Origin of the sequence: Candidatus Laterigemmans baculatus, from assembly GCF_010367455.1 — a bacterium.
GTDB lineage: Bacteria > Planctomycetota > Planctomycetia > Pirellulales > Pirellulaceae > Laterigemmans > Laterigemmans baculatus.
On record NZ_WRPR01000037.1, the window covers coordinates 1 to 82929 of the forward strand.

An 82929-nucleotide genomic window follows, 5' to 3' on the forward strand; every position below is an offset into this window, starting at 1 on the left:
CCCGCCCGCCCGCCTCTTCTCGTAAAATCCAACCGCATCAGCCGCCCCGAGCCTAAAATCCATCAGCGGATGAAATATCCGGGCTAGCCCCCGGCGGCTGATGATCGCAGCGCTCCTATGTTTCGCTGCAAGGGGTTTTGTCGGTTACTGGGAGATCGGTCAAACTGGACTCGCCCCAAACCCCACGCCTCGATTCGCAGGAATTTCGCCGTCATGGCTTTGACAATCATGCGTCGCATCCGCTTCTGTGCCGGCCATCGCCTGCGGATGCATGGTGGACGCTGTGAAAATTTCCACGGGCACAACTACGTCGCCGACTTCTATGTGACTGGCGAAGAGCAGGACGCGGTCGGTCGATTGATCGATTTCTCGGACCTCAAAGCGCGCTGCAAGGGCTGGCTCGACGAGCACTGGGATCACGCGTTCTTGCTGTGGGATCAGGACGAGAACGGAATCGCCGCGCTCCGCCAGGTCGAGCCGCATCGGCTGTTCGTGATGCCCTACAACCCGACCGCCGAGAACATGGCTCGCTACCTGCTCGAAGAGGTCTGTCCCAAAATCCTCGAAGGCACGGGGGCTCGAGCCTCGAAGGTCGTGATCTGGGAAACCGACGAAAGCTTTGCCGAAGTCTCGGCCGAACCGTAGCCTACGGCTTGACTGCAAAGATCCGCACTGCGGCGGCATAGGCGTTGACATCGTGGTCGCTGAACAGTTTGGCCAGGTCGCTGTGCAGCGTCTCGGTCTGGCAGCAGCCTCCCGCGTCGACGACCGCCAGTCCCGCGTTCGCCACTGACGCGGGTTTCGCGTCGGCCGCCGGAGCGGGTGGAGGCGTGCAGCAGCCCGCTTGACCGTCGACCAACGCGTAGCTGGTCAGATCGGATCCCGTGTCGACGATCGCGACGTGTTCGAAGCCGGCCCTGCGCAGTCCGCCGTCGTAGTCGTCGATCAGGATGGCTCCGGCGATGCAGCCGACCAAAGCGGCGATGTTGTCAGCCAGCGCCGACGGGAGGGGCTGTTTAAGGGCGATGTCCGAGACGGCGACCCGTCCGCCCGGTTTGAGCACGCGGAACATCTCGCGAAAAACCGCGTCCTTGTCGGCTGCCAGATTGATCACGCAGTTGGAGATGATCACGTCGGCCGAAGCATCGGGAAGGGGCAATTTTTCGATCTCGCCGAGCAGGAACTCGACGTTCTCGAACGGTTTGCCGTCGGGACCTCGCTGAGCATTCTTGCGGGCCAGTTCGATCATGTCGGGCGTCATGTCGACGCCGATCGCCCGTCCCGTAAGGCCGACTTTGCGAGCCGCGAGAAAGACATCCAACCCCCCGCCGCTGCCGAGGTCGACGACCGTCTCCCCTTCGCGGAGATTCGCCGTCGCCAGCGGATTGCCGCACGAGAGTCCCATGTTGGCTTCCGCAGGAATTGCCGCCAACTCCTCGGCGGAGTAGCCGAATGCCTTGGCGACTGCTTCGACCCCCTGGTCACGGCTGGACAACCCGCTCCGCGCCGTCTGAGCGTACTTTTCTCGAACTATCGAAGTCGTTTTTTCGGACATGGCTTGGCTCCTTTTCCTGTTACGATTGAGTCGGACATCCTGGGGCGATCACTCCTCAGCGATCACCTCGCCCCTGTTGCCGACTGTTTTATATTTCTAAAAATATGGAAATGTCACGCGCTGTCAAGGCGCTTTCCGCACTGGCTCACGAATCGCGTCTGGCGATTTTTCGGTTAGTAATCGCGGCCGGTCCGCGGGGAGTTGCGGCTGGAGAAATCGCCGAGCGGTTGGAGGTGCCGCGGCCGACGCTCTCGTTCCACCTCAGTCAGCTCACGGGAGCCGGACTGCTGGAGGATCGCAAGGAGGGGAGGTCGGTGATCTATGCCGCCCGGTTGAAGGGCATTAGCGAGCTGCTGGAATATCTAATTGAAGACTGCTGCCAAGGCGAGGTGGGCGGCTGCGCGGTCCCCGATCTTGTGGTCCTGAAAAACTGCAAGCCGCTCGGCTCGGACGCGACGGGCGAGCAGAAATAGGCGGAGCCCGCGAGATCGTCGCGGGCGTCTGGCTCAATCGGCGGAGGAACCGTCGGTCAGCACGGAGGGGGACTCTTGCTTGAGACCTCGAGCCTCTTCAAAACGCACTCCCGGATTTTCTCGCTGGGCATACTCGGTATCCCAGAGCGACTGGAACAGTACGGCGGGACTTCCGTCTTGGTCTTTGACGACCCGTGAGGAATAGGGGAGCGTGAGGCGACGCGCGTCCTCCACGTCGCCTTCGATCCAGCGGGCCATCTTGAACGGCAGCCACTGGATGTCGGTCTGCGTATTGTATTCGCTCTCGAGGCGGAACCGCACGACGTCGAACTGCAGCTCACCGACTGCTGCCAGGATTGGCTCGCTGCGGGCGGCGCGAGAGTCGGTAAACATCTGAATCGCCCCCTCCTCGAGCAACTGTTCGAGCCCACGGCTGAACTGTTTGCGGCGAAGCGTTTCCCGGCAGCGAAGGATGGCGAAAAACTCGGGAGAGAACTGCGGCAGCGGCTCGAAGTTGATCGGTTCGCCGGTGCAGATCGTATCCCCCAAGCGGAATTCGCCGGGATTTACCAGACCGATGATGTCTCCCGGAAAGGCCTCGTCCATCGTCTCCCGCTCTTGACCGAACACGCGGTGAGCTCGGCGGAGCCGCAGCTTCTTTTCGGTGCGGGAGTGCATCACTTCCATCTCCCGCTCAAAGCGTCCGGCGCAGATTCGGACGAAGGCGACCCGGTCGCGGTGGCGGGGGTCGAGGTTGGCCTGGATCTTGAACACGAAGCCGGCAAACTCAGCCCGCGATGGCTCGATCGCTCCGCGGTCGCTCTGGCGGGCGCGGGGGGGCGGACAGAGCTCGAGGAAGCCGCGGAGGAAGTGCTCGACGCCCCAATTCGTCAGGGCGCTGCCAAAAAACACGGGTGAGATTTCGCCTGCCAAGAACCGCTCGCGGTCGAGCGTCGTGCCGGCGGTCGCCAGCAATTCGACTTCCTCGCGGGCCTGAGACAAGATGCTCGCTTGCAGCGCGTTCTCGTCCTGGTCGCTCAGCTCGGCAAGGTCGATCGTTTGCGTCTCGCCCCGCCGGTCCCGCGTCTGCTCTCCGAACAGATGCACCCGCTCGGTGGCCAAGTCGACCAAGCCGCGGAAGTCGGGACCAAAGCCGAGCGGCCAGTTCTGGGGGACCGGCTCGATCCCCAGCTTGCTCTCGATCTCGGCCAAAATCTGCAGCGGTTCCTGCCCCGGGCGGTCGACTTTGTTGACGAACGTCAGCACCGGGATCCGCCGCATCGCGCAGACGCGGAACAGTTTCTCCGTCTGCGCTTCGACCCCTTTGGCAAGGTCGATCACCATCACCGCGCAATCGGCGGCCATCAACGTCCGATAGGTGTCTTCGCTGAAGTCATGGTGCCCGGGCGTGTCGAGCAGATTGACCCGCTTGCCTTCGAATTCGAACGTCAGCACGGTCGAGCTGACCGAGATCCCCCGCTGCTTTTCGAGCTCCATCCAGTCCGAGGTGGCCGACCGCTGCGTCTTGCGGCCGCGGACTGCCCCGGCAACGTCGATGCAGCCGCCGAACAGCAGCATCTTTTCGGTGAGCGTCGTTTTTCCGGCGTCGGGGTGAGAGATGATAGCAAACGTCCGCCGCCGCAGCACCTCGCGTTGGACCTGGGGATCGATCGAATTCACGTTTCGCTTCGGTGTAGGAAGCCACAGCTCCGGGAGTCCGAAGCGGCTTAAGAGGGGTACAGACGCAGAGAATCGACGATAGCAACCGCCCTACAGCCCCACAACCCGCGACCAACTCGGACTCGTTTTCGTACTCGTACTCAGCGCAGCGGTACTCGTACTCAGCGCAGCGGTACTCGTACTCAGCGCATCGATTGGCCGGTGCAGAGGACAGCGAGCGAATCGAGTACGAGTACGAGTACCGCTGCGCTGAGTACGAGCGAATACCTGCCACCTGCCACCTGCCACCTGCCACCTGCCACCTGCCACCTGCCACCTGCCCCCGGCCCCCGGCCCCCGGCTACCGGCCCCCGGCTACCGGTTCCCCGTATTCCTCGGTCACGTCGCGGGCGACGGCGAAGATGATGTTCTCAGCGGGGATCGATTTCGCGGTCCACTCGAACCAGCGATACTCGCCATGGATGTCGCGATACCGGTTGCGGAACCGCGAGATCGGTTTGCCGATTGCCAGTCCAACCATGACCTGTTTGGTCGCCTCGAGATCGTCGGGATGGATGAAGTCGAGGAAAGGGTGGGTGACGAGTTGAGGCGAGGAGTAGCCGAGGACGCGATAGAAGTTGGGGTTCACGCGTTTGAAGTACCCGTCCAGGCTGGCGATGCAGAACAGGTCGCCGCTGAGTTCGAAGAATCGTCCTAGATCGCTCTCAGCTTGCTCGAGGGCCGATTCGAGATAACTCGTTAGCTCCTGGGCGACTACGCCGGCATCGGCGGGCCGATCGGCGGGTTTGGGAGCCAAGCACCATTTGGCCAGCGAGACCAGGGTGTCGTCGGTATCGCTGGCCTCCAATCCGCTGATCGCTTCATGCAGCGCCGCGTTGGCCGCTCGACCGTACACTTGCCGGACGTCCTCGCCGCGATAGGGAGGCCGGCCAGTCAGGATTTCGCAGAGGACCGCGCCGAGCCCGAACACATCGGAGCGGGCATCGACCCGATCGCCGCGGGCTTGCTCGGGGGCCATGTAGGCGGGGGTGCCGGTGATACGAGTCGTGGGCTGGTCGCTCCGCCGCGAGGATCCACGGCCGCGATCTGTCTCGGGCGCGGTTTGCCCGCGGCTCTGGGAAGGAACCTTGCGTCCTGGGCCGACCGATCCGGAGCGGGTAAAGACCGGGCCCTGTTGGACCCGGGACAGGCCCCAGTCCATCACATGCACTTCGCCGAACGTGCCGACCATCACGTTGGCGGGCTTGAGATCCAGATGGATCACCCCGCGGGAGTGGGCATACGCTAACGTTTGGCTCACCTGCTCGAGGATTTTAATGAACCGCGAGCGTTCCCAAGCCGACCCCGAGGCGTCGGCCAGCATCCGCGCCAGCGTTTGGCCTTGAACCAGCTTCATGGCAAAAAATGGCCGTCCATCCGGAGCTTGCCCCATCTCGTAAATCGGCACGATCCCGGGATGCTGCAGTTGGCCGGTGACTCGCGCTTCTTCGATGAAGCGGCTCCGCAGGTCGGCCTTGTCTTGGTGGCTCCTGAGGATCAGCTTGATCGCTACCTTCCGCCCCAGTTCCTCGTCCTGCGCCAGCAGGATCACGCCCATGCCACCGCGGGCAATTTCCCGCTCCACCTCGTACCGCCCGAGCGTCCCAAAGTATTCCTCCTCCGGCTGCACGACTTCAAAGTCGGTGGCGTCACGGTCCGTCGAGCCCGCGTCGAGACTCGTCGCGGTCGGACCCAAGGGGATTCGAGCTCCCGTCCCTTCGCGGGCACCCGTCCCCTCGCGCGATAAGTCCGCAGAGGTCGCGCTGTTCGGGGGCGGAGTGAGGTAGTTGCCGGAGGTCTCCCGCAGGTGGTCGGCGATGAACGAGGCTTGCGGTGGATCCGCTACGGGTGCGTCCGGGACGTCCTGCGGGTCGACTGCGGGCCCGAGTTTCGGGCGTGCGAGGGGTGAAGGCTCATCGGTCTTGGCACGGTTGCGAGTCATCGCATTCCCTGTGCATGATCGCGCGGAATTGCGGGAACACCTCGTGGCCGCAGCGATGGAGGCGGCTCGGCCGACTTTCAGAAAGTGCACAACCCGCGCCGGACTGAACAAAAACACTGGCATTTCCGGGGGCTAGGCTCGCCCAGCGGGAGCCAAAATCCCGTCACCGTGCTTGCACAACTCCGGGGGGTTTGGCAGGCTGTCGCAGCCTCCGTTGGAGGATCGACCTTTGGCCCTGTCAGAAAACCCGCTGGATTCGACCTTTTGAGCCGTAGGCGCTAGCCTCGGGCGGCGCAGCCCAAGGGGTTGCCCCTGCAGAACCCGCGGCTAGCGCCGTCGGCTCAAGGTCTTCTGACAGACCCCAACTGCCAACCACGATTTAAACAAGGAGCCTGAAGATGGGGGCGGATCAAAAAGCGCAGGACCTGGGACTGACGTTTCCGACTCAGGAGCCGGGATACCTGAATCTCTGTGTGCAAACCGGTAACCTGCTGATCACCTCCGGGCACACCAGCGACCTCAAGGGCGTGCTCGGCAAGGACGTGACGGTCGAGCAAGGCTACCAGGCCGCCCGCGACTGCATCATCAAAGTCCTCCGTTCGGTCCGGCAGGCCCACGGCACGCTCGACAACCTCCGCGTCCTCAAGCTGCTCGGCTGCGTCTACTCGGCTGGCGACTTCACCGATCACCACTTGGTCATCAACGGCGCCTCGGACTTGCTGCACGAAATCTACGGCAAAGAGGGAGACGGCTATCACGCCCGCAGCGCCCTCGGCTTTGCCGCCCTGCCCACCGGCGCGGCCGTCGAAATCGAAGCCATCTTCGAGATCAAGTGATCCGGCCGGTGCTCATTTTCACGGTCTCGACGATATGATTCGGCCCGCTTCGCACCATTGAGGAAGTAGTCTGGCAACAACGGACCGTCACTCCGCTTCGATGACCGGGGCGGGGGTATCGGCGTGGGGGAGGCCTTCGGGAACGACGCGAACGGGAGTTGAAATCCGCAGCGGCGTTGGCGCGTCGACATCGAATTCGAACTGCACAAAAAAGGCTGCCCAGCCGGCCTCAGGTGTGGGAACCGTGGCTGTATAAACGCCTTCGGCATCGGGAGTGAGCGGCTCACTCTCATAAGCTCGGCCGATCGTGTCGGTGCGGAAATCTCGACTCTCGCCGTTGGTTGCTTTCCAGAGAGTGACTTTCGTCGGAGAGTCGCTAGCGGAGACGCGGATGGTGTTGGCGTCCGGAAACTCCCACTTCAGCCGCGGGCGCTCGATCCCATGAACCACCGTGTAATGGAAGGCGGCCAGCGTATCGATCGCGTTCGTCCCGCGGAGTGAATGTTCGCTGTTGGGGACATAGCACAAGTGTTTTTCGCCGGGCAGTTCTTTGAAATAAAACTGGGACGAGTCGGGCAGGAAGAATTGGTCGCCGCTGGCGTTGATGATGCATTTGGGCATCGTCAAACGATCGCGATAAGCGAACGGGTCGACGATCTGGAGCAATTCGCGGTACCGCGGCTCGAACCGCCGATGGGGAATCTGATGGTGGACGTAGTCACCGATTGCCGGCGCCCAGAACCCGTAGGCGGCGAAGTGATGGTTCATCGAAACGTTGACATTCAATACGTCGATCACGATCGGGGCAATCGCGACCACGCGGCGGTCGACCGCACCGGTGAGCCACGTGGTCCAGCCCCGCTTCGAAGCACCGGTGACCACAAATTTCTCGACCTCGAAGTTCCCCCCTTCGTCGCTAGCTAAGAACTCCTGGATCGTGTCCATCGCCCGGACCGCCGACTTGGTCATCGGGAGCTGAGCGGGCCACTGCTCGTCCCCGGTTTCGAGGAACTGGTCCCAGGAGTAGCCGATCAGGTCGTCTTCTTTTCGGGGCGTGCCGTCGCCATGAAAGACGAGCGGTTGATTGGGGACCATCTTCAGTTCGGCGATGACCGAGCGAGTCGCCCCCGCCAGCAGCAGCGCTTCGCGGCTGGTCGACTCGGGCAGCTCGCCGCCGTTGGCCCCGCCCGTGATGAACAGCATCGCGGTGTCGGCGGTGACTCCATTGGGCTTGGCGATCGTCAGCCAGTGCCGCCACTCGGTGCGGTTGACGTCGTCGGACGCGCGCCACTTTTGCGAGACCATCTCCAGGACGTAAACGGTCGATCCGATCTCCTTCCGCGAGGACCGCAGCTTCCACTCGTACGCCGGATCTTCGGCGGCCACATAGCGGTCGAGTGCGGTGGGAGCCGTGTTGGCCTCGGTGCTCACCACAGGCCGCGGATCGGCGACCGCCGCTTCCTCCGCCACCGCCAACGCCGAAGACCAGCCGAGCACCCCCAACAGGCCTGCCGCAACAAAGAGTCGATGCATCATCGGAAAGCTCGCCCCAAAACGTCTGGTGAAGAAATCGAAACGTCCAGCGAAGTGGAGCCATCTTACACGCCGGCCGCCGAGATGGGGGGATCGATGCGTCCCTCAGCCGCCCGAAATAGGTGAGCGGTAACGTGAGCAATCGGGACGCTTTTTTGTGCTTTGACTTCCCCGCTCTAACCCGGAGAAGGTTGAGTCGGGGCACAAAAAAACCCCGGAAAAACCGGGGTCAAACGCTGTTTTGCGGCTGTTCTCTGCAGTAGCGGAAGAGGGACTCGAACCCCCGACACGCGGATTATGATTCCGCTGCTCTAACCAGCTGAGCTATTCCGCCAAGTTGTTGCTGGGTCTTACTTTAGGATTCTCGCCGAGGGGTGTCAAAGGGGGCTCGTCGAGAGCCCGCTCCGCTACGCCTCAGGCGGTGACCGCAGCACCGAAAAAAGTATCCCAGCCCGCCGCTCCGGGCAAGCCCAAGTTCTCCTCAGACCTCTTCCGCTTCGTCCGCGGCCGGTTCCGGGTGCCGCTTCGCCCGCAGGTATCGGCGGGTCTGCTGGTAGAGAATCGCGATCGACAGGCTGAGCATGAGCAGAAAGCCGGCGGTCGAGAGAACCTTGCCCACCACGTCGGTCGGACAACGGAATGTACTCGCGCTCCTCGACTGTCACCTTTTCTCCAGCCATCTAAGTCGTCCTTCCATCGGTCGTGGGAACGTGTGGACTCGTCGACCGGCGATTCGCTGGCGGCTGGCCTGTGACAGATGCGACTGGCGCGGCGACGCGGGACAGCTCGAGCGGCGGAGTCGCTCCGCTGTGCTCCAGCTCCCACCACGCCGACCAGCGTCCTTGGCGGCGCTCGAGCATCAAGTAATTCCGCTCGGCAGCGTAAATGCCACGCTGTCCCGGGAGCGGGTGGAGCTGGATTGGATGTGCTGGCAGCGGCGCTTCGCCCATCCGGGCTAGCCCGCCGAGAACTCGAGCGTACCACCGCGAGGGAGCGGGGTGAGTGATCCCCGAGGCGATCAGCTGATGCAGCGGGCCGCAGCCGGCGACCATCGTCGCGCGGGCGGCTAAGTGGATCTCTCCCGAGAGAAGCGTGACTGGAGAGACGCGGCGCTCGTGGAGCTCCAAGAAGTCGCGAAGGACTCGCCGCCATTCCTCGCGGTGGGCGTGACTTTGCCACTGGTCGCGCAGATCGTCCTCGTACTTTTGAGCTCCCGGAATCCAGCGCAGCACTGCTTCGACCCACGACAGTCGCGGGCCGAGGACCGGGACGCTCGATAGAACGAACACGTGGTGCTCTTCGTGGCTCGGTTCCTCGGAGGCGGTGAGGCAGTCTTCCAGGGCTGCCCAGCCTGCAGGCCCCAGGATCCGCTCCGGGCGGCGTTCGGAGCGGAGGTCGGGAGCGATCAGGTGCACGCCGGGCAGCACCGCCATCCAGGTCAGCGTCGCTCCGCTCGGATCCTGACAGATCCGCGGCAAGTGATTCGACGTGGCGCCCAACTGGAACAGGAGAAAGTATTCCCGCGCCGCTTCGAACACCGCTCGGCCGATCGGTGAATCCATCCGCTCGGCCGACAGCGAGCCCCAGCCGTCGCAAATATCGTGGTCGTCCCACATGCACAGCGAGGGGACGCGAGCCAACAGCCAAGCCAGCGCCGGCTGGTTGTACAGCTGCATGTAACTCTTGAGCAGGTAACTGCGGAGTTGCTCGGGCACCGCAGCGGGGAGCGGAAGCGCCGCGGCATCGTCGCTCGAACCTTCCCGCCACTCCCGGACATCCGGGTGCACGTCGAGCATCTCGTCGGCGTAAAGCTGGTCGCCACCCTGCAGAAGCAGGCTCAGCGGGTCGGCCACGTGTTGCTGCACCAGCCGTCGCCACATCGTGTTGCGCTCCGAAAGGGAACGTTGCTGGTCGCCGCTTTCCTGCCCGTTGCACGAGAGGTAAGCGATCCGCAATCCGTCCTCGGGAACGCCCGCCACATTGAACCGCTCTTTGCCGACCGTATAGCTGCCGCCGGTGGCAAGCGGCAGCGAGAACTCGTACCGCAGCCCCACGTACCCGTCGTGGCGAAGCAGGACTTCCGGCTCGATCGCTTGCTCCTCGACGGTGACCGGCGGGGGTTCGAGCTGTTCAGGCCGGACCAGCACCGCAGCTAGCTTCAGCCGCCCGCGATCGCAGCCGCGGAAGTACAGCAGCGGACCGACGCGCACAGGCTCCTCGACCCGATCGACTCTCTTTAACAGCTGAGCGGGATCGGCGGAAGCATTCGGTGAAGGCATGCGCGGGAGGCGATTGCGGGAAAGCGTGGACGTTTAGTGGCGCAGTCGTTTAACGGCAAGCCGCAGGCGACTGCTTTTTAAAACACAGTCGCCTGGGGCTTGCCGTTAAACGATTTTCGCGCGAGCGGTTCCGCTGCGAACGAATTCGAAGTGGCGCTGTCCAGCTAACGGAGCTCCTCGAAGTTTAACGGATTGCCGTCGCTCTTGCGGAACAGTCGCCGCAGTTGCTCCGGCGAGGCGGCGCCGCGAAACCGCTGCACGCTGCCGTCTCCGTTGCCGGCTAAAAACGTTCCGTCGTCGCTGAGCTGCAGGCCGGCCGCCGGTAATTCGGGGTCGAAGGCGTAATCTTGGGGAGCCGTCCACGGAACGGCCCGTTCTTGCTGCACTTCGACCAGGACGACGGTGTTGCTCGTCCCGTCGGTCATGTCCTGAAACCGCGTCGGCTCGGCGCCGCCAAAGACCGTGTCTTCACCAACTGGAGCGAGAAACGTCGTCTCGCCCGGCTCGGTCACCAGCCGAGATCGATAAATCTCAGGCATCTTGGCGACTAGCTGCGAGTTGTGGGGGCTGTCCCAAGGCTCGTTTAAGCGAAACTGCTCGAACAACTCTTGCTCATCGAGATACGGCAGCAGGTGGACGCGCCAGCTGAGGTAGGGCTTGCCCTCCTCGTCGCGAAACTCGGCCTTCACCGGAAAGCTGCCATGCACGTCGTGATGGTTGTGCATCGCCAACAGGATTTGCTTGAATTTGTCCAAGTGATCGCTCTGCCGAACCCGGCTTTGGAGTTCGCCAATGGCTCGAGCGAGCAGCGGCAAAGCGGCGGTCACTGCCCCCTGCTCCTCCAGCCGCAAGACCACGCGAGCGTCCTGGCGGCGGATTTCTACCAGAGGGCGAACGCCAGCGAGCCAGGCATCGAAAGCCTCCGGTTCCGACGCCGCGTCGATCCCAAACGCTGCTTCGAGGCCCTTTCGCAGCAGCGTCCCCGGCTTCAGTAGCTCTGGCAGATGGTTTCGCAGTCGCTCAGCCGCGTCTTCGCTGCTCGACTGGCAAACAACCATCGCGCGAAGCTCCGCGGGATCGACCCCCACTGCCGCCCAGCGGACGCCCTCGGTAAAGATCTCGCTCGGTCCCCCGCCCCACTCCTCGGGCAACCGCGGAACCAACTCCTCAATCGTTCGACGGAGATAATCGGGCGGCAGGACCAGCAACTGAATCGGGTAGGAGGAGACCGATTCGAACGCTGCCGCAAGCTCTTCACGAGGCACCGGCTGCAAGCTGTCGAGCACGGCATCGATGCGGTCTTCTTTGACTGGAGCGACGATCAGTTTGCCGTCGCGGACGTCCGCAGCGATCTCGGGGGCGGCGATTCGCAATTGATCGAGGAGTGCTGCACGGTCGACCTTGGAAGAGTGCTCGAGGACGAAGAACAGCGGGCGATCGGTAGGAGATTGTGGAATGCCCATGGTGGCGTAGATCGGTTGGCCTCCGCTGGCCGCTCGCAGCGCGTCGACTGCTTTGCGTAGCTCTGCGGTTTGTCGCTCGATCTGTCGAGCAATCTCATTATCACTGACGAGCTCTGGCGGGAGGACCGTGGCAAGCTCGGGCGGATCTAACTTTGTGGGATCGAACTTAGCAACTAGCACCGTTCGATCCAGGATCAACGGTTGCACCAGTGCCGCATCGTGGGATGCCGCATCGCTCTTTGCCGTGGTGGGGTCGTCGGCTCGAGCACATTTCTTTGAGCCACTAAAAACGATGAGAGATCCCAACAACAAACCGGCGAGTAGTGGTAAGAGCCGAGCGGAGCAGGTGTGGTGAGAGAAAAGGGTTCGGCGCGACATTGGTAAGAACCTCGCAATAGATTAGGTGGGGGGTGAGTTGGATCAGCCGCCGCGGGCGCTAGGCCCTGTCAGGAAACCCTGAGCCGACGGCGCTAGCCGCGGGTGCTGCAGCGGAAATTCCGGGGCTGCGAGGCCCGAGGCTAGCGCCTACGGCTCAAAAGAGTAAAATCGCCGGGTTTTCTGACAGGGCCTAGCCCCCGGTTCCTGGGAGTGCCGTGAGAACCGGACGCTAGCGCGTGGCGGCTGATGAATCTTCGGGATCGAACCGAAGCACGAACCGGTATTGCAGATGCGGATGTGCGGCACCGCTGAGCACGGCGTGCGACCCCAGGTGTTGGTAGTCGAAAGGCCGGCCTGTGAAGGGATCAACTGGCGCGGGAAGCGGTAGGTCCTCCAATCTCTGAGGCAGCTTGCCCCCATTCACGGCACCGGCCATGCGAATCGCTTCGATGGTTTGCATGAGAGCGATCTGCTGCTGCATGCGAGCGACAGCTTGCAGGACACTAACGATGGGGACGGATATCAATTCCGTTGGCAACGCAGTCCACCCAATTTGCTCCTCTTGCGCTCTCACCGTTTCCGCGAAGTCGTCCAAGTGCGGCTTGGCTTGCCAGTAGGGAAGGTGCGCCCACTTGATGGCTTCTTGCTGGCGCTCTTCGTGGTAACGGAGCAGCGCCAGAAAGAAAACCTGCGCGGTCGGATACTCCTCGATCCGTTCACGGTCTAGCTGTCCCCGATCGATTAGGTATTGCTTGGCGCCGGGATAAGCTGCAGCGATCAGACCGGCGAACGTGGCTCGGGCTGCAACTGGATCGTCCGGGAGCCGCACGCCAAATTTCGCCAGTTCCGCTTCCAGGCTACCGAGCTGCGGGATCAAGCGGTCGATGAAGCCTTGCCAGTAGCCCGCTTGGCGAGGCGTCTCGTCGACCTCTCGCAGTACCTTGACCCCGATTGGCAGCCATTCAGCCTCTGTGTCGAGCTCGTGCTGGATATCCACCACGGGTCGCGGCAGTGCCGCGAATGCCCAGTACAGATTCGGCGCGTTGGGTTGGCGGATCAAATGCAAGGCGTCTTCCCAAGCCACACCTCCCACTGAAACTCCCACCAAAGCGGAGATCACAAACTCGTCCTGCCCCAGGTGCCGGGCCATCGCATACTGTTGGCCGAGAATCTTTAATGCCTGCTCGGTATCGCCTTCAGCAATTGCGACGCGGCATCGAAGCCGTTGGAGGCGAGCGAGCTCGCGCATCGACTGGATTTCTGGGATCAGATAAGCCCAGATCTCGTCCTGTTCTTGGAGTTGCCGGTCGAAATCGGCTCGCCGTCGTTGTGCGGCTTCTTCGAGTGGCCAAAGCTGGAAGCTGGTCAGCTTCAGAAACTCTTTGACTTCCTCTAGCGGCAGCTCTTCGGGTCTCGTCGATTGCCAGGAATAAGGAGGGACTTCATCGATATCTTTCCGTTCTTGACGGACGCGTTCCATCGACTCCGTGATGATTTCTTGAAGCCTCTTTTGGGCCGCTTGTTGTTCAAGAAAACCCATCGCTTTGAGGTAATGGATGGCCGCGTTTCCGTCGAGCATTTGAGATTCGCGCGGGAGCAGTCGGTACTTGAGGGGCGGCTGCGGCTCGGCTTGAGGGTGTAACGTCAACCGCATCGTCTGCGTGATGGGGCCTCCTGGGGGTCGTTCTTCGATCCAAACACCCTCAAGCTCCGGTTCCTGGGCGGCGGCCGGTGAATGGAGATGTAGTAGAGCGGTGGCGATGAGAATCGCGAAGAGTCGAGGGTAGAAGGTTGGCGGGCGTCGCATGTGTGGACCTCTCCTGGGGCGATGCGGATTGGTGTTTCGCCCTTACAGGGCTCGGGGACGTACGGGGGTGGCTTGACCCAGGGCGTCGCTCTGCGGCGTTGCCGCGGCGCTTTGCCCTGGGCTGATTTGTCGGGGCCCCTTCAGGGCTTCCGGTACCTACAGGGGCTGACCGATGGTGATTCCGTCCGATATCAGATCTTCCAAGATTCGCTGGGGCGTTGCCTTCGGCGGAGGCACAAACGTGCTCGCGAGTTGACGCTGCGATTCACTTTGCTCGAGCCGCACTCGGGAGCGTGACGGTGGACTCGTCGAATCGGTGAGAGACACGACGGACAAGGGAGCTTCCATCCACTCGTGGCCGAATGGTCGCAGCGGAGTTTGCATACCTAGCACCGGGCCGCTCGACCAACCCTTGTTGAGAGGATCAGGCGTCTGCCGCAATGTCCCCTTCTCGGCCTCGGTACTCTTTGGAACAACGGTTTCGGAAACGATTAATTCGGGAGCGTCTGCCTTGCGCTCAACTGCCTCAGGGGCCATCGTGACCCGAGGCTGCCGATCGTCTTTCGCGGCGATCTCCGGCTCACGATCCATCACGAAAAACATCACACTCGAGCCAACCACGACGCCGCTGAGCCAGATCGCGGCGATGGTTCCCGCAGCCAAGCCGAGCCAGCGTTGTCGCTGGGGCTGGGGCTGCATGACGGTTTCGGAGGGTGTTGCGAGGGGAGTTTGAGAAGCGGCGATGATCCGACTCCAGGCAGCCTCGTCGAGCGACGGGGGCGTCGGCCGGACGGATTGAAGTTGTCGCTCGATTTCTCGCAACCGCTCGTCGCGGGTGTTCGGCGATTGACCGTTCCAATTCATGATTGGTTCCTCTGTGGTTCCGACGACGGTTTTGGCGAGGAATCTGCGGGGGCGTCTATCATCTCTGCGAGCTGTTCGAGAGCTCGCTGGTACCGCCGATGGGCGGCGCTGCAGGAAATGTCGACGAGCTCGGCGATGCGGGCGAATGGCAATTCTCCCCAGACCCGCGCGACCACAATCTCTCGTTCCAGCGATGGCAGGTGCGCGAGCATCCCGGCCAACTCCTCTGCTGAGACTTCGAGATCGCCGTTGCTGGTGAACCATGCCTGCCGTAGCTCGCCTGCACGGCGGTGGTGCTGCATCCGGCAGAACTCACCTCGGGCAAGGTTTTGAGCGCGGCGGCGAACGGTCTTGAACAGCCAGGCGAGCGGATGGTCGGGAGCGGGATCTTGTCGCAGCAGCTCGATCAGCGCTTCTTGCAAGGCATCTTCCGGAGCCCAGCACCACTGGCGGGCATAGAGCGTCAGTGCCGCTCCATGGGCATCGATCAACTCGCGGAGGCGGTCTGGGCTGATCCGATCCACGTCCGCTGATTCTCCTGAGGTCCTGGTACGACTGGAGCGGCATTCGGCCGATCCGTTGCGACTTCCCGTCCGTTATGCATGAGTCACGGCTGAAAAGCGAATTTCCCACCTGGGGAGAAAAAAATTTCTCGTTTAACGGCAAGCCGAAGGCGATTGTGTTTTGAAAAGCAGTCGCCTTCGGCTTGCCGTTAAACGATTCAGGCAGCCAACCCGGTTCCCGGCACTGGCTAGAATGGCGGCCCGAGAGAGGGCAACTGGGTTTGTGGGAGATAATTTATGGAGCGATCGATTCTGCCTCCCATGTGGGACGTGCCGAAGGTGTTTCGTGAGCGTCTGGGAGAGCGGCCGGGGCGGCAGCGGGTCATGGCTGCCGACGGCCATTTGCTGCTGGTGCTGCACTTGCCACCCACGGCCGATGAAGTGCAGCGCCGCGGGCGATTTTTCTGGCGGAAGCCCGATGGCAGTTGGACTTCCAACGATGTGGGGGGTGGAGTCGCTGGGCTTTCGAAGCACTTGGCGGAATACGCCGATGCGGTACAGAAGTTCGACGTGATGGAAGAGCGGGCGACGAGTGCGGCCGATTACTTTGAGGTGCTCGAAGGCCTCGCCCCCCTGCACCGCGCCGCCTCGCATCTGCACCTCGTGCTGCAAGAAGCTCGCAAAACCATCCCTGAAGACCGCAACCTGATCAACTTCCGCGACCTCAGTTATGAGATCGAGCGGACGGCCGATTTGTTATACGCGAACGCCAAGAACGCCCTCGACTTTCAGGTGGCTCGGCGGGCCGAGGAGGAGTCGCGTTCGAGCCGTCAAATGGCCGTCTCCGCTTTTCGGCTCAATACGCTCGCCGCGTTTTTCTTTCCGCTGGTGACGCTCTGTGCGGTGCTGGGAGTCAACATGCGAACCGGCGTGGAGGATCTCCCTCCGCCGCTACCGATCGCCACGCTCGTCGTGGCCGGACTCGTCCTCGGCGCGACGCTAGCCTTCGCCATCAACCGGCCCGATCGAAGGTGTTAGCGGGGATCTGTCAGAACATCCTGAGCCGACGGCGCTAGCCGCGGGTTCTTCTGCGCTGCCGAACGGATCGAGCTCGTGTTTAACCGCCGCTGCAGCGCAACGTTTTGCTACGGCGCGGACCGGGTTGGGCCCGAGGCTAGCGCCTGCGGCTCAAGGGCCCGTTTAATTTTCCGCGGCGCTCGTGAGAACCGGACGCTAGCGCGTGGCGGCTGATATTGCATTAAGCAATTCACTCCGCGCGGATTCGGGAGACGGCGGGCGATAGGGGGAGCTCGTCTTGCCAGGCGATGCTGGTGACGAAGCGGGTGGCAAAGGCCTTCCGCTTCACCTCATCGATTCCATACGTGACGAGAAAATAATTCTCACCCACGCTCACGACCGTGCACAGCAAAGTCTCTCGGGAGACGTACAATTCGACTCGCGGTTCTCCGTATTTCACCCCCGGTGGCAGATCGGGTTCTCGTTTCTTGAGCGACTCGCTGAACCGCTTCAGCTCAGCGTCTCTCGCCGCTGCGAACTCCGGATGCTTGGCCGCTAACTCCTCCTCATCCATAATTTTCGCATCTTGTAAGATCTCAAAATGCTTGTCCGAAAAGATCAGCAATTCCAGGTGCTGTGAATCTCCCTTCGGTGTAACGCCGAGTCGGACTCCGGGTTGCAGAAAGCCGGAGAGCGTGGAGGGCAGCGTTTCGGGCGAACTGGAGTTTTGGGCGATCGTGGCGGAGGTTGAAGCCCCGCACACAAGGAGCAGAAGGAGGAGGCGGTACAGCATCTCTGAACCTCGCTGAAGTGCAGGGATCAAGCGGGCCGATTGGACTCCATTGTAACAGCGGCAGTCACTGTGGGGGGTGGATTCGGTATCCGCAGAAAAGGAGTCCAACAATAGTCGAAGCGGTGATGAAGATTCCTGGAACGAGCCAAGCCGGACGGTAGTAGATCTCCAGCACGTGGCGACCCGGCGGGACGAGCACCCCTTGCGCGATCGCGTCGACGCGGTGGACCCGGCGCTGTTCCCACCGCGGTTCGTCGCGAGAGTCGACTCGCGCGGCTGCACCCTCGCGAGTCGGCACGGGGGCTGGTCGGATGCGAGCTTTCCAGAAACCGTCTTGAAGTTGCTGGACTGTCACGAGTCCGGCGGCAGGGGCGTCGACGAGGATTTGGAGTCGCTCAGGGCGCCACGAGAGGAGCCTGACGCGAGCCGCATGGGCTGAGCCCGCAGGCGATTCGCCGGGGTCGCCACTCTGTGAATTCTCCGTGGCAAGTTCACTTCCTTCGATCCGGGGACTCGCCGCTCCTTCTCGAGCGAGAATTTCCCCGAACAGCGCGTGCAGCTCGCTGCGAATCTGTTCGGTGGAGCTGAGCCGCTGCTGGTCGTTGGTGACGCTCCAAGTGGAGTGCCAGCGGACCAGCGGCAGCGGGTCGCGGACAGGTGTGAAGTGAGGGCGGACGGTGAGCTCGGCCAGAGCTGGTAGCGGTGGCGGCACCAGAGCTGGTTCTCGGCGGTCGACCGTCGCGGCGATACCCAGGTAACGGTGCAGTGATTCGACGAACCGGCCGCGGTCTGCGGCGGGGAGCTCGAACGCGTACTGTCGAGCCTCATGCCAAAAAAGCGTTGAACGAACCGAGGCGATCGAGACAGCCGAATTGGTGACTGCCGCGGAGTCGGCCAAATGCCAACGCAGGAACCACAGCTGGCGCTGCGCGACTTCGACTTCCCGCAGCCGATCAGCCGAGTGCGTTCGCTGCCAATGCGACGGCCAATCTTGGGAATTGACTCGTGAAAGGAACCGTCGGGGCGGCTCGTTGGCTGTCGGCTCGGCGGACGCGACCGTGAAGCGAGGAACCGTCGCAAGCTGCCACGAGACGGAGCACCCCAAATCGACTAACAGAATCGCTAGCGCAATGGGTACACAATGAGCACGAGCAAGACGACGCGCCGCACCGTGCGAGCGGAGCCTCGGCGGCACCATGCGCTGCGGACGACTCCGCTGCTGTCCACCTCGCCGCAACAGCCATCCGTAGCTGGCGGCGAGCATGATCGTCAGCCACAGCGACCACCGCAGGCGATGGAGCCCGGTGGCCAGGCTGAGTGGGCCCCAGAGGCGGTCGGCATAATCGCCTTCCGCGATGCGGGCCTCTAGGACGGCGCGGAACCCGGGGAGCCAGCTGATTGCGAATGCGGCGACGGCAGCCAAGCAAATTCCCCAGGCGACGCATCCGCCGCGGCGCCACGAGTGCCGCATCGACGGGCTGAGGAACAGGGCGGTCCAAACCGCCGCGCCGAGAGCCGCGAAGGGGAGCCACTTGGCTGGATAGCGAAACTGGCCATAGCCTGGCACGAACGTCACCAGCCACCAGTAACTGCCCCCGGCCGCGTCCGATAGGTCGGCCGGCATCGGCAGACCCACCGCTTGCAAGCCAACACGCAGCAGACGACCGACGCCAAAATCTCCGAGCGAGAGCAACAAGCCGGCTACCACCAAACCTTGCCAGACCGTCCAGCGGCGGGGAGCGAGCGGCCCGGCGAGTAGGCCGATGAGCGGCAACAGGCCAGCGTACAACGTCAGCGTCCACATCCGCGGTTCGCCCGGAATCAATCGCGTCAGCCGGCCGTTCACCGGAAACAGCTCTCCGGAAACAAAAGGCGAAGCGAACTCCGCCCAGTGCCAGGGAGCGATGCTGTAGTCGTAGACGTCGGTCGCGTGACGCACGCTGGCCCGCTGAGCCGGAGTCGTCTTTTCGGCCGGAGCAGAGCGTGTGGGGTGTGGGGCTTCTGCGGGTGCCGCTGGAGCGTCGATGGCGGAAGCCATCCGGCTGTAGATGCTCGGTGGGGCCGTTGCCCGGCGCCAACTCTGGAGCGACCAGGCAGCCCCGGGGAGGATTTGCAGCGAAGCGAGTCCGGCGGCGAGCAGCACACAGGCGAGCAAGGGCACCAGTTGCGGTTTCGGCACAACCGCCTCGTTTTGCTGGCTCAGACGCTTCCAGTAGGCTCGGCCGCGGAGCGTCGCCCAGTACAGGCCACAAAACAAGGCAGCATGGAAAGCGGTCTGCGGATCGCCACCGAGAATGGCCATCGCGAGCCCCAACGACCCGACGGTGACGACGCCGAGGGAGGGACGGTGGATTGCGCGGAGCATTGCCCCGACCGCCCAGGGGAGCCACGCGGCTCCGACTAGGAATGGCGGATTGGTGTAGAGGAAGAAGACGGGACCAGCGGCTGGGTAGATCACCGCGGCGGCCAGTGAGGCGAGGTCGGCTCGTCGTATGCTTCCGCTGGTACCCGAAGGCTGCGCCGAAAGCCGTTCATGCTGCGAAGCCCAGCGGGCCACCCAGAACGCGCCGCTGCCGGCGATCAAGAGATGGCCGACGACATACAGCGTCATCGCGTCATCGGCCGGCAACCACGCAAACAGTAGTCGCGGCGGATAGAAAATTGCGGTCGTCGTTTCCCCGGCCACGGGAACCCCAAAGCGATCCCAAGGGTTCCAGAGCGGCAGCCCGCCGGCAGCCATCCGCTCCCCGAGCTGGCCGTAGAGCGGGAGATAGAACTGGCTCACGTCGCGGAAGGCGAGCCGTTCGAAGCCGAGCAGACAGGGGGCGAAGAGCCACGCGACCCAAAGCAGAATCGCGGCGATCCAGAACCGCGGCCGGTGGAGGAGAGTTAGCCGGGGGAGGATGAGATGTCCGGCAATGGTTCAAGTGGCGGCGAGAGGGATAAACCTTCGTCACCCTCCCGCTCGCGGGAGGGTGGTGGTTGGGCATCGCAGCGAGACTCTATCTCAGTGCGGCATCTCAGTGCGGTGCGCGGGCGGCTCGCAATTGGCCGCGGGCGCGGAGCTGGGCCGCGTCGCGGATGTATCGCAGCTCGGGGGTATTGCCGGGCATCGCCAGGGCTTCGCTGAGCGATCGCTCGGCCGCCGCCGCATCGATCTGCTCGGCCGGGATCGCCCGGCTGGTCAGCACCGAGACGACGTCGTTTTCGACTTGAGCGAAGCCGCCGTCGATGAACAGCTGCTGCGTCCCCGTTTCGGTTTGCAGTTTCAGCAGACCGTAGCCGAGCCGCCCGATCAGCGGCGCTCGGCCTGCTGCCACACCGAGCTCGCCGTCGTACATCGGAAGCGTCACGTACGACGCTTCGCGATCGATCTCGGTCCGCTCCGGGGTTACCACTACACAGCGAATCGCCATCGGTTACTTGCCCTCCTCGGCCATCTTCTTCGCCTGAGCTTCGGCTTGTTCGATCGCTCCGACGTACATGAACGCCCGCTCGGGCAGGTGGTCCCATTTGCCATCGCAGATTTCTTCAAAACTGCGGATGGTATCGGCCAGCGAGGTGATCTCACCCGCCTTGCCGGTGAACACTTCGGCGACCAAGAACGGCTGGGAGAGGAACCGCTCGATGCGGCGAGCGCGGTGGACGATCAACTTGTCCGCTTCGCTCAATTCGTCGACGCCGAGAATCGCGATGATATCCTGCAGTTCGCGGTAGCGTTGCAGGATCGTCTGGACGCGGCGGGCGATCGCATAGTGCCGTTCGCCGACGTGCTGCGGGTCGAGGATCCGCGAGTTCGACGCCAGCGGGTCGATCGCCGGGTAGATGCCTTTTTCCGAGATCGACCGCTCGAGGTAGATGAACGCGTCGAGCTGACCGAAGGCGGTTGCCGGAGCGGGGTCGGTCGGGTCGTCGGCCGGAACGTAGACCGCTTGCACCGACGTGATCGCACCTTTCTTGGTCGAGGTGATCCGTTCCTGCAGGGCACCCATCTCGGTCGCCAGCGTCGGCTGGTAACCCACCGCCGACGGCATTCGGCCGAGCAACGCAGAGACCTCGCTACCGGCCTGCGAGAAGCGGAAGATGTTGTCGATGAACAGCAGCGTATCGGCGCCAGTCGTATCGCGGAAATACTCGGCCATGGTCAGCGCCGAGAGGGCCACGCGGAGACGCGATCCCGGCGGCTCGTTCATCTGGCCGAAGACCATGCAGGTCTGCTCGATCACCTTGCGACCGGTCTGGCCGATCTCGGTCTCCTGCATTTCCAACCACAGGTCGGTCCCTTCGCGGGTCCGCTCACCGACGCCGGCGAACACCGAGTAACCACCGTGGCTGCTGGCGATCCGCGCGATCAACTCGGTCAAAATAACCGTCTTGCCGAGACCCGCCCCGCCGAACAGACCGGCTTTACCACCGCGGACGAACGGGGTCAGCAGGTCGACGACCTTGATGCCCGTCTCGAAGACTTCGGTGCTGGTCGAGAGCTCGGAGACCGGCGGGGCTTGGCGGTGAATCGGCCAGTGATCTTCGGCGGCGACCGGTCCGCGCTGGTCGATCGCATCGCCGAGCACGTTGAAGACGCGGCCGAGGGTTTCCTTGCCGACCGGCACCGTAACCGGCTTGCCGGTATCGATGACTTCCATCCCTCGCATCATCCCCTCGGTGCTCCCAAGCGCGATGATGCGGACGCGGCCGCCGCCGAGGTGCTGCTGAACCTCACCGGTCAGATCCAGTTTGACGCCTTTGTGCTCGCCTTGAATCTTGACGGCATTGTAAATCGCCGGCATTTGGTTGTCGGCGAACTCAGCATCAAAAGTCGATCCGATCACCTGGGTGACGCGGCCGACGCCTGGGGTGGTGGCGGTGGACATCGTGGATAGTACTCGATTGAAAGGCAGTTATGAGTTTTTTAAATCGGTGAGCGGAAAATCAGTTGGCGAGCGCTTCGACGCCGCCGATGATCTCCATGATTTCGCCAGTGATCTGAGCTTGGCGGGCGCGGTTGTAAGTCATCGAGAGTTGTTTGATGATCTCGCCCGCGTTCTCGGTCGCGCTCTTCATCGCCACCATCCGTGCGACCTGTTCGCTCACCGCGGCGTCGAGGAAGCATTTGAAGAGGCGGATCTTGAAGCTGGTCGGGACGACCTCTTCGAGCACGCTCACGGCCGAGGGGTGGAACTCGTAGTCGACCGTGGCCGAACCACCCGGGCCAGCCCCGTTCGCTTCGTCCGCCGCACTCTCCAGATTGCCGAGCGGGAGCAGGGTCTCGACGACCGCCTCCTGCTTGCTGGTGCTGATGAAGCGGGTGTAGGCAACGTCGAGCCGGTCGATCTGGCCGGTGACGAACTGTTCCAGATAGCGATTGGCGATCTGCTCGACGTCAGCGTAGGAGGGCTGGTCCTCGAATTGGGTGTAGCTGGTGTCGACGTTGATGCCGCGGAATTTGAAGGAGCCAATGCCTCGCTTGCCGCTGACCTCAAGGCGGACGTTGGGGATGCTTTCCCGCAGCGTCTGCAGCCGCGGGTTGGCGATCCGCAGGACCGAACTGTTGTAACCGCCGCACAGCCCGCGGTTGCTGGTCAGCACCAGCAAGGTGGCGGCTCGCGTCTCCTCTCGCGGCTCGAGCAACGGGTGCTCGACTTCGGCCCCGGCGGCCGCCAAGCGGGAGACGATCTGCGTGATGCGATCGGTGTAAGCGGTGGCGGCTGCGGCGCGATCCATGGCTTTGCGGTAGCGAGCCGTGGCGATCAATTCCATGGTCCGCGTGATCTTGCGGATGTTGCGAATTGACTTGCGTCGTTTATCAAGACTACGAGCGTTGGCCATGAAGATTAATTCGAACGCGTGAGCGGATTTAGAGCAATCGCAACGTGAAAGGGTATCGGTAGGGTCGTCCCTCCTGAACCGACTTCGCCGCCAGCACCATCATGATGATGTCGTAAAGAATCAGAGCGATGCTGAGGAAGATTCCAATCACAAAGAACACCAGGACAAAACACACAATTCCAGCGATCAGGATCGTGATCTGGAAATTCAGCGACTCTTTGGCCTGATCATCAACCAGTGGCATCGACTCCCGCTGGAGAAACCACACCAGGGCAGGAGCAATAATATTGAAAAACGGAATCGGCACCGCGAACCCCGCCAGGGGAACGAGGTGGGCGGCCATCGCCCAGTTCTTCTCCGCCGTGCTGTAGGGAGCCAAGTCGCCTCCCTTCGCAGGACTCACGCCGGAGGAGGCAGAGCTCGGCGTGCGGTACGGTTCGGTCGGTCCGGGGGTGCCGGTCGGTCCGGTTGGGGGCGAGACATTCATGGCAAGCACTCGGCTCGATGCAACCACGGGCCGCCGCCGGGGCGGCCCGATTCGTCAATCCTGCCCGCTCCACGACGAAGACCGGGCGTCCGGCTCGGAGGGGCCGACTCGATTAGACCACACTCGTCTCGGCGGAGCTTCGGAATCCTTTGTTGAAGTCGCTGATCGTCGACTGCAGCAGGGCCTCGATCTCGCTGGTCAGGTCCCCCTGGTCGCTGATCGACTGCAGCAAGCCCGGGTGCTTGTCGCGAACGAACTGCAGGAATTCCGATTCCCACCGCTGGACCTCGCTGACCGGGATTTTGTCCAAGTAGCCGCGGGTACCGGCGTAGATGCTGATCACCTGCTCGGCGACCGGCAGCGGCTGGTACTGGGGCTGCTTGAGCAATTCGACCATGCGGTAACCGCGGTCGAGCTGGCGCTGGGTGTCCGGGTCGAGGTCGGTGCCGAGTTGGGCAAACGCTTCGAGGGCCCGGAAGGCGGCCAAGTCGAGTCGCAACCCGCCGGCAACTTTCTTCATCGCCTTGATCTGAGCCGCCCCACCGACGCGGGAGACCGAGATCCCGGCGTTCATCGCGGGGCGAATCCCAGAGAAGAACAAGTCGGGCTGGAGATAGATCTGACCGTCGGTGATCGAGATCACGTTGGTGGGGATGTAAGCTGAAACTTCCCCTTCGAGCGTCTCGATGATCGGCAGGCTGGTCAGCGAGCCGCCGCCGAGTTCGTCCGACAGTTTGGCCGAACGCTCGAGCAGCCGGCTGTGGCAGTAGAACACGTCCCCCGGGTAGGCCTCGCGACCCGGCGGGCGACGCATCAGAAGACTCATCTGGCGGTAGGCCACCGCCTGCTTGGACAAGTCATCGTAGACGATCAAGGCGTGCCCGCCGTTGAACATGAAGTGCTCGGCCATCGCCGTTCCGGCGTAGGGAGCGACGTACTGCAGCGGAGCGGGGCTGCTCGCTCCGGCGGCGATGACGGTGGTGTACTCCATCGCCCCGTTGCGTTCGAGCACGTCGACGACCGCGGCGACCGCCGAGTCCTTCTGGCCGATGGCGACGTAAAAGCACTTCACGCCGGTGTGTTTCTGGTTCAGGATCGCATCGATCGCGATCGCCGTCTTCCCGGTCTTGCGGTCACCGATGATCAGCTCGCGCTGTCCGCGTCCGATCGGCGTCATCGCGTCGACCGCTTTGATCCCGGTCTGCATCGGCTCCTTGACCGGCTGCCGCTCGGCCACGCCGGCGGCGATGATCTCGACCGGGCGGCTGAGGTCGGTCTGCAGCGGACCTTTGCCGTCGATCGGATTGCCGAGCGGGTCGAGCACGCGGCCGACGACTGCGTCGCCGACTGGAACGCTCAGCAGCGCCCCGGTCGCCCGGACCTCGTCCCCTTCCTCGATCGTCAGGTAGTCGCCGAGGATGATCACGCCGACGCTGTTTTCCTCGAGGTTGAACGCCAACCCGATCGCGCCGTTGGGGAACTCGACCATTTCACCGGCCATGACGCCGGACAAGCCGTAGACGCGAGCGATCCCGTCACCGACTTCCAGCACGGTGCCGACTTCGCGGACGTCGATCTTATTCTCGAAATGCTCGATCTCGGCTTGCAGAACCGATGCGATTTCGTCGGAGTTGAATTTCATCCGTCGTACTTCCTCAGATGGCCACCGTTCGCTCGATTGAAACCGTTTCCCATGCTGGGATCAGCGGTGCGACCAAGCCGGTTATGGATGAGTTGAAAGTTGTAAGGTTGTTCAGCCGGCGGTCCCGACGGCGAACCGATCCGCATTCTCGAGCATCTGGCGGGCAAACGTCTGTCGAGTCTTGCGAGCCATGCGTGAGAGCCGATTCGAAACGCTCGAATCGAACACGGTGTCGCCGATGCGAACGACCAGCCCACCGATCAACTGCGGGTCGACCGTTTCGCGGAGCACGATCTCCTGCCCCATCGTCTCGGCCAGCCGCGCGCGAACCGCCTGCCGCAATTCCTCCGACAACGGGACCGCCGAGCGGACTTCCGCGACCAACCGCCCGGCCCGCTCGTCGCGAATCGCGACCGCCGACGCGGCGATTTGCTTGAGGTAGCCGAGCCGTTCGCGGCGAGCGACGATCTTGAGGAAATGGAGCAGCGTCGGATGGACCTGCGAAGCGAACAGCCGATCGAGGATCCGCTGCTTCTCTTCGGGGTCGACCCGGGGCGAGGCGAACGCCGCGGCCAAGGTCGGGTGCTGGTCGAGGACGTCGCTGACCAGCGACTCGAACTGGTCGACGATCGCGTCGGCCGCGCCACTCTTCTGAGCCGCCGCGAGCAAGGCCTCGGCGTAGACGCGACCGAGATGCTCGGCCCCGGTGTCAAACACCGTTTCGTGTCGGACTTGTTCGTCCACGTGCTAAACTCTGCGGAGATGTGACTGGGGAAAAGTAACCGCCAACAGCGCTCAGTTCCGGCTGGGGATGCGTTCGAGCGATTGGCGGATCAGCTCGGCGTGGTCGCTCGGATTGAGCTCCCGGCCAACCACCTGACGCGCCAGGGCGATCGCCAATTCCGACGTCTGGTCGGCCAGTTCGGTGATCGCCACCGTCTTGGCCGCTTCGATGTCGGCCACCGCCCGCTGCCGCTGGCGGTCGGCATCTCCCTTGGCTTCCTCGACGATCCGGGCGCCGGTCCGTTCGGCGTCGCGACGCGCTTCGGCCAACATCTCCTGCACCTTCACCTGAGCCTCGTCCAGCTGGGTCTGGTACTGGGCGAGCAGCTGCTTGGCTTCCCGGTTGGCCCGCTCGGCGTCCTGCAGATCGGTGTGAATCTTGTTCTCACGCGCCTGCAGGCCGGCGAGGATCTGGGGCCAGACGAACTTGCCCAAGATGGCCAACACGACCAAGAAGATCAGCAGGTTCCAAACCGCCGAGCCGAAATCGATGTTCAGCAGCGGCGGGGCCTCGGCATGCGCGGCATGCTCATCGTGCGCGAGATGCTCGTCATGCACCTCGACGTCGACGGCCTCGGCAGGCACTTCCCCGGGGGTCGCTTGGGCCGAACAGACCGCCGGCGAGATCACAACCGCCAGCACCATCAGCAGCGACGCCAGGAGGCGGCGAAGGGTGATGCAAGAAAACGGAGTTCGAAAGTCCATCGGCTTTACCAACCGCCCAAAGGAGAAGAGGAGACAGATTAAAGGATGTAGGCCAGAATCAGACCGATCACCGTCACACCTTCGATCAGAGCGGCGGCGATCAGCATGTTCGTGCCGATCCGGCCAGCCGCTTCGGGCTGACGAGCGATCGCGTCGACGGCGCTGCCCCCGATGCGGCCGATGCCCCAGCCCGCGCCGAGGATGATCAGGCCCATGCCCAGACCAACGCCGAACTTGTAAAAGGTCTCGTCCACCTGGGCCAACATCAAAGCAAATTCCAACATCTTCTCGATGCTCCTAACTCGTAACCAAAGATGGTCCGTAAACGGGGGCGGAAAGGTAAGAAATCAGATCTAGCGGGATAGCTTAAGCCGGCGGAGTGGCCAGCGAAGCCGGGTGCGTCAGTTTGTCAACATCCATCTGCGATTCGTCGCTCATCGCTTCATGCGGTTCGTGCTCATGCTCGTGGACCGCACCGGAGGAAATGAACAGAACCGTCAAGAAGGTAAAGATGAATGCCTGCAGTAAGCAGATGAAAAGCTCGAGCAACATCAGCAACGTGCCGCCGAGAACGACCGCGACACCCGTTCCGTAGCCGAGCACATCGCTCACGCTCGCAGCTGAGAAAATGAGCATGACGAACGCGGCGATCACCAAGTGCCCCGCCATCATGGTTCCAAATAAACGCATTGCCAAGACGGTGCATTTGATAATTAGACCCATCCATTCGAGCACGAATAGCATCGCGCCGATCGGGATCATGATAAAACGATCCGCACCGGTGTGGGTCCAGCCCACCGGGTTGAAGTGGCCCAGAAACGGGCCGATCCCCGACTCGCGGACGCCGATCACCACAATTGCAATGAACGATGCGATCGCCAGCACAATATTCAGTGCCAGGTTGCTCGTGGCCGTGCCGCCCCAGTGCGAAAAATGCACGTCGCCGGTGACCAGTTGTAAGATATACCCGATGGGCAATAAGCCCATCAGATTGGCAAACAGGATGAAAAAGAAAATCGTCCAGATATAGGGAATGTATTTATCGGTTAGATGCCCCAGGTTGGGCCGGGCCACTTCGTCGCGGACGAACACCGCCATCGTCTCGAATAGCTGCGTGAAGCGGCCTCGTCGCTCGGGGACCAGGTCCCCGTGAGCCGCCGGGCGGAGTTTGCGAGCGAGCCACCAGAACACCAAGATCGTGAGGACGCCGGCGACCGCCGTCATCATCATGTGGTTGGTGAAGTAAAAGCTGTAATGCCCGTCGCGGATGCCGAGCAGCGGGATGTCGGTCCCCTCGCCGCCGACCGGAATCCGGAAGAGCGGTTCCGCGTGCAGCGCGTGGGGGAGGACGTGGTCGACCGGGTTTGCCGCGCCGAAAATCATAGTGGGTCCTAGCATGTCGTCCGCTCCGAGCGTGTCAGCCGCTCCGAACAAGTGAGGCGTTCGGGACCGGGGCGTACAGAAAGGGGGAGTGCTTCAGAAAGGAACCGATTGACCACGACCAAGTCGGTGATCAGAAACGCCATGTACCAGAGAACGATCGGCATCGCCACCGAGTCGCGCTCGAGCCAGCCGGCGGCCAGGGCGGCGATCAGCAGGCAGAGCGTCGTCCCTCCTCGGATCGCGATCGTTGCGAGCAACCCGAGGGGCAGCCCAGCCGGCGGGCCGCTGGCGAAGCCGCCGATCGGCAGCAGCGAGGCGAGTGTCGCCGCGTAGCAAATCGCGCCGACCGCCAGGAAGCTGCGTGCGCCAGCCTCGGCCGCGGCGCTCTCCGCAGTCAGCAGCCCCACCGCTCCGGCCGCGGTGCCGAGCAGCCACACGCCGGTCGGCCAGCGGAGCAGGCTCCCGCCGCCGGTGCGGTAGCCGCTGGCGGACGCTGGCGGCGTCGCGGTCGTCTCGGTCGGTGGGGTCATTGGTTGAGTTTTTTTGCAAGCCGAAACAGGTTGCCCATGCCAATGGCAAAGCCGATCAAGCCGCCGAGGAGGAGTCCCCAGGGGCGGGTCGGATTCAGGTAGCGGTCGATCCCGTGCCCGATCAGGGCGAGGACGAGTACGGCTCCGGCCAATTCGATCCCCGCTCCGGCGAAACGCATCCGGTTGGGGCGATTGGCGGGTTCAGTCACGGCCAGGCTCGCGGGGTGCCGGGAAGCGGGGATGCCGAAAAACCGGAGGTGCCGAAGGGCTGGCCGTGAACAAACGTGTGCGGTCGGGGGAAAGCCAGGGCGGCCGCCCGAACCCATGTCGCCGCGCCGCAAGCCCAATCGGTGCCTGCTGGGGGGATGGCTTCGGCTGTGGTCGCGGTAGGCTAAAACGCCAGGATGCGAGTGTCAACTACTTGGGGTCGATCCCCGGCAGCGGTCTCGTTCGCTTCCCTTCGCCCCTGAAGATACCCGCAATCGGCCCGTCACGGAGATCCTGCGACCTGATGCCGCAGAGACAAAGGGGCAATCGCCGCGTAGGCGGCGCGGTCGCAGCGAACGGTTGGGATGGGCAGTTTGGGTAAAATGTGGCAGCGAGGATCGCCGGGGCCGCCTGTGTCATCTTTGGTCACTAAACGGCCGGAAAGGCCGTTTAGTGGTGGATGAGCCGCCGTTGCGGTCTCTCCCCCCGCTAAAAAAGGGGCCTCGCTACTAGGAAAAATGGCGGCTCTCTGTCATACTAACGGGCCGTCAGGAGGATTTCCGCCGATGCTTTCGCTGCTTGAATGTCCACCGGCCGTGGATCCGAGTTGCAGGGAAGTCGGGCGGGGAAGAAGAAGGAGTGCCGGAGCGCGTCAGCCCCTGCTGCCGCCCATCGTTAGAGCTTTCGTACGATTCGAAAGGTGTCCACTTGATTACAACTGCCGACCTGAAGACTCAGACGCGCCGGGACCTTGCGGAGACAGCTCGCGACCATGGGGTCGCGGGATGGCACTCCATGCGGAAGGACGAGTTGATCGAAGCGCTGCGGAAAATTCAGCGGCGGAGCCGGCGAAAAGCTGAAGCAGGCGAGGCAGCGGGCGGCGGCAAAACCGTGCGAGCTGGAAAAGCGGAGGCGGGTAAGTCAGAGGCGGGCAAGTCAGAGGCTGGGAAGCGGACCACTTCTGCCGGCCGCAAAGCCGGACAAGCGAAATCGGCACCCTCGAAAACGACCCCGGGGAAAACGACTTCGGGGAAAACGAGTCAATCGAAGGCGTTGCAGCCGAGCGGTAAGGGAACCGCCGCAACGCGCTCCAGTGGATCCAAGTCCGAGGCGAATCGGTCGCGGGCCGGCAAACCTCAGGTTGGCAAATCGCAAGTGGGCAAAGCGCGGGCTGGCAAAGCCGTCGCCGCCAAAGCCGCCAGTGGCAAAGCGGCCGCGAGCAAGTCGGGGGGAACTGGGAAAGCGGCTGCCCGCACTGCCGAGCGTCCGGCGACGGCTCCCCGCGTCGTCCGCGCCCTTCGCAAGCAGCAAGCGGCGGCCGATCATCGCAAAGATCTTTCGGCCAGCGTGCTCGTCGGTGGTGTCGCTGCGAAGAAAGCCAGCGGTCAGGGGCAGTCGCGTCCCAATAAGGACCGGATCGTGTTGATCGTCCGCGACTCGTACTGGCTGCAGGCCTCCTGGGAGATCACCCGAGCTTCGGTCGAGCGGGCCCGCGCGGCGATGGGAGCCCACTGGCACACGGCTCAGCCCGTGCTGCGGCTCCTCGAAGTGGCTCACGGGGCGTCGGCCAATGCCGCCGAGCAAGTGATCCGCGACATTCCGATCCACGGCGGGGTCAGTAACTGGTATATCGATGTTGAGAATCCGCCGAGCCGCTTTCGCGTGCTGATCGGCTACAAAGCGACCACCGGCAAGGTCTACACGCTCTGCCGCAGCAACGTCGTCCAGACTCCCGCCCCGGGAGCCTGCGATCCGATCGATGGGCACTGGCAAGACATCGCCGAGGATTACGAGCGGATTTACGCCCTGAGCGACAATGAGAACGGAACCGGCTCGGGCGATCTCCGCGAGATGTTTGAGGAGCGGTTGCGGCGGCCGATGTCCGATCCGCTCAATGACAACTACGGTGCGGGGGCCGATCTCGCACTGCACCGCGAGCGGGAACTTCCCTTCCATGTCGATGCGGAGTTGATCGTCTACGGTTCGACCACTCCAGGAGCGACCGTGACGCTGGCCGGCGAGCCGGTGCGGCTCCGCTCCGACGGGACATTCACCGTCCGCATGGAGTTGCCCGACCGTCGCCAGGTGCTGCCGGTCGTGGCTTGCTCCCGCGATGGACTCCGTCAGCGCACCACGGTGGTCGCCGTCGAGCGGAACACCAAGGTGATGGAGCCGGTCTCCCGCAATCAGATGGATTAGGGGGGGCCGCCCGTCAGCCGCCGGACGCTAGCCCCCGGTTCCCCAAAAGCGCCGAGGCAACCGGACGCTAGCCCGGATTATTCATCAGCCGCCGGGCGCTAGCCCCCGGTTCTCGAAAACGCCGTGAGAACCGGACGCTAGCGCGTGGCGGCTGATTGAGTACGTCAGGCGCAAGAGGCTTGACGTCAATAAAAAACCGCTCGGAAAAATCCCGAGCGGTTACGTTGGGTCTGGAATGCTAGGGCCGGCGGCGGCTGCGGATTACTCGCGGGGGCGGATGGCGCCGGTCAGGCCGGAGTAATCGACGCGGTCGGCGGTGTGCCACAGCGGGGCACCCAGCTCGACGCGGCGGCGGAGCACTTCAATCTTCTCAGGCGACCCGGCCGGAGCGTCGGTCGCATCGAAGCCGTCCTTGTCCTGCGGAACGAAGTCCTCGTCGTGGCCATAGCGGAGGATGGCTTCGAAAACGTTCTTGCAGACGTCCATCTATAGGGTCCTTTCGGTAAGACAATTGTCGATCGCGGCTGATAGACAGGAGAGTCGGAAGCGTAATTAGGTTCAGTTCCGACAGAGAGGCCGCAGTCCAGTAACTTGAATGGTCCGCCCGCGAATGCAGGCGAACGCTGTGAAAGCCCGCGAAGCAGCAGGCGTGACGCGCGTTGTTCTTCCGCCAACACCAATGATTATTCATGGGGATCGGCGGGGGTCAAGAAAATTGCCTGCGAGGCAACCACCGAACCCTTTCCGGCAAGTCTTGCGGATGGGTCGGGTAAGCGGTAAGGATCGGCAAAAGTCTGCCGCGGTGGCGAGGCGGTGCGGCGGCGAGACGCGCCTTCGGGAGCGAGGGAGCGTCGGGCAACTCGCCATTGGGAAAGCTGTAGCGGGATCGAAAGTTCCCTTGTGCAGCAGTCAAGGGGCCTCTGCCGGCGGCTCCTTCTCCCTTCTGGGGTCGTTCAGTGACAGCATGTCGCTGGGGAATTTGGGATCATACGCTCCCGCCGAAAGAAGGGCCAAGAATTTTTCAAGTTTTTTCGGAAGAAACTGACAATTTGATTGGAAAGTTACATTCATGTGGATTCAGCACACCATTGAGCTGCCCCCGTTCCGCCGTGGATTCCATCTGATCACCGACCGCATCCGCGAAGCGGTTCCCGAGCTCGGCCGGTGCCGGGTGGGCATCCTGCATCTGTTCATCCAGCACACCAGTGCCTCGCTGACGATCAATGAAAATGCCGACGCGGACGTCCGCACCGATTTCGAAACGGCAATGAATCACGCCGTTCCCGAGACGCTCCCCTACGTCCATACGCTCGAAGGGCCCGACGATATGCCGGCGCACGTGAAGAGTTCGATGATGGGCAGTAGCGTCAGTGTGCCGATCGGCGACGGCAGGCTGCTCGTCGGAACCTGGCAGGGCATTTACCTGGGCGAGCATCGCAACCAGGGAGGCCGGCGAAAGCTCGTCGCCACGCTCTGGGGAGAATCAGCCGCCCCTCGCTAGCGTCCGGTTTTCAAACCTTATTATTTCACCCTCCCGGGGGGAGGGTGAAGACGGGGCGTGAAACTGGTGGAGAGACCAATGCCCGAGGGGAAGGTGCCGCCGGGCTCAACTCGCTTACTTGCCCTTGCGGGTCGGCGGTTTGCGGCGTTTCGACGGGGGGACGATCGCTTTGGGCTCTTCGCCTGGCATCCCGGCGGCGGTGCGGAGGCGATCGGCGAGCGACGGGCGGCCATTGTCGTTCGTCACCGAACTCTGGGTAACCGTTCCGTCGACGGTTGCCGGAAACGCTCCCTGCGGCGCCGCGGGAATCGTCTTCTTGACCATCTTCCGCTCGACAATTCCCCACAGGCTGCTGGTGATGAAGTAGATGCACAAGCCGCTGGGGACGCGGAAGAAGAACAGACCCATCATCATCGTCATGATCGTCATGACTTTCTGGGTCATCGCGGTCTGTTCGTCGGTCGCTGGCGGCATGAACATCTTTTGCTGGGCCAGGAACAGCGCGACGACGACGATCGGGAGGATGTTGAAGTACGGGCCGAGCCAGCCGGTCCCCCGCCCCGACAGGTAGTCCCACAACCAGTCGCCCCAGTAATACAGCATGTCGGGGCCGGCCAGATTGCTGCACCACTGCAGGGCCGGATGGAGGGCCGCTTGGCGAAGTTCGATATCGACGCTCAGGGCCCGGTAGAGACCGATGAAGATCGGCAGCTGGACGAACATTGGCAGGCAGCCGCTGAGCGGGTTGAAGCCAACTCGCTGCTGCAGTTCACGCTGGGCCTTGAGCCGTTTCTCGAAGTCATCCTTGTACTTCTCCGAGATCTTCTTCAGCTCGGGAGCCAATTCCTGCATCTTTTGGGCGTGAATGGCCGCGCGGCGACCGAGCGGGAACATGCAGCCGCGGACCAGCAAGGTCAGCAGGATGATCGCCAAAGCGTAGTTGCCGGCGATCGCGTAAAATCCGTGCAGCAGCCAAGAAAGCGGAGCTGCAATCCAGCCAAACCAGCCGTACTCGAGCGTTTCACCCATCCCGTAGGCGGCCAGCAGATCGGGCTGTTTGGGGCCAGCGAAGAGGCGAATCGACTGTTTGAGCGATTCGCCCGGGGCGACTTCGGCGGTCTGGCTGTCGAGGTAGAACGAGATGTTCGTGGCCCGCTCCTGATGGGCCGGGATCCGCTCGGCATCGGCGACGACGATTCCCGCACCGCGGACGAATTGATCGGTAATGGCCTCGCCCTCCGGGGGGACGTAGGCGGTGATGAAGTACTGGGCGTCGACACCCATGTACCGCAGCTGACGGCTGCCTTCGGGGCCGTCGGGCGTGAAGACCACTTCGACCGGGCTTTCGGGGGTGTCCTTGGCCCGCTCGAGCAGGTTGTAGGCGCTCAGCAATTCGTGGTTTTCGGCAACCGTGTTGTAGACCATGTCCCGGGCTGCGGCGCCGCTGAAGTTGGGGCTGATCTTGGTCGAGTACCACCACCCTTCGAGGGTGACGCCGTTGGGACCTTCGAGCCGATAGCCGAGTTGCTGGTTCTCCTCGGCATGGTTGATGACCTCCATCTCCATGTCGATCGCGTAGGAACCGGGAGCCAGCGAGTAGCGCCGGACCAGTTCCACCGCTCCGCTCCCCCCGACTTCCCGGACAGCCGCGGCGGCCAACGGCAAGCGAAACTCATAACCGGTCCCGTCGCCGATCCGCTGCAGATCCCAGACGGTGCTGTGCTGCGACGTGAGCCCTGAAATTTCGGATTGCCCCGTGCGAATGCTCTTCCGCCCGACCTGCGTGAGGGTCATCAGGCACGAGGCCCGGCTGAGATTGCCGCGGATCTGCTCGGCGCCAGCCGTGTCGGCGAGCCGCACCAAATCGAGCGGATGCTCGCTGAGGGTCGCTTGGAACCGCAGTGGAGTGGGAGCGGGCGGTTCAGCGGCGTCTGCGGCCGACTCGGCGTCTTCAGCGTCATCAGCCGGGGCGGCTGCGGGCCGCAGGACTTCCACGACCAACTCGTCGCCGGGATCGGTCTTTTCCAGCACTTCGGCCAGATCGAGGGCGGTCGTGATCGGCCGCTCGTTGGCCGCGACGATCAGGTCGCCCGGCCGCAGGCCCGCCGGGGCGTTGTCGAGCGACGGGGCGAGGGCAGCCGGGGTTCCGGGGCCGACGACCCGGACGAGCGCTCCATCAGCCGTCAGCGAGGGGGCAAGGGCGAGGTAGCCGAGGTAGCCGCTGCGGACGTCGACCCGCCGATACTTGAGCCGCCCGTTCTCTTTGCGTTCGGTCAGCTCGATGCGGTCGATGCTCCCGCCGCGGGAGTCGAACGTGACCAGCATGTTGTAGCCGCTCGCCGGATCCATCGACCCGAGCGTAACCCACTCGGCTTTCGGCCGGCGGACCGGCTCGGGCGTTTCGTCGAGCGCCGCGACGTCGTCCTCATCGGTGCCAGCGGTGACGGCGTCGGCCTCCGCGGCCCGTTCCGCTTCCTCTTGTTCGGCCACCGCCGGCGGCTCTGGCTGTCTGGGCGGGGGGCCAAACAGCACGTTCAGCGCGAGATAGACGGTGATGAAAACAGCGGAAGCTAATAGGAAAGTAGGAAAACGACGTTCCACGGTTGGATCGGCTGGGGCAAGACGGAAGGACTGAAAAAGGATGAACGGTCCGCAGCGATCGACAACCGTCCCCGAGCTGTATTCTGGCGGTGCGGGCCCATATTGGGAACCCGAATGTCCGGCGGCCGAGGTTCAGAACTTCCAGCGAAACTCGGCTCGCATCCCGTACAGATCACGGTCTCGCTCGCGCCATCCGTACATCGCATCGAGTCGCACCAGCGTGCGGTGCGAGAGCGGGAACTGATACCGCGTTCCCAGCCCGTACTGGTCGCCCGCGGCCAGCCGTCCGGCGGACGAGCCGTAGGCGTTCAAGTAGGCCGCTTCGACGACGATCTGGCGGTCGAGCGACGCGCCGAGCAGGTTCAGCCCCACCGCCCCGCCCCACGTGTTGTTGGCCGAATCGTCGAGCGTCGGATAGCCGTTGAGCCCGTCGGTTTCATAGAGAATCCCCACGTTTCGCAGGATGCCTCCGGACAACGCCGCTCGGGCGACCGACTGCGGCCGGCCCCAACCGTAAAATAAGTTCGCATACGGGACGACCGTGAGCGGGGCGGCGGTGATCAGGCTGTTCTCCAGAATCAACAATCCGCCGTCGGCGGTGCGATCCTCCTCAGCCCGCGATTGCCCGGTGTTGACGATCACTCGCACGCTGTTGTTGATCCGGTCGAAGTACCGTCGCGTGAAAGCCGCTGTCGCGTTGTGATAGCTCCGTCCCAACTCGTGCCGGTCGTGAACATACGCCCAGCCAGTCTCGATGTGCCCCCCGTAGGCGTCGATAAACCAAGCGGTCCCAAAAGCCTGAGCCGCGTGTTCGTCGCTGCCGAAGGCGGGGCTGTTGATCTGATCGAAAACCGCAAACGCCGTGGCGTCAAAGTTCGACCAGTTGAGCAGCCGGCTGTGCCGCGCCGGCAGGGCGACCGAAACACCCGTGACCGCATCCTCCATCCAGATCCCGTTCTGATACAGCAGCGGCACCAAGCCGGCGGCGATCGGCAGCTCGAACTCGGCCGGAGTCCCCGAGAAACCGCCCAGGATCGAACCGAGATCCCCTTCGAAAAAGCCGGTCACCAAGTTGGGATTGAACACCGTTTCCAGATCGGCACGCCCATCGACGAGACGCAGCTGCGTGAACTGCACGCCGTCGTTGAGCGGCCCCACGAACGCGTGCACCCGCTCGGTCGCCGTCCACTGCCAATCGAGGTCGAGATTCAGCCGGTGGGCCCAGTTGTCAAAGCGATCGACCGCGTTGCGACCAGTCCCAATCCCGGTGCGGTAATCGCCGTACACGTAGAACGACGGGTGGAGCAGATTCGTCTCGCCGAAAAACGTCCCTCCCGGCGGCAGCATCCCGTCACCATAAAACGGCTTGAACCACTCGACCCACGGACGCTCGGTCGGCACCGGATAGCGGTGGTCGTAGGCCGAAGCAGGATCGGACGCGGCCAGGCTGCCGGAGCCGAGCACCGGCGGCTGGGAAAAACCGAGCGGCGGAGCGAAGGCATGCGGCGGCGGAGCGAAGGCATGCGGCGGTGGAGCGAAGGCGTGCGGCGGTGCAGCCAAGGCGTGCGGCGGTTGAGCGAAGGCGTGCGGCGGTAGTGCAACCGCGTGCGGCTGAGGGGCGTGCAGCTGGGCGACCGTCGCCGATTCCGCAGTCGCAGGGGCGGCTGGCTCAGCAGGGGCTGCCGATTCGGTGCTTGGGCGAGGCAAACGCCGCGGACGAAGCTGCTCGGCAGCGCTCGAGGATGCCAGGAGTGCCGCCATCGCCCCGACGGCTGCCAGGTTGTGGAGCACGGTTCCCCAGGCCCCGAGTCCGCGGCCAGGGTTGGGCTCGCGGCCCAGGCTGGCGCGTGCGCAGCGGCCGCGGCAAGCCACGGTCGAAACGGGGCCATTCAGCTGGCGGGGACCGTTCGGCTGGCGAGGGCCATTCGGCTGGCGGGGAAAAGCGGAGCTCATGGGCACAGTGCAGCTTCGGCGGACGGGCCGCGCTACTCGACGTAGAACGGGTACGACTGGGTGTGGATATCCAGGATCTGGTGGTTCATGCGGTCGATCTCCGCGGGGCTCATTCCGACGAACCGCATGAAGTAGGCCGGCTCGACGCGGCTCCGCAGCCGCACGTCCAGGCGGTACAGCCCGCGAGCCTGGATCCGATCGGCTGGCACGCGGTAGTGGACGGTGCGCGAATCGAGCGGCGGGATCGAGCGAGCTTCCATGCGGATCAGCGGCGGATGGTTCAGCACGCTCACCGGTACCGCTCCGGGGCGAAGGAACGGCAAGGGATCGAGGTCGACGTTGACCGGCAGCGCCGTTTCCCGCTCGGTCCCCTTCAAGTTGGTGATCAAGAATTTGGTCTGCAGGTTGAACAACTGGGCATCGCGGGGGAGCCGTCCGCTGGCAACGTCTTCGGAATGCAGGTCGGCCAAATCGCCTTGGCTGTCGAGGTACCCGGTCTCCCAGACCGTGCGGCCATCGGGAGCGACCAGCGCCACATTCAGCCAAACTTGCGGCTGCGCCCCAAGCGACCCGGTCGGCAGGTTATGCCCTTCGCTGGCGTTGCGAACGATGTACTTGAACCGCAGCGGCTGGCCGGCTCGCGGCCGCGCCTCGACCAGCGGACCGCGGATTTCCGAGCCAGCTTCCATCGTGGCGATCGAACCCTGCCGGGCGAGTGCGAGGGCTTGGAGGTTGGCGTCCAGGACGCGGCGCGCGTCGCGGCGCTCGTCGGCGTTGTCCCAGGGGGGCGGAAACGGTGAGCCCGCAGCGACCAACTGGTACGCCTGCTCAAACTCCTCCGTTCCCCAGCCTTGTTGCCAGTCGAACTCCAGCCACTGCCGCGGGCTCCACCGTTCGGCCTTTTCGTTCTGCGGATAGATCCCGGGGTGGGCGATCGAAAACCCGGGCCCCCAGAACATGTGGCTCGAGTGCGGCTGCGGTTCGCCGTACGGTTTTCCGGCCAGCTCGGCGACCGGTGCGCAGTCGTATCCATGGGGTTTGCCCGGAACGGCCCCCATGTGGCACTGCTGGCACGTGATTCCCTTGGCCGCGGCCGGTCCGGCTCGGTACTGCGAGTAGACGACTTCCAGAGCGATCCCCGGATGCACCGCCACTTGATGGCAGGTCAAGCAGAAGTCGCTGCGCGTCAGCGGTTCGAAAAAAACTCCCTCGCGGTGAATCGGCTGACCCGGCCCGCGATCGCTCGGGTCGAGCTTCAGTTTGTGCTGCTCGCGCTCCGCGATCGCCCGCCGCAGCCCCTCACCGCCCCGATTGCCGTAGACCGGTTGGTAGATGTCACCCGGCTCGATGCGGCGTCCGCCGTTGGTTTCCCCATACGATTCGCGGACGCGGTGGCACGCGATGCAGGTGATGCCCTCGCGGATCACCGGGGGCGCGTCGAGCACCGACGCGTGCCGCGGAATCTGCAGCTGCGTGGCGACCGGCGAGTGGCAGCGCATGCAGAAATGCCCGACCGTCCCTTTGGTCAGTTCGGTCATTTTTTGCTCGAACCGCTGGAACATCGGCGAGATGACCGCATAAGCGTGCGCGCTGACCCGCCACTCGTCGTAGTGCCGCGGGTGGCACTTGGCGCAGGTCATCGCCGACGGGTAGCGGTCCTCGAGAAACAGGCTGCGGTGGGGATCTTCCTCCCCGGCTCCCCCTGCCCCCTCAGCCGCCCCGCCTGCATCCCCGTCTGCCGCCGCCGGTCCGAGCAGGCTGAGAGGATCCGCGGTGAGCGGGTCCCCGGCCTGGGGGTCGGGGGGCGTGGGGCCGAGGTTTGAAAGGGGATCGGCGCCGAGCAACTCCTCACCGCCCGAGTTTCCACCGAGCAGGTCGCCACCACCGAGCAGATCGCCATCATCGAGCAGGTCGCCACCACCGAGCAGGTCGCCACCACCGAGCAGGTCGCCCACTCCCGTGGGACCGTCGGGCGTCGCAGAGCGGCGGTCGGAGACGGGGCGAGCGAGTGTCGGCGCGGTGGGCGTCTCCCAGGCTTCGAGACATCCCGGCGGGAGCAGCGCCCGGGCTTCGGCGGGAATCGCAGGGGGGGATGTCGGCGGCGGGAGCCGTCGCGGACGCTCGGGCTCGACTTGCGTAGCCAGCGCCCGGGGGATCCCGAGTTGGGAGCTAGCAACTCGACCGGCCGGGCTTCGCGAGCCGGGGGGATCGGCGTGGCTGCGCGGAGCGAGCAACCCCCCGAGAGCCGCGGCCCCCAAGCAGGCGAGTGCCGCCCAGAAAGGCTGTGACCCCTTACCGGCGGAGCGGCGTGGGACGATTCGACGACAGGGAATCCGCATCGCTCCAGGCCTGGCTAGAGGAAGTGAGGCTGCCGCGGCGGCGGCAAGACCCGGGGGCCGCACCTCTGAGATCGACCGACAGGGCGGGAATTTCCAGAGCGATGGGCACGACCGAAACAAGCGTTGCAATCGTTAAAACCGCGTTCGCTCGGAGCCGCGGCGAGGGAAAGCGGCCAAAAAACTCGCCACTCACCGACTTGCGGCAATGGCGTGGCCTACGGTTCACTCAGCCCTCCCTGTGCTCGGAGTTCAGCGCCGAGAAGGGACCTTTTCATCGTCGCGATCTCGCGGAGAACTGTTGGCATGAGCGATACGGACCGCGCGAGCGGTTTCTTCCGCTGCCCCGTGCAAAATGATCAGTCGCGGGCCGTGATCTACATCGGTTGCGGACGGATTCCCGCGGTGTTGCAGGAGACGTCGATCGATGGGTTCACGCTGACGGTGGCTCCCAAGCACGCCAGCAGAGTCCGCCTCGGCCGACCGTGGTTGCTTAAGACCCGCGCCGAAAAAGTCGAGGTGCACGCCGAGTGGCTGTTCCACGCGCCGAAAGGGCAAGTCCAACTGGGGGTCCGCCGGCTCCGTGATCTGACCCCCGCCCCGGCGGAAAAAAGCGGCTGGAGTCTCTTCGGGAGTCGCCGAGCGAGCCAAGGCAACACGGCCGAGCTGGTTTTCGCGGGACTCGTCCTAGTGATCTTCTTGATCATGAGCCTCCCGGGCATCGGAGAACAGCTCGGCACCGCCCCGCGAATTCGGGCCGCGGTCGAAAGCGTGGTTCAGACCCTGACGGTGATCGTCCGAGGGGTGATCTAGGGTCGCGCTAGTACTCAGTACTCTTATTCGTACTCGTACTCAGCAGAGCGGTACTCGTACTCGTACTCGATTCAGACGCAGCGGGAAAAACGAGCGCTGTCCCAGCCCGGAATCGAGTACGAGTACCGCTTCGCTGAGTACGAGTACCGCTTCGCTGAGTACGAGAGTAGGGCACGGTGCCGATTGGCATCTCGTGTGCTAATCTTCAGACTCGACTGCAAACCGCCAAAATTTCCTTATTGCAGGAGTCTGCTGCCGTATGTCTGTCGCTCCCACGCCCGACCTCCGCCACTTGATCCGCGATATTCCTGATTTTCCCACCCCGGGAATTCTGTTTCGCGACATCACTCCGTTGCTGGCCGACAGTGCGGGGTTGCGACTAGCGTGCGACGCGATGGCCGAGCCGTTCTTAGATGCCAAGGTCGACGTGGTGGCCGCAGCGGAGGCTCGCGGATTCATTTTCGCCGCTCCGGTGGCGATGCGGTTGGGCGCCGGCTTTGTGCCGATCCGCAAACCGGGCAAGCTCCCCTTCGATCGCCACGCGTTCCATTACGACTTGGAATACGGCAGCGATTCGCTGGAGCTGCACATCGACGGTGTGCGGCCGGGGCAGCGGGTGTTGATCGTCGACGATTTGCTGGCCACCGGCGGTACGGTCGAGGCTTGCTGCCGCTTGCTGGAGAACTGCGACGCAAAGATCGTGGGTTGCTCCTTCCTGATCCATCTGGTGACGCTCGGCGGGCATCTGCGGTTATCCCCCTACGACGTCCGTTCGGTGATCGGTTTCGAGGATCCCGATTCGGAGACCGATTTGAGCATTCAAAATCGCCAACCAGGGCCTTCGGTCTGACGCCCTCTTCAACGGAGTGACTCCCACGAACGACCCTCAGCAACAACCGGCTGAAGACGCTTTCCCGCAGGAAGACGCAGCCCTCCCGCAGGAAAACGTAGCTCCCCCACAGGAAGACGCAGCGCCCCCGCAGAAAGACGCAGCGGCGGAAGCGTCGGCGAGCGATCCCCAGTTTGGCTTTCGCCGCGCTGCAGCCAAGGTTCGGGAATTCCCGCAGACGCCCGGCGTCTATTTGATGAAGGATTCGGCGGGTCGCGTGATCTACGTCGGCAAAGCCAAGAATCTCCGCAGCCGCGCGGGCAGTTATTTTCTCAAAGCGGCGGCCGAGGACGCGCGGACAGCGAGCTGGATTGGCGAGATCGCCGACATCGACTTCGTCCCTTGCGACAGCGAAGTCGACGCGCTGTTGATGGAATCGCGGTTGGTCAAGGATGTGCAGCCGAAGTTCAACAAGGATCTCAAGGACGATAAGAGTTTTCCCTACTTGATGATCACCACTCGCGAGGAGTTCCCGCGGGTCGAGGTGACGCGGACCCCTCGCGACCGGGGCGTGAAGCTCTACGGTCCATTCCCCAGCGCCGGAGCGCTGCGGGGGGCGATCCAGGTGATGCAGAAAATTTTCAAGTTCCGCACCTGCTCGCTCGACATCAGCGAGGACGAGGAACGCTGGAAGTGGTTCCGCCCCTGCTTGCTGGCCAGCATCAACCAGTGCACCGCGCCGTGCAACTTGAGGATCAGCAAGGAGGATTACCGCCGCGACATCCGCCGCCTGCAGACGTTCCTCGAAGGAGGCAAGACGCGGCTCCTGAGCGAACTGCGGAGCGAGATGAAGGAGGCCAGCAGCAAGCTGGAGTTTGAAAAGGCCGCGCGGCTTCGCGACGAAATTCGGATGCTCGAGCGGCTCGACGAACGGGGCGACTTGGAGACGCACGCCCAGCCGGAAGTGTTTTACGTCGACCCTAAAAAAGGACTCGTGGGACTCCGCAAAGTGCTCTCGCTGAGCGAAACGCCGCGGGTCATCGAAGGGGTCGACATCGCTCACCTCGGCGGCGGCGAAACGGTCGCCAGCGTGGTCCAGTTCATCGACGGGCTGCCGTTCAAACCAGGCTATCGCCGCTACCGGATCCGGGAGGTGAAAGGGGTCGACGACTTCCGCTCGATCCACGAAGTCGTCTCCCGCCGCTTCCGGAGTCTGAGCGACAACCAGGAAGCCTTTCCCGATGTGCTCCTGATCGACGGTGGCAAAGGCCAGTTGAACGCCGCGCTGGCCGCGTTCCGCGACCAAGAGATCACGCCGCCGACCCTGATCTCGCTGGCCAAACGGGATGAGGAGATTTATCGCCCCGGAGAGAGCGAACCGCTGCGGCTCTCGCGGCACGCCTTTGCGCTGCGGTTGCTGCAGTACGTCCGCGATGAAGCCCACCGGTTTGCCCAACACTACCACCACATTCTGCGGAGCAAGTCGACCCTTGACCGCTGAGCAAAAATCGGTTATCCGCCGCGAACCCGGCCGGTGAAAGGAGTGTCCTCGGGGGTGTCAGCAAATTTGTTTGACACTCGACCGACTCACCTTTTCTATAATGGGGTCTGCCTGGCAAAGCGGGCAGCAATTCGATTTGACGACGACTTCCACACTTCCCTCTTCCACACTGCCCTCTATCACACTACCCACTAGCAAACGGAGACCCCGCCGAATCGTGCGAGACGAACAACGCGTCGAAAGCGTGGCTAGCGAACGAAGCGTGCTGGTCCGCCTCCTGACCTCGGATCGGCCGCTCGAGGAGCACCCGCTCCGGGAGCTCGAAGGCCTGGCTACGACGGCGGGCACCGATGTCGTGGGAGGACTGACCCAGCGGCGAGACACGCCTGATCAATCGACTTTTCTCGGCAAGGGAAAGGTCCATGAGCTGCGGGAATTGGTCGAAGAGCAGGATGCGGACGTCGTCATCTTCGACAATGATCTGACTCCCGCTCAGACGCGGAATCTGGAGAAAGCGGTCCACACGAAGGTCATCGATCGGACGGAACTAATCCTCGATATCTTCGCTTCGAACGCTCGGACCTACGAAGCCAAGCTGGCGGTCGAATTGGCCCAGCTCGAATACTCGTTGCCGCGGCTCAAACGGATGTGGACTCACCTCTCCCGCCAAGGGATGGGCGTGGGGATGCGTGGCCCGGGGGAAAAGCAACTGGAGGTCGACCGGCGGTTGGTGGTCAAGCGAATCCACGATCTGCGGACCGCGCTGACGAAAGTCGAGAAGCGACGGGAACGTCAGGTCGGCAGCCGCCGCGAGTGCCCGACCGTGTCGTTGGTCGGCTACACCAACGCCGGCAAAAGCACGCTGATGAACGCTCTGACCGGGGCCAACGTCGAAGCGGTCAACAAGCTGTTCGCGACGCTCGACACCCGAACTCGCCGCTGGCACTTGAGCGGCTGGGGGCCGGTGCTGTTGAGCGACACGGTGGGTTTTATCCGCGACCTGCCGCACAAGTTGATCGCCAGCTTCAAGGCGACCCTCGAAGAGGCTCGGCAAGCCGACCTGTTGTTGCACGTGGCCGACGTCAGCAATCCAGCGGTGTTCGATCAGATCTCGGCGGTCTACACGGTGCTGCAGGAAATTGGCATCGAGGAAAAGGACACGCTGCTGATCTTGAACAAGGTCGACGCGGTGCAGTCAGCCGAGATGGTCGAACGCGTGCTCGATCGTTATCCGCACGCGATTCCGGTCAGCGCCGTGCGAAAGGAAGGGTTTGACGCGCTCGCCCAAGCGATCGCGACCGCCCTGGCTGCCGAATTTTTTGATCTGCATGTCGATGTCGATCCGGCCGATGGGCGGCTTTTGGCCTACATGGCCGCCAAAGGGGAAATCGTCGCTCAAGACGCCGACGAGCATCGGATTCGCGTCCACGTGCGGATGCCCGCTCAGGCGATGGGCGAAGTCCATCGCCGCGCTCTGGCAATCCATCCGGCCGGCGACGAACCGCTTCATCCCGCAGCTGCCGACGAAGCGGCTTCAGCCGAGCGGGGTTCCGGGGAAGAAGCCTCCGACGGCGGGGCCTCCGACATCAGCCACGTGGCCTGAGCCCCCAAACGGACGCGGGATAGCGATGGTTCGCTGGAAAGCGCAGCAGTCGGTCGCGGTGGTCACCGGAGCCTCGAGCGGCATCGGTTACCATCTCAGCCGGCTGCTGGCCGAACGTGGCGCCCGCGTGGTGGCGGTGGCTCGCCGCCGCGAGCGGTTGGATCAGCTGCGGTCGGCCACGGCCGCTGCATCCGGGAGCGTGATCGCTTATCCGGGCGACGTGACCGACCCGGAGGTCCGGCGGGGGCTGCTAGCTCGGGCCGCCGAGATCGCCGAGGGGCGGTTGGATCTGCTGGTCAACAACGCGGGGATCGGAGCGCTCGGTCCCTTTGCGGAGGCTTCGCCCGAGCGTCTGCGGCGGATCATGGAAGTCAATTTCTTCGCTCCTGTGGAGCTCACGCGGCTGGCGCTGCCGATGCTGCGGCTCGGTCGCCAGCCAGTGCTGTGCAATCTGGGGAGCGTTTTGGGGCACCGCGCGGTGCCCGACAAGAGCGAGTACTGCGCGAGTAAATTTGCGCTGCACGGTTGGTCCGACTCGCTCCGCGCCGAGCTCCGTGAGAGTGGCATTCAGGTCACGCTGGTCAGTCCCAGCACGACCGAGAGCGAATTCTTCGACGCCGTGATCGAAACGCCCGAGGGACAGGTGAGCCGGAGTCTGGGGAGCTGGCCCGCCGAGCGGGTCGCCCGCGCGACGCTCTCGGCCATCCTCGCGCGCCGCGCCGAAGTCATCCTCAGCCTCGGCGGCAAAGCGCTCGTCTACGCCGACCGCCTCTCACCCCCGCTGATGAATCGCCTGCTGGCGCGCTGAGCCAGGGGGTGCGGGCCGATTGTGCCCGATCAGCCGCAACGCGCTAGCGTCCGGTTGTGTGGGCTTTTTCGGGAACCGGGGGCTAGCGCCCGGCGGCTGATGATTAATCCTGGCTAGCGCCCGGCGGCTGATGGATAATCCTGGCTAGCGCCCGGCGGCTGATGGATAATTCGGTGGCTAGTGACGGGTCCGCCGCGGGTTACGCCGTGGCCTTCCGCCACTGCTCCGCTTCGGCCGAATCGTGGGCGACGCATCGATTGCGGAGCGTGCCGAGCGATTCGATCGTGACTTGGCAGTGGTCTCCAGGCTGCAAAAAACGCGGCGGCGTGCGAGCCGCTCCCACTCCCGCCGGGGTCCCGGTAAAGATCAAATCGCCGGGCCTCAAGGTGACGATTTTTGAGAGGAAGCTGATCAGCGTCGGAATCGAGAAGATCAGCTCATTTGTCCGCGACCGTTGCATCACTTCGTCGCCGATCCGCATCTCGATCGCGAGATTGCCGGGTTCGGGGACTAGGCTCTTGTGCACAACGTAAGGGCCGAGCGGGGCGAACGTATCGAACGATTTGCCCATCAGCCACTGGCCGCCACAGTGCTCCTTTTGCCAATCGCGAGCCGAAACGTCGTGGCCGCAGCAGTAACCGAACACGTGCTGCATCGCTTCGGCCTCTTCCACGTCGCGGCAGGTGCTGCCGAGGACCACGACCAACTCCGCTTCGAAATCGACGCGATCGCTCAGCTGAGGCAGGATGATCGGATCGTCGGGGCCCACGATCGTTGAGGAGAGCTTGGAGAAGATCACCGGTTCGGTCGGCGGCACCGCTCCGGTCTCGATCGCGTGGTCGCGGTAGTTCAGTCCCACGCAGATGATCTTTTCGGGATGCGGTACCGGCGCCAACAACCGCACCGGCTCCTCGATCGCCGCAGCCGAATCGAGCTTCGCCAGCCGCTCGGGAAGCGCCTCACCGAGCGTCATCCAGTCGCGAAGGTGCGGCGGCAGCGTCGAGTCGAGCTGCTCGAGCGGAACGATCGATCCGTCCCGCTCGATCCCCTCGCCGAGCTGACCATTCGCGCGGCGGTAGCGGCAAAAACGCATCGGTCGGACTCCCAAAGGTGAAGGTCAAAGGTGGGCAGCCATGAGTACTGAGTACTGAGTATTGCGTGCTGAGTTTAGGATTTTCGCCGCGAAGGATGGGGCACATCGGGGCGGAGGAGCTTGGGCGAAGCCGGTGAGGCCTTAGCCGTCGGCTCCGTCTTTCTCTTCGGACTCTCGCCGTTCTCGCTTTCCCTCAGTTCCCGCTCCGGAAGCGGCAAGGCCGTCTCAGTTGCGTCTGCGGCCTCAGTCGCCGGGGTGGGGGACTTCGCCGTGGGGGCCAAGTGGGGGCGCGGGCGGAAAACGCGGCCCAGCGGGCTGGCTAGCAGCGCAGGGAGGAAGATCAAGTCGCCCACCAAGGCGGCGGTCAGCAGGACCAGCATCAGCGTTCCGAACCGCTGCGTCGGCGTGAACGTGCTGAGGGCGAAGACATACAGCCCGAGTCCCCCCACAAACGTCGTCTGCGTCATCGCCGGACCGACGCGGCGGTAGGTGGCGATGATTGCTTCGTGACGGCTGAGTCCGCTGTCGAGTCCTCGCCGCAGCCAGGAGAGGAAGTGGATCGTATCGTCGACGGCAATTCCCATCGCCACGCTGGCCGTCATCATCGTGCCGATATCGACGAGCCATTCGGCGTGTCCCATCGAACCGAAAATCATCACCACCGGGAACAGGTTCGGCAGCATCGCGAGCATCCCGGCGGCGATTCCGAAGAACAGCGCCTTGGGATGCAGGATGCCCAGCGGCGGTCGGCCGGGGTTGAGCAGGATCGTCATCACCGCAGCGATCAACACGAATGCCCAGATCGTGCTTTCAACAAGGCTTGTGAGCAGCGTTCGCTGGGCTTTGTAGACGACCGGAATCACGCCGGTGTAAACGACCTCCAGCGGGCCGCTGTCATCGACGAGCGGAATCCCTTCGACGACCTGCGGCACACCGCGATCGCTGGGGATGTTGCGGGCGTCGACAAACTGCCGGGCATGCTCGCGAATGAAATCGACGTCGTAGTTCGGGCTGTCGTCGACGAGCACCACCGCGGAGGCAGCGGCGAGCAGCTTGCCCCATGCTTCCGTCCGCTGCTTGCCCGCGAAGGCTTGGCTGTTGGGCTCGTGCCACAGTGTCCGCCGCAGCGGTTCGTTGTCGAGCAATTCACTCAGCGTCGAAGCAAAGATCGTTTGAGTGTCGATGACCTCCGCAGCGGTCACATCCGCCTCTGACTCTCCGGCTGGGGGAGGGAGCAACAGCGGAGCCGCACCGACTGGCCGCGGTTTGCCACGGCCGAGGACAATCACGTCGCCAAAGCGAATCGAGGGATCTTCGGCTTTGGCCGCGTCGACCGCGTCAAGGACTTCGCCCCGGTAACGATAGGCTTCGAGGACGGGACCGACGGCCACCCGCAGCTCGTTGATGAAGCGGCCGTAGTCGACGTCGCTCAGGGCGCCCACGCGGAGGCTGATCCGCCACAGCTCGCTCCCGGCGAGAGGCCCGTCCTCCTCGATCCGCAAGTAATCCGAATCGATCAGCGCGTCGACCGAATCGCCCAGGCGGCGGTTGAACTCCGATCGCTCGAGCGACATCGACGACGATGGAGGAGGTAGCGGCGGCGCGAGCGACGCAGCGCTCATCGCTTGCCCGACAATCTCCTGCCCCGCGTCGCCAAAGACGCGCGCGATCGTCCGCTGTATGTGGTCGACCGCTTCGAGCCGCTCGAGTCGGCGAAGCGGGTGCACCGAAGCCTCGTCGGTATCCGCACCGGCTCCAGCATTGGCAGCGGCTACAGCACCGGCGGGCTCCTCAGCCCCGTTGGCCTCCGCGGCCTCGACCCTTTCCTGCTGCATCTCTGGAGGAACTCGCAGCACGAGCTCCATTGGGACGAGTTTGGCGTAGTTGGTTTCGAGCCAGGTGTAATCGCGAATGATCCGCGAGTCCTCGTCGAACATCTTCAGCAGGTGGACCGACGTGCGGATCTTCGGCACCCCGAACGCCGCGGCGATGAACATCAGCAAACATCCGGCAGCGACCCAGCGGTGATGGGCCACCACCCAGCGTCCAAAGATTTCCCAGTAGTCAGCCAATTTGCCGACGCCCGGCTGCGCGCTGTCCGCCGCCGCCTTGCCCGGTCGTTTTTTCTTGCGGGGAGCATCTTTGGCTGGGCTAAAGGTCTCCAAGGCTGCCGGCAAATAAGCGAACAGCAGAACCAGCGTGGCGATGACACCGACGGCCGAGAACCAGCCGAACTTGCGAATCGGCACGATGTTGCTCGTGTACAACGACAGCAGACCGATTGCCGTCGTGATGCTCGCCAGCGTGCACGGGCCCCAGCCATGCCGGAGAGCCCGCTCGGGAGCCCCCACGACTCCCTCGCTTTCTACTTCCTCGCGGTAGTAGTTGACGATGTGGATCGCCGACGAAAGCCCGAGCACGTACACCAGTGCCGGCATGCTCATCAGGATCGCGTCGACGCTCGCCCCGCTCCACCACACGATGCTCAGGCTGATCACCGCCGCGGTGCCGCCGACGAAGAAGATCATGAACGTGATCTTCAGGCTGCGGAAACTGATGTAGCTCAGCAGCAACCCCAGGGCGGCGCAGTAGCCGACCAGGCGCACGAGCGTGATCGTTCCTTCCTCGTCGATCGACACGTTGTCGATCGGCGGTCCGCCGAGGTGCATCTCCGGACCCGGCGGAGGTAGCTCGGCAACGAAGTAATTGAACGGCGGCGGAGCGGCGACTGGCGACGGAGGCGGGGAGAGCCCTGATTGTTCGGCTAACTGGTAGAGCCGGCCCCGGGGGCCGCCGAGGACGCCCCGGCCAACGACGAACGGCAGGTTCTCTTGGCCGATCTTGGTCAGCGTCACCAGGATTCCGGTCAGCCGCGGGGGCGGAGCGACGCCGGCCGCATCGAAGACCTCGTACCACACCTCCGTCTGCTCTTCGTCGGGAGCCGCGACGAGTGCCGAGATGTAACCCTCGTACCGCTCGTCGATCACTCGCTCGAGCGTCTCGCCGACGGTCGCGTCAAAATCTTCGGGCAACTCGCCTCGCCGATCCTCCGGAACCGCTTCGCGGAAGGCGGCGGGCGTCCAGACAAAATCTTCCGGGACCGCCGAGGCGAACAGCGTCCCGGTCAACTGCTTGATCGCTCTGCGGCGTGCGACAACCGGCTTGAATTCCGCGTCGGTCAGGTCGACCGGATAGAACGCGCCGCCTGGCTGCGAAAGCTCGTCGGCCACGTGCGGCCCGGTCTGAACATTCGAGAACAGCGGCGCGGTCAGCCACGCGGGGTAATTGTAGTAGGGATTGATCGCGTCCGGGTCATCCTCCTGCCCCGACTCGCCCAAGGCAGTGATGAACGTGCCTTCGACTTGCGGCCCCGAGATGAGCCGACGGACGACGCGACTGATCCCGCCGATCGTGTCGCTGCGACCTTCCCAGCGAAAGAGCTGCCCTGCGGGAGTGAAGTAGTACCACTGGCCGGAGTCGCTCGTCAGCCAGATCTCGTCCAGTCCGCCCCAGTTGCGGTGCAGGTCCGACGGCAGGAGCAGGCCGAGCTCGACTGCCAGGGCTTGGGCCCGCTCGAAATCGGGGATCTCCCCGTGCTTGCCGCGGCCGCGCTCCGATTCCGCTTGCAGCTTGGTCGCCAGAATCTCGAGCCGCTGATCTTCCTCGGTGGCGCCTTCCCAAGTGGCAAGAATGAACTGCTCGCCTGCGAAGTACCGGCCAAACCAGGCCAGCTCCGAGGTTTCCCGGAAATCCGCTGGCAGCCAGTCTTTGACGTTATTCTCGGTCTTCTCCAAGCTCAGCCGGGCTCCGCGGAGCCCGAACGGGACGAGAAAGAAGACGACCAGAAGAATCAACAGCGCGTTCGGTACGCCGAAGATGCTGCGTCGCGATAGAAAGGAAGAGGTCATCGTGTGCAGGGATCCGAGCCGTGACGGTCCGACCATAAGGTCTCCACGGCCAGCGACCAGCAGGTGTCTGAGCAACCCCGCCGGCAGGAAGACCGAGAATGGCTGAACAACTACGTGTTGACCAGCCTAGCGACGGGGCCCGTTGCGGTCCACGGTAAGCGCGGCCGCTGCGGGACTTCCCCCCGAAAAGAGCGCCTGTGGTATGGTCTCCAGGAGCTCCGGGGTTTGGAGCAGCGGCACGCATTATGCGTTTTAAGGGGAAGCTGCAAAGGAGCAGGCCTCGCTGACTTGCCCTTACATCTTGCCTGCGCTGCCCATTGTTGTGTCGAAACCCGTTCCGTGTCGAAAACCGCTAGCCAGGAACTTCCACCGTGACCGAATCTACCTCCGCCCCCGCTTCGCTACGCTCGCTGGTTCAAACTGGAACCAAACTTTTTTTGGATTCGGTGGCTCCAGAAGAGTTGGAAAAAAATCTCCGCTGGGGGGCCGTCGGTGCCACGTCCAACCCCTCGATCATCTCCGAGATCGTCGCGGACGGCAGTCTCGATGATCGCATCGAATCGCTTCTCGAAGAGGGACGCGACGATGAAGAAATCGCCTGGGAATTGACCGACCAGCTCGTCTCCGACGCCGAACAACGGTTCCTGCCGATCTGGGAGAAGAGCGAAGGAAACACCGGTTGGGTCAGCTTCGAGCTCGATCCGCTGCTCGAAGATCCCGAGGAATCGATTTCGGAGGCGGACCGCACCGCCCGCTATATCGAGCTCGGCAAACGTTGGAGCCATGGGCACCGCAACCGGATGATCAAAGTCCCCGCGACCGACGCCGGAATCGCGGCGCTCGAAGAGTTGGCGGCGGCCGGGGTGACGCTAAACGTGACGTTGATGTTCACCGCAGATCAGTACCAGCGGGCCCGAGACGCGATTTGGCGGGGAGCCCAGCGCCGCGACTCGCTGGACAACTTTAAAAGCGTTTACAGCATCTTTATTTCGCGCATCGACGTGTACACCGACGAGCACGTCCCGCAGCTCTCCGCCGAAGCTCAGGGGCAAGTCGGGATCGTCAACGCCAAGCAGATCTGGGCGCAGAACCAGGAGTTCTGGAGCTCCCGCCCCACCCGGCTGGAGCAAGAGATCATCTTTGCTAGCACCGGAACGAAGAAACCCGAGGACGAGCCTTGGAAGTACGTCCAGGCGCTCGCTGGCAGCGGGATCCAGACCAACCCGCCGCAGACCAATGAGGCGGTTGCGAAGGCAGAGATGACTTTTGATCGACAGGTCGACCGCCTGCCACCCAAGAGCGTCCTGGATGAAATCGCCTCCAAAGTCGACGTCCCCCAGATGCATAAAGTGCTGATGGAAGAGGGAGCCGCCAAGTTCGTCAAGCCGCAGCGGGCGCTGCTGAAGCTGATCGCGGAGAAACGCAAAGCACTCTCCGCAGCCAAGTAAAACTTCCGAAAGTTCGTATCCACTCTCACCCTCCCGCTTGCGGGAGGGTCGGGCTCTCAGGCCCGGGGAGGGCCGGCAAGCCTGAACGATAAGCTTCCAGTGAAACTCACTGTTGCGGTGACCCTCCCCGCTCGTTCCTCGCGACCCTCCCGGGGGGAGGGTGAGGATTTCACCGCGTTTTCGAGAACCGGGGGCTAGCGCCCGGCGGCTGATGAACCATCCGGACTAGCTTCCCCAAAAACTCGGGTTGTCGGCAGGGGCTCTGAAAGGCTAGTAACCTGCCGAGTTGGCGAACGTGCGCGGCGAAGGAAAGGAGTCCTCAATGCCGAAGCCGCGGTTGATATTCTTCTGGTGCCTGTTGCTCGCTTCACCGGCGGCCGCCCAATTTGGCGGCGGTGCGGGAGGTGCAGGTGCCGGTGCGCCCGCGGCGGTCGAAAAACCCCGCTTCCGCGATCACGTGATGGAGCAGGGAGGATTGTCGGTTCGCCGTGAGGTGGGGGATAAAGTCGTCCGCGGCGTCCGCATCGTGGGCAATCGCCAGATCGGCACCGAACGGATTCAACAGCTGCTCCGCACGCGTGTCGACCGCGTCTTCGACCAGCAGGCGGTGTTGGCCGACGTCCGCCGGCTGTATGAGTTCCGAGCGTTTCGCTCGGTGCAAGACTCCGTCGTCGACGACGGCCAAGGGGGCGTCACCGTCACCTTTACCGTCGAGGAGTACCCGCTGATCTCGCAGGTCATCTTCCATGGCAATCGAGCGATGGGGGACCGCGAGCTCCGCGGTCGCGCTGGATTGGCCAAGGACGATCCGGTCAACGACGCGGCCATCGAATCGACCCGCCGCCGCTTGCTCGACTACTACCACGGCGAGGGATTCAGTTTGGCGACGATCGAGAGCGTCGTCGGTTTGCCGGACGATCCCAACGCAGTCGTGTACCGAATTAACGAAGGTCCGAAAGAGCGGATCGCTGCAATCCATATCATTGGCAACTCGATCGTCAGCGAAGCGCGGCTGAAAAAGGTCATCGCCTCCCGCGGTCCAATGTTCGGACTCGGTTATTACATCGGCAATGCGGCCGACATGGAAAAAATCGACGGCGATGTCGAAGTCCTGACCGCTTACTACCGCAACCTCGGCTACCTCACGGCCAAGGTCGATCGACTGATCGAGTATGACAAAAGCGGCAAATGGCTGACCGTCACTTTTGTGATCGAAGAAGGACCCCAATTCACGGTCAATGAGATCCGCATCGCCGGCAATCGGTTCATCGATGAATCTTCCTTGCGAGCCGGACTGCTGCTCACCGCGGGCGAACCATTCAACGGCACGCGGATGAACACCGACGTCAATGACATTACCTACTCCTACGGCTCTCTCGGCTTTATCTATGCCGAAGTCGAAGCCGAGATCCGCTGGATTGACAGTGAGAACAGCGTTGACGTGGTCTATAAGATCGAGGAAGGAGACCGCTGGAAAGTCGGGCACATCTACGTTGAGATCGACGGCGAGCCCAACTTGATGCGCGAGTACACCATGCTGAACTACTTGGATTTGGTCGAAGGTCAATTCATCGACCGACGCATGTTGGAGATGAATCGCCGTCGGCTGCTCCGATCCGAGTTATTAGAAACCAATCCCGCGGTCGCCGATCCCCCGGATTTGCGCGTGGTGCCCCAGGACGAAGAAGATTTCGGGGGTGCCTTGTGAAAATCCGTCGACAGGAAAACAGCAGCCCGATGATCGCCCGCCTTCGGCAATCCCGCTCGCTCGTCCCGCATCTCGCAGCTCCCGCAGCCCGAGGTGCTTGGAATGTGATTGCGATCGCAGCGATGGTTGGACTGACCGCGGGCGGTTGCCAGTGGCTGCGGCCGACCCCGATTCATCCCCTGCCCCCCTCCCCGGCTGAGACGCTTTCTTCGGCCGGCCCCTCCGCTTCAGCCGACGCCTCTTCGATCGATTCGCAAGGCAGCGGCGAGGCGCAGGTGAGCGAGTACGTGGGCGATCTGGACGCTCCGACTTCGCTGCGTCGCCCGCCGCTGGCGAGTCCGCCCGCCGACACCAATCAGCCGGCTCCGCCGCGGACGATCGTCCGCGGTCAGGGGGGCGGCTTTGCCATTCCTCCCACCTTCGAGCAGGCAGCCGACGGTGGCCGTCACAGTCGCGGACCGCTGCCGGTCGGCGGCCAACCAACAAGCGTCGCGGCAGCTCCTCCCTCGCAGGGGACCAGTTCCAACGGAACCACAGCCAATCGCCCGCCAGCAGTTGCTCCGGCGCAGTACACTTCGCCCCCCGGCTACGGTGCCCAACCCGGGTACGCACCTTTGCCGCAGCCCAGCCCTGCGCCACCAGCGGGAGTCGCTCCCTACGTGGGCCAGCCGGTCCCCGGCGCGCTGCCGGAGATCACCGGCGAGGACATGCTGCCCGGAACGGGGCTCGGCCAGCCGCTCCCCTATACTCCGCTGACGCGGACGGCCGACATCATCGTCAACGGGTATCCGGCTCGCACTGGGCGGATCATGTTCGGTGGTGCGGTCAACAGCGATGCGGGTGTGACGGGGCAGGTCACGATCGAAGAGCGAAACTTTGACATCACTCGCTTTCCTCGCTCCTTCCAAGATTTGGTCGGGGGTACGGCCTTCCGCGGAGCGGGGCAAACCTTCCGTGTCGAAGCGGTGCCGGGAAGTGATTTCAAACGGTACAGCGTCAACTTCACCGAACCTTATATCTTCGGTTACATGCCGATCAGCATGTCGGTCTCTGGATTTCTCTTCGACCGCCGTTATCAGGACTGGGACGAAGAGCGGCTCGGGGGCCGTCTGAGTTTCGGTTATCGAATCACACCCGACCTGTCGATTTCCGCGGCCATCCGCGGTGAAAACGTCGAGGTGACCGATCCCCGCATCGCCGGTGTGCCGCAGTTGGACGAAGTGCTCGGCGACAATGAGATCTACTCGGGACAAGTGCAATTGACGCACGATACTCGCAACAGCCCATTCGCACCGAGCGAGGGGCATTATCTCACGATGAGTTATGAGCAAGCTTTTGGGGATTTTGACTATCCTCGCGGCGAGATTGCCCTTAGCAAGTATTTCCTCGTCCGCGAGCGGGCCGACGGTTCCGGAAAGCAAACTTTGACGACCGGTTGGAGCCTCGGCTTTAGCGGTGAAGACACGCCGATTTTTGAAAACTATTTCGCTGGCGGCTACTCGACCATGCGTGGCTTCGAGTTCCGCGGGGCCAGCCCGACGGTCGGTGGCGTGCAGGTCGGTGGTCGATTCCAGTTTCTGGGGACGGTCGAGTACATGTTCCCGCTGACCGCCGACGACATGCTTCGGGGCGTGGCCTTCGTCGACTACGGCACCGTCGAGCAGGACATCGAGATCAACAGTGAGAACTTCCGCGTCGCCCCCGGGGTTGGGTTGCGAGTGGCAGTTCCCGCCCTCGGCCCCGCTCCGTTGGCGTTCGACTTTGCTTTCCCGGTTGCGGAAGCCGATACCGACGACAAGCAAACCTTCAGCTTCTACATGGGCCTGAACCGCCGCTTCTAACATTGCACGGCAGGCGTGTGGGGCTCCGCTTCATCAGCCGCCACACGCTAGCCCGGATTATTCATCAGCCGCCGGGCGCTAGCCCCCGGTTCCCGAAGACGCCGTGACAACCGGACGCTAGCGCGAGGCGGCTGATTTAACACACTGTTTTCTGACGTTCTGCCGCAACTTCCGAACGCATACGGACTTACTGCCTTTTTATCTGCACGCGTGAATTATCCGGGCTAGCGTCTGGTCGTTGGGAGTTGTCAGAACCCGGCGGCCGGCACCCCGCGGCTGATTAAGTGGCGTCGATGCGGCCTTTCCAGGCAACCCGTTTGCCGAAGCACTGCTGGACGAGCGCTTGCCACTGGAGAGCGACGAACAGGAGCACAGCGATCGGATGCAACGCGGCTCCGAGTTTCGATTGGGAAAATCGTACCGCGCACCGCCAGCGCGGAAGGTAGGCCAGCAGGCAAGCCGCCCCCGTGAGAAGAATTGCTGTGGCGCTTCCGCTGACAACCGCTACTGGCAGCCATACAAACGGGAGCACGCTCCCACCGATCAGCAGGAGCGTGAAGGGAACGATCCGGGCGGGATGTGCGATGCCCTCGGTGGCATTTTTGAGCAAGCCGCGGATGACTTCGCTGGCGCTGTGGTACATCCGGCAGGAGGCGACATGGGTGCCATCGCAGACATCGGTCGAGAGCCCGGCGCGGCGGTACGCCTTGGGCAGCATCAGGCCATCATGCCGCGTCCGGCGAATCGCCGCGTGGCTCCCCGCGCGGTCGTACGCCCGTTGCGACGTCAGGAACAGCTGGCCGCAGCCGGCTGCGTAGGCGGGATGGGTACTGCGCCGCATCCGCTCGATCGGCAGAAATCCCAGCAGGATGTAATGCATCATCGGGATCAGCAATCGTTCGAGCCACGTCTGCGTCTCTTGATGTGGGAACGGGCTCAGCAAATCCACGCCCGTTCGCCGCATCTCCGCGACCAGCCGGGCGAGCCCGTCGGAAGCCAGTCGTACGTCGGCGTCGAGGAATACGAGCAGCGGATACTGGGCGGTCGCTGCGAGTTGCCAGCACGCGTGTTGCTTCCCGTTCCAACCCTCGGGTAAGGGTTTTCCTTGGACCAAGCGGACTCGCGTGTCGCGGCCCCGCACCGCTTGGACGACGTCGGCCGTCGCGTCGCTCGAGTGGTCATCGAGCACGACCACTTCCACCTCCACTCCTTCGGAACGCAGCGCCGCGTTCATGCACTGGCTGATCGTTGCCGCTTCATCGCGAGCCGGAATGAGGACCGAAATCCGCGGTTTGGGCTGATCGCCCGAAGGCTGGGCGGGCGGAAGAAATAGTGCAAGATTGCGCAGCACCATCAGCGCCGGCAGCGCCGCCAAGAGAAAAGCAATGACCGCGATCAATTGAATTTCTCTCCATGTTCGGCGCGGAACCGCGCCCCCCGCAAGGCTTGTCGCGAACGACGGAAAATATCATACAGCCCGGTCCCCTTCTTGCCACTGAGCAACGGTTCAAACGGCTGTGGATCTCGAGCGATCGAAGCGGCCGCTAGCTGGCCTTGAGTCTCACGGAGGGCGGCGAACAATTTGCCTTGCCAGCCGGCTTTGTCGAGATTTCCAAACTGGCCGCAGTGAATCGGTTCGCCGAAGCGGATCAAGCATTCCGGTAGCCGCTCTTCCCAAAACACATACTCGACGGCCATCGGCAAGACGACCGCGTGGTTGGGGAGACGGGTGCAAAGGTGTGCAATTCCCGGCTGGAATCGTGCCGAGGTATCGCGGGCATCGGCAAAGCGTCCCTCGGGAGTCAGCCACAGCGAGCCGCCGGGGGAACGAAGGATCGCCAAACTGGTCCGCAGGAACGTGCTCGCGCCGCGGCGGTGCTTGAGATCGACGCCAAAGAATCCGAGCTTCGCAAAGACCCGATACTGCTCGAGCGCCGCGGCATCGATTGGCGCGTAGAACTGGCGACCTTCGAAGTAATGGCGGCAGACGTAATGAGCCACCAGCGGATCCCACCAGGAGGGATGGTTGCCAAACACCAAGAGCGGAGCATCGCCGAGCGACCGCAAGACCGCAAGCGATGCGCGATCCGCGGCGATCGTATGGAAGTGACGCTGCAAGAACGGCCGGATAAACGCATGAAAGCCGCGCTGCAACCACTCGCTAACCGGAGGAGGAGAAGAAGGTTTCAGGTTTCCTGACTCTAACGGGTTCTATGTGAGCACCTGACCGGAGAAACAACCACGAATGACACGAATTAAACGAATGGTGGCCACGGATGGACACGAAAAGGGGGAGAACCGCAGATAGCACGGAGAACGCGGGTAAAGGGGAGTTCGGATTCCTTCGTGCTCTTCGTGTCTTTGGTGGTTTTCCAGCGTCTCGAATCCATGGGCATAGGCTCGGGCCCGTAGAAGCCCATAGATTCCGTTAGGGTCAGGGGATTTGGGGTTTGGGGTTTGGGGTTTGGGGTTTGGGGGCTGCTCAGTACTCAGTACTCAGTACTCTTCCGGCTTGGGCGTCGGCGTCTAGGCAATCCGCGGCGATCCAGCCGCTCATCATCACCATCGGCATTCCAGGTCCGGGATGAGCGGCGCCGCCAGCCAAATACAACCCGCCCACATCGGTCCGGCGATTCCCTGGCTTGAACGCTCCCAAAAATTTTCCGTGGCTGGCCAGACCGTAGATCGCTCCATTGAGGACGCGATAGCGATTGTGGATGCCCTCGGGGGTGAGTGCGGCTTCAAACCGAATCGCATCCCGCAGTCCGCTCATCCCCGCGGTTTGCTCCAGTTTGTCGAGGATGACTTCCCGATACTCCGGGAGCATCTGCGTCCAGTCGTGTCCCGGGCGGATGTAGGGCGTATGGACCAGCACGTACAGCGCTTCGCCTCCCTCGGGGGCGACCGACGCGTCGCTCGTCGCCGGAGCACAGACGTACGCCGTCGGATCCGGGGCCGGCCGACCTTGGCGATAGATCGCGTCAAACTCTTCTTCCGGGTCGCGGGAGAAGACGAAGTTGTGGTGCAGCAGTTGGTCGTAGCGGCGATCGAGTCCCAGATACAGCACGACGCCCGAACAGGCCGGTTCGTAGGAGGTCTTTTTACGGAAGCGGGCTGCCGGGCGGCCACCGATCAATTCCTGATAGGTGCGGACCGCGTCACAGTTGCTGATCACCGCTTCGCATTCGATCAATTCGTCGGCGGTGGTTTCGACGGCGGCCACGCGGCGACCGACAATATCGATCCGGCGGGCGTCGACCCCGGTGCGAATCTCGACGCCTAATTCTTCAGCCAGTTTTCCGAGCGCTACCGGAATGGTGCGGGTTCCACCGAGCGGATACCAAATTCCTTCGCCCGTCTGCATGTGGGCGATTCCGCAGAGCACCGCCGGCGAGGCATCCGGGGCCGAGCCGACGTACTGGGTAAAGTGGTCGAGCATCTGAGCGACGCGGGGATCATCGGCATACGACCGCACGACGCCCGAGACCGAACGGCCCATCCGCAGGGCAAGCACGTCCTTAAGCGTGGCGGGCGAAAAAGTACTGCCCGCGTTGAACATGTCCGAGAGCCCACCGACCGATCGCCAAAAGAAAAACCGATCGCTGATTTCGTGCAGCTGCTTCGAGAGCGTGAGGAACTGTTCGTAGCCCTCTCCGGCCGCCGAGCCCCCCGTGTAACGCTCGAGATTCTGCTGCATCGCCGCGGTGTCGGAGGTCAGATCGAGCACCGTCTGATCGTCGTAAAAGCAACGCCACTGGGGATCGAGCGGAAGCAGACGAAGGTAGTCGTCCATCTCTCGCCCCGCTTCGCTGAAGATCCGTTTCAGCACATTGGGGAGCGTCAGGATTGTCGGCCCCATGTCGAAGCGGTAGCCGTCCCCTTCCAGCGTCGCCGCCTTGCCGCCAATCCAATCGTTCTTGTCGAGCAGCGTCACCTGATGCCCGCGGGCGGCAGCGACGCAGGCGGCCGACAATCCGGCTAAACCACCGCCAATGACCACGGTCTTCAAAGAATGCTTTTCCGAGGCGATCACGAGCGTGGATTCTCCGGTCGGGGGGCGGGGGCGGTGCGGGGCGAAGGCTCGCCCCGAGATGGTTTGGCGCTGCGAGAGGTTCTGTCGCTTTGGGAGATTCCCGCCCCCCGGGTCGATCGAGCTGACTGGGCCAATCTGACTCCCTCGGTCAAGCGACGCAACCCGGACCACTTTGCTCCCCAGCGGCGGCTGTACTGCATCTGAAAGGCCCCAAGAAGAAATTGGAAGTTGGCCGGGGTCGAACGCTGCAGATGCAGGAGCGGTCCGCGGCGGCGGACGCTGAGCACTCGCGGCACGGTCATCTCCAGCAACCCTTCGGCCCCCCGCGTCACCCCAAATCCACTCTCGCGGCGACCACCGAAGGGGAGCCTCGGATCGGCCGTCGGTGCGATCAGATCGTTCAGCGTCACGCAGCCGACTTCCAATTGCCGAGCCACCCGCAGGGCTGCCTCGTGCGGCCCAAAAACCGAGGCGGCCAAGCCATAGCGGCAGCGATTGACAACGTCGATCGCTTGGGCCGCATCACCGACGGCTTGCATCGCGGCGACGGGCCCAAAAACGTCCGAATGCATCAAACGCATTGCTTCGGTCGCCTCGCCAATCACCAGCGGACGCATTTTTCCGGTGGCCGTAAAACGATCGCGGTCCCAGTGGTTCAGCAAGTCGACTCCGCCGAGCTGCAGCGCATCCTCGACCGCTGCCAGAACTCCCTCCCGCGCCGCCGGATGCACTTCGAACTCTTCACCGGTTTCGGCAGGGCGGAACTCGCCGTGGAGGTGTTCGACGAGCGGTGCCAGCATCGACTTTTCCGCCAGCACTCGGCGAGGTCCGATACAGGTCGCTCCTCCTCGCAGCCCCAGTCCGAAGCGGAGGGCCGCGGCGACTCGCTGGAGGTCGGCGCCCTCGAGCACGAGCATCGCATCGCAGCCGCTCAGCTCGAGCGTACTCGGCGTGAGCTGTTCGGCGGTCTGGGCGAGCACCCGTCGCCCGGTCGCCGCGGATCCGGTCAGCACCACGAAATCGACTCCCGCGGCGATCGCGTCGCTCGCCTCGCTGGCTTCGCTGCCGAGCACCCGCAAGCACTCCGGCGGCACTCCAGCGGCCCAGAAACACGCGGCCAATCGCTCGCTCGACGCTTCACATCTCGGGGCCGGTTTCCAGAGCACCGCATTGCCAGCGGCCAGGGCCTGAGCGACTTGCACGCCGGCCAGCAGCAGCGGGTAGTTCCAAGCTCCGATCACGAGCACGACACCCCGCGGAACGCGTTCGACGTAGCCGGTGACGCCGAACAACCACGACGGTCGTCCCCGGCCGCCCACCCGCCGCGTCGCCAGGACCCGCGGCCCTCGGCGGCCAATGAACCGCAAGGCGTCGCACAGCGGGATCAGCTCGGCGGCGAGCGTCTCGGTCGGGTCCGAGTGCTGGGGCGAAGCGACCATCGCGATCAACTCCTCCACCGCGGCGACGATCCGTTCGGCGGCCGCCGACACGATGCGGCACCGCTCGGAAGTGCTCCGCGAAGCCCAGGTTCGCTGGGCGGCCGAGTCGAGCTGCGGATTCACAGGAGCCATGCAAGTCACCTTCGGCGGGCCAAGCTCAAGCCAGCAAGTACAGCCCGAAACAGCAAAAACAGCCCAAAACAGCCAGGAAGAACGAAGCACCGTCTCTCAGCAGCCGGCGAGCGCTGCCCGGTCGATGAACTCGCTGGAAAGTCCGAGGTCGTTCAGGAGGAGACGGCTGGTGATCCGGCTCGACTCGAAAATCACCGGCAACCCGCTGCCCGGATGCGTCCCTCCCCCAACCAAGTAGACGCCGTCGAGTTCTTCAAACCGGTTGCGAGGGCGGCGATGCAACATTTGACCGAGGTTGTGGGCCAGGTTGAAGGTCGCACCGCGGTAGATGTGGTGATCGTCCTGCCAATCGGCCGGCGTGATCACCCGCTCGACTTCGATTCGCTCTCGCACATCGCCCAAGCCGATCGCTGCGAGCCGCTCGAGGGCCAGGTCGCGAAAGCGGTCTCGCTCGCTGGACCAATCGATGTGGTCGTGCATGTGCGAGACGGGGACCAGGACGTACAGCGTGCTCTTGCCCGCTGGGGCCAACGAAGGATCGGTGACGCAGGCGTTCTGGACGTAGAACGACGGATCGTCGCTGAGCCGATGCTCGACTTCGATCTCGCGGAGATTGCGTTCGTAATCCTCGGCGATGTGAATATTGTGATGCGGCAGTGCGTCGTAGATGCCGCGAATGCCGAGATACAGCATGAAGGTCGAGCAGGAGAATTTCTTTTTCCGTAACCGGGCGTTGCTCCACCGCCGCCGAAGCGCGTCGGGAACCAGCCGCTCCATGGCCGCGGCAAAGTCGGCACCGATCACGATCGCATCGGCCTCGTAGGTGCCTTGCTCGGTCTCGACCGCGGAAACGCGGCGGCCTTCGAACCTGAGCCCCGTGACCGCTTCGCCGAGCCGAACGTCGACCCCCGACTCGCGTGCGACATCGGCCATCACTTCGCTCACCCGGCTGCAGCCCCCGATCGGATGGAAGACGCCGAACTCGTACTCGAGAAAGCTCAGGATGCTGAACAAGCTGGGGCAGCGAAATGGCGACATCCCCAGATACTTGGCCTGAAAGGAAAAAGCGATGGCCAGCCGCGGGTCGGAGAAGTATCGCTGCAACTCGCTGCCGAGAGAGCGGAGCGGATGGAGGTGCCGAACCGCTCCGAGGAGCGACATCCGGAACAGGTCCAGCGGCGATCCGAAGGGGGATTCGAGGATCGGGCGAAACCGCTTTAGCTTTTCCCGGTTGTCCTCCAGGTAACGCCGCAGTTGACCGACGTCGGCCGGGGCGAAGCGAGCGATCTGAGCATCCATCGCGTCGAGATCGGGCGTGCAGTCGAGCTGGCCGCCGCCACCGAACGTCAGCCGGTACTGCGGATCGAGCCGCTCCATCGGGATTTCCTCCTCGAGGACGCGACCGATCGAGCGAAAAATCTCCGCCAGCACGCGGGGGTAGAGAAAGAAGGTGGGTCCGCAATCAAAACGGAACCCGTCCACTTCGATTGCCGAGGTCCGACCACCGACCACCTCGCGGCGTTCGAGCAGCGTCACCTCCGCTCCCGCGTGGCCGAGCTGCATCGCGGCGGCCAAGCCTCCAGGGCCGGCGCCGATGACGATCACCTTAGGGGCGGCCAACGCTGGAGCCTCCGCATTGCATCGCTCACGACTCCCAGCAGTGTACCCGCCACCACCGGTCACAGCTTGCCAATGTACGCGGTCGGGTCGCCGTGCCTAGGCGGCCAAAGCCGCAGTGGATTGGTGCGCAGCAGGACGGCTCGCGGAAAAATCGTTTAACGGCAAGCCGCAGGCGACTGCTTTTAAAACACAGTCGCCTGCGGCTTGCCGTTAAACGACTATGGAGCCAACGGCTGCGCACTGCTGACGTTATGGCAATGCCGCGCTACTTTCGCCGAGCGAAAGGCGACTATTTGGCTTGCGAGCGACGATCACCGGCACCGCAGGACCCATGTGGGGAAGCTCCGGGCAGAAGCTCATGGGCCGATGCGGGCCGACACCCCTACTGAACCACCCATCGCGAGGAAGGTTTCGCTCGCCGGTCAAGGTTTCGCCGGTGGAGGAGAATCGTCATGCTAGAAGGCTCCCCTGGACTGTTCCCCCGGCTCGCTCGTCGGATTGCTGCGGCATGCACACCTTCTTCTCTTGGTCGTTCGCCCACGCCTCTCGAACCCCGCATCGCGTTCCAGCGTCGCATCCCGTTCGAGTGGCGCGGGCTTCTCGGCTCCTCATGCTGCTCGCCGCGGGACTTCTCGCCGCCGCCGCCGGGTGCAGCGGTTCAGCGGAGCCAGCGGGTGAGCCAGCGGGTGAGCCAGCGGGTGAGCCAGCGGGTGAGCCAGCCAGTGACGGCGAGGGCTCGGCCTCCGACTCCTCGCCGCTCAACGACGCGCTGCTCGCCAACCGGCAGCGGCGTAGCGACGATGCGGCTTCCCCATCGCCGAGCGTTCCTCGGTTCGGCGGCGGCGACCGCTCGTCGCCGCCCCAGGTCGCCCCGCCCGTTCGCGTTCCGCAGCAGGAAGCCAGTGTGCTGCCGCAGGAGGCCAGTATGCTGCCGCAGGAGGCCGGTGTGGCGAGCGATGGGGAGTCGCCCGTTGCCAGCCGCGGCGAAGCGAGCGCCGCAGCGCCCCGCTCGGCTCGGGCTTCCGGATTGCAGCTGCCGCCGGGCGATGCTCCGGCGGATCTGAAGTCGTTTTTGGGGATCGTCGACCGCGAGATCGAGAGGCTCGGCAGTGGCCGCTCGGAGATTCAAGAGCGCGACGAACTGGTCGCCGAGATCCGGCGGGTGGCGGAACTCAAGCAGCAGGCGGCCGAGCGGTTGCTGGAGCAAGCAGTCGATGGGAGTGAGGACGAGGCGATCGGCATTCGCGCCCGCATGCAGGCGCTCAGCCACAAAGCGGCCCTCGGTGATCTGCCGGCAGCGCAGGCGCTGGAGCAATTCGCGATCGAGTTGCTCAACCATCCGGTCGACGATATCGCCCGCGACAGCCGCGCCGTGTTGATCGGGTTCGCGCTCGAGCGGCTGCAGGGAGGCGTGACCGAAGAGCCGGACGAGGTTCTCCAGTTCGTGTCGCAGTTGGCCTCGCGGCCCGAGTTGCTCGATCCGTCGGCGCTGATGGCCATGCAGCGGGCGATGATGGTGCTCACCCAGTACGGCTACGACGAAGCGGCGACGGCGGTCCACAATCAGATCGCCACGGCATTTGCTGGCGTCGACGATCCGCAGTTGTCACAGCTGGCGGCGGAGGTTTTGGCGGCGGCCCGCTTCGACGAACTGGAAGCGATGCGGCGGGACTTGTCGGCGGCCGACGATACGACCCCCGAGGGTTGGGGAGCGAAGGCAGCGGAAGTCGCTTCGGAGCAGCCCGACATGCTTTCGCTGCGGTATCTGGCGAGTCTGGCGCTGCAAATGGAATCGATGGCGATGGATGATTCGGCAGCGGCCATCTACGCAGCGATCGAGGAACACTTGGTCGCCGCTGCCAACCCGGAGGTGGCGGCCGCGGCGGGCGAGGCGATCGAGGCTTTTGAAGCTCGCCGTGAAATCATCGGGCAGCCGCTGGCCAGCGACGCGACGACCGATCTTGCGGGCGAACCGCTTTCGCTCGAGGACTATCGGGGCAGCGTCGTGCTGATGCCGTTTTGGGCCGTCGAGGATGTCGGTTCGATCGACGCCCTGCCGGGGCTCGAGCAATTTGCTGCCGAGTTTGACGGCCGGGTGCGCATCGTCGGCGTCAACATGGATCTCAGTCCGGCCGGACAGCAGCGGGCCGCCGCTTTGGCTCGCGGCTCGATGCCGTGGCCGAGTTTCGCTGCGGTCGACAGCGGCGGAACGGCCTATGCGAGCAACTTGGCTCGCGGCCTCGGCGTCGTCTCGCTCCCGACGGTCGTCGTGCTCAACGCCCAAGGCGAAGTCGCGGCGGTTGCCTTGAGCCACGCGGCGGTGGCAGCAACGATCGAGAAGTTGCTCGAGCCGGCTCGGTAAACTTTCCCGAACCGCGACGACGCGACGGCTTTTCGCTGTTCCCGCGACGATTTGCCGCCCGCCGGGGGGGAGGTGGTTGCGATCCGGAAGGAGGGTGCGATAGGATGGCCCCCACGGAATCGGCTCCGAATCCTCCGGCCTTTCCGCTAGCGCAGTCCTTTCGCTCGGCCCCGTCGGCCACTTCGGCTCGCTCGGCCATGCAAGCGACTCGGCTCGCTCCCGGAATTCCGGCGAATCCGGAAATTGCACCATCACGCAGGGGAGCTGAGGCGGATGGACAGGCGACGTCGAGGCATGTTTTGTTTCGGGCTGGGGCTCGGAATGCTGGGGGTCTTCAGTTGGTTTGAAGCCGCTCCGCCAGCGATTCTTGAGGCCATCCCGGTGCCCCCGCTTGCGTCGGCAACGACCGCGGAGCTCACCGGCCGCGAGCGACTCGCTGCCAGTTCGACGAGCGAAGGAGTCCGGCTTCGCTACATCGGGCAGGGGGAGATGGCAGGCATGGCGGGGCCACGGTTGGTGGGTTGGGAGGTCGACGTCTATCGGCTCCCGCCCGGTCCCGATGGGCTGGTCCCCCACATCGTTCACATCGACAAGCAGCAAGGGGCGTCGCGGGGATATCCCTTCGACGCGATCGAGCTTGGCGACTCGGTCACCGTCTGCTGGACCAATCCGGCCGGACGGATCGTGCGGGTGATCACTCCCCCGGGAGCACCTCCGTCGGAGATCGACCCCGCCGCCTTCGTGCTGCGCATGCCCGAGTTCACCAGTGACTCCCACGTGCATGTGGTGGAGGCGAGCGACGGTTGCCGCTGGCAGATGGAACCGGCGGGCGAGACCGCCGAAGACGATCCGACGATGCTGGTCCAGGTCGCCAGCGACTCCATCGTGCAGCGGATCGAAGAGATCGACTGCCACATGCGGTTCTGCTACGACCGAAAGTCGCAAGTCCTGCTCAGCTTGGAGCTCTCCGAACAGGGGCATTGGCGAAAGCGACGGGGAGGGTCGAGCAGCCGATTGGAGCTCGTCGAAGTCTCGGAGATTCCGGCGGGCCGGGTGGAGACGATGGCCGTCGATCTGGAGAAGTGGGAGCGCTTCCATCGCTGGATCCTCGAAGTGGCCCATAGCATCTCGGCTCCGGCGAGCACCGAACTGCCCGCGTCGCCGTCGTCCGAGGCAGCCGCCGCGCTGGTCTCGACCGCTGTGTTCGATCCCGCAGTCGGCGGCGTGCCTTGGCGGGCACAATCCTCGGCCATCCACCCAATCTCCGCCGAAGGGCTGGTGGAGGTCCGCGGCGGTGTGCAGCAAGAGCCGTATGCCTGTCTCCGGGAGTTGTCCGATCGCGCGGTCGAGGCCCGCGATGCGATGGGCGATTCAGTGCTACGAATCGGCCTCACTTCGGGGATGTTTGCGTTGCAGGCGAGCCACTCGCAGTTGATCGGCGAACGGCAATGCATCGCGAATTTGCATCGCCTCGAAAGGCTGACGTGGAGTTCGACCGATTTGATGGGTGTCGAGCGAAGCGGGACGGATTATCGCGGCAAGCCTCTGCTGATCGGGTTCCTCTGCCGCGGCACACCGCACGCGACGCGGACGATCCGAGTGGTGGCCGAACTGCGGCAACGATTTACCGACGAGGAGCTCGCGGTCGTCGCCTTTGCCACCACCTATTCGCGAGAAAACGCTGAGGCGATTAGCCACGCAGTCGGGCCGAGCGTGCCGCTATTCCACGACCTCGCGCTGGCCGAACGGGAGAACCTGTTCAGCATCGGCAAATCAACTCTGCTCCTGCTCGATGCCACGGGCAAACCGCGGTTCATCCACACCTGGCAGCCGATCGATCTGGTCGAACGAATCTGCAGCCAGATCGAGGAGCTCCGCGGCACTCCGCTCCCGAAGCCCGCGCCGTTGGATCAAGGCAACACTTTGGAGCAAGTCAGCCTGGCCACCCCATGAGACGCAACCGGGGAGGTTGACCATCGGCTCCCCAACGCGGACGATTCCCGGGAATTCTTTCCGACTCGCGAATCATCGATAGGGGTGCAGAGGGCGGCGATGGAACAAAGTTTTCTGGCCTGGCTCAAAGGGCGGAGCAGTGACCTGCCTCGCGTCGCCGTAGGAATTGGGGATGACGCGGCAATTCTCCATTGGCCACCCGGAGCGTGGCCACCCGGAGCGTGGCCACCCGGAGCGTGGCCCCCCGGAGCGGCTCGGGAAGGCCAGCGAGAGGGTCAACAATTGGTGATCGCCACCGATCAGGTCGCCGACGGGGTCGACTTTCTCCTCGCTGAGCATCCCTTGCCGGCGATCGGGCGGAAGGCGGTGCTCGTCAACCTCAGCGATATGGCGGCGATGGCCGCCGAACCGATCGCGATTCTCGTCACCCTGTCGTTGCCTCGCGAAGGCAGCACGCAGATCGCCGCGGGGATCTACGATGGGATCCTGGCGGTCGCCAAGGAGTACGGATTGGCGATCGCCGGCGGCGATATCACGATCTACGACGGGCCGGTCGCGGTCTCGGTGACGATCCTCGGAGCGGTGCCGTCCGGGGGTGGGTGGCTCCGCAGCGGAGCCCGTGAAGGAGACGCGATCGTTGTCACCGGTGCGGTCGGTGGAAGTATCCTCGGACGCCATCTGGAGCCCGAACCTCGCGTGCGGCAGGCGCGGCGGATCGCCGAGAGCGTCGACGTGCACGCGGCGATCGACATCAGCGATGGGTTGTCGCTGGACCTCGATCGCTTGTGTGCCGCGAGCGGCGTCGGAGCGGAGATGGATCTCGAGGCGATTCCAATCCACGCCGACGCAGTCAAACTCGCCTCCCGAGATTCCGCTTCTCCGCTTGAGCACGCTTGGGGTGATGGCGAGGATTTTGAATTGATCCTGGCGGTCGCACCGCAATCGGTCGCGGCGCTGTTGAAGCAGGATTTCGGAGTTCCGCTGACGCAGATTGGGACCTTCACCGGCAGGACCGGTTTGTGGGCCCGCCGCGGGGGCCATTTGGAGCGGATGAGTCCACGCGGTTTCATCCACGGCCGACGCTGATGCCCGAGGCGTCCATGCAGCACCCCGACGATTCCTCGCAGCACCCCGACGAATTCTCGCAGCGGCCCGACGAATTCTTCCAACGGATCGAGCTGGCCGATCTCCACGACACCGAGCGGCTCGGCCGCTGGCTGGCGGAGCATCTGCCCGGAGGCAGCTGCGTTGGATTGGTGGGGACGCTCGGGGCCGGCAAAACGCGGTTGGCTCAAGCGATCATCGCGGCCCAGGGAGTCGAGCGCGAGGCGGTCACAAGCCCCACGTTTTCGTTGCTGCGGAGTTACGCGGCGGGCAACCGCACGCTGCATCACCTCGATGCGTACCGCTTGCACGATGAAGATGAGTTCCTCGAGCTGGGCGTCGAGGAGCTGTGGGAAGACGAGACGGCGGTGATGTTGATCGAATGGGCTCGCCGGGTGGAGCGCTGCTTGCCCGCCGCGACGCTGTGGATCGAGATGGAGTGGACCGCCAGCGAGCGGCGCATCGTGACGGTCCGGGGCCACCGTGATCCGTGGGAGGCGAGGCTCGCGGGCTTGGCGTCGGAATTCACTTCGGCTTGAAATCGGGGGCTGCGGATCGCTCATGGTCCTGCTCGACTCGCTTCCAGCTCCGGTGTTCGATGCTTGGCTGCGGTCGCGCGGCGTGACCGGCGCGGCTCGCATCGGCGGAGGTCTGAGCGGAGCGGATATCTATCGCGCCAGGCGAGGCACGGCGGCTCTTTCCCCGCTGGCGGAGCCTCTGCCGCAATGGGCCGTCCGCGGTTGGCCTCCGGCGGTCTCGGCGGAACGCGTCGCCGAAGTGCACCGCGTGATGCGGCAGGCTCGCCGACTTGGCTGCCAGTGGACGCCGGCGGTCGAGCCGCTCGACGCGGCAGCTAGCGCCGCGGTTGCCGGCGCTGAGGAGCCGCGAACCTGGCTCGTCGCCGCCGGCCGCGTCTGGGACTGTTGCCAGTGGATGCCCGGTCAGCCGTGGAGCTTTTCGGAGGTGGCAGGTGCCGAGGAACTGGTTGAAGTGCTGCGGCAAATCGCGGCGGCCGTCGCCCAGTTCCACGCGGCAGTTCGCCCGTTGAGCGAGCCCGTTCCTATGGGGCCGATTTCCAGTGAGCTTCTTCCCAGCCGGTCGCTCGCTGGCGGACTCGTGAGAGGGGCGGTACCAGCGGTCGCGGCTCGCTTGCAGCGGTTGCAGGAGCTCGAGCGGTTGCTTGAGCCGCTGCTTGGCCCCGGGGTCGACCCGCGGGCCGTTTCGCATCGCCTTTTCGTGCCGGGTTCGCCGCTGGAGCGGGCTCGGGAGTGTTTGCGGCAGGCGTGGGGAGCCGAGCGGCAGCGGGCCGTGCGCTTGCTGCGGCCGTGGGAGCGGGTTGTGATCCGCCAGCAGTACGTGTTTCGAGACATTCATCTGGGCAATGTGCTGCTCAACGAGAAGCGGCTGAGCGGGATCGTCGATTACGACGCGGTTCGCATCGACACGCCCGCGACCGATCTGGCGCGGCTCGTCAGCAGCGTGCGCTTGGCATTGCCCCCGGACGAGTGGCCGCGGTGTGAGGAGCGGCTGTGGAGCGAGATGCTAGCTGCCTACCGGGCCGCGGGAGAGTTTTCAGCCGAGGAAGAACAGCTGGCGCGAGTGCTGGCCGAGGTCAGCCCCTTGATTAGCTTGGCCAACTGGCTCGTCTGGGTGGCGGTGGAAGGGCGTTCGTTTGCCGGACCGGCGGAAGCGGTCACCGCGCGGCTGGAGGGCTGGATGCGTATAATGCGGCAGCAAATGGCCGCCGGGCTCGGCAATTCGACGGGAATCGAAACACGTTGACCCTTTTTTTCGATTGTCCGTAGAATCAGTGTCGACGGGCGGATTCGAAAAATTCCTCAAAGGCGGAACAGAGATGACAAGCCTTGGTCTCCTACGAACGGCGCTCGCCTGCCTCGCCGCGATCGGCCTGCTGGGATTCGCGGCGCCCGGATCGGTCCAAGGCCAGTTCGAAACGCCTGGCGGTTTCGAGGCGGGGAAGTTCGACTTCGGCTCGCTCGATGCTCCGGCGGCGAACGAAGCGAAGATCACTTTCGCCGTCTCGTATGAACTGGCTGCCGAGAGCCAGCGGGGGCGAGTCCGCGTCGCCGCCGAGCTGAGCCCCAAGTGGCACGTCTATTCGACGACTCAGCCGGCCGGGGGGCCGACGCCGACGAAGCTGGAGCTGACGGGTCCCGAAGGAGTGCGGCTGCTGGGCCCGTTCGTGCCGAGCGAGCCGCCGGCAAAAAGCCTCTCGGATGTCTGGCCGGGGCTGACGATCGAGGAGCACGCCGATCAGGTCGTTTGGACGGCTCCGATCGAGATCGTCGAGGGTGCCGATCGCGAGAACCTGGAGATCGGGATTCGCGCCAAGGGGCTGACCTGTCAGAGCGACGGGTCGTGCATTCCGTTTGATGAAAAGCTCATCGCCACCTACGCCGGCACCTACGAGGCGGCCAAGCCGACCGGGTTGTTCCGCGAGGAAGGTTCGGTCGTACATTGGCAGGGGATGATCGTCCCGGCAGTGGCTGCCGCTGGAGAGACGGTCGAACTGCAATTGACCGCCGCTCCGGATGAAGGCTTCCACGTCTACAAAATTGCGCTCGACGATGCGAGCAACGCCACCAATTTGGTGCTGACCCAGCTGAGTGGGCTGGCAGCGAAGGCCCCGCTCGCCTCGGCCGAGCCGGTCGAGAAGGAGGGGGTCGCCGGTGCTCCGTCGGTCAGCTACTACGAGGGAGCGGTGACGTGGACGATCCCGATCACGATTCCCAACAATGCCGCGGCGGGCGAGTATCCGATCGAGGGGTTCGTCGGCTATCAAGCGTGCACCGATACCAGTTGCCGTCAGCCGGAGGGACTGAAGTTCAGCGGCCACGTCCGGGTCGGCGAGGGGCTGAGCGACGAAGCGGAACCGCTGGCCTTTGCCTCGGCCCGTTATCCCGATGTGCTCGACGCGGCGGCGACGACTGACTGGGTTGATTCGCCGACCAAGGATCCGCGAACTGCGGCGGCGGTGGAAGCCACTTCCCGCTATCCGCTGAGCGCGATCCTGGGGATGGCGCTGATCGGCGGTTTGATTTTGAACCTGATGCCGTGCGTGCTCCCGGTGGTCGGCCTGAAGCTGATGGCGCTGATCGATCAAGCCGGAGAGGAGCACAGCAAGGTGCTCAGCCATAACCTGTGGTATTCGTTCGGATTGCTTAGCGTCTTTTGGTTGCTCGCCGGGCTGGCGGTCGCGTTCCGCGTGTATGCCGGCCAGCAATTCTCATGGGGGCAGCAGTTCACCTACTTCGAATTCCGGCTTGCCCTGGCATTGCTCGTGTTCGTCATGGCGCTGAGCTTTTTGGGCGTTTGGGAGATTCCGTTGCCCGGCTTCGCCTCGGGCAAAGCCTCGCAGCAGTTGCAAAAGAAAGAAGGACCGGCCGGAGCGTTCTTCAAGGGCGTGTTCACGACGGTGCTGGCCACTCCCTGTAGCGGTCCGTTGCTCGGCGTGGTGTTTGGATTCACGCTCGCCGCACCTCCCTGGATCACGGTGCTGGTGTTCACCACCGTCGGCCTTGGAATGGCGCTGCCGTACATCCTGATCGGAATTTCGCCGCAGTTGGTCTTCTGGTTGCCCAAACCGGGAGCGTGGATGGAGACGCTCAAGCAGTTGATGGCGTTCGTGCTGCTCGGCACCGTCGCCTTCCTGTTCGCCGGATTTTCCGATGAGCATAAGCTCCCGGTGTTCGTGACCTTGATCGGTGCCTGGTTCGCTTGCTGGCTGATCGGCCGCGTTCCGCAGTGGGACTCGCTGCAGCGGCGGGCGACTGCCTGGAGCGGCGGGCTCGCCTCGGCCGTTCTGGTCGGGCTGTTGGCGTTTCGGATGCTCGTCCCGGGAGATGAAGTCCTGCCGTGGGAGCCCTACAGCGAGCCGCGGTTGGCCCAGCTGCAGCGGGAAGGCAAGACGGTGATGGTCGACTTCACCGCCAAGTGGTGCGTGAACTGCATCGTCAACTACAACGTGGCGATCAACACCGAAGAGACGGCCGAGCTAATGCGGGAGCTCGACGCGGTCCCGCTGTTGGCCGACTGGACCGATCACAACGAAGAGATTCGGGCCAAGCTGAGCGAGCTCGAGAGCAATGCGATCCCGGTCCTGGCGATCTATCCGGCCGGCCGGCCCGGCGAACCGATCGTGCTCCGCGACCTCGTCTCGCAGGAGCAAGTGCTCGACGCGCTCCGCTCGGCCGGAGCCTCCGAGCCGCCAGAGCAGCTGGCGGAGCGACCGAGCAGCGCGACGCGGTAGGGTTTTTGGGCCCCCTCTCCCCCAAAGCGAATCGCGGTGTTCGCTCCACCTCTACCCGCAAACTGTTTCGCGATTCTCTTTGGGGGAGAGGGCGGGGGGTGAGGGGGTCTGCGAAAGCGGCCGGCTCGCCAGTCGCCGTATGCCTCGGGGGACCGACGAAAGGACAAACGGTCGCTGAGAGATACGTGTTCACGTCGGAGGCTGAACCCATTGCCGGAGCCCCCTCACCCTAACCCTCTCCCCCAAACGGTTCGCGGCTGAGGTCGTGGATGATTGTTGAGTTTTCCTCGCGAGCCATTTGGGGGAGAGGGGACCACCCCGCTACTTCCCTTCGATCGTCCCGATCCTTTGGCACTCGACTCCGGTTTCGCGGACCAGTTTGCAGACGGTCGAGGCGTAGTATTCGTTGACGACCAGCACCATGCCGATGCCGAGGTTGAAGACGCGGGCCATCTCGTCGTCGGCGACCTCGCCGAGCCGCTGCAGCCAGTCGAAGACCGGCGGCCGCGTCCACGCTCCTTCGTCGATCACCGGCTTGACGCCGGGGGGAAGGATCCGGCCGAGGTTTTCCTGCAACCCACCGCCGGTGATGTGCGCGATCCCGTGCAGGACTTGTTTCACTTGGTAGTGGGACTGCACCGCGCGGAGGGCCTGGACGTAGATTTGCGTGGGCCGCATCACGACGTCGACGATCTTTTCGCCCCCGAGCTCGGCCGGCGCGTCGTCGTAGCTGTGCCCGGCATCGGAGATGATCTTGCGGACCAGGCTGAAGCCGTTCGAGTGCAAGCCGCTGCTGTGGATGCCGAGCACGGCGTCGCCTGCGGTGATCGCTTTGCCATCGATCAGCTTGCTGCGATCGACCACCCCGACGGCGAAGCCTGCCAGGTCGTAGTCTTCGGCTCCGTACATATCGGGCATGATCGCCGTTTCGCCGCCGAGCAGGGCGCTATCGGCGGCGACGCAGCCGTCGCTGATCCCGCGGACGATCGCTTCGAGCCGGTCGGGCAGATCCTTGCCCATCGCCACATAGTCCAGGAAGAACAGCGGCTCGGCGCCGGTGCAGAGCAAATCGTTGACGCACATCGCCACCAGATCGATCCCCACGGTGTCGTGCCGGCCGGTCAACTGGGCGATCTTCAGCTTGGTTCCCACGCCGTCGGTGCCGCTGACCAAGACCGGATCGCGGTAGCCGCGGCGGAACAGGGGCGAGTCGAAATCGAGTCGAAACAGTCCCGCAAAGCCTCCGTCGCTCGGCAGAACCCGAGGGCTGAAGGTGCGGTGCATCAGCGCCGGCAAGCGTCCCATCGACTGGGCGTAGATATCGAGGTCGACTCCGGCGTCTTTGTAAGTAGCGGCCATGGCGGATTCGGGAGGGGTGGGCAGTGAAAAAGCGGTGGCCGAGCAATCGTATCCGAAATCGGCTTTGATTGGCGGGGGGGAATCGCTGCGTGGGTGGTGCGGTTTGCAGGTACACTGGTTGCGGCACCCGTTCAAGGGGGGCCGGCCCCAGTCGTCAATCCTTGCCTCATCCACGTGAAAGGTCTTTCCGATAGCGGCTCGCTAGGTGATGCGTCGCGCAGACCGATAGCAAAAAAATCTCCGCTCGCGGCCGCTCTCCGGGGCTTGTTGCCTGGAGGGTGGTAGGGTTTTGAGTCGACCGATTGCCACGGTGGACTCCGGGAGCGATTTGCTATCCGCGATGCAACCCACGAGTGTTAGGAAGGATCTACCTCTATGCTTATGCGTCACCCGCACCCCGAACTGCAGTTCACCTACCAGCTGCCCTTTGGAGCGATCTCCAAAGAGGGCGGTGTGCAGTTCTCCGTTTTCAGCCGCAGCGCAACCTCGATGAGTTTGCTGCTGTACGGGAAGGTGGGAGACCGGGAACCGGCCGAAGTCATCCACTTTGACCGCGATACCGATCGGTGGGGCGACATCTGGAGCGTCTACGTTCCGGGGATTGCTCCCGGACAGCTCTACCACCTGCAAGCGAGTGGTCCGTTCGATCCGGAGAGCGGCCACCGCTTCGATGCTTCAGCCCGCCTGATCGACCCCTACGCCAAAGCGCTCGCTGGAACGTTCCAGCGGAGCACCGACGGCGTGATCCGGCCGCCCAAGTGCGTGGTGGTCGACGACGATGATTTCGACTGGGAGGGAGACCGCCACCTGCGGCACGACCTCTCCGATTCGGTGATCTACGAGATGCATGTCCGCGGGTTCACCAAGAGCCGCACCGCTCGGGTCAACGCCGCCGGCAGCTACCTCGGCGTGATCGAGAAGATCCCCTACCTCAAATCGCTGGGGATCACGGCGGTCGAGTTGATGCCGGTCCACGAGTTCCCGATCCGCGACGTGATGGGCAACCGCCCGTCGCGGCCGAACTACTGGGGCTACGACCCGATGGCGTTTTTCGCCCCGCACCGCGGCTACGCCCACGGCCGCGAGCCCGGCGCCCAGGTGAAAGAGTTTAAGACGATGGTCAAAGCCCTGCACCAGGCAGGGATCGAAGTCATCCTGGACGTCGTCTTCAACCATACCTGCGAAGGCAACGAGCACGGCCCGACGCTGAGCTTCAAAGGGCTCGAGAACCAGGTCTACTACATCCTCGAAGAGGGTGGCAAGAAGTACGCCAACTACAGCGGCTGCGGGAACACGTTCAACGGCAACCACCCGGTCGTCCGCGAGATGATCTTCCACTGCTTGCGGCACTGGGTGCACAACTACCACATCGACGGGTTCCGCTTCGATTTGGCGAGCATTCTCAGCCGCGACCGCTACGGCCACCTGGTGCCGAATCCGCCGATGGTCGAGCTGATCGCCGAGGATCCGATGCTGGCCGACACCAAGATCATCGCTGAAGCCTGGGACGCGGCCGGTGCCTATCAGGTCGGCTCGTTCGGCGACCTGCGGTGGGCCGAGTGGAATGGACGCTACCGCGACGACGTGCGGAAGTTCTGGCGGGGCGACAGCGGAACGCTCGGGGCGCTGGCGACGCGGTTGGCTGGCAGCAGCGATCTGTACGAGCACGCCGGTCGGGCTCCCTTCTGCAGCATCAACTTTATTACCTCGCACGACGGCTTCACGCTGAACGACCTCGTCTCCTATCGCGACAAACACAACCTGGCCAACGGCGAGGAAAATCGCGATGGCGACAACAACAACATCAGCGACAACTACGGCGTCGAAGGGCCGACGCGGAAGAAAGGCATCAACGAAGTCCGCATCCGCCAACTGCGCAACATGCTGACCACGTTGATGCTCAGCCAGGGCGTTCCGATGCTGGTCAGCGGCGACGAGTGCCGACGGACCCAGCGGGGGAATAATAACGCCTACTGCCAAGACAACGACCTGAGCTGGTTCGATTGGCGATTGGTGGAGAAGAACAGCGACCTAGTTCGCTTTGCCGCCGGGCTGATCCACTTCCGCCGCGAGCAGCCGACCGTTCGCCGCAAAACCTTCCTCACCGGCCAGCCGAGCGACGGCCGCCAATTGCCCGACTTGTCGTGGTACAGCCCGGCGGGCGAGCCGCTCGATTGGGGACAGCACCAATTGGCCATGGCCGCCTACGTCGCTGCCCCCCCGCGGGTCGACGATCCGGAAGGGGTGGGCCGAGACGTGCTGTTGCTGATCAACTCGACCGGCGAACCGATCACGTTCCACCTCCCCGAACACGGCCGGGGAATGCACTGGAATCTGTTCGTCGATACCGCCGCCGCCGCTCCGAACGAGATCTACCCCGAGCTCGACGGACCGCAGCCGCCGAGCAGCCGCAAGGTCGAAGTCTCCTACAAAGCGATGAAGGTTTACGTCAGCGAGCCACTGAAGGCCTCCGGATCGGCTCTCCGGAGTTAGACCTTCAACTCGGGCAACGGCTCCGGCTTCGGCCGGGGCGTTTCCCAAACGTCTTCGATCTCCTGATGGTTCGCACTCCGCCGGAGCAGCAAATACAGCCCGGCGGAGAGCGACCAGAACAGGCTCAGCACCACGATCGTCGGCAGACTGGCGACCACCGCCGCGACCAGCCGCGGCGGCGCGTCGTCACTACCACTGCCGATCTGGTAGCCAAAGTCGATCACCAACCAAGCTGCCAGCGTCACTCCGCGAGCCAGCAGCGACAGGGCGTAGGTGATTGCCGCCGCGATCAGCCCGTAGAAGACCAGCTGCAACGGCCGCCGCAAAACATATTCGTACCCGCGGCTGATCCCATCAAAGCCGCTTCCCTCCTGCTCGGTCGCCACCGCGGCCCAGGCCAGCGGCACGGCGAACAGGCCGCCAAAGGCGAGCAGCCCCGCAACGATCGCCAGCGGCAAACCGAGCAACTGGACGGCCGCCGCGATCCACTCGCCGACTTCCGGAATCCGTCCCAGCAAGCCGCTGAACACGAAGTAGATCCAGATCAACACGACGGCCAGGACCGGAATTAGAGCCGCAACCAAGAGCGGAAAAAAACGACCCGCCGCCAGCCGCAGCCCTTCCCCGGTTCCCATCTGCAACCGACCCGCCATCGACAGCGAGCACTGCCGCATCAGGTACGCCGCCGGAACCGCCCACACGACCAGTAGCAAGGCCTGGTGCAGCACGAGCATCGACAACCGCGTCCAGGAACCACCCTCGACGATCGCCAGCGTGGGCCCGGCCAGCCACCACCAAGCGTCGGCCAACTGCGGCGCCGCCCACCACTCGCCGAGCATCCCCCGGGGCGGTGCGAAGGCCGACGACAGGTCGCCGACCGGGGCGTCAAACGCCCACTGAACCGCATACGCCAAGCCGATCGAGAGCCAGAAGGTAAGTCCGATCAGCGTCAGATTGATGACCGAAGTGACGGGCCGCAAGCAATCGACCAGCGCCAGCCAAGGGAGCGCGTCGCGCCAGGTCCGCAAGCGGAGCAAAAAGCCGCTCTCGGGCCGGAGATCGGGAGATACCTCGGTCATCACAATTCGCGGGGAGACGAAGGAAAAAGAGAGCGCCAGGGAGACGGGGCCAGAACATGCTCAATCGAGCAAGTCGAATGGTAACCGCCCCGCCGCGGGGGAAAACCCGCCCTGCTCCGAATCCTTGCACGGAACGTTACAATGGCCCCCCAACCGTTTCGAGACTGAACCAAATCGGGGAACCGATCCGTTCGGGAGACCGATCCGTTCGGGAGACCGATCCGTTTGCACGGCGGGAGCGTCCGCCGAACCATTAACCCTCAGGAGTCAACACCATGGAAAAGTGGCCGATCGGAGTTTTCGCCAGCGTCGACGCGGGCCTCGGAGTGCGGTGGGAAGTCATCCGCGACCTGAAGGTGCCCACGATCCAGCTCCACGCCCCGCACGTCGAGTCGCGGATTCCGGCGAAAGCGTCTGAGCTGCGGCGGCAACTCGAATCGATGGACGTGACGCTGACGGCGGTTTTCGGCGGCTTTGAAGGCGAGAGCTATGCCGACATCCCGACCGTCGAGCGGACGATCGGCTTGGTTCCCAAAGCCACCCGCGCAGAGCGGCTCGAGGAGATGAAGCAGATCGCCGACTTCGCCCACGCCCTCTCCTGCGATACCGTCGCTCTGCACCTCGGGTTCGTCCCCGAAGACGCCTCGGATCCGAAGTATGGTGAAATCGTCGACGTGACCCGCGAACTCTGCGACTACTGCGGCGACCGCGACCAGTTCTTGCACCTGGAGACCGGTCAAGAAACGGCCGAGGGGCTGCTGCAGTTCATCAGCAAAGTCGAACGCAACAACCTGAAGGTCAACTTCGACCCGGCGAACATGATCCTCTACGGAACCGGCGAGCCGATTCCCGCGCTCAAAGCGGTCGGAAAACACGTCCGTAGCGTGCACTGCAAAGACGCCACTTGGAGCGATCAGCCGGGCAAGACCTGGGGAGCCGAAGTGCCGCTCGGCCAAGGCGCCGTCGACATCCGCAAGTATCTCCAGACGCTCGACGAGATCGGCTACCGCGGTCCGCTGACGATCGAACGGGAAATCCCCCAGGACCCCGAGCGTCAGCTCCAAGAAATCGGAGCCGCCGTCGAGCTGCTGCGGAATCTCAAAGCCGAGCTGGCCTGAGCCGATCGGGGCGCGGGGATAGGAGGAGACGGGCCACGGAAGGACACGGAAAAGCACGGAAAAGCACGGAAAAGCACGGAAAAGCACGGAAAAGCAAAGAAAAGCAAAGAAAAGCACGGAAGAAAGTAAACGGAAAACGGGTAAGTCGGCAGATCTTTTCTCGACCTTCAAGAACGAGGTTAGAGAGCTCTCCCGACAACCGGTTTCCATCCCCCTGTTCCCCTTCCGTGCTTTTCTGTGTTCTTCGGTGGCCTCTCTTCCCGCTCAGCCGGCCAGCGCTGGCGTGGCTGCGGTCGCGGGTTCGTTTACCTCGTCGCCGTCGTCCGGGCCCAGCTCGGCTGGCTCGCAGGAGCGGACGACGCTGAAATAGACCAGGCACAGCACGGCGATGCAGCCGGCCAGCAAGACCCATTCGAGGCGATAGGCCGGTTCGCCGCTGTCGCCGCTGAGGAAGTGCCGGACCCAGGGGGCGTCCGAGGTGGCCAGCCGGCCGAGGGAGACCGAGAGCGCATTGTTCGTCAGGTGGACGAGAAGCCCCGGCAGAATGCTGCCGGTTCGCAGCGCGATCCAGGCCAGCAACACACCCATCACGGTCGCCGCCATGCTCTGCTGGAGCACGCCGTGCGACATTCCGAACAGCACCGAAGTGCCGACGATCGCTCGCAAGCGGCCATGGTCCCGGACCAGCCCGGAGAACATGAACCCGCGGAACGCCAGCTCTTCGCAGATCGCCGGGACCACCGCCAACACGATGATGACTTGCCACAGCGGAGCGGTGCTGACGATCCGTTCAAAGGGCTGAAGAGCCGCGAGCGCTGCGTCGCTGAGCGGATAGATCTGTTGGATCAATTGGCCGAGCGCCATGTACGTCGGATGCAGCGCCACGCCCAGCAAGACGGCCACCGGTAGCGAAAGGATGGCTGGGCGACGCACCCGCAGACTCTGACGCATCGACCGAGTCAGCACGCATGCCATCAGCAGCGTCGGCGCCAGAATCAAACCGACCTGCGGCAGCAACACCATCTGCAGGATGCCGGTCCAATCGGTCGGCCCACCGGTCACGACGAGCTTGGCGAAAAACATCCCGACCAGGATCACGGTCGCGCACATCAGCGCTTGACCGACCGTGGCGGCCCCTTCGCGGTCGCGCCACAGGTGCCGTACCCAACCGCTCAAATTCCACTGCTCGCCGCCCCGGAACAGCACCGTCTCGTCTTCGAACTGACGCCGCGCCCAACGCGTCGCCATCCACAAACAGAGCAGCGTTACGCCGGCGACCAGCGGCAGGTGAATCAGCGCCGCCCAGTACTGGCCTTCGACCAGTGCGCGGGCCAGCAAAAACATTCCGGTCACGGGAATCAAGCTGGTCCCCGCGTTGAGCGTCGTTCCCGGCAGCAGGGGCAACAGGACCAGCGGCAGCGAGACCATCATCAGCGGCATCAGGTAGTACTGCCCTTCTTTGCTGCTCCGGGCCAACGCGGCGATCGCCAACGCCAACGCGCTGAACAGCGCCGAAAGCGGGAACAGGGCCACCAGCAGCCAGAGCATGGGAACCAGCGGCGGCAGCCCCATCGAGCCACCGTCGGGGCCGAGCGGCATGACTTGGCGAAAGACGAACAGGCTGGTGACGAGCATGCTGCTGACGTTCAACATCGCCGTGAGCGTACTGAAAGTCGTCACCGCGGCCAGCTTGCCCATCACGATCTCGCTCCGCAGCGCCGGGCTGCAGAGCAACGTCTCGAGCGTTCCCCGCTCCTTCTCGCCGGCGACCAAGTCGATCGCCGGATAAAATGCCCCGGTCATCGCCCAGACCAGCATCACGAACGGAAGCAGCTTGGACCAGAACGCGGCATCGCGAGTCGCTTTGGGAGCGATGTCGACGGTCTCGACGCCAAACGGACTGAGGACCGCGGCGTCCAGCCCGCGAGCGTCGAGCCGCTCCTGGACCCACTGGTCTCGCCACGCCGAAAGGACTCGCATGATCCGCTGATGCGCCACCCGCGAGGGATCCGAGGCGACGTTGTAGAAGACTTGCAGCGATTTTCCGCGAGCAGCCGTGCTGCCGCTTTCGCCGCCCACCAGAGCATCGGCCCCTGCCAGAGCAGCGGCCCCAGACGCCGCGGAAGTCTGGTCCGCGCCGTCCGCCGCGGCGGTGAAACCGGGTGGCACCCAGAGCACGATGTGATATAGATCGCTGCGGACCCATTCTTCCGCTTCCGCCCGCACCCGCTCGGGATCGGCGTCCGCGGCGAGCGGGTGCTGGACCAAATGGATGCCCTCGCTCTGCTCGTCGAGCGTGTCGGCAAAGCGTCCCAGGGCACGGCTGGAGGATGCTTCGGCCGGGGCCAGCAGCGGCGGGTGCGAGGGGAGATTTTCGCCGCCGATCAGACAGACCGACGTCGGATGTTCCTGCGTGAACTGAGCGACCTGCAGCAGCACCGAGCCGACCAGCGGGTACAACACCAGCGGGAGGACGGCGATCGTGAAAATCGTGCGGCGATCTCGGAGCTGGTCGCGCATCTCGCGGAGGTAGACCAGCATCACCGTCGAGAGGCGTGGTCGCGGGTGCTCGAACTTCATCTACGCCATCTCCACTGCTTGGTCGTGCCGCGAGAGCATCCCGAAGAACAGCTCCTCGAAATCGAGCTCGCCGTGGCGGTCGCGCAGATCCTCGAGCGAACCGATGTCGAGGATTCGCCCCTGGTGCATGATGGCGATCGAGTCGCACAGCCGTTCGACTTCCCGCATGATGTGCGTCGAGAAGATCAGGCACTTGCCGGCGTCGCGGAGCGTGCGAATCACTTGCAGCAAGCCGCGGGCGACCAGCACGTCCAGCCCGAGCGTCGCTTCGTCGAAGATCAGCACCGGAGGATCGTGGACCAGGGCGCGAGCGATCGAGACTTTCTGCTTCATCCCCGTCGACAGCTTGCCGCCGGCGACGTGGCGAAAGTCGTTCATCCGCAGTTGGTCGAACAGCGTTTCCAAACGCTCTCGCAGGAGATCGCGCGGCATCCCATTGAGACGGCCGAAATACTCGACCATCTCCCAAGCCGACATCCGGTCGTAGATCCCGGTGTTGTTGCTGACGAAGCCGATTTGGCGGCGGACTTCGGCCGGATGCGTGACGACGTCATGGCCAAGCACGCGGACGCGGCCGGACGTCGGCCGCAGCATCGTGCTGAGAATCCGCAGGACAGTCGTCTTGCCGGCCCCATTGGGACCGAGCAAACCGAACACTTCCCCCGGGCCCACTCGGAACGACACTCGGTCGACGGCTACGAACCGCCCACGCCCGATATCGTCGTAGGTTTTGCTCAGATTCGTCACTTCAATCATCGGCACTCCCCTCTCCCACGAAACGTAGCTCACCGGGGAGCCGCGGCCGAGGAAAATGTCGATGGGCGAGGCGGTTCATTCTCGCGGCAGTCGCATTATCAGCCGCCACGCGCTAGCGTCCGGTTACTGGAACCGGGGGCTAGCGCCCGGCGGCTGATGAAATGAACCGTGGAGAGACTTGCGGCGAACCGCTCAGTCCTTAACTCGCAGCCGGAGCACCGATCCGCTGACCGAGGAGAGTTTTTCCATCGCTTCGGCGGCCGCTCGTGCTGCCCCTTCGGGCGCTTCGTGCGTCATCACGACCAGCGGCACCGAAGTGCCATCGCCGTCGGACTGGGGAGCGTGCTGGATGACCGAGGCGATCGAGACCAAGTTGCGGCCGAGCACGCCGGTGATCTCGGCCAACACGCCCGGGTGATCTTTGACGTGCAAGCGGAAATAGTAGCGGCCCGAGAGCTGATCGAACGAGCGCTGCTCGACCCGCGGCGGCTCGCTCGCCGAGAACAGCTCGAGCGTCTGGAACGTCAGCCGCGTGCGGCCGACCGCCGTGTCGATGATGTCGGCGACGACAGCCGAGGCGGTCGGCATCTGCCCTGCCCCCTGCCCATGGTAGAAGACCGGGCCAACCGCATCGCCCACGACGCGGATCGCATTGAAGGCGTCTTGGACTTCGGCCAGCGGCGTCCCGATCCGAACCAGCGTCGGCGAGACGTGCAGCTCCAAACCCGCTTCGCTCAGCCGCGCCACGGCCAGCAGCTTGATCCGGTAGCCGAGTTCGCGAGCGAACTGCAAGTCGATCACGTGCAGCGCATCGACACCGGTTCGCGGGATGTCCCGCCAGTGGACGCGGGCCCCAAACGCGAGGTGGGCGAGGATTGCCAGCTTCTGAGCCGCGTCGGTGCCGTCGACGTCCATCGCCGGATCGGCCTCGGCATAGCCAAGTTTCTGCGCCAGCCGCACCGCGTCGTCGTACGGCAACGCGTGCTGGTCCATCTGCGAGAGGATGAAGTTGCTCGTCCCGTTGAGGATCCCCTCGAGCGACAGGATTTGGTTCGCCGAGAGGCACTGGCTGATGTTGGTGATGATCGGAATCCCACCGGCCACCGAGGCTTCGAAAGCGATGCTCCGGCCGAGCTGCCGGGCGCGGTCGAACAGCTCCGGACCGTGCTCGGCCAGGAGCGCCTTGTTGGCCGTGACGATGTCTTTGCCCGCTTCGAGCAGCCGCAACATGATCGTCCGAGCCGGCTCGAGTCCGCCGATTAGCTGGGCGACGACGGTGATCTCGGGATCGTTCAGCACGTCCTCGACGTCGTCGCTCAGGACCCCGGCGGGAAGCTCGCCATCGCGAGGCTTGGAAAGATCCCGGACGACCGCTCGCTCCAGCCAGAGCGTGCGGCCAGCGTGACGAGCGGTGCGGTCGCCATGGTCCAGCAGCAGTTTGGCGACTCCGCCGCCGACAGTCCCCATGCCTACGATCGCTACTTTCGTCTTTTCCATTTCGTCTCCGCCAGAATTCCGCACACGCTGCGCTACCAATGACGCCCGTCGCCAGGCAATGACTCTAAACCGATCGGGCTCTCGTTCGTAGGCCCCTGCCCGATCACCCTTGGCAAGACTCCGCCGCTCCTCCTACGCTCAAAAGCACCACCGCACTCGTTCCCCTTCCCGCCTTCACCCTTCACCCCTCACCCTTCACCCTTCACCCCTCACCCCTCACCCCTCACCCCTCACCCCTCACCCTTCACCCCTCACCCCTCACCCTTC

At 63.9% G+C, this 82929-nt stretch carries 61 protein-coding genes and 1 tRNA gene; 22 read left to right on the forward strand and 40 right to left on the reverse strand.

Translation table 11 applies throughout. The features are described from left to right. Positions 1-213: 213 nt before the first annotated feature. Positions 214-645 carry a 6-pyruvoyl trahydropterin synthase family protein gene (locus tag GNK13_RS07930; protein WP_164101976.1) on the forward strand — a complete coding sequence of 144 codons (432 nt, stop codon included), beginning with the start codon at positions 214-216 and terminating at the stop codon, positions 643-645. A gap of 1 nt (position 646) precedes the next feature. Here GNK13_RS07930 and arsM read toward each other — a convergent pair whose 3' ends face one another. Then, a complete protein-coding gene (arsM, locus tag GNK13_RS07935; protein ID WP_164101977.1) occupies positions 647-1555 on the reverse strand; it encodes an arsenite methyltransferase in 909 nt (302 codons plus the stop codon). A 104-nt stretch (positions 1556-1659) separates the two neighbouring features. Here arsM and GNK13_RS07940 point away from each other — a divergent pair, with 104 nt between their 5' ends. Further along, positions 1660-2028, forward strand: coding sequence for an ArsR/SmtB family transcription factor (locus GNK13_RS07940; protein ID WP_164101978.1), 369 nt, complete (start codon positions 1660-1662; stop codon positions 2026-2028). Positions 2029-2061: 33 nt separating this feature from the next. Here the strand turns inward: GNK13_RS07940 and GNK13_RS07945 are convergent, their stop codons facing one another. After that, positions 2062-3708 carry a peptide chain release factor 3 gene (locus GNK13_RS07945; protein WP_203328985.1) on the reverse strand — a complete coding sequence of 549 codons (1647 nt, stop codon included), beginning with the start codon at positions 3706-3708 and terminating at the stop codon, positions 2062-2064. A 340-nt stretch (positions 3709-4048) separates the two neighbouring features. Next, the gene (locus GNK13_RS21900; RefSeq protein WP_164101979.1) at positions 4049-5689 is read right to left on the reverse strand and encodes a protein kinase domain-containing protein; all 1641 of its coding nucleotides are present in this window, start codon (positions 5687-5689) and stop codon (positions 4049-4051) included. Positions 5690-6087: 398 nt separating this feature from the next. Between GNK13_RS21900 and GNK13_RS07955 the strand changes: the two genes are divergently transcribed. After that, positions 6088-6525 carry a RidA family protein gene (locus tag GNK13_RS07955; protein WP_164101980.1) on the forward strand — a complete coding sequence of 146 codons (438 nt, stop codon included), beginning with the start codon at positions 6088-6090 and terminating at the stop codon, positions 6523-6525. Between the two features lie 87 nt (positions 6526-6612). Here GNK13_RS07955 and GNK13_RS07960 read toward each other — a convergent pair whose 3' ends face one another. The 8 genes from GNK13_RS07960 to GNK13_RS07995 all read right to left on the reverse strand — a co-directional run bounded on the left by GNK13_RS07960 (position 6613) and on the right by GNK13_RS07995 (position 15373). Next, positions 6613-8061 (reverse strand): PhoPQ-activated pathogenicity-related family protein, encoded by a 1449-nt coding sequence (locus GNK13_RS07960; protein WP_164101981.1) that lies wholly within the window; start codon positions 8059-8061, stop codon positions 6613-6615. A gap of 257 nt (positions 8062-8318) precedes the next feature. After that, positions 8319-8392 (reverse strand) — tRNA-Met (locus GNK13_RS07965). Between the two features lie 147 nt (positions 8393-8539). After that, on the reverse strand, positions 8540-8677 hold the full coding sequence (locus GNK13_RS07970) for a hypothetical protein (RefSeq protein ID WP_164101982.1): 138 nt from the start codon (positions 8675-8677) through the stop codon (positions 8540-8542). A gap of 61 nt (positions 8678-8738) precedes the next feature. Beyond that, positions 8739-10337 (reverse strand): alkaline phosphatase D family protein, encoded by a 1599-nt coding sequence (locus GNK13_RS07975; protein WP_203328986.1) that lies wholly within the window; start codon positions 10335-10337, stop codon positions 8739-8741. A 164-nt stretch (positions 10338-10501) separates the two neighbouring features. Next, positions 10502-11980, reverse strand: a complete 1479-nt coding sequence (locus GNK13_RS07980; RefSeq protein ID WP_164101983.1) for a DUF1559 family PulG-like putative transporter — start codon at positions 11978-11980, stop codon at positions 10502-10504. 427 nt (positions 11981-12407) lie between these two features. Next, on the reverse strand, positions 12408-13985 hold the full coding sequence (locus GNK13_RS07985) for a hypothetical protein (RefSeq protein ID WP_164101984.1): 1578 nt from the start codon (positions 13983-13985) through the stop codon (positions 12408-12410). A gap of 156 nt (positions 13986-14141) precedes the next feature. Beyond that, positions 14142-14849, reverse strand: coding sequence for a hypothetical protein (locus GNK13_RS07990; RefSeq protein ID WP_164101985.1), 708 nt, complete (start codon positions 14847-14849; stop codon positions 14142-14144). Next, positions 14846-15373 carry an RNA polymerase sigma factor gene (locus tag GNK13_RS07995; protein ID WP_164101986.1) on the reverse strand — a complete coding sequence of 176 codons (528 nt, stop codon included), beginning with the start codon at positions 15371-15373 and terminating at the stop codon, positions 14846-14848. Before GNK13_RS07995 ends, GNK13_RS07990 begins: the two co-directional genes overlap by 4 nt. Positions 15374-15649: 276 nt before the next feature. Here GNK13_RS07995 and GNK13_RS08000 point away from each other — a divergent pair, with 276 nt between their 5' ends. Continuing rightward, positions 15650-16390 carry a hypothetical protein gene (locus GNK13_RS08000; RefSeq protein WP_164101987.1) on the forward strand — a complete coding sequence of 247 codons (741 nt, stop codon included), beginning with the start codon at positions 15650-15652 and terminating at the stop codon, positions 16388-16390. A gap of 229 nt (positions 16391-16619) precedes the next feature. Here GNK13_RS08000 and GNK13_RS08005 read toward each other — a convergent pair whose 3' ends face one another. The 13 genes from GNK13_RS08005 to GNK13_RS08065 form a co-directional block, all read right to left on the reverse strand. Next, positions 16620-17162 (reverse strand): hypothetical protein, encoded by a 543-nt coding sequence (locus GNK13_RS08005; protein ID WP_164101988.1) that lies wholly within the window; start codon positions 17160-17162, stop codon positions 16620-16622. A gap of 64 nt (positions 17163-17226) precedes the next feature. Further along, entirely contained in the window at positions 17227-19947 is a 2721-nt protein-coding gene (locus GNK13_RS08010) for a hypothetical protein (RefSeq protein WP_164101989.1), read from the reverse strand. 235 nt (positions 19948-20182) lie between these two features. Next, positions 20183-20578, reverse strand: coding sequence for an ATP synthase F1 subunit epsilon (gene atpC, locus GNK13_RS08015; RefSeq protein WP_164101990.1), 396 nt, complete (start codon positions 20576-20578; stop codon positions 20183-20185). A 3-nt stretch (positions 20579-20581) separates the two neighbouring features. Continuing rightward, the gene (gene atpD, locus GNK13_RS08020; protein WP_164101991.1) at positions 20582-22033 is read right to left on the reverse strand and encodes a F0F1 ATP synthase subunit beta; all 1452 of its coding nucleotides are present in this window, start codon (positions 22031-22033) and stop codon (positions 20582-20584) included. 58 nt (positions 22034-22091) lie between these two features. Next, positions 22092-22988 (reverse strand): ATP synthase F1 subunit gamma, encoded by an 897-nt coding sequence (gene atpG, locus GNK13_RS08025; RefSeq protein ID WP_164101992.1) that lies wholly within the window; start codon positions 22986-22988, stop codon positions 22092-22094. Positions 22989-23016: 28 nt separating this feature from the next. Next, the gene (locus GNK13_RS08030; protein WP_164101993.1) at positions 23017-23475 is read right to left on the reverse strand and encodes a DUF4870 domain-containing protein; all 459 of its coding nucleotides are present in this window, start codon (positions 23473-23475) and stop codon (positions 23017-23019) included. 112 nt (positions 23476-23587) lie between these two features. Beyond that, the gene (gene atpA / locus GNK13_RS08035; RefSeq protein WP_164101994.1) at positions 23588-25117 is read right to left on the reverse strand and encodes a F0F1 ATP synthase subunit alpha; all 1530 of its coding nucleotides are present in this window, start codon (positions 25115-25117) and stop codon (positions 23588-23590) included. 111 nt (positions 25118-25228) lie between these two features. Beyond that, on the reverse strand, positions 25229-25861 hold the full coding sequence (gene atpH / locus GNK13_RS08040) for an ATP synthase F1 subunit delta (RefSeq protein ID WP_164101995.1): 633 nt from the start codon (positions 25859-25861) through the stop codon (positions 25229-25231). 51 nt (positions 25862-25912) lie between these two features. Further along, entirely contained in the window at positions 25913-26605 is a 693-nt protein-coding gene (gene atpF / locus GNK13_RS08045) for a F0F1 ATP synthase subunit B (protein ID WP_235934932.1), read from the reverse strand. A 38-nt stretch (positions 26606-26643) separates the two neighbouring features. Beyond that, positions 26644-26889, reverse strand: coding sequence for an ATP synthase F0 subunit C (gene atpE / locus GNK13_RS08050; protein ID WP_164101996.1), 246 nt, complete (start codon positions 26887-26889; stop codon positions 26644-26646). An 82-nt stretch (positions 26890-26971) separates the two neighbouring features. Further along, positions 26972-28003, reverse strand: a complete 1032-nt coding sequence (atpB, locus tag GNK13_RS08055) for a F0F1 ATP synthase subunit A (RefSeq protein WP_235934934.1) — start codon at positions 28001-28003, stop codon at positions 26972-26974. Further along, complete coding sequence (locus GNK13_RS08060; protein ID WP_164101997.1) at positions 27997-28518, reverse strand: hypothetical protein; 522 nt, start codon at positions 28516-28518, stop codon at positions 27997-27999. Before GNK13_RS08060 ends, atpB begins: the two co-directional genes overlap by 7 nt. After that, positions 28515-28727: an AtpZ/AtpI family protein gene (locus GNK13_RS08065; protein ID WP_164101998.1), complete on the reverse strand. Its 213-nt coding sequence runs from the start codon at positions 28725-28727 to the stop codon at positions 28515-28517. The genes GNK13_RS08060 and GNK13_RS08065 overlap by 4 nt, the downstream gene beginning before the upstream one ends. A gap of 637 nt (positions 28728-29364) precedes the next feature. On the opposite strand from GNK13_RS08065, the gene GNK13_RS08070 reads away from it, so the two are divergent. Next, entirely contained in the window at positions 29365-30924 is a 1560-nt protein-coding gene (locus GNK13_RS08070; RefSeq protein ID WP_449241300.1) for a DUF4912 domain-containing protein, read from the forward strand. 261 nt (positions 30925-31185) lie between these two features. Here the strand turns inward: GNK13_RS08070 and GNK13_RS08075 are convergent, their stop codons facing one another. Next, on the reverse strand, positions 31186-31410 hold the full coding sequence (locus GNK13_RS08075; protein WP_164102000.1) for a hypothetical protein: 225 nt from the start codon (positions 31408-31410) through the stop codon (positions 31186-31188). Between the two features lie 583 nt (positions 31411-31993). Between GNK13_RS08075 and GNK13_RS08080 the strand changes: the two genes are divergently transcribed. Further along, the gene (locus GNK13_RS08080) at positions 31994-32425 is read left to right on the forward strand and encodes a secondary thiamine-phosphate synthase enzyme YjbQ (RefSeq protein ID WP_164102001.1); all 432 of its coding nucleotides are present in this window, start codon (positions 31994-31996) and stop codon (positions 32423-32425) included. Between the two features lie 114 nt (positions 32426-32539). Here GNK13_RS08080 and yidC read toward each other — a convergent pair whose 3' ends face one another. The 3 genes from yidC to GNK13_RS08095 all read right to left on the reverse strand — a co-directional run bounded on the left by yidC (position 32540) and on the right by GNK13_RS08095 (position 39318). Continuing rightward, positions 32540-34915: a membrane protein insertase YidC gene (gene yidC / locus GNK13_RS08085; RefSeq protein WP_235934936.1), complete on the reverse strand. Its 2376-nt coding sequence runs from the start codon at positions 34913-34915 to the stop codon at positions 32540-32542. Positions 34916-35158: 243 nt separating this feature from the next. Next, positions 35159-36979, reverse strand: coding sequence for a hypothetical protein (locus tag GNK13_RS08090; protein ID WP_235934938.1), 1821 nt, complete (start codon positions 36977-36979; stop codon positions 35159-35161). 32 nt (positions 36980-37011) lie between these two features. After that, complete coding sequence (locus GNK13_RS08095) at positions 37012-39318, reverse strand: multiheme c-type cytochrome (protein WP_164102003.1); 2307 nt, start codon at positions 39316-39318, stop codon at positions 37012-37014. Positions 39319-39621: 303 nt separating this feature from the next. Here GNK13_RS08095 and GNK13_RS08100 point away from each other — a divergent pair, with 303 nt between their 5' ends. The 5 genes from GNK13_RS08100 to GNK13_RS08120 all read left to right on the forward strand — a co-directional run bounded on the left by GNK13_RS08100 (position 39622) and on the right by GNK13_RS08120 (position 44869). Continuing rightward, positions 39622-40128: a hypothetical protein gene (locus GNK13_RS08100; RefSeq protein ID WP_164102004.1), complete on the forward strand. Its 507-nt coding sequence runs from the start codon at positions 39622-39624 to the stop codon at positions 40126-40128. 259 nt (positions 40129-40387) lie between these two features. After that, positions 40388-40978, forward strand: coding sequence for an adenine phosphoribosyltransferase (locus tag GNK13_RS08105; protein WP_164102005.1), 591 nt, complete (start codon positions 40388-40390; stop codon positions 40976-40978). Positions 40979-40994: 16 nt separating this feature from the next. After that, positions 40995-42458, forward strand: a complete 1464-nt coding sequence (locus GNK13_RS08110) for an excinuclease ABC subunit UvrC (protein WP_203328987.1) — start codon at positions 40995-40997, stop codon at positions 42456-42458. A gap of 217 nt (positions 42459-42675) precedes the next feature. Next, positions 42676-44061 carry a GTPase HflX gene (gene hflX, locus GNK13_RS08115; RefSeq protein ID WP_235934940.1) on the forward strand — a complete coding sequence of 462 codons (1386 nt, stop codon included), beginning with the start codon at positions 42676-42678 and terminating at the stop codon, positions 44059-44061. 25 nt (positions 44062-44086) lie between these two features. After that, the gene (locus tag GNK13_RS08120) at positions 44087-44869 is read left to right on the forward strand and encodes an SDR family NAD(P)-dependent oxidoreductase (RefSeq protein ID WP_164102007.1); all 783 of its coding nucleotides are present in this window, start codon (positions 44087-44089) and stop codon (positions 44867-44869) included. 199 nt (positions 44870-45068) lie between these two features. On the opposite strand, the gene GNK13_RS08125 is transcribed toward GNK13_RS08120, so the two are convergent. Both GNK13_RS08125 and GNK13_RS08130 read right to left on the reverse strand, forming a co-directional pair. Next, complete coding sequence (locus tag GNK13_RS08125) at positions 45069-45962, reverse strand: fumarylacetoacetate hydrolase family protein (protein WP_164102008.1); 894 nt, start codon at positions 45960-45962, stop codon at positions 45069-45071. 74 nt (positions 45963-46036) lie between these two features. Beyond that, complete coding sequence (locus GNK13_RS08130; protein WP_235934943.1) at positions 46037-49870, reverse strand: efflux RND transporter permease subunit; 3834 nt, start codon at positions 49868-49870, stop codon at positions 46037-46039. 371 nt (positions 49871-50241) lie between these two features. Here GNK13_RS08130 and GNK13_RS08135 point away from each other — a divergent pair, with 371 nt between their 5' ends. The 3 genes from GNK13_RS08135 (at position 50242) to GNK13_RS08145 (ending at position 54867) form a co-directional block, all read left to right on the forward strand. Further along, positions 50242-51318: a transaldolase family protein gene (locus GNK13_RS08135; RefSeq protein ID WP_164102010.1), complete on the forward strand. Its 1077-nt coding sequence runs from the start codon at positions 50242-50244 to the stop codon at positions 51316-51318. A 322-nt stretch (positions 51319-51640) separates the two neighbouring features. Further along, complete coding sequence (locus GNK13_RS08140; protein ID WP_164102011.1) at positions 51641-53026, forward strand: BamA/OMP85 family outer membrane protein; 1386 nt, start codon at positions 51641-51643, stop codon at positions 53024-53026. 29 nt (positions 53027-53055) lie between these two features. Continuing rightward, a complete protein-coding gene (locus GNK13_RS08145; protein WP_235934945.1) occupies positions 53056-54867 on the forward strand; it encodes a BamA/OMP85 family outer membrane protein in 1812 nt (603 codons plus the stop codon). A 280-nt stretch (positions 54868-55147) separates the two neighbouring features. On the opposite strand, the gene GNK13_RS08150 is transcribed toward GNK13_RS08145, so the two are convergent. The 5 genes from GNK13_RS08150 to crtI form a co-directional block, all read right to left on the reverse strand. Further along, the gene (locus GNK13_RS08150; RefSeq protein ID WP_235934947.1) at positions 55148-56266 is read right to left on the reverse strand and encodes a glycosyltransferase; all 1119 of its coding nucleotides are present in this window, start codon (positions 56264-56266) and stop codon (positions 55148-55150) included. Beyond that, positions 56263-57021, reverse strand: coding sequence for a lysophospholipid acyltransferase family protein (locus GNK13_RS08155; protein WP_235934954.1), 759 nt, complete (start codon positions 57019-57021; stop codon positions 56263-56265). The genes GNK13_RS08150 and GNK13_RS08155 overlap by 4 nt, the downstream gene beginning before the upstream one ends. Positions 57022-57349: 328 nt before the next feature. Continuing rightward, on the reverse strand, positions 57350-58867 hold the full coding sequence (locus GNK13_RS08160; RefSeq protein ID WP_235934958.1) for a phytoene desaturase family protein: 1518 nt from the start codon (positions 58865-58867) through the stop codon (positions 57350-57352). Between the two features lie 29 nt (positions 58868-58896). After that, complete coding sequence (locus GNK13_RS08165) at positions 58897-60471, reverse strand: aldehyde dehydrogenase family protein (protein ID WP_164102013.1); 1575 nt, start codon at positions 60469-60471, stop codon at positions 58897-58899. Between the two features lie 96 nt (positions 60472-60567). Further along, positions 60568-62091 carry a phytoene desaturase family protein gene (gene crtI / locus GNK13_RS08170; RefSeq protein WP_164102014.1) on the reverse strand — a complete coding sequence of 508 codons (1524 nt, stop codon included), beginning with the start codon at positions 62089-62091 and terminating at the stop codon, positions 60568-60570. Positions 62092-62599: 508 nt separating this feature from the next. On the opposite strand from crtI, the gene GNK13_RS08175 reads away from it, so the two are divergent. From GNK13_RS08175 to GNK13_RS08200, 6 genes are all read left to right on the forward strand, one after another. Continuing rightward, the gene (locus GNK13_RS08175) at positions 62600-64453 is read left to right on the forward strand and encodes a TlpA family protein disulfide reductase (RefSeq protein WP_164102015.1); all 1854 of its coding nucleotides are present in this window, start codon (positions 62600-62602) and stop codon (positions 64451-64453) included. A gap of 273 nt (positions 64454-64726) precedes the next feature. Then, on the forward strand, positions 64727-66406 hold the full coding sequence (locus GNK13_RS08180; RefSeq protein WP_164102016.1) for a peroxiredoxin family protein: 1680 nt from the start codon (positions 64727-64729) through the stop codon (positions 66404-66406). A 99-nt stretch (positions 66407-66505) separates the two neighbouring features. Then, positions 66506-67492, forward strand: coding sequence for a thiamine-phosphate kinase (locus tag GNK13_RS08185; protein ID WP_164102017.1), 987 nt, complete (start codon positions 66506-66508; stop codon positions 67490-67492). Continuing rightward, positions 67492-68049, forward strand: a complete 558-nt coding sequence (gene tsaE / locus GNK13_RS08190; protein ID WP_164102018.1) for a tRNA (adenosine(37)-N6)-threonylcarbamoyltransferase complex ATPase subunit type 1 TsaE — start codon at positions 67492-67494, stop codon at positions 68047-68049. Before GNK13_RS08185 ends, tsaE begins: the two co-directional genes overlap by 1 nt. A gap of 22 nt (positions 68050-68071) precedes the next feature. Further along, positions 68072-69292, forward strand: a complete 1221-nt coding sequence (locus GNK13_RS08195; protein ID WP_164102019.1) for a phosphotransferase — start codon at positions 68072-68074, stop codon at positions 69290-69292. 73 nt (positions 69293-69365) lie between these two features. Further along, positions 69366-71780 carry a protein-disulfide reductase DsbD family protein gene (locus GNK13_RS08200; RefSeq protein ID WP_164102020.1) on the forward strand — a complete coding sequence of 805 codons (2415 nt, stop codon included), beginning with the start codon at positions 69366-69368 and terminating at the stop codon, positions 71778-71780. Positions 71781-72101: 321 nt separating this feature from the next. On the opposite strand, the gene purM is transcribed toward GNK13_RS08200, so the two are convergent. Beyond that, positions 72102-73139, reverse strand: a complete 1038-nt coding sequence (purM, locus tag GNK13_RS08205; RefSeq protein ID WP_164102021.1) for a phosphoribosylformylglycinamidine cyclo-ligase — start codon at positions 73137-73139, stop codon at positions 72102-72104. A gap of 375 nt (positions 73140-73514) precedes the next feature. On the opposite strand from purM, the gene glgX reads away from it, so the two are divergent. Further along, positions 73515-75632: a glycogen debranching protein GlgX gene (glgX, locus tag GNK13_RS08210; protein WP_164102022.1), complete on the forward strand. Its 2118-nt coding sequence runs from the start codon at positions 73515-73517 to the stop codon at positions 75630-75632. On the opposite strand, the gene GNK13_RS08215 is transcribed toward glgX, so the two are convergent. Then, positions 75629-76711: a hypothetical protein gene (locus GNK13_RS08215; RefSeq protein ID WP_164102023.1), complete on the reverse strand. Its 1083-nt coding sequence runs from the start codon at positions 76709-76711 to the stop codon at positions 75629-75631. The two genes, glgX and GNK13_RS08215, sit on opposite strands and share 4 nt — an antisense overlap. Positions 76712-76986: 275 nt before the next feature. Between GNK13_RS08215 and GNK13_RS08220 the strand changes: the two genes are divergently transcribed. After that, positions 76987-77829, forward strand: a complete 843-nt coding sequence (locus tag GNK13_RS08220; RefSeq protein WP_164102024.1) for a sugar phosphate isomerase/epimerase family protein — start codon at positions 76987-76989, stop codon at positions 77827-77829. A gap of 264 nt (positions 77830-78093) precedes the next feature. Here the strand turns inward: GNK13_RS08220 and GNK13_RS08225 are convergent, their stop codons facing one another. From GNK13_RS08225 to GNK13_RS08235, 3 genes are all read right to left on the reverse strand, one after another. After that, positions 78094-80409, reverse strand: coding sequence for an ABC transporter permease subunit/CPBP intramembrane protease (locus GNK13_RS08225; protein ID WP_164102025.1), 2316 nt, complete (start codon positions 80407-80409; stop codon positions 78094-78096). Further along, on the reverse strand, positions 80410-81165 hold the full coding sequence (locus tag GNK13_RS08230; RefSeq protein WP_164102035.1) for an ATP-binding cassette domain-containing protein: 756 nt from the start codon (positions 81163-81165) through the stop codon (positions 80410-80412). Positions 81166-81357: 192 nt separating this feature from the next. Continuing rightward, a complete protein-coding gene (locus GNK13_RS08235) occupies positions 81358-82662 on the reverse strand; it encodes a homoserine dehydrogenase (protein WP_164102026.1) in 1305 nt (434 codons plus the stop codon). Positions 82663-82929: the final 267 nt, after the last annotated feature.

What these genes read in the sequence shown, in the direction of transcription:
- GNK13_RS07930 (WP_164101976.1), top strand. Translation starts at nt 214, where the DNA reads ATGGCTTTGACAATCATGCGTCGCATCCGCTTCTGTGCCGGCCATCGC.
- arsM (WP_164101977.1), bottom strand. Translation starts at nt 1,555, where the DNA reads ATGTCCGAAAAAACGACTTCGATAGTTCGAGAAAAGTACGCTCAGACG.
- GNK13_RS07940 (WP_164101978.1), top strand. Translation starts at nt 1,660, where the DNA reads ATGGAAATGTCACGCGCTGTCAAGGCGCTTTCCGCACTGGCTCACGAA.
- GNK13_RS21900 (WP_164101979.1), bottom strand. Translation starts at nt 5,689, where the DNA reads ATGACTCGCAACCGTGCCAAGACCGATGAGCCTTCACCCCTCGCACGC.
- GNK13_RS07955 (WP_164101980.1), top strand. Translation starts at nt 6,088, where the DNA reads ATGGGGGCGGATCAAAAAGCGCAGGACCTGGGACTGACGTTTCCGACT.
- GNK13_RS07960 (WP_164101981.1), bottom strand. Translation starts at nt 8,061, where the DNA reads ATGATGCATCGACTCTTTGTTGCGGCAGGCCTGTTGGGGGTGCTCGGC.
- GNK13_RS07975 (WP_203328986.1), bottom strand. Translation starts at nt 10,337, where the DNA reads ATGCCTTCACCGAATGCTTCCGCCGATCCCGCTCAGCTGTTAAAGAGA.
- GNK13_RS07985 (WP_164101984.1), bottom strand. Translation starts at nt 13,985, where the DNA reads ATGCGACGCCCGCCAACCTTCTACCCTCGACTCTTCGCGATTCTCATC.
- GNK13_RS07990 (WP_164101985.1), bottom strand. Translation starts at nt 14,849, where the DNA reads ATGAATTGGAACGGTCAATCGCCGAACACCCGCGACGAGCGGTTGCGA.
- GNK13_RS08000 (WP_164101987.1), top strand. Translation starts at nt 15,650, where the DNA reads ATGGAGCGATCGATTCTGCCTCCCATGTGGGACGTGCCGAAGGTGTTT.
- GNK13_RS08005 (WP_164101988.1), bottom strand. Translation starts at nt 17,162, where the DNA reads ATGCTGTACCGCCTCCTCCTTCTGCTCCTTGTGTGCGGGGCTTCAACC.
- atpC (WP_164101990.1), bottom strand. Translation starts at nt 20,578, where the DNA reads ATGGCGATTCGCTGTGTAGTGGTAACCCCGGAGCGGACCGAGATCGAT.
- atpD (WP_164101991.1), bottom strand. Translation starts at nt 22,033, where the DNA reads ATGTCCACCGCCACCACCCCAGGCGTCGGCCGCGTCACCCAGGTGATC.
- atpG (WP_164101992.1), bottom strand. Translation starts at nt 22,988, where the DNA reads ATGGCCAACGCTCGTAGTCTTGATAAACGACGCAAGTCAATTCGCAAC.
- GNK13_RS08030 (WP_164101993.1), bottom strand. Translation starts at nt 23,475, where the DNA reads ATGAATGTCTCGCCCCCAACCGGACCGACCGGCACCCCCGGACCGACC.
- atpA (WP_164101994.1), bottom strand. Translation starts at nt 25,117, where the DNA reads ATGAAATTCAACTCCGACGAAATCGCATCGGTTCTGCAAGCCGAGATC.
- atpF (WP_235934932.1), bottom strand. Translation starts at nt 26,605, where the DNA reads ATGGACTTTCGAACTCCGTTTTCTTGCATCACCCTTCGCCGCCTCCTG.
- atpE (WP_164101996.1), bottom strand. Translation starts at nt 26,889, where the DNA reads ATGTTGGAATTTGCTTTGATGTTGGCCCAGGTGGACGAGACCTTTTAC.
- atpB (WP_235934934.1), bottom strand. Translation starts at nt 28,003, where the DNA reads ATGCTAGGACCCACTATGATTTTCGGCGCGGCAAACCCGGTCGACCAC.
- GNK13_RS08060 (WP_164101997.1), bottom strand. Translation starts at nt 28,518, where the DNA reads ATGACCCCACCGACCGAGACGACCGCGACGCCGCCAGCGTCCGCCAGC.
- GNK13_RS08075 (WP_164102000.1), bottom strand. Translation starts at nt 31,410, where the DNA reads ATGGACGTCTGCAAGAACGTTTTCGAAGCCATCCTCCGCTATGGCCAC.
- GNK13_RS08080 (WP_164102001.1), top strand. Translation starts at nt 31,994, where the DNA reads ATGTGGATTCAGCACACCATTGAGCTGCCCCCGTTCCGCCGTGGATTC.
- GNK13_RS08090 (WP_235934938.1), bottom strand. Translation starts at nt 36,979, where the DNA reads ATGAGCTCCGCTTTTCCCCGCCAGCCGAATGGCCCTCGCCAGCCGAAC.
- GNK13_RS08095 (WP_164102003.1), bottom strand. Translation starts at nt 39,318, where the DNA reads ATGCGGATTCCCTGTCGTCGAATCGTCCCACGCCGCTCCGCCGGTAAG.
- GNK13_RS08100 (WP_164102004.1), top strand. Translation starts at nt 39,622, where the DNA reads ATGAGCGATACGGACCGCGCGAGCGGTTTCTTCCGCTGCCCCGTGCAA.
- GNK13_RS08105 (WP_164102005.1), top strand. Translation starts at nt 40,388, where the DNA reads ATGTCTGTCGCTCCCACGCCCGACCTCCGCCACTTGATCCGCGATATT.
- GNK13_RS08120 (WP_164102007.1), top strand. Translation starts at nt 44,087, where the DNA reads ATGGTTCGCTGGAAAGCGCAGCAGTCGGTCGCGGTGGTCACCGGAGCC.
- GNK13_RS08125 (WP_164102008.1), bottom strand. Translation starts at nt 45,962, where the DNA reads ATGCGTTTTTGCCGCTACCGCCGCGCGAATGGTCAGCTCGGCGAGGGG.
- GNK13_RS08130 (WP_235934943.1), bottom strand. Translation starts at nt 49,870, where the DNA reads ATGACCTCTTCCTTTCTATCGCGACGCAGCATCTTCGGCGTACCGAAC.
- GNK13_RS08140 (WP_164102011.1), top strand. Translation starts at nt 51,641, where the DNA reads ATGCCGAAGCCGCGGTTGATATTCTTCTGGTGCCTGTTGCTCGCTTCA.
- GNK13_RS08145 (WP_235934945.1), top strand. Translation starts at nt 53,056, where the DNA reads ATGATCGCCCGCCTTCGGCAATCCCGCTCGCTCGTCCCGCATCTCGCA.
- GNK13_RS08165 (WP_164102013.1), bottom strand. Translation starts at nt 60,471, where the DNA reads ATGGCTCCTGTGAATCCGCAGCTCGACTCGGCCGCCCAGCGAACCTGG.
- GNK13_RS08175 (WP_164102015.1), top strand. Translation starts at nt 62,600, where the DNA reads ATGCACACCTTCTTCTCTTGGTCGTTCGCCCACGCCTCTCGAACCCCG.
- GNK13_RS08180 (WP_164102016.1), top strand. Translation starts at nt 64,727, where the DNA reads ATGGACAGGCGACGTCGAGGCATGTTTTGTTTCGGGCTGGGGCTCGGA.
- GNK13_RS08185 (WP_164102017.1), top strand. Translation starts at nt 66,506, where the DNA reads ATGGAACAAAGTTTTCTGGCCTGGCTCAAAGGGCGGAGCAGTGACCTG.
- tsaE (WP_164102018.1), top strand. Translation starts at nt 67,492, where the DNA reads ATGCCCGAGGCGTCCATGCAGCACCCCGACGATTCCTCGCAGCACCCC.
- GNK13_RS08195 (WP_164102019.1), top strand. Translation starts at nt 68,072, where the DNA reads ATGGTCCTGCTCGACTCGCTTCCAGCTCCGGTGTTCGATGCTTGGCTG.
- GNK13_RS08200 (WP_164102020.1), top strand. Translation starts at nt 69,366, where the DNA reads ATGACAAGCCTTGGTCTCCTACGAACGGCGCTCGCCTGCCTCGCCGCG.
- purM (WP_164102021.1), bottom strand. Translation starts at nt 73,139, where the DNA reads ATGGCCGCTACTTACAAAGACGCCGGAGTCGACCTCGATATCTACGCC.
- glgX (WP_164102022.1), top strand. Translation starts at nt 73,515, where the DNA reads ATGCTTATGCGTCACCCGCACCCCGAACTGCAGTTCACCTACCAGCTG.
- GNK13_RS08215 (WP_164102023.1), bottom strand. Translation starts at nt 76,711, where the DNA reads ATGACCGAGGTATCTCCCGATCTCCGGCCCGAGAGCGGCTTTTTGCTC.
- GNK13_RS08220 (WP_164102024.1), top strand. Translation starts at nt 76,987, where the DNA reads ATGGAAAAGTGGCCGATCGGAGTTTTCGCCAGCGTCGACGCGGGCCTC.
- GNK13_RS08225 (WP_164102025.1), bottom strand. Translation starts at nt 80,409, where the DNA reads ATGAAGTTCGAGCACCCGCGACCACGCCTCTCGACGGTGATGCTGGTC.
- GNK13_RS08230 (WP_164102035.1), bottom strand. Translation starts at nt 81,165, where the DNA reads ATGATTGAAGTGACGAATCTGAGCAAAACCTACGACGATATCGGGCGT.
- GNK13_RS08235 (WP_164102026.1), bottom strand. Translation starts at nt 82,662, where the DNA reads ATGGAAAAGACGAAAGTAGCGATCGTAGGCATGGGGACTGTCGGCGGC.